At 63.2% G+C, this 115,343-nt stretch carries 100 protein-coding genes (1 of these 100 only partly in view); 48 read left to right on the forward strand and 52 right to left on the reverse strand.

The window, feature by feature from the left end; all coding sequences use genetic code 11:
- The 4 genes from QFZ36_RS07245 to QFZ36_RS07260 form a co-directional block, all read left to right on the forward strand.
- Positions 1 to 940, forward strand: the 3' portion of a protein-coding gene (locus tag QFZ36_RS07245; RefSeq protein WP_306635084.1) for an MFS transporter. It extends 242 nt beyond the left edge of the window; 940 of the gene's 1,182 nt are visible here — the last part of the coding sequence; the start codon falls outside the window, past its left edge; it ends in the stop codon at positions 938 to 940.
- A gap of 95 nt (positions 941 to 1,035) precedes the next feature.
- Positions 1,036 to 1,941, forward strand: a complete 906-nt coding sequence (locus tag QFZ36_RS07250; protein ID WP_306635086.1) for a phosphatase PAP2 family protein — start codon at positions 1,036 to 1,038, stop codon at positions 1,939 to 1,941.
- A 252-nt stretch (positions 1,942 to 2,193) separates the two neighbouring features.
- Positions 2,194 to 3,894 carry a multicopper oxidase family protein gene (locus QFZ36_RS07255; RefSeq protein ID WP_306635088.1) on the forward strand — a complete coding sequence of 567 codons (1,701 nt, stop codon included), beginning with the start codon at positions 2,194 to 2,196 and terminating at the stop codon, positions 3,892 to 3,894.
- Position 3,895: 1 nt separating this feature from the next.
- The gene (locus tag QFZ36_RS07260; RefSeq protein ID WP_306635090.1) at positions 3,896 to 4,681 is read left to right on the forward strand and encodes a hypothetical protein; all 786 of its coding nucleotides are present in this window, start codon (positions 3,896 to 3,898) and stop codon (positions 4,679 to 4,681) included.
- A gap of 336 nt (positions 4,682 to 5,017) precedes the next feature.
- Here the strand turns inward: QFZ36_RS07260 and QFZ36_RS07265 are convergent, their stop codons facing one another.
- Complete coding sequence (locus QFZ36_RS07265; protein WP_306635091.1) at positions 5,018 to 10,219, reverse strand: peroxidase family protein; 5,202 nt, start codon at positions 10,217 to 10,219, stop codon at positions 5,018 to 5,020.
- Between the two features lie 428 nt (positions 10,220 to 10,647).
- Here QFZ36_RS07265 and QFZ36_RS07270 point away from each other — a divergent pair, with 428 nt between their 5' ends.
- A complete protein-coding gene (locus QFZ36_RS07270; protein WP_306635092.1) occupies positions 10,648 to 11,883 on the forward strand; it encodes a BTAD domain-containing putative transcriptional regulator in 1,236 nt (411 codons plus the stop codon).
- An 85-nt stretch (positions 11,884 to 11,968) separates the two neighbouring features.
- Here the strand turns inward: QFZ36_RS07270 and QFZ36_RS07275 are convergent, their stop codons facing one another.
- The 6 genes from QFZ36_RS07275 to QFZ36_RS07300 form a co-directional block, all read right to left on the reverse strand.
- Positions 11,969 to 13,363 carry a M20/M25/M40 family metallo-hydrolase gene (locus tag QFZ36_RS07275; RefSeq protein ID WP_306635094.1) on the reverse strand — a complete coding sequence of 465 codons (1,395 nt, stop codon included), beginning with the start codon at positions 13,361 to 13,363 and terminating at the stop codon, positions 11,969 to 11,971.
- Positions 13,364 to 13,366: 3 nt separating this feature from the next.
- Complete coding sequence (locus tag QFZ36_RS07280) at positions 13,367 to 15,145, reverse strand: N-acetylglutaminylglutamine amidotransferase (RefSeq protein WP_306635097.1); 1,779 nt, start codon at positions 15,143 to 15,145, stop codon at positions 13,367 to 13,369.
- A 24-nt stretch (positions 15,146 to 15,169) separates the two neighbouring features.
- Positions 15,170 to 16,648, reverse strand: a complete 1,479-nt coding sequence (locus tag QFZ36_RS07285) for an aminotransferase class I/II-fold pyridoxal phosphate-dependent enzyme (RefSeq protein ID WP_306635099.1) — start codon at positions 16,646 to 16,648, stop codon at positions 15,170 to 15,172.
- A gap of 21 nt (positions 16,649 to 16,669) precedes the next feature.
- Positions 16,670 to 17,803: a glutamate--cysteine ligase gene (locus tag QFZ36_RS07290; RefSeq protein ID WP_306635101.1), complete on the reverse strand. Its 1,134-nt coding sequence runs from the start codon at positions 17,801 to 17,803 to the stop codon at positions 16,670 to 16,672.
- Positions 17,804 to 18,074: 271 nt separating this feature from the next.
- Complete coding sequence (locus tag QFZ36_RS07295) at positions 18,075 to 18,893, reverse strand: gamma-glutamyl-gamma-aminobutyrate hydrolase family protein (protein WP_306635103.1); 819 nt, start codon at positions 18,891 to 18,893, stop codon at positions 18,075 to 18,077.
- Positions 18,894 to 18,987: 94 nt separating this feature from the next.
- The gene (locus tag QFZ36_RS07300) at positions 18,988 to 19,803 is read right to left on the reverse strand and encodes a carbon-nitrogen hydrolase family protein (protein ID WP_306635104.1); all 816 of its coding nucleotides are present in this window, start codon (positions 19,801 to 19,803) and stop codon (positions 18,988 to 18,990) included.
- Between the two features lie 243 nt (positions 19,804 to 20,046).
- On the opposite strand from QFZ36_RS07300, the gene QFZ36_RS07305 reads away from it, so the two are divergent.
- The 3 genes from QFZ36_RS07305 to QFZ36_RS07315 all read left to right on the forward strand — a co-directional run bounded on the left by QFZ36_RS07305 (position 20,047) and on the right by QFZ36_RS07315 (position 21,830).
- The gene (locus QFZ36_RS07305) at positions 20,047 to 20,646 is read left to right on the forward strand and encodes a TasA family protein (protein ID WP_306635105.1); all 600 of its coding nucleotides are present in this window, start codon (positions 20,047 to 20,049) and stop codon (positions 20,644 to 20,646) included.
- A gap of 85 nt (positions 20,647 to 20,731) precedes the next feature.
- Entirely contained in the window at positions 20,732 to 21,388 is a 657-nt protein-coding gene (locus tag QFZ36_RS07310) for a signal peptidase I (protein ID WP_306635106.1), read from the forward strand.
- The gene (locus QFZ36_RS07315) at positions 21,381 to 21,830 is read left to right on the forward strand and encodes a hypothetical protein (protein WP_306635108.1); all 450 of its coding nucleotides are present in this window, start codon (positions 21,381 to 21,383) and stop codon (positions 21,828 to 21,830) included. The genes QFZ36_RS07310 and QFZ36_RS07315 overlap by 8 nt, the downstream gene beginning before the upstream one ends.
- Positions 21,831 to 21,835: 5 nt before the next feature.
- Here the strand turns inward: QFZ36_RS07315 and QFZ36_RS07320 are convergent, their stop codons facing one another.
- From QFZ36_RS07320 to QFZ36_RS07330, 3 genes are all read right to left on the reverse strand, one after another.
- Positions 21,836 to 22,735, reverse strand: coding sequence for an LssY C-terminal domain-containing protein (locus QFZ36_RS07320; RefSeq protein ID WP_306635109.1), 900 nt, complete (start codon positions 22,733 to 22,735; stop codon positions 21,836 to 21,838).
- Between the two features lie 68 nt (positions 22,736 to 22,803).
- On the reverse strand, positions 22,804 to 23,505 hold the full coding sequence (locus QFZ36_RS07325; protein WP_306635110.1) for an esterase/lipase family protein: 702 nt from the start codon (positions 23,503 to 23,505) through the stop codon (positions 22,804 to 22,806).
- Positions 23,506 to 23,599: 94 nt separating this feature from the next.
- On the reverse strand, positions 23,600 to 24,817 hold the full coding sequence (locus QFZ36_RS07330; protein ID WP_306635111.1) for an MFS transporter: 1,218 nt from the start codon (positions 24,815 to 24,817) through the stop codon (positions 23,600 to 23,602).
- Positions 24,818 to 24,950: 133 nt separating this feature from the next.
- Here QFZ36_RS07330 and QFZ36_RS07335 point away from each other — a divergent pair, with 133 nt between their 5' ends.
- Together QFZ36_RS07335 and QFZ36_RS07340 are read left to right on the forward strand one after the other, a co-directional pair.
- Positions 24,951 to 25,292 (forward strand): hypothetical protein, encoded by a 342-nt coding sequence (locus tag QFZ36_RS07335; protein ID WP_306635113.1) that lies wholly within the window; start codon positions 24,951 to 24,953, stop codon positions 25,290 to 25,292.
- 252 nt (positions 25,293 to 25,544) lie between these two features.
- Positions 25,545 to 25,871, forward strand: coding sequence for a hypothetical protein (locus tag QFZ36_RS07340; RefSeq protein WP_306635114.1), 327 nt, complete (start codon positions 25,545 to 25,547; stop codon positions 25,869 to 25,871).
- Positions 25,872 to 26,050: 179 nt separating this feature from the next.
- On the opposite strand, the gene QFZ36_RS07345 is transcribed toward QFZ36_RS07340, so the two are convergent.
- From QFZ36_RS07345 to QFZ36_RS07360, 4 genes are all read right to left on the reverse strand, one after another.
- Positions 26,051 to 27,511 (reverse strand): TrkH family potassium uptake protein, encoded by a 1,461-nt coding sequence (locus tag QFZ36_RS07345; RefSeq protein WP_306635116.1) that lies wholly within the window; start codon positions 27,509 to 27,511, stop codon positions 26,051 to 26,053.
- Complete coding sequence (locus tag QFZ36_RS07350; protein WP_306635117.1) at positions 27,508 to 29,490, reverse strand: amino acid transporter; 1,983 nt, start codon at positions 29,488 to 29,490, stop codon at positions 27,508 to 27,510. Before QFZ36_RS07350 ends, QFZ36_RS07345 begins: the two co-directional genes overlap by 4 nt.
- 162 nt (positions 29,491 to 29,652) lie before the next feature.
- The gene (locus tag QFZ36_RS07355) at positions 29,653 to 29,859 is read right to left on the reverse strand and encodes a helix-turn-helix domain-containing protein (protein ID WP_306635119.1); all 207 of its coding nucleotides are present in this window, start codon (positions 29,857 to 29,859) and stop codon (positions 29,653 to 29,655) included.
- Positions 29,859 to 30,338, reverse strand: a complete 480-nt coding sequence (locus tag QFZ36_RS07360; RefSeq protein WP_306635120.1) for a DUF2975 domain-containing protein — start codon at positions 30,336 to 30,338, stop codon at positions 29,859 to 29,861. The genes QFZ36_RS07355 and QFZ36_RS07360 overlap by 1 nt, the downstream gene beginning before the upstream one ends.
- A 192-nt stretch (positions 30,339 to 30,530) precedes the next feature.
- On the opposite strand from QFZ36_RS07360, the gene QFZ36_RS07365 reads away from it, so the two are divergent.
- Positions 30,531 to 31,361 carry an oxidoreductase gene (locus tag QFZ36_RS07365; protein ID WP_306635121.1) on the forward strand — a complete coding sequence of 277 codons (831 nt, stop codon included), beginning with the start codon at positions 30,531 to 30,533 and terminating at the stop codon, positions 31,359 to 31,361.
- Between the two features lie 24 nt (positions 31,362 to 31,385).
- Positions 31,386 to 32,243: an aldo/keto reductase gene (locus tag QFZ36_RS07370; protein ID WP_306635122.1), complete on the forward strand. Its 858-nt coding sequence runs from the start codon at positions 31,386 to 31,388 to the stop codon at positions 32,241 to 32,243.
- Positions 32,244 to 32,273: 30 nt separating this feature from the next.
- Here the strand turns inward: QFZ36_RS07370 and QFZ36_RS07375 are convergent, their stop codons facing one another.
- The 5 genes from QFZ36_RS07375 to QFZ36_RS07395 all read right to left on the reverse strand — a co-directional run bounded on the left by QFZ36_RS07375 (position 32,274) and on the right by QFZ36_RS07395 (position 37,063).
- Positions 32,274 to 32,948, reverse strand: a complete 675-nt coding sequence (locus QFZ36_RS07375) for a DUF6766 family protein (RefSeq protein ID WP_306635124.1) — start codon at positions 32,946 to 32,948, stop codon at positions 32,274 to 32,276.
- A gap of 95 nt (positions 32,949 to 33,043) precedes the next feature.
- Positions 33,044 to 33,481: a hypothetical protein gene (locus QFZ36_RS07380; protein ID WP_306635126.1), complete on the reverse strand. Its 438-nt coding sequence runs from the start codon at positions 33,479 to 33,481 to the stop codon at positions 33,044 to 33,046.
- 65 nt (positions 33,482 to 33,546) lie between these two features.
- A complete protein-coding gene (locus tag QFZ36_RS07385) occupies positions 33,547 to 34,071 on the reverse strand; it encodes an HPP family protein (RefSeq protein ID WP_306635128.1) in 525 nt (174 codons plus the stop codon).
- 41 nt (positions 34,072 to 34,112) lie between these two features.
- A complete protein-coding gene (locus tag QFZ36_RS07390) occupies positions 34,113 to 34,574 on the reverse strand; it encodes a hypothetical protein (protein ID WP_306635129.1) in 462 nt (153 codons plus the stop codon).
- Positions 34,571 to 37,063, reverse strand: a complete 2,493-nt coding sequence (locus QFZ36_RS07395) for a molybdopterin oxidoreductase family protein (protein ID WP_306635130.1) — start codon at positions 37,061 to 37,063, stop codon at positions 34,571 to 34,573. The genes QFZ36_RS07390 and QFZ36_RS07395 overlap by 4 nt, the downstream gene beginning before the upstream one ends.
- 319 nt (positions 37,064 to 37,382) lie before the next feature.
- On the opposite strand from QFZ36_RS07395, the gene QFZ36_RS07400 reads away from it, so the two are divergent.
- The gene (locus tag QFZ36_RS07400; protein ID WP_306635132.1) at positions 37,383 to 39,002 is read left to right on the forward strand and encodes a sensor histidine kinase; all 1,620 of its coding nucleotides are present in this window, start codon (positions 37,383 to 37,385) and stop codon (positions 39,000 to 39,002) included.
- A gap of 257 nt (positions 39,003 to 39,259) precedes the next feature.
- On the opposite strand, the gene QFZ36_RS07405 is transcribed toward QFZ36_RS07400, so the two are convergent.
- On the reverse strand, positions 39,260 to 40,069 hold the full coding sequence (locus QFZ36_RS07405) for a cation diffusion facilitator family transporter (protein ID WP_306635133.1): 810 nt from the start codon (positions 40,067 to 40,069) through the stop codon (positions 39,260 to 39,262).
- On the reverse strand, positions 40,066 to 40,392 hold the full coding sequence (locus tag QFZ36_RS07410; RefSeq protein ID WP_306635134.1) for an ArsR/SmtB family transcription factor: 327 nt from the start codon (positions 40,390 to 40,392) through the stop codon (positions 40,066 to 40,068). Before QFZ36_RS07410 ends, QFZ36_RS07405 begins: the two co-directional genes overlap by 4 nt.
- Positions 40,393 to 40,570: 178 nt before the next feature.
- Between QFZ36_RS07410 and QFZ36_RS07415 the strand changes: the two genes are divergently transcribed.
- Positions 40,571 to 41,821 (forward strand): Nramp family divalent metal transporter, encoded by a 1,251-nt coding sequence (locus QFZ36_RS07415; RefSeq protein WP_306635136.1) that lies wholly within the window; start codon positions 40,571 to 40,573, stop codon positions 41,819 to 41,821.
- Positions 41,822 to 41,997: 176 nt separating this feature from the next.
- A complete protein-coding gene (locus QFZ36_RS07420) occupies positions 41,998 to 42,804 on the forward strand; it encodes a GAF and ANTAR domain-containing protein (protein ID WP_306635139.1) in 807 nt (268 codons plus the stop codon).
- Between the two features lie 104 nt (positions 42,805 to 42,908).
- On the opposite strand, the gene QFZ36_RS07425 is transcribed toward QFZ36_RS07420, so the two are convergent.
- Entirely contained in the window at positions 42,909 to 44,300 is a 1,392-nt protein-coding gene (locus QFZ36_RS07425; protein WP_306635141.1) for a sensor histidine kinase, read from the reverse strand.
- Between the two features lie 15 nt (positions 44,301 to 44,315).
- Entirely contained in the window at positions 44,316 to 45,662 is a 1,347-nt protein-coding gene (locus QFZ36_RS07430; protein WP_306635142.1) for a BTAD domain-containing putative transcriptional regulator, read from the reverse strand.
- 361 nt (positions 45,663 to 46,023) lie between these two features.
- Here QFZ36_RS07430 and QFZ36_RS07435 point away from each other — a divergent pair, with 361 nt between their 5' ends.
- The 7 genes from QFZ36_RS07435 (at position 46,024) to QFZ36_RS07465 (ending at position 57,070) form a co-directional block, all read left to right on the forward strand.
- Positions 46,024 to 47,598 (forward strand): sensor histidine kinase, encoded by a 1,575-nt coding sequence (locus QFZ36_RS07435; protein WP_306635143.1) that lies wholly within the window; start codon positions 46,024 to 46,026, stop codon positions 47,596 to 47,598.
- A complete protein-coding gene (locus tag QFZ36_RS07440; RefSeq protein WP_306635144.1) occupies positions 47,595 to 48,293 on the forward strand; it encodes a response regulator transcription factor in 699 nt (232 codons plus the stop codon). The genes QFZ36_RS07435 and QFZ36_RS07440 overlap by 4 nt, the downstream gene beginning before the upstream one ends.
- A gap of 95 nt (positions 48,294 to 48,388) precedes the next feature.
- Positions 48,389 to 48,925 (forward strand): hypothetical protein, encoded by a 537-nt coding sequence (locus tag QFZ36_RS07445; RefSeq protein WP_306635145.1) that lies wholly within the window; start codon positions 48,389 to 48,391, stop codon positions 48,923 to 48,925.
- Between the two features lie 105 nt (positions 48,926 to 49,030).
- Positions 49,031 to 54,166, forward strand: coding sequence for a peroxidase family protein (locus tag QFZ36_RS07450; protein ID WP_306635146.1), 5,136 nt, complete (start codon positions 49,031 to 49,033; stop codon positions 54,164 to 54,166).
- Positions 54,167 to 54,254: 88 nt separating this feature from the next.
- On the forward strand, positions 54,255 to 54,608 hold the full coding sequence (locus QFZ36_RS07455; RefSeq protein WP_306635147.1) for a hypothetical protein: 354 nt from the start codon (positions 54,255 to 54,257) through the stop codon (positions 54,606 to 54,608).
- 200 nt (positions 54,609 to 54,808) lie between these two features.
- Positions 54,809 to 56,788: a hypothetical protein gene (locus tag QFZ36_RS07460; protein ID WP_306635148.1), complete on the forward strand. Its 1,980-nt coding sequence runs from the start codon at positions 54,809 to 54,811 to the stop codon at positions 56,786 to 56,788.
- A 150-nt stretch (positions 56,789 to 56,938) separates the two neighbouring features.
- Entirely contained in the window at positions 56,939 to 57,070 is a 132-nt protein-coding gene (locus QFZ36_RS07465) for a DUF6855 family protein (protein WP_306635150.1), read from the forward strand.
- A gap of 75 nt (positions 57,071 to 57,145) precedes the next feature.
- Here QFZ36_RS07465 and lepB read toward each other — a convergent pair whose 3' ends face one another.
- The 3 genes from lepB to QFZ36_RS07480 form a co-directional block, all read right to left on the reverse strand.
- Positions 57,146 to 57,706, reverse strand: a complete 561-nt coding sequence (gene lepB / locus QFZ36_RS07470) for a signal peptidase I (RefSeq protein WP_306635151.1) — start codon at positions 57,704 to 57,706, stop codon at positions 57,146 to 57,148.
- A complete protein-coding gene (locus QFZ36_RS07475) occupies positions 57,706 to 59,316 on the reverse strand; it encodes a multicopper oxidase family protein (RefSeq protein WP_306635153.1) in 1,611 nt (536 codons plus the stop codon). The genes lepB and QFZ36_RS07475 overlap by 1 nt, the downstream gene beginning before the upstream one ends.
- Before the next feature lie 120 nt (positions 59,317 to 59,436).
- A complete protein-coding gene (locus tag QFZ36_RS07480) occupies positions 59,437 to 59,949 on the reverse strand; it encodes a hypothetical protein (RefSeq protein ID WP_306635154.1) in 513 nt (170 codons plus the stop codon).
- A gap of 494 nt (positions 59,950 to 60,443) precedes the next feature.
- Here QFZ36_RS07480 and QFZ36_RS07485 point away from each other — a divergent pair, with 494 nt between their 5' ends.
- The 5 genes from QFZ36_RS07485 (at position 60,444) to QFZ36_RS07505 (ending at position 65,365) form a co-directional block, all read left to right on the forward strand.
- Positions 60,444 to 61,667 (forward strand): glycosyl hydrolase, encoded by a 1,224-nt coding sequence (locus tag QFZ36_RS07485; protein WP_306635155.1) that lies wholly within the window; start codon positions 60,444 to 60,446, stop codon positions 61,665 to 61,667.
- 17 nt (positions 61,668 to 61,684) lie between these two features.
- The gene (locus QFZ36_RS07490) at positions 61,685 to 62,434 is read left to right on the forward strand and encodes an SDR family oxidoreductase (protein WP_306635157.1); all 750 of its coding nucleotides are present in this window, start codon (positions 61,685 to 61,687) and stop codon (positions 62,432 to 62,434) included.
- 147 nt (positions 62,435 to 62,581) lie between these two features.
- Positions 62,582 to 63,388, forward strand: coding sequence for a GAF and ANTAR domain-containing protein (locus QFZ36_RS07495; RefSeq protein WP_306635159.1), 807 nt, complete (start codon positions 62,582 to 62,584; stop codon positions 63,386 to 63,388).
- Between the two features lie 385 nt (positions 63,389 to 63,773).
- The gene (locus QFZ36_RS07500; protein ID WP_306635161.1) at positions 63,774 to 64,109 is read left to right on the forward strand and encodes a YciI family protein; all 336 of its coding nucleotides are present in this window, start codon (positions 63,774 to 63,776) and stop codon (positions 64,107 to 64,109) included.
- Complete coding sequence (locus QFZ36_RS07505; RefSeq protein ID WP_306635163.1) at positions 64,109 to 65,365, forward strand: RNA polymerase sigma factor; 1,257 nt, start codon at positions 64,109 to 64,111, stop codon at positions 65,363 to 65,365. Before QFZ36_RS07500 ends, QFZ36_RS07505 begins: the two co-directional genes overlap by 1 nt.
- 7 nt (positions 65,366 to 65,372) lie before the next feature.
- Here the strand turns inward: QFZ36_RS07505 and QFZ36_RS07510 are convergent, their stop codons facing one another.
- Positions 65,373 to 66,542, reverse strand: coding sequence for an acyltransferase family protein (locus tag QFZ36_RS07510; RefSeq protein ID WP_306635165.1), 1,170 nt, complete (start codon positions 66,540 to 66,542; stop codon positions 65,373 to 65,375).
- Between the two features lie 194 nt (positions 66,543 to 66,736).
- Here QFZ36_RS07510 and QFZ36_RS07515 point away from each other — a divergent pair, with 194 nt between their 5' ends.
- On the forward strand, positions 66,737 to 67,240 hold the full coding sequence (locus tag QFZ36_RS07515; protein ID WP_306635167.1) for an Hpt domain-containing protein: 504 nt from the start codon (positions 66,737 to 66,739) through the stop codon (positions 67,238 to 67,240).
- A 53-nt stretch (positions 67,241 to 67,293) separates the two neighbouring features.
- The gene (locus QFZ36_RS07520; RefSeq protein WP_306635169.1) at positions 67,294 to 68,013 is read left to right on the forward strand and encodes a YcnI family copper-binding membrane protein; all 720 of its coding nucleotides are present in this window, start codon (positions 67,294 to 67,296) and stop codon (positions 68,011 to 68,013) included.
- On the opposite strand, the gene QFZ36_RS07525 is transcribed toward QFZ36_RS07520, so the two are convergent.
- The gene (locus QFZ36_RS07525; protein ID WP_306635171.1) at positions 68,014 to 69,618 is read right to left on the reverse strand and encodes an MDR family MFS transporter; all 1,605 of its coding nucleotides are present in this window, start codon (positions 69,616 to 69,618) and stop codon (positions 68,014 to 68,016) included.
- On the reverse strand, positions 69,615 to 70,241 hold the full coding sequence (locus tag QFZ36_RS07530) for a TetR/AcrR family transcriptional regulator (protein WP_306635173.1): 627 nt from the start codon (positions 70,239 to 70,241) through the stop codon (positions 69,615 to 69,617). Before QFZ36_RS07530 ends, QFZ36_RS07525 begins: the two co-directional genes overlap by 4 nt.
- A gap of 376 nt (positions 70,242 to 70,617) precedes the next feature.
- Here QFZ36_RS07530 and QFZ36_RS07535 point away from each other — a divergent pair, with 376 nt between their 5' ends.
- Positions 70,618 to 70,752 carry a hypothetical protein gene (locus QFZ36_RS07535; protein ID WP_306635175.1) on the forward strand — a complete coding sequence of 45 codons (135 nt, stop codon included), beginning with the start codon at positions 70,618 to 70,620 and terminating at the stop codon, positions 70,750 to 70,752.
- Between the two features lie 69 nt (positions 70,753 to 70,821).
- Here QFZ36_RS07535 and QFZ36_RS07540 read toward each other — a convergent pair whose 3' ends face one another.
- The 3 genes from QFZ36_RS07540 to QFZ36_RS07550 form a co-directional block, all read right to left on the reverse strand.
- Entirely contained in the window at positions 70,822 to 71,664 is an 843-nt protein-coding gene (locus QFZ36_RS07540) for an SGNH/GDSL hydrolase family protein (RefSeq protein WP_306635177.1), read from the reverse strand.
- Positions 71,665 to 71,746: 82 nt separating this feature from the next.
- Positions 71,747 to 72,808, reverse strand: coding sequence for a family 16 glycosylhydrolase (locus QFZ36_RS07545; RefSeq protein ID WP_306635179.1), 1,062 nt, complete (start codon positions 72,806 to 72,808; stop codon positions 71,747 to 71,749).
- Positions 72,809 to 73,767: 959 nt separating this feature from the next.
- Complete coding sequence (locus QFZ36_RS07550; RefSeq protein WP_306635181.1) at positions 73,768 to 74,583, reverse strand: MBL fold metallo-hydrolase; 816 nt, start codon at positions 74,581 to 74,583, stop codon at positions 73,768 to 73,770.
- 823 nt (positions 74,584 to 75,406) lie between these two features.
- Here QFZ36_RS07550 and QFZ36_RS07555 point away from each other — a divergent pair.
- Positions 75,407 to 76,456 (forward strand): GNAT family N-acetyltransferase, encoded by a 1,050-nt coding sequence (locus tag QFZ36_RS07555; protein ID WP_306635182.1) that lies wholly within the window; start codon positions 75,407 to 75,409, stop codon positions 76,454 to 76,456.
- Between the two features lie 78 nt (positions 76,457 to 76,534).
- Complete coding sequence (locus QFZ36_RS07560; RefSeq protein ID WP_306635184.1) at positions 76,535 to 77,500, forward strand: hypothetical protein; 966 nt, start codon at positions 76,535 to 76,537, stop codon at positions 77,498 to 77,500.
- Here the strand turns inward: QFZ36_RS07560 and QFZ36_RS07565 are convergent.
- The 7 genes from QFZ36_RS07565 to QFZ36_RS07595 form a co-directional block, all read right to left on the reverse strand.
- Complete coding sequence (locus QFZ36_RS07565; RefSeq protein WP_306635185.1) at positions 77,497 to 78,741, reverse strand: glycosyltransferase family 4 protein; 1,245 nt, start codon at positions 78,739 to 78,741, stop codon at positions 77,497 to 77,499. The genes QFZ36_RS07560 and QFZ36_RS07565 overlap by 4 nt on opposite strands.
- 70 nt (positions 78,742 to 78,811) lie before the next feature.
- Positions 78,812 to 79,450: a sugar transferase gene (locus tag QFZ36_RS07570; RefSeq protein ID WP_306635187.1), complete on the reverse strand. Its 639-nt coding sequence runs from the start codon at positions 79,448 to 79,450 to the stop codon at positions 78,812 to 78,814.
- Between the two features lie 108 nt (positions 79,451 to 79,558).
- The gene (locus QFZ36_RS07575; RefSeq protein ID WP_306635189.1) at positions 79,559 to 80,656 is read right to left on the reverse strand and encodes a polysaccharide biosynthesis C-terminal domain-containing protein; all 1,098 of its coding nucleotides are present in this window, start codon (positions 80,654 to 80,656) and stop codon (positions 79,559 to 79,561) included.
- Entirely contained in the window at positions 80,653 to 81,738 is a 1,086-nt protein-coding gene (locus tag QFZ36_RS07580) for an SDR family NAD(P)-dependent oxidoreductase (protein ID WP_306635191.1), read from the reverse strand. The genes QFZ36_RS07575 and QFZ36_RS07580 overlap by 4 nt, the downstream gene beginning before the upstream one ends.
- Positions 81,739 to 81,746: 8 nt before the next feature.
- Entirely contained in the window at positions 81,747 to 82,853 is a 1,107-nt protein-coding gene (locus QFZ36_RS07585) for a DegT/DnrJ/EryC1/StrS family aminotransferase (RefSeq protein WP_306635193.1), read from the reverse strand.
- A 14-nt stretch (positions 82,854 to 82,867) separates the two neighbouring features.
- Entirely contained in the window at positions 82,868 to 84,682 is a 1,815-nt protein-coding gene (locus QFZ36_RS07590) for a polysaccharide biosynthesis protein (RefSeq protein ID WP_306635195.1), read from the reverse strand.
- 459 nt (positions 84,683 to 85,141) lie between these two features.
- The gene (locus QFZ36_RS07595; RefSeq protein WP_306635197.1) at positions 85,142 to 86,473 is read right to left on the reverse strand and encodes a polysaccharide biosynthesis tyrosine autokinase; all 1,332 of its coding nucleotides are present in this window, start codon (positions 86,471 to 86,473) and stop codon (positions 85,142 to 85,144) included.
- A gap of 332 nt (positions 86,474 to 86,805) precedes the next feature.
- On the opposite strand from QFZ36_RS07595, the gene wecB reads away from it, so the two are divergent.
- From wecB to QFZ36_RS07610, 3 genes are all read left to right on the forward strand, one after another.
- Positions 86,806 to 87,951: a non-hydrolyzing UDP-N-acetylglucosamine 2-epimerase gene (wecB, locus tag QFZ36_RS07600; RefSeq protein WP_306635199.1), complete on the forward strand. Its 1,146-nt coding sequence runs from the start codon at positions 86,806 to 86,808 to the stop codon at positions 87,949 to 87,951.
- Between the two features lie 36 nt (positions 87,952 to 87,987).
- Positions 87,988 to 89,160, forward strand: coding sequence for a hypothetical protein (locus QFZ36_RS07605; RefSeq protein WP_306635201.1), 1,173 nt, complete (start codon positions 87,988 to 87,990; stop codon positions 89,158 to 89,160).
- Between the two features lie 75 nt (positions 89,161 to 89,235).
- Positions 89,236 to 90,384: a glycosyltransferase family 4 protein gene (locus QFZ36_RS07610; RefSeq protein WP_306635203.1), complete on the forward strand. Its 1,149-nt coding sequence runs from the start codon at positions 89,236 to 89,238 to the stop codon at positions 90,382 to 90,384.
- Positions 90,385 to 90,463: 79 nt separating this feature from the next.
- Here the strand turns inward: QFZ36_RS07610 and QFZ36_RS07615 are convergent, their stop codons facing one another.
- The 3 genes from QFZ36_RS07615 to QFZ36_RS07625 form a co-directional block, all read right to left on the reverse strand.
- Positions 90,464 to 91,774 carry a hypothetical protein gene (locus tag QFZ36_RS07615; RefSeq protein WP_306635206.1) on the reverse strand — a complete coding sequence of 437 codons (1,311 nt, stop codon included), beginning with the start codon at positions 91,772 to 91,774 and terminating at the stop codon, positions 90,464 to 90,466.
- 229 nt (positions 91,775 to 92,003) lie between these two features.
- Positions 92,004 to 92,600, reverse strand: coding sequence for an acetyltransferase (locus QFZ36_RS07620; protein WP_306635208.1), 597 nt, complete (start codon positions 92,598 to 92,600; stop codon positions 92,004 to 92,006).
- Complete coding sequence (locus tag QFZ36_RS07625) at positions 92,600 to 93,223, reverse strand: sugar transferase (protein WP_306635210.1); 624 nt, start codon at positions 93,221 to 93,223, stop codon at positions 92,600 to 92,602. The genes QFZ36_RS07620 and QFZ36_RS07625 overlap by 1 nt, the downstream gene beginning before the upstream one ends.
- A 190-nt stretch (positions 93,224 to 93,413) precedes the next feature.
- Between QFZ36_RS07625 and QFZ36_RS20925 the strand changes: the two genes are divergently transcribed.
- Positions 93,414 to 94,019: a YdcF family protein gene (locus QFZ36_RS20925; RefSeq protein ID WP_373427026.1), complete on the forward strand. Its 606-nt coding sequence runs from the start codon at positions 93,414 to 93,416 to the stop codon at positions 94,017 to 94,019.
- A gap of 97 nt (positions 94,020 to 94,116) precedes the next feature.
- Here the strand turns inward: QFZ36_RS20925 and QFZ36_RS07630 are convergent, their stop codons facing one another.
- The 3 genes from QFZ36_RS07630 to QFZ36_RS07640 are packed head-to-tail and all read right to left on the reverse strand — an operon-like array spanning position 94,117 to position 97,990.
- Positions 94,117 to 95,622, reverse strand: coding sequence for a dihydrolipoamide acetyltransferase family protein (locus tag QFZ36_RS07630; protein WP_306635212.1), 1,506 nt, complete (start codon positions 95,620 to 95,622; stop codon positions 94,117 to 94,119).
- 2 nt (positions 95,623 to 95,624) lie between these two features.
- On the reverse strand, positions 95,625 to 96,737 hold the full coding sequence (locus QFZ36_RS07635) for an alpha-ketoacid dehydrogenase subunit beta (protein ID WP_306635213.1): 1,113 nt from the start codon (positions 96,735 to 96,737) through the stop codon (positions 95,625 to 95,627).
- Positions 96,734 to 97,990, reverse strand: a complete 1,257-nt coding sequence (locus QFZ36_RS07640) for a thiamine pyrophosphate-dependent dehydrogenase E1 component subunit alpha (protein ID WP_306635215.1) — start codon at positions 97,988 to 97,990, stop codon at positions 96,734 to 96,736. The genes QFZ36_RS07635 and QFZ36_RS07640 overlap by 4 nt, the downstream gene beginning before the upstream one ends.
- Positions 97,991 to 98,579: 589 nt before the next feature.
- On the opposite strand from QFZ36_RS07640, the gene QFZ36_RS07645 reads away from it, so the two are divergent.
- The 8 genes from QFZ36_RS07645 (at position 98,580) to QFZ36_RS07680 (ending at position 106,432) form a co-directional block, all read left to right on the forward strand.
- Positions 98,580 to 99,164: a hypothetical protein gene (locus tag QFZ36_RS07645; RefSeq protein ID WP_306635217.1), complete on the forward strand. Its 585-nt coding sequence runs from the start codon at positions 98,580 to 98,582 to the stop codon at positions 99,162 to 99,164.
- Positions 99,165 to 99,631: 467 nt separating this feature from the next.
- Positions 99,632 to 100,222 (forward strand): metalloregulator ArsR/SmtB family transcription factor, encoded by a 591-nt coding sequence (locus QFZ36_RS07650; RefSeq protein ID WP_306635219.1) that lies wholly within the window; start codon positions 99,632 to 99,634, stop codon positions 100,220 to 100,222.
- Between the two features lie 392 nt (positions 100,223 to 100,614).
- Positions 100,615 to 100,851, forward strand: a complete 237-nt coding sequence (locus QFZ36_RS07655; protein ID WP_306635221.1) for a hypothetical protein — start codon at positions 100,615 to 100,617, stop codon at positions 100,849 to 100,851.
- A 171-nt stretch (positions 100,852 to 101,022) separates the two neighbouring features.
- Entirely contained in the window at positions 101,023 to 101,487 is a 465-nt protein-coding gene (locus QFZ36_RS07660; protein WP_306635222.1) for an Lrp/AsnC family transcriptional regulator, read from the forward strand.
- Positions 101,488 to 102,061: 574 nt separating this feature from the next.
- Positions 102,062 to 102,526 (forward strand): hypothetical protein, encoded by a 465-nt coding sequence (locus QFZ36_RS07665; RefSeq protein ID WP_306635223.1) that lies wholly within the window; start codon positions 102,062 to 102,064, stop codon positions 102,524 to 102,526.
- A 78-nt stretch (positions 102,527 to 102,604) separates the two neighbouring features.
- Complete coding sequence (locus QFZ36_RS07670) at positions 102,605 to 103,750, forward strand: COG1470 family protein (protein ID WP_306635226.1); 1,146 nt, start codon at positions 102,605 to 102,607, stop codon at positions 103,748 to 103,750.
- Position 103,751: 1 nt separating this feature from the next.
- Positions 103,752 to 104,255, forward strand: a complete 504-nt coding sequence (locus QFZ36_RS07675) for a hypothetical protein (RefSeq protein WP_306635232.1) — start codon at positions 103,752 to 103,754, stop codon at positions 104,253 to 104,255.
- On the forward strand, positions 104,252 to 106,432 hold the full coding sequence (locus QFZ36_RS07680; protein ID WP_306635234.1) for a beta strand repeat-containing protein: 2,181 nt from the start codon (positions 104,252 to 104,254) through the stop codon (positions 106,430 to 106,432). The genes QFZ36_RS07675 and QFZ36_RS07680 overlap by 4 nt, the downstream gene beginning before the upstream one ends.
- A gap of 106 nt (positions 106,433 to 106,538) precedes the next feature.
- Here QFZ36_RS07680 and QFZ36_RS07685 read toward each other — a convergent pair whose 3' ends face one another.
- Positions 106,539 to 107,504, reverse strand: coding sequence for a plastocyanin/azurin family copper-binding protein (locus tag QFZ36_RS07685; protein WP_306635236.1), 966 nt, complete (start codon positions 107,502 to 107,504; stop codon positions 106,539 to 106,541).
- 518 nt (positions 107,505 to 108,022) lie between these two features.
- Positions 108,023 to 108,403: a hypothetical protein gene (locus tag QFZ36_RS07690; protein ID WP_306635238.1), complete on the reverse strand. Its 381-nt coding sequence runs from the start codon at positions 108,401 to 108,403 to the stop codon at positions 108,023 to 108,025.
- Between the two features lie 466 nt (positions 108,404 to 108,869).
- Here QFZ36_RS07690 and QFZ36_RS07695 point away from each other — a divergent pair, with 466 nt between their 5' ends.
- Positions 108,870 to 109,175 (forward strand): hypothetical protein, encoded by a 306-nt coding sequence (locus QFZ36_RS07695; RefSeq protein ID WP_306635241.1) that lies wholly within the window; start codon positions 108,870 to 108,872, stop codon positions 109,173 to 109,175.
- Between the two features lie 332 nt (positions 109,176 to 109,507).
- Here QFZ36_RS07695 and QFZ36_RS07700 read toward each other — a convergent pair whose 3' ends face one another.
- The 3 genes from QFZ36_RS07700 to QFZ36_RS07710 form a co-directional block, all read right to left on the reverse strand.
- Positions 109,508 to 109,834, reverse strand: a complete 327-nt coding sequence (locus QFZ36_RS07700) for a histone-like nucleoid-structuring protein Lsr2 (protein ID WP_306635242.1) — start codon at positions 109,832 to 109,834, stop codon at positions 109,508 to 109,510.
- Between the two features lie 33 nt (positions 109,835 to 109,867).
- Positions 109,868 to 111,847: an ATP-dependent zinc metalloprotease FtsH gene (gene ftsH, locus QFZ36_RS07705; RefSeq protein ID WP_306635244.1), complete on the reverse strand. Its 1,980-nt coding sequence runs from the start codon at positions 111,845 to 111,847 to the stop codon at positions 109,868 to 109,870.
- Between the two features lie 125 nt (positions 111,848 to 111,972).
- On the reverse strand, positions 111,973 to 112,272 hold the full coding sequence (locus tag QFZ36_RS07710; RefSeq protein ID WP_306635246.1) for a DUF4193 domain-containing protein: 300 nt from the start codon (positions 112,270 to 112,272) through the stop codon (positions 111,973 to 111,975).
- 180 nt (positions 112,273 to 112,452) lie between these two features.
- On the opposite strand from QFZ36_RS07710, the gene QFZ36_RS07715 reads away from it, so the two are divergent.
- The 3 genes from QFZ36_RS07715 (at position 112,453) to QFZ36_RS07725 (ending at position 113,980) form a co-directional block, all read left to right on the forward strand.
- Positions 112,453 to 113,061, forward strand: a complete 609-nt coding sequence (locus tag QFZ36_RS07715; RefSeq protein WP_306635248.1) for an NADPH-dependent FMN reductase — start codon at positions 112,453 to 112,455, stop codon at positions 113,059 to 113,061.
- Positions 113,062 to 113,108: 47 nt separating this feature from the next.
- Entirely contained in the window at positions 113,109 to 113,378 is a 270-nt protein-coding gene (locus QFZ36_RS07720) for a hypothetical protein (RefSeq protein ID WP_306635249.1), read from the forward strand.
- A gap of 125 nt (positions 113,379 to 113,503) precedes the next feature.
- Positions 113,504 to 113,980 carry an Hsp20/alpha crystallin family protein gene (locus QFZ36_RS07725; RefSeq protein ID WP_306635251.1) on the forward strand — a complete coding sequence of 159 codons (477 nt, stop codon included), beginning with the start codon at positions 113,504 to 113,506 and terminating at the stop codon, positions 113,978 to 113,980.
- Between the two features lie 203 nt (positions 113,981 to 114,183).
- On the opposite strand, the gene QFZ36_RS07730 is transcribed toward QFZ36_RS07725, so the two are convergent.
- Positions 114,184 to 114,372 (reverse strand): hypothetical protein, encoded by a 189-nt coding sequence (locus tag QFZ36_RS07730; protein ID WP_306635256.1) that lies wholly within the window; start codon positions 114,370 to 114,372, stop codon positions 114,184 to 114,186.
- A gap of 417 nt (positions 114,373 to 114,789) precedes the next feature.
- Positions 114,790 to 115,218, reverse strand: a complete 429-nt coding sequence (locus tag QFZ36_RS07735) for an Hsp20/alpha crystallin family protein (protein ID WP_306635261.1) — start codon at positions 115,216 to 115,218, stop codon at positions 114,790 to 114,792.
- Between the last annotated feature and the right edge of the window lie 125 nt (positions 115,219 to 115,343).

The raw sequence follows: 115,343 nt of genomic DNA on the forward strand, positions 1-115,343 counted from the left end.
CGGCGGACTCTTTGCCTTCGCGGCGCTGTCGCTGATCGGCCTTTGGGCTGACCAGCCGCTGATGCTCGCGCTGGCCCGGCTGGGGCAGGGCGCGGCGGCATCCGCATTCTCCCCGGCCTCGTCCTCCATGGTGGCCCGGCTAGCCCGCGGCGGCAAAGCCGGCACATACTTTGGCAGGTACGGATCCTGGAAGAGCCTGGGCTACATCATCGGCCCGCTGCTCGGTGCCGGCCTCATCCTGGCCGGCGGGTTCCCGCTGCTGTTCGGGACCCTGTCAGCGCTCGCGGTAGTCACGGCGGTGTGGGTCATGGCCGCCGTGCCGCACCTGGAGCCGCTCCCCCGCCAGCGGTACACGGTCATGGACCTTGCCCGGCAGGTTGGCGAACGGCGGTTCCTGGTGCCCACGCTGGTGCTGGCCGCCTCCACGGCGGCTCTTGGCGCGGCAGTCGGATTCCTTCCCGCGCTGGCCACCCGGCACGGGCTCGGCGCCGTGGCCGGCACGGCCGCCGTCAGTGTCCTCGCGGCCGGATCCGTGTTGGTCCAGCCGTGGATGGGACGGATGCGGGACAGCCAGCGCATCACGGACAACAGGGGCACGACGGCGGGCCTGCTGCTCGTTGCGGCCGGCGTCGGTGTGTTGGCGCTGGCCCCAGGCGTGGTCACCATCTTCCTCGCCGCGGCAGTGATCGGTGCGGGCATCGGGGCTGTTACGCCGCTCGGATTCGCCCATTTGGCGGACACCACGCCCCCTGAGCGGATGGGACGGACCATGGGATCGGCTGAACTCGGGCGGGAACTGGGCGACGCCGGCGGCCCGCTGCTGGTGGGCGGCGTGGCCACGCTCACTGCCTTGCCTTTCGGGCTGGGTGCCCTGGCGCTGCTCGTTGCGGCGGCGAGCATCCCCCGCCTGGCCCCGGTCAAGCCGCACCTGCCCAACTAAGTAGCGGTAAGTGTCGTTTTGAGCCTCCAGAACGACACTTAGGGCTACCCAGTTGGGTTGGGCTGGCTCCCAGCTTTTTGTGACACCCTTAACCGGTGACGATTTCGCGGCATACATCCACCAGGACACCCAGCAGGCCCGCTCCGGGCTCGGCTTTCCTGTTTGTGCTTGCCACGCTCACCTGCATTGCCGGGTTGATCGCCACGTACCACTACTTCGTCCAGACCACCACGGGCCAGTTCATCGATGAGTCCGCGCTGGTGGAGGCCGTCGCGATCCACGGGCCCGCAGGCAAGGCGAGCACCAAGTTCCTGGACCTGCTGCCCACCATCTCACTGGTGATGGCCGCCGTCGTGGTCCTGTTTGTCACGGTGATCCGGAAGCACTGGACCGAGGCCGGCATCGCCGTGGCTGCGTGCATCGGCGCGAACATCGCCACCCAGGTACTGAAGGATATGCTGCCGTCCCGGCCGGACAAGGGCGTGGTGACGCTGGACCTGAACTCGCTGCCGTCCGGGCACACTACCCTGGCCGCCTCGGCAGCCGCTGCGGTGTTCCTGATGGCGTCGCCGCGATGGCGTCCGTTGGCCGGATTTGTGGGTGGTTCGTTCGCCATCGCCTCCGGGGTTTCCACTTTGATCAATCAGTGGCACCGTCCGGCCGACGTGGTGGCGGCATTCCTGCTGGTAGGCGCTTTTATGATTCCCGCGGGCTGGCTGATCATCCGGCGCGGGGCATGGAACGCCTGGGACGGCTTCGGCGCGCATGTTGGTTCGGCGAAGATCTGGCTGTCGTTGCCAGTGGTGATCGGGCTGACGTCCGCGGCGGTGGCCGTGTACTCGCTGGCCCGGATCGCGCCAAGCCCTTGGCAGGAATCGAGCACCACCAACTACTTCTGGGCGGGCATCTCGCTCATAGTAATCGCCGGGTACCTTGCCACCGTGGCCACCACGGCCCTGTTCGCCTACGCCGCCCGACGGCGGGACTCGCCAAGGCGCTGACGTCACCGCTGCTTCCGACCGTCCAAGTCCGATACAGCTGTTCCGGATATTGACGGCTTGAATCGTGCAGCAGGCAGGCACGTCCCGGTTCCCGGGTCCGGTTGCACGTTCCTGCCACCCCGCCCAAGACAAAAAACGGCCAGTTCAATCTTTTTATAGCTTCCTCGGCGCATCATCTGAGCAGCATTAACAAGCGACAACCTGGTGGCTTGCGATAGAGCAGCGGCATAAATCACTCATTGAGGAGAGATCATGGCAACTCGCAGGGAAATCCTAAAGCTAGGCGGAGCGTTGGGGGCAATCAACCTCATGGGGATGAAAGAGGCCCCGCTCACTGTTCCTCCCTCCACCACCGCCTTGCCCATCACCACGAGCCAGCTTGCCCCCCAGAACACGCCGGTTCCGTTCGCCGCGGCTTTCCGCCGGCCGCCCGTGCTGGAACCATTCGAAACCGGCTTCGACGACGGCGACCCAACCCGCCCGTATGCCAAATACGCGCTGACCCAGAAGCTTGGACAAGCGCAGTTCGTGCCGGGCCTGACCACCACGCTCGCCGGCTACAACGGCATCTTCCCGGGCCCGACAATCCGCGCCGTTCAGGGGACCCGGACCGAGGTGCGGATCCGGAATGACTTCCCGGCGTTGGGCCTGCTGCATCCCATGGCCTTCCATACCGTCACGCACCTTCACGGCTCGGCCTCGCTGCCGCAGTACGACGGCTATGCCAATGACACGACTGCGCCCGGATATGTCAAGAACTACCACTACCCCAACTGGCAAACCGGGAGAACGCTGTGGTATCACGACCACAAGCACCACGTGACGGCCCAGAACGTGTACTCCGGGCTCGCCGGCTTCTACCCCTTGTCTGATGAGTTTGAGCGTAACCAGCTGCCGCAGGGTGAGTTCGATGTTCCACTGATGATCTCGGATGCCCTGTTCAATGCCGACGGCTCCTTCGGTTACAACGACAACGATCACGATGGCCTGTGGGGGGACATCATCATGGTGAACGGCATGCCCTGGCCCACGATGAAGGTTAAGCCGCGGATCTATCGCTTCCGGGTCCTTGTGGCTTCAATTACCCGGTCCTACCGCCCAACGCTCTCCACGCGAGAGCCAATTTACATTGTCGGCACGGACGGCGGGATGGTGCCCAAGGTCCAGGCAGTTCAGTCATGGCGGCAAGGAACTGCCGAACGCTACGAGATTCTTATCGATTTCCGGAAATACAAGGTGGGGCAGAAGATCCAGCTGCGCAACCTGAGCAACAAGAACAACGTGGACTTCGCCAATACTGACAAAATCATGCAGTTTGAGGTCGTACGCAACTCCGGCTCCGGAAAAGGGTCCATCTCCTCGATTCCCAAGGTGCTCGATGAAGGCGGCTCGCCGAATGCGGCCCGCGGCGGGCTGCCCACCATGAGCCTGACACCGGACCTGGTGGTGGCCAAACGGGAGCTGAGGGTGGAACACGAGAACGGGGAGTGGAAAATCAGCGGGGTTACATGGGCTGATGTGGAGGAATCAGGGTTCACCAAACTGGTTGGTAACCCCCGCCCCTTCGACGTTGAGGAATGGACCATCACCAACGGTTCCGGCGGATGGTTCCATCCGGTTCACATTCATCTGACTGACTCGAAAATCATCGGCCGCAACACCAACGGCGGGCAACCGTTCGCGTGGGAGACGGGGCCTAAAGACGTCTTCTATACCGGGGAGAACGAGTCCGTTACCTTGCTGACCCAGTTTGACACCGGAGCCCACACGGGCGGACGCTACATGGTGCACTGCCATAACCTGGTGCACGAGGACCACGACATGATGGTCCAGTTCTCCGTGGGTGACCTCCGGAACAATGATCCGATCACCTCGGACCCGGCCGTCCCGGACACGCTGCCCGCGAACTTCTTCGTCCCGAAATACCAGCCCGGTTACCCGGCCGGTACCTAAGATGAAAGGGAGTGTCCTGGCCGTCTCGGTGGTGCTGGTTTCTTCCCTGCTGACCGGCTGCACTGCCGGCGCGCCGCCCGGCCCACATCCCTCTGGGCCGCTTGATGTGTCCCCGACATCCGTTTCCGGTTCCGATCTGGGGAACGGCCGGCCGCAGGTGAGTTTCGACGGGCTCATGGTGCGTCGGCGCATCGTGGTCGCCCTACACCCGGCACCGGACTCCGATCTGGAGAAGCTCCGCACAGCGCTTTCCTCCGCTGCTGACAGCCTTGGCGTGGCCCTGTCCCGGATGTCACCGGACGTCCTTGGTGCCGGTTTGCTGCAGCATACTGTGCCGGAGATTATTGTTGCCCTGCCCGGTGATGCCACCATCGACGATGGAGGTGAACTGGTTAATCTTGCCTTTGGCCCCGACCTGTCGTTTCCCGGACTGGACCACGTTCATGTGGCCCAGGTTCTGGTCCACGACCTCCGCTTCACTGTCAGCTCGGCCGATCCCGGTGCCCTCTCCGAAGCCATTGCGCTGGAGGGGATCCTCTCGGACGCCCTGGGCAACTACGACACCGATGCCGGTGACGGTGAACTCGAATTGAGCTACACCGGCCCACTTCTGAGTGACAAGACGATAGAAGCTGTCCGCATCGGTATCGCGAGTGGTGCCGGCAGCGCTCCTGAGGACGTCAAGGTGTCCGCCCGCTTGGATACGGGAACAGGTGTGGACATGGAGAAGGAGCCGGCGGAGGCCGCCGCTGCCGCCTTTGACAGGAATCCTGTACACGGCCACTAATCCGGACAGGACAGTTCCTCCCTGGAGGAAAGCAGTCCCAAGGGGTCTTCAACCCTCGGGACTGCTTTCGCATGCTCTTGACAACCAGAACTGATAAGAGTTAAACGACGTGCCCAGCCGGGCCGGTGATCTCGTCGGTCTGGATTCGGTCATCGGCTTCCGCCCACGAGCGGGACCTCCGGGAGTGTTCCAGTACCAGGCGCGGCGGCGGAAGAACCCGTAGCCTACGCCCGCAGGGGGTGTACGGGACAAAGAGTTTCCGCAAAGTGAAGGGGGTGGCCACCGGGCCACCCCCTTCACTTTCCGCTTGCAGTTGCTAGCTGCGCTGCGCCCTTTCTACCGCGCTACCACGGCGGCCGAACGAGCGGACTCCGGGCTGGTACCCACCGCGTTGATGGCTACCACCACGAAGCGGTAGTTGGCGGCGGTAAGGGTCATCTCCAGGGACCTCGCCGTCGCCGGCAGGACTTCCGAGTCGGTTCTTGAAACCACGGTGGCGTTGTTCGCCCCCGAGCTCATCCGCAACGCGGTGACCCTGTAGCCGGTGATCGCTGAGCCGCCCGTGTTGGCCGGCGGCGTCCAGGCGATCGAGGCGGTCACGGGTCCGCGGTTGTCGCCTTGCCGTGCCTTCCCGATCACCGGAGCGTTCGGCCTGTTCGGCGTCGTAACCGCATTGGATGCTGCCGAGGCCGCACCCACTCCGCTACTGTTGACCGCCCTGACCACGAAGCTGTAAGTGGTGCCCGGGGCAAGCCCGGTCACCACCTGGCTGGTGGCGGTGCCGGCGATGGCGCCGGAGAAGGTGGTCGACGTGGTTCCCGTGCGGATATCGATCTGGTATCCCGTGAGCGGGGATCCTCCGTCACTGACCGGTGCCGTCCACGTGACCGTTGCCGAATTGATTCCGGCAGTCGCGGCCACATTGGTTGGAGTACCCGGAGCCGCGGCTGCCGGTGTAACCGGGTTCGACGCGGCCGACAGTGCGCCCGCTCCGAACTCGTTGATCGCGCGCACCTGGAAGGTGTACGCGGTGCCGTTGGTCAATCCGGTGACAACGGCACTGGTTGCCGTCGCGGAGATGCCGGTGACCGTCTGGACTACTGAGCCGCCCGTGCTGACGACGACCTCGAAGCCCGTGATCGGCGAGCCGCCTGCAGCAGGCGCCGTGAAGTTCACAGTCGCGGAGCCGCTGGTTGCGGTCACGGTGACGATGGTCGCCGCAGCGGGCACAGCCAGGGTGACCACCTGATCGGTGAACTTCAGCTGTTCGATGTTCCGCAGCGTGTCGATCCCGTCGCTGGCCCGCTGGCCGGCCACGTTGGCACCGGTCTGGGTGACCGTCACCTTGGCCAGCTCGGTTTCCGTTGCCGGGGTGGCAACGATGGTGTAGTTGGAGCGCGGGCCCGAGAAGAGCGCCGTGTCCGTGCCACCGGAGCCTGCGAGGATCTCGCGGACCGCCACAATGTTGCCGGGGTTCACAGTTCCCGCGAACACCGCTTCCTGCAGCGTGGGTCCGGTCAGCTGACCGGCACCGTCCCGCAGGTACTGGGTGGTCATGCCGGCCGCGCTGCCAACCTCGGAAGCGGGGTTGGCCGCGTCGCGGACGCTGAGCCGGACACTGAAGTACTTGTCGCCGTCGATGATGTCATCGGCGCCACGTCCTTCAATGAGGTCGCTGCCGCCACCGCCGAGGAGGATGTTGCCATCGCCCCACACGTTGCTGTTGGGAACCAGCAGCGGGCAGTTCTTGGATGCCGACGCCGCGGTGACGGTCGCCACCGGCGTGCTGAGTGCCGGTACCAGCTCATCAAGGCCGGAAACCCGGTCAAGGCCCGCCTGGTCAAGCACGTCGCAGCCAATGAATCCGGCGCCGCCGACGGTGCTGGGAACCAGGTCGTCGCCGCGGAGGGTGTCATCCAGGTTCGCGCCCGAGAGCGCTTCAAGTTCGTTGAACTTGTCCCGGACTCCCACCTGAAGGATGTCCAGCGGCGGGATCGGAAGGCTCAGGTCCGCGTCCTGCGCTTGCGGGTCCTGAAGACCGATCTCCCAGTCGAATCCCGAGGCTCCGGCGACCTTTTCAATGCCGGGTCCTGCGAGACCTACGTCGTCGCCGCCCTCCATGTCGTAGTCGTCGTCGCCGCCCTGGCCGATCAGAATGTCATGGCCCGGCTTCTGGGAATCGTCCAGGAAGAACAGGTTTCCGCTGTCCCCCTGAAGAAGGTCCGGCTGATCGCCGCCCTCTTCCCAGTCGTCGCCGCTGTCTCCGAACACGGCGTCTTCTCCCTGGCCGGCAATGACAAAGTCGTCACCGGCACCGGCGAAGGTTTCGTTGATGTTGGCTCCGCCGTTGGAGAAGTCCTTGCCATCGCCGCCCATGACGATGTCCAGTCCGGGACCGGCATCAATTGCATCATTGCCGGGGCCTCCCTTGGGAACGTCGTCACCGGCGAGATCGGTGATGATGTCATCACCTTCACCGCCCAGTGCGATGTCAGCTCCGTCACCGCCCTGGATGATGTCGTTGCCCAGGCCGCCCCAGAAGGTGTCGTTGTCGTTGCCTCCGTAGATCCGGTCCACTCCGGCAGTGCCGTTGTAGACGCTCTGTCCGTTGATCCCGGAGGGATCCTCGGTGTTGATGGCGCGGTACTTGATGGTGCCGTCCGGCATCCGGATCAGCAGGGCTGTCTCGTTGCAGTCAGAATCAAGGTCGTCCGCCACGGTGTTACCGAATTGCGTGAATCCGGCTGTGGTGCCCGCCAGCTTCTTCAGCTCGAACTTGCAGTCCGCCGTGGCGAAGGCGTCGGCCTTCAGTGTGTGCACATTGGTGTTGCGCATCATCATTTCGGCGAACGAGTTGCCTTCCAGCTGCGCCCGCAGGTTCATGCCCGGCGTACGTGCCAGGTAGTACAGGCGGTCGCCGTTTTGCAGGTCGGTCAGCTGGTTCTCGAATACGTAGTTGAACGTGCTGCCCAGCAGGCCGCCGAACAGATTGGTCCGCTCAGCGAGGCCGCCAACCCACAGGTCAACCGAATCGAGTCCGGTGACCGACTTGGTTCCGTCGTTCGCCCAAGTACCGATGCTGTTCATAAACGCCGAGGCGTCACTCGGACCGACTTCGCCGGCAAGGGTGTCGGGGCTGACGATCTTGCGGGCAGCGGTGCGGCGTGATTCGAGCGTGGCCGGTCCGTCGTCGCCGGTTCCCAGTGTTGCGTCGGGGCCGGCATCCGTGAGGATGGTCGGGTGCTGCCCGTAGGCTGCCACAAAGTTGATCAGCGACTCCGGGTGCTTGAGGTTCTCGCCGAAATCGATCCAGTTGGTGTACGGCTGAAGCTGACCGTCGTTGGTCGAACCGTAAAGCTCCCGCCGAAGGTTGTTCAACGACGGGATGCCTTCCGACCGTGCCCTGGTCATATTGATGGTGGGCAGGTCCAGTGGCAGGCCAAGCAGATTGTTCCGGAGCGTGTCGGTGACGAACTCGTCGAGCTCATTGCCTACCTGGTCCGACATACCCATGATGACGCTGCCGGCCGCTTCCTCTGATGTCAGCACGCCAGCGTCACCGCCGTCCGTGTAGGCCGGCGGGTTGAGGAACCCGTCGAGGAGCGAGATGTCGTTGTTGCTGCCGCGGATGTCATCAGCGGTACCGAAAAAGGTGTCGGGTCCGGCCTTGTCTTCGTTGCGGCGGGCGATCGTTTCCGTCAGCATCGAGTGGCCGAACCGGTACACGGCATGCGCGAACTCCGCCTTGATGGCCGGGTTGAGCTCGGTCTGGGTGAACGCGAAGGGCTGGAAAGGGTTGATTGCGGGCTGGATCTTGCGCGCGAACTCCTCGAAGACCAGGTGCTGGTACTCCATTTCCGTGATGAACCGTGCCGCCTGGAACAGGCGCTCACCGTTCCAGCCGTCGGCACCCAGTCCCAGGTGCCATTCCGCGAGGGCGGCAACGCCGCTGGCCGACGTGTCGGCGTTCAGGACGTTCTTGATGTCACCGACGAGGCGGTCATGCTCGGAGTGGAAGATCTGGTGGATGGTGGTCAGACCGATGTTCTCGTTCACGCGGCCGTCGCCGGCGATGAAGTGGGCGTTCAGCATCTCATCGTCATAGGTTCCCGTCGGCTGGTGGGCGAAGTCGGCCGAGGCCACGTTGTCGTCATCCGGGGCCGGAGCTACCGGTGCTGTAAGCGGGTCGTGGTCGGTGTCCACTGGGGAGGGGTCGGCGTTGTGCGCGATGTCCGTCAGGAACGGTGTGTCGAAGTGCAGCGCGTTGGCCGGAACGGGGACGGGTCCCGGGTCCGGCTGGCCCAGCTCGTCGAGGCAGACGTCGGACGCCCGGCAGCCTTCCACCATGCCTGTCGTGGTGACGTACTGAGGCAGTCCACGGGCGGGGCCGGGGATGAACTTGCCGTAGGGGTCCGCGGCAATCATGGGGATGTTCGTGACGTCAGCGTCCTTGAGCTCGAGGCCGAGCAGTGATGCTGCCTGTTCCTTGGTGGTGGTCCAGGTGGCCATACCGCCGGCCGTCGGACCTGCGGGACCGCCGAGCAGCTTGCCGGTGGAGACAGGCTTGCCGTCGCTGTTGTTGACGTACTCACGGACGAATACCTGGTGGGACGGGTGGGAGGTGTAGGTCTGGCTCTGGTCCACCCAGGGCGAGTCCGTGTTGACGGCGTCCTGGACGTCGTCGTCGGTTCCCAGGATGCCGTCCGCCCCGGGCTGGTTCTGGCCGCGGGTCAGCACCATAAAGCGCAGGCTCGGGGGCAGGTCATCAGCGTTCCCCAGTACGTGGTCCGGGCCAGCGATGAGGGGATCGTCGGCCTTCAGCGGCACGAAGACAGTGCCACCGCCCTTGACCGTCTGGTCCACGCCGTGGTCGAAGAACTGGCCGAACAGCGTAAACATCGAGTTGTAGGGCGGTGAGAGGCCTACGTCGGTGGTCACGTTGGGGATGAACAGCGTCTGGTGTGATGGAACGCAATCGACGGCGTCCGTTGCCGGATCCGTGCACGGCACCAGGCCTTCGGCGCCTTGGGTCCGCACCGGGTTTCCTGCCGCGGCCACGGCCGCCGGGTTGGTGGAGGTCTGGTCAACCACGAGGTTGCTGATGACCCGGGGCTGGGAATCGAAAACGACCCCGGACTTCTGCTCATAGGATGTCGGGGCGGGTGGTCCTCCCAGCGATCCGGACTCGGCCGGCCGGAATGATTTGGAAGTCAGGCGGGGGAACAGCTGGTCGGCGGAGCCGAACCTTTCCTGGCCGGCCACCAGGTTGTTGCAGGAGCCGTCTACTGTACGCAGACCCTTGGAGACGAGGGGGCTGGCGATTTGGTCAGGGCCGGGGCCGATCAGAGTGTCACAGGGGTGCGCCGGCGACAGCGTCGCGGCGTGCGCCTCGGCGATTTTGATCTGCTGCAGGATGAACGCCAGGTCGGAGGGGCTCACCGTGAACCCTTGCCCAGCCGGCGCCACGACGGCCTGGGCTCCGACGAAGGGCAGGCCCATGCCCGCCGGCATGACCAGGGCCGCGACAGCTGCGACCATACGAATCCGGGCGGGTCTCACTCGTGCTGAGCGGGCGGCTGCGCGCCGCCCCCTTCGGGTGGGGAAACTGTTGTGTTCAGTGGTTGGGGGCGCAGACGCCTTACCGCCGGCTGAGCCCAGGGGCATCCAATTGAAAGGTCTCATGACATACCTGCCGTTAGGAGGGATGGAACGAGGTCATGGTGAGCCGGGCACCTTGTAACAATCTTGACCGGCCCACGCTCCGGGCGCTGCTGATGAAGTGTCTGTGCGCTCCTGGAAGTGCCACAGAATGTTCAGGCGAAGCGGCAAAACGGAAAAGAATATGCGGCTACTCAGGGCTCCAAGTAACGGCACCCCGGCGCAATCAAGTAATGACTACTCGTGTCCCCGGCCGGATAAATCAGAACACTGTAGCAAATCGCCGCAACTGAATTGCAGGTTCGCATATGACTTCAGCAGGGCTCGCAGTAGAAGGCCGCACGATGGAAAGTGTCCTCACCGCGCCGGATCCTTGCCGGCTCGATGTGAGGATCATTGGTCCGCTCCGGATCCGGCGCGGGGAGACAGTCCTCGGGTATGGGGAACTGGGCGGCCCAAAGCCCCGGCAAATTTTCGAACTCCTTTTGTTGAACCTGGGCGTTCCCATTTCGAAGGACCGTCTGATCGACATCCTCTGGGCCGGGCAGGCCCCGGCCGAGGCGCTCCCCACCGTGGAGAGCTACGTCAGCGTGCTGCGGCGCCGCCTCCAGCCCGGCATGGGCAAGGACGGACCTTTGCGGACCGTGGCAGGCGGCTACATGCTGGACAGGTCGCTCGTAGACCTGGACCTGGACCGCTTCGATGCACTGGTTCGGGCTGCCGAATCGGCGGTGCCGCAGCGTGCCATCGTGCTGCTCCAGGAAGCGCTTGGCCTGGCTACGGCCCCACTTCTGGGCGAAGAACTAGTGCCGTCATGGGCTGAGTCCGAGCGGAGCCGCCATGCTGCCCGCGTCTTCCGTGCCCGCACCCTGGCCGCGGAGTCAGCGCTGGCACTGGGGAACACCAAGCTGGCCGTCATCTGGGCCAGGGAGGCCATAGCGGATGATCCCCTCAGCGAGCAGGCGTGGACTGCCCTGGTCCTGGGACTGGAGAAAAGCGGCCAGCCTACGGAAGCACTACGTGTCTTTGACCAGTGCCGGCGGATCATGAACCGGGAGCTGGGCTGCGGGCCGGGTGAGGCCTTGCGGTCCATCTACGCCAGGCTGCTGAAGGCCACAACCCATGTCATCGATCCCCCTGCCGAACCGGTCCCCGACGGTAGGCCAACAATTCGCATCATGATCATTAATCGCCACCGGACGTTCACCGAACTGCTTGCCGCAGCGTTGGAGCGGGAACCGGACATGAGCAATGTGGGGACTGCCGACTCTGCCCAGTCGGGTGTTGACCTGGTCCGCGAACTGGAGCCCGACGTCGTCCTTCTTGGCAGCCGCCTGCGCGATGCTGACGGCATTGCCGCGGCGCTGCGCATTCTCGCTGATGCCCCGCGGACGCGCATCCTGATGTTGGGGGGAACGCCGAAGCCCGAGGTGCAACGGCAGGCAGCCGCCGCGGGCATCTCCGCCTTCCTGCCCAATGACGGCTCACTTGCCACGCTGCTGAGCGCCGTCAGGCGGAAGACCGCTGATGCCCAGGTGAGTTGACGGACCTGCCGCCCGACGGCGGGACTCACCAACAGCGCTGACGTCACCACGGCTCCCGGCCGCCCAACGGCAGGAACCGGGGAGGTTAGTCCGGGGTGTTAAGGCGCGCAATCAGCAGGGCCTCGGCGAGGATGGCCTTCTCGAAATCACCCAGGTGGATGGACTCGTTGGCCCCGTGCGCGCGGGAATCCGGATCCTCCGCCCCGGTGATGAGGACCTCCGCGCGGGGGTACAGCTTGGTCAGGATGTTAACGGCAGGAATGGAGCCGCCCACCCCCATACAAACCGCTGGCACTCCCCACGTCTCCTCCATCGCCGAGAGCATGGCCCGGGCAGCAGGCGAGGTCGCGTCGCCGGCGAAGCCCTCCGTCCGGCCAGCGGGCGTAAACGTCACGTCGGCACCGAACGGAGTGTGCTTCTCCACATACCGCCGGACCGCCTCCATGGCCGCGGCGGTGTCGCTTTCCGGCGCCAGGCTGAGGCTGAACTTGGCCCGCGCCGCCGGCTGCAGGGTGTCCGAGGACAAGGCAACCGACGGAACGTCCATCCCGATTATCACCAACGCCGGCTTGGTCCACAGCCGCGATGTCAACGATCCCGTGCCAACCAGCGGCACCCCCGGCCGGACTCCCGAATCGGCCCGGAAGTCCTCTTCGGACAACGAGGGTCCCGGCACATCAGAGGAGACCAATCCGTCCACGGCGACGCTCCCGTCGTCGTGATGCAGCGTGGAAATCAGCCGCGACAGCACGGTCACCGCGTCCAGCAAAGGCCCGCCGTACGTCCCCGAATGGAGCGCGTGGTCCAGCACCTGCACCTCGATGGTTCCCAAAATGAGCCCGCGCAGGCTCGTGGTGAGGGCCGGAACACCCACCTTCCAGTTTCCGGAGTCGGCCACCACCAGTACGTCGGCGGCGAGCAGGTCGCTATGCTGCTGGAGCAGCAGCGGCAGGCTGGGCGAACCCGCCTCCTCCTCGCCGTCGATCAACACGGTAATGCCGAGTTCCAGGTCATCGCCGAGCACACGGAGCGCGTTGCGGAAAGCGGCCAGATGCAGCACCACGCCGGCCTTGTTGTCCGCCACTCCCCTGCCCCAGAGCCGGCCGGCCCGCTCCACGGCGTCAAACGGGGGGCTGTCCCACAGGGTGATGTCCCCGGCCGGCTGGACATCGTAATGCGCGTACAGCATGAGCGTCGGCTTGCCGTTCCGCGCGGGCCTGCGCCCCACCACCGCCGGTGCCCCCTGCCCGCCGTCCGGCCGCGGTGCCTGCAGGATGTCGACGTCGGCGATCCCGGCCTCCTGCATCAGCGCCGCCACGTGCCGGGCCGCCCTGTCCAGCTCGGCGGGGTCGAACGAGGCCCAGGCCATGGCGGGAATCCGGACCAGCTCCGACAATTGGCCGACGGCGGCAGTAAAGTCCGCGCCCACCGCTTCCCGGAGCGAAGACAACGGGGAGGTGGACGCAGGAAGGCGGCCCAAGGCTTAACCGACCCCGTGGTGCTGGAGCCACATCTCCAGCAGCGCCAGCTGCCAGAGCACATTGCTGTTCACCGGGGTCCGCTGCATGTTCGGATCCGCCAGGAGGCCGTCGATATAGGCCGGCTGGAAGAGCCCGCGCTGTTTTGCTTCCGGTGCATGAAGGGCTTCGCGCACCATGCTGATGAACGGTTCCTCCAGGTGCCGGAGAGCGGGCACGGGGAAGTAGCCTTTGGGCCGGTCCACCACCGCGGCCGGAAGCAGCTGCCGGCCCAGGTCCTTCAGTATCCCCTTCCCGCCCTGCGAGGCTTTGAGCTCCGGCGGGCAGGCGGCGGCGAGCTCCACCAGTTCATGGTCCAGGAACGGGACCCGGGCTTCGATCCCCCAGGCCATGCTCATGTTGTCCAGCCGCTTGACGGGATCGTCCACCATGAGCAGGTGGGTGTCCAGGCGGAGCACCGCGTCCAGGGCGGTGTCGGCTCCGGGGAGGTTCAGGTTGGCGGCGAGGACCTCGCTGCTCACGTCGGACCCGCAGTACCACTCGGGTTCCAGGATGTTCAGGAGCTCCTCATGGCGGTGGTCCACAAAGCTTGCGGTGAATGCCGCCTGCGCTTCGGTGCGGCCCACGGAAGCAAGAGGCTGGTGGTACCCGTACCCGCCGAAAACCTCGTCCGCGCCCTGGCCGCACTGCACCACCTTCAGGTGCTCCGCCACCGTCCGGGAAAGCAGGTGGAAAGCGGTCACATCATGGCTGGCCATGGGCTCGGACATCGCGCCGACGGCACCATCAATGGAGGGGGCGAACTCGGAGGTGCTGACGTGCAGCTGCTCGTGCCGGGTCCCGAACTCCCGTGCCACCAGGTCCGAGTACGCGAACTCGTTCCCCGAGTCGCCGCCGGCGCCATCGAATCCAATGCTGAAGGTGGACAGCCCGTGCTGGCCCTCTTCGGCAAGCAACGAAACCAGCAGGCTGGAATCCAGTCCCCCGGACAGAAGGACACCTACCGGCACATCGGCCACCATCCGCCGTCGTACTGCCGTCTTAAGCGCGGCATGGACCGCATCCTGCCAGTCCGCAGCGGACCAGCCCGCGTGCTCCGCCCGCCGGGTGTAGGAAGGCTTCCAGTATTCGCGGTCGTGCCAGGTCCCGTCGGGGCGGATGGTCCGGATGGTGGCGGCGGGCAACTTCTGGACGCCGCGCAGGATGCTCCGGGGAGCCGGAACGATGGAGTGCCAGCTCAGGTAGTGGTGCAGCGCCACCTCGTCAATGGACGTGTCAATTCCGCCCGAGGCCACGAGCGCAGGCAGGCTCGAGGCGAAGCGGAGCCTGCCGTGCAGGTGGGAAACGTAGACGGGCTTGATGCCCAGCCGGTCACGGACCAGGAGGACTTCCTGGCGCTGCGGATCGTACAAGGCCACCGCAAACATGCCTACCAGATGGTGGACAAAGTCCTCCCCCCATTTCCGGTAGGCCTTCAGGATCACCTCGGTGTCGCTGGTGGTCCGGAAGGTGAACTCTGGCTCAAGTTCCCGGCGCAGCTCCTTGTAGTTGTAGATGCAGCCGTTGAAGGTGATGGCCAGGCCGCCGTCATCCACCATGGGCTGGGCCCCTGCCTCGGACAGGTCGATGATGCTGAGCCGCTGATGCCCCAGTGCAACCCAGCCCGCCTCCCACGTTCCCCGTCCGTCCGGTCCCCTCGACGTCATTGCCCCCATTATTTTCAGGACCGCCTCCGGGGAGGCCTGTCTTCCGTTAAAGGCGATTTCGCCGGCTATACCGCACATGTTGCTGTCCTCGTTCCTTGCGATTTACTGCGATCGGTGTGGTTCTTCGCGGACCACCCTGATGGTCTTGAGCGTCGGATCGGCGGGATCCGGCAGGACCATGCCCGCCTCCACGCCGCTTCTGAGGTAGTCGATGGCGGCTTTGTTGATCCGTTCGCCGGGCAGCAGGATCGGGATGCCGGGCGGGTAGGGCGTAGCCATTTCGGCAGCGATGCGGCCCGGTGCTTCCTCGCAGGGGATGACTTCCACCGGCCCGAAGAACGCATCCCGGGGCAGCATCACCGTCTTCAGGTAGAGGTCCTCCTCGTCAGGAATGACGACGGCGGGCGGCCGGGGCAGGTCCGGGGCGGCTTCGGTGAGTGCGCGGAGCCCGCCCAGGAGGCGCTGCGCCGTTTCTTCATCATCAGAGATCGAGATGACGGCTTCGGTCCGCCGGTGATCGGTGGTGCCCATGTCGATGCGGCAGTTTTCCCGCAGCCAGTCCGTGGCCTGGAACCCGCTGATGCCAAGGTCGGAAACGTCGATCATGATGTGGAGGATGTCCAGGTCATGGGAGGCCTCGGCGTGGACCAGTTCGTCTTCAAGGACATGCAGCCCCGGGAGCGCCTGGATGTCCCGGCGAAGTCCTTTGGCAAGTTCCAGTGCCTTGTCGATCAGGGCCTTGCCGTCCTGCACCATTTGCCGGCGCCACCCGTCCATCGCCGCATAAAGCATCACGTTCGCGCTGGTGGTGGACAGTACATCGGCACACTGGTTCAGGCGGACTGGGTCCACCAGGTTGCCCTGCAGATGGAAAATGGAGCCTTGTTCGAAGCCCAGCCCCATCTTGTGGACGCTGACCACGCAGATGTCCGCCCCTGCAGACATGGCCCAGGTGGGAGTGTCCGGGTGGAAGGGCAGCTGCGCCCCCCAGGCCTCGTCAACGATCAGCGGCTTGCCGCGCTTGTGGCAGATCTCCACGATTGCCTCGAGGTCCGCGCAGGTTCCGTAAGGGGTGGGGCTGACGATCAGGGCAGCCGAGGCGTCCGGGTACCGCTGCCACATCTCCTCCACGGTCTCGGGTGCCGGCGGATGGGCCAGCTTCAGCTCATTGTCCCACTTCGGCTTGATCCAGCGCGGCTGCAGCCCGGACAGCACCAGGCCCGACACCACTGATTTGTGCGCGTCCCGGCCGATCAGGAGATCGCCCTCGCCGCGGGTCACAGCCAGGATTGCGGCCTTTATGGACAGGGAGCTGCCGCAGGTTGAGAAGAAGGCCATGTCCGCTCCCACGGCTTCGGCCATCAACTGTTCGGCTTTGGACAGGTAGCCGTTGGAGGATTTCCGGTCGTCCAGGCCTGAGGAGGCAACTACGTCGGACTTGAAGCTCTGCTCCCCCAGCACCTCCAGCACCCGCGGATCGACGCCGCGGCCCTGGCGGTGGGCGGGTGGCGTAAACCCGTACCGGTCGAGTTTCTGGTGTTCGGCCAGCGCGTCAAGCACCGGTGTTTCGTTCTGATCCATGTGTCCTCCCAAGATGGTTGTCTAGGAACTCTGGTCGCTGGCCAGCAGCGGTAAACCCCTTAGCTTCTGAAGCGGTGTGGCCGGCAGGCTGCTGATCCGGACGGCGTCGGAGATGACATCGCACAGGCTGCCCGCCTCGGCGAACGCTGTGCGCTGGCGGGCAGCGCCGGTGCCCCTGGTCAGCACCTGGAACAGCAAAGACTCCACAACATCGAACTCGCCTTGGCTCTTCAGCGCGGACTGGACATGGTCCAGCAGTGCCATGGCCACTTCGAAGGCGGGCCGGGGCTGGCTGGTCAGCGGGTCCAGCAGGTCGCCGTCAAGCCCGAAGCGGCCCGCCTGCCAGGAGGCAAGCCGGAGCTGCATGGCCGAGACCGGCGCGGGAGGCACGCCATCGCGCCACTGCCGCGCCGCCGTCTCCACAAGGCCCCGTACGAGGCCGGCGAGGAGGACGGCGTCGTCGGCAAAAAGGCAGACATCCCCCACCCGGACTTCGATGGTGGGGTGGCGGTGGCTGAGCCGCGCGTCAAAGTAGATTTGCCCTTTGTCCAGGAGCACTCCCGAACCCAGGATCTCGTTGACCTGCCGGTGGTAGGCCTCCGCGGAGCCAAAGATTTCGCACGGCCCGGCCGTGGGCCACCGATTCCACGCCTGGGAGCGGTAGCTTGCGTACCCGGAGTCCGTGGCGTTCCAGAACGGGGAATTGGCGGTGATGGCCATCAACACCGGGAGCCAGATCCGGATCCGGTCCAGGACGGCCACACCTTCCTCGTCCGATTCAATCTCCACATGCACATGGCAGCCGCAGGTCAGTTGTTCCACTGCCGTCAGGCCGAACCGCTCGATCATCCGCTGGTACCGCACGCCCGGGCTGGTGGTGGATTTCACGGGAAGGGGTGACGTGGCAAGGGCAACTGACCGTGCCCCGATTGCCCGGGCCGTTGAATCCGCGCTCACCCGCCGCACGTTAATGTCCTGGGCAAGCTCGTCCAGGCTGATCCGCGGCAGCGTGCAGGTCTCAATCTGTTCCTGCTTCATCTCCCTGCTCAGCCCGTCGTCATCGCTCAGGCGCTCCAGCAGTTCGCCCAGCGGCACAGCATGCCCGTCAACGTCGTCGACAATGAGGAACTCTTCCTCAACGCCCACCCGGCGCATTACCGCCGCCCCTTGGTGCCGGCATCTCCCCTGCCCGGCGTACGTCCTTTGACAGGAGAATAAACGATAAGGAAATTAGCCATCATTGCTCCTGGATCGAAACCCATGAAGCGTTGGCTTAACTTCAGTGTCTAAATCATACTAAGCATGCTTAGTTCTTGTCGCAAGCTGAAACACAGAGGACCGCCACGAACACCACGCACTGTGGCGCATTGGTTCAGGGCGGTCCTGCTGCTCGATAAGGGGAAATTTCCGTGTTAACCGGGGGTGGTTAACCTAGTACCGGCCCGGCGAGGCTGGCATTGATCTCCGCGGAGACGGGCGACACCGGTGTTGCCGGCACCAGCCGGGACAGGAACTTTCCGCGGGCTGCTTCCACAAATCCGCGGAACAGGCCGAAGTCCTCTGGCAGCTCCTCCGGGTGCCACTGGATGCCCATGGTGAAAGTATTGGCCGGGTATTCGATGGCTTCCACCACCTGGTCCTCGCTCCACGCAGCCGCAATGAGCCCCTCGCCCAGCTTGTCCACGGCCTGGTGGTGGGAGACGGGCACGGGGCCCGGGTTGGCGCCGATCAGCTGCTCGAGGCGGGAACCGGCTTTGATCTCCACCGGGATGCGGTTGAAGCTGTAGCCGCCGGGCTGGTAGAAGGCATTCCCAATCACATCGGGCAGGTGCTGGTGGAGGCTGCCGCCGAGCGTCACGTTCAGCAGTTGCTCGCCGCGGCAGATGCACAGCAGCGGAACGTCCTGCCGGATTGCCTCCTGGATGAGGGCCTGCTCCCAGGCATCCCGCTCGGGCCGCGGTGCGTCAGTTGCAGGGTGTGCTTCCTGGCCGTAAAGGGCGGGGTTGACGTCCCACCCGCCGGGCACCACCAGACCGTCAAGCCTGCCGACGAGCTGTTCAACCATGCCTGCCATCACGGGTTGCGGCGGCAGGAGGATGGGCATGCCGCCGGCGGCGATGATCGGTTTCAGGTACGTCTCCGGCAGGAAAGCTGCACTAACCGTGCCGCAACCCTCGGTGCCAGCCTGCTCGAGGTAGGTGGTGAGTCCGATGACAGGTTTCATCGCGGCGTCGGTGGTGTGCACTGTGGTCCCTCCAGGAAGATCTAACTGTCTCCAATTTTAGGGCCGGGGGGCGGCCGGAATGTTTCGTCAGTGTCAATTCCAGGTGTCAGGACCATCACACTTTTTTGGCCTGTTCCTCATCCCCTGGTATGACGCGGAATCGGCGGTTCCGCAGGGACGGGATGCGGGTCCGGACCGCCGCTATCCGCTCGGGCTCAAGCTGGGCAAAAACGACGCCGGGCAGCTCGCCGGCGTTGGCGATCACCACCCCGAACGGGTCCACCACTATGGAGTAGGCCGTGGCCAGCGGTCCACACTGGTTGGCCGTCACGACGTACGAAGTATTCTCGATGGCCCGGGCGCGCACCAGGGTACTAAAGTGGTCCTCCTTGCCCGGGCCGACGATCCACATGGCGGGCAGCAGCAGGACGTTCGCTCCGGCATCCACCAGGTAGCGGGCACTCTCCGGGAACCTCACGTCGTAGCAGGTAAGCATGCCCAGGCGGAGCTGGCCGTAGGAGAGCAGGTCCGGCGGGTCAAAGGAGCCCTGGCTGGTTCCGTCACTTTCCCGGTAGCCGAACGCGTCGTAGAGGTGTATTTTCCGGTACCTGCCCTGGACAGCACCATCGGCGTCCAGGGCCACCAGGGTGTTGAACGGCAGGCCGTCGGGGTTGGCCTCGGTGGTTCCCACGACGACGGGCAATCTGAGGGCCCTTGCGAGGGCGGCGATACCGCTGATAAAAGGCCCGTCCAAAGGCTCCGCCACGTCCGCCAGGGCGGTGGGCGGTTCGTTGCCCGCGTAGAGGCTGGACTCCGGAAGCACCAGCAGGTCAGCGTTGCCCAACGCGGCAGCCTGCATCAGCCCGGCGATCTGCTGCAGGTTGTCCTGTGGCACTTTGCCGGCGCTGAACTGCCCGGAGGCGATCCTCACTTCAGTCCTCCTGCCACCGGGAAACGGGCCCCTAGACAAAGCGTGGCACACGCGGGTCTGCGGCAACAGGTCCGGGCCCCCATGACCTGAGCAAACATCGAAGAACTCTTGACAAAACCTTGACCGATTACGCCGGCGTAATTTGATCGACGCCGTGAATAGTTGCAGATGCCAGGCGAAGTGAGCCTGGCTGAATCACCGGCCGGCCCGACTGGGGGTGGGCCCGTCGCAAAGGACAGATCCATGGGCATCAGCATGAAAAGCACTCCGGGCAAGATTCTGGCTTCCGTCACACTGGTTGGTGCCGCAGCCGCCGTCGCGGGTCTGGGTACGTACGGCGCGTTCACCTCTACCACGAACGCGAGCCAGGAAGTGAAGGCCGGCAGGGTAGTCATCGAACTCGGCGGTACTGTGAACACCATCAGCAACCCTGTTGCCGGCCTGCTCCCCGGGGATTCTGTGGAGAAGTTCGTCACGCTAAGCAACACCGGCGACTCGGACTTCAACGCGGTGACTCTGACCACCACCGCCAGCACCGGCACCCTGCTCACGTCGGATGTCCTGAACGGGCTTCAGCTCACTGTTGAGGCTTGCAGCACCGACTGGGTGACAGTGGCAAACGGCCCGGACACCTGCGCGGGCTCCAAGACGGTGGTGGTGGCCAGCACTCCCATCCTCGGCACCAGGGTCCTTACCGCTCCGGCATCCCTTACTGCCACGAAATCAGATCGTTTGAAGATCACCACCTCACTGCCCACCAGCGCCGGTGAGGACTTCCAGGGCCTCACCAGCACGGTGAACTTCAAGTTCGACGCCACACAACGCACCGCCAGCGTCAAGTAGCCCCTAATCTCCTGGCGGCGCTATGAAGCGGCGCCGCCAGTGAATCTTCCCGCCTGACCTGCCTCTCCCTAAGGGCCGTACCGCTATGAACACACTGACAGAGGTCCAAGCATCCGGCGCTGCAGGTGCCCCCGAACCGTCCCGGCGTCGCAACACCCCCCAACGCGATGCCGGGACTTCGGCGGAGACAGTGAGAACCACATCAGGTGCAGTGAAGGCTGCCGCCGGCAGAACGCTCAGTATCCTCAGCAGCCTGCTGGTCGCCCTCGCGGTAGCAGGCTTTTTCTTCCTTGCCGTCGGTCCACGCGTCCTGGGCTATCAGACCTCCACAATGCTCACCGGGTCCATGGCTCCGTTGATCAATCCGGGCGATGTGGTTGTGACAGTACCTACGCTGGTTGCGGACATCCGTGTTGGCGACGTCATTACCTACCGCATCCCGGTGGAGGATCAGCGAGTGGAGACCCATCGGGTAGCCGAGATCCTGGCAGGTACCGACGGTTCCGCGGCGGTCCGCACGAAGGGGGACGCCAACGACGGGGTTGACCCTTGGACCGCCAGTTTCCAGGGCGCAACCGTTGACAAGCAGGTACTTACCATTCCTTACGTGGGTCAGGCCATCCGTGCACTTCGCCAGCCAGTTGTCCTGAACACCCTGATGTACGGCGCTCCCGCCGTCCTGCTCATCGGGCTGCTGGCATCGATCTGGCGCAAGGACCCTGAGCCCGAATCCAATGACTAGGCTGCAGATGAGCCGCACCGCCAAAGCACTTGGCGTAGTCCTCTGCCTGGTGCTTGCAATATCGCTGTCACCGGCGGCCAACGCCGCTTTCAACGCAAATGCAAAGGCCGCCGTGGGTTTCGCCACCGCGACGCTTCCGCCCGCAACAGATTCGACCCTTGCAGTGGCGGCAGTATGCGGCAGCAACAAGAAATCGCTGACCCTGTCCGTCGGGGCAAAAGCTGCGATAGCTTACGCCAACGAGTTGCAAGTCATTGTTTCCAGTGGCGGCGTTTCCTCCACGACCTACCAGGGCCTGTCAGAGAGCTCACGGACCTTCACTGCTGCCCAAGGTGGAAGTTCTGTTGTCTTCACCTATGAAATTCGGCCCCTTTACCGTCCCTTGGGCTCCACCAACTTTTGGCGGAGCCAGGTGCCATTCTCCGGAACCTATACCTGCTGAAAAGCTCAAGGAAGCGCCCGCCGCAGCCGCTCCGGCGGGTGCAGGTCGATAATCGGGAGGTGCCCGTCGGTCCGGATGGCGTCACCGCCGCCGTTGCGGTGGTGGTAGCCGCTGGAGTAGTTGAGGATGATGTGGATGGACTCCACGGCGTTGGCTGAGCGGAGCGTCTCGATGATGAAGTCGCGTTCCTCGTCCGTGCGGTCGGCGATCTTGTGGGTGATCTGGAACGTGAACAGGGACAGCCCCACGCTTCGGTCGTAGGTCCCGGCGCCCACCCAGTCCACGGCCAGCCCGCCGGGCAGCCGCCACCCGGGCGGGCATTTCCAGAACCGGACGTGGTGCCGCTTCCGCGGGTTCCCGTCGATTTCGCGCTGGAAGGCGAGGTCCTGCTTGTTGCCGAACACGTAGAGCGAGCTCACCGGGGCGGCCGCGTAGCTGTGACCCATGACGGTGGACGTGAGCGTCCGCCAGGCGGTGGCAGGCCTGATCGGATCAGCTTCCACCCACCCCGCCGTCAGCATGGCCTGCCGCAACTCTTCTCTGGGCCCCACCACGGCGAGGTTCACGGGATCGCCCAGGACGCCGTCGCCCGTCCTTGTCCGCCCGATGAAGTAGTCCGGGATGTACAGGCTGCTGAGGATCCTGTGGACACGCGGCAGCAGGGCATAGGCCAGGATCAGCCAGACCGGCAGGAACACCCACGCCTGCTCCGGGCCGCGGGAAAGCCGGGCGAGCAGGAAGTAGTAGACGGCCCAGCCCACGGCGATGGTCACCACCAGGTACAGGAGCCGCTGCAGGACCGCCAGGACGGTGGCCCACCTGCTTTGGCGGCGCACCACCTGGCTGCTGGAACGTGAGTGGTCAGGCTCTTCCGGAACAGCCCGCTGGCCGCCAGGGGTGGTCACGGCGCATCTCCTTTCGGTTGCTCACCAACAGCCTAAAAGGTCCGCCGGGCAAGCCGGACGTTCGGAGCCTACGCCGGAAGGCTCAGCTGCTCCACGATGATCCGCGCCGTCGCCGGGTCGCCCAGGATCCGGAAGTGCCCGGCGGCAGGCAGCTCAATATTGGTGGCGCCCGGCAGGACGCTGCCCTCGGGGATGTGCGGATCGAACGGACCGTAGATGGACGTGATCCGGCTGTTGATGGTCTCCTCACGCGCCAGCTGGAGTGTCAGGGCGTTGCGCGGAGAGAAGATCCGCAGGCTGGGCAGCAGCATGTACCGGGCATAGCGGGACCCGGAAAACGGCGTGCACACGGCGATCATCCGCGCGATCCGGTGCTCGGGGTCCAGGTTCAGCATGGCGTACTTCCCGATCAGCCCGCCCTTGCTGTGCGCCACGATGGCTGCGTTCCGCAGGCCCGCTTCCTCCAGGTGCTGCGCCACCATCCGGGCAGCGGCGGGAACGTCCAGTTTGTTGCGCTGCAGCACCGTGACCACGTGGACGGGGTGGCCGGCGTCGTGGATCGACCGGATGAGCGGCATCATGAACTGCCAGTTTTCGTACACGCCCGGAATAATCAACACGGGATTGAGGTGGCCCTTGTGGAACGAACCCGGCTGCACCCGGGACACCGTGCCCTCGATCTGGCAGATCGCGGCATAGGCGTAGTCCTGCAGCCACCACCCGCCTTTTTGCAGCAGGCTGATGCGGGTGGGCGTGCCCGTTTCATTCATCTGTTGAGGATAGCCCCACACCCCCGTTGCCTTAGCACTTTTGGTCCCCAGCGGGGCGTTTTGGGGACCCAACGTGATAGGGCAAGCGGGAGGGTCAGTAGTTCCGGCGGTGCTTCAGCCGGGGAATCACGACGGCGAACACGGCCGCCGCCGCGAACCCCAGGACGCCCGTGGCTGAGATCCCCGCGCCCAGGGAGGCGAGGGCCGTCACCCCAGAGAGGAGCACCGGGCCTCCGGTATTCCCGGCGTCGGCCATGAACCGCCAAAGCCCCAGGAACTGGCCGCGCCCGCGGTCCGGGGAGAAGTCGGCGCCCAAAGTCATCACCAGCCCGGAGCTGATTCCGTTGCCAAAGCCGATCAGCAGCGCCGCCAGCAGCAACCCCACAAAGGACCCGGCCAGCGGAATCAGCAGCAGCGCAACACCCATCAGCAGCGTGGACGGAACGGCCACAAACTGCCGTCCCTTCCGGTCCATCAGCTTCCCCGCAGGGTAGAACACCAGCATGTCGATGGCCCCGGACAACCCGTAAATCAACGAGGCGGAACTGGCATCCATGCCCAGGTGGTCCGCCCACAGCGGGATGACCACCTGGCGCGACGAACGCAGCGCACTCAGCAGCAGGATGCCCACGCCCACGCTCAGGAACACCTTCGAGTGGGACACCGCGACGCTGCGGAGGGTGGGCTCCGGACCCTTGTGGCCGCCGTCGGGCGCTCCCGCCAGCTCCAGGTCAGGGATGGTGAGGGACAGCAGCGCAGCTGCAACCATGGCCACCACTCCCACCCAGTACGCACCGCCGATGCCGGAGAACTGCATCACTCCGGCGCCCAGGAACGGCCCGATGAACACGCCGATCCTGTTCACCCCGCCCAGCGTGGACAGCGCCCGGGCACGGAACTCCACGGGAACCGCTTCGGTGAGGTACTTCTGCCGGGCCAGCCCGAACACCGCGCCGGACATTCCGACGACGGCCATCGCCACCGCGAGCAGCCACAGTCCGTTGGGGATCAGGGAGGACAACCCGGCCGCGGCGAGGGCCAGGCCGGCAGCCACCGCGGCGCCCACAATGGCCCAGCGTTCGCCGAACTTCAGCGTTACCAGGGATGCGGGCAGGTTGAAGAACCACGAGCCCAGCCCGATCAGCGTGACGATCAGCGCCGCGAGGGCCACGGAGGCGCCAAGGCCGCGGGCGGTCAGTGCCACCACCGGAAGAATGGCGCCCTGGCCGATCCCGAAGAGCAAGGTGGGGCCGAAAGCAGCCACGGCGATGGCGCGCAGGTTGAAGCGCTGGGGGTCATCCGGGGAAGTCATCAGATTTATTTTAGGGCGGCCGGCAGCAGGGACAGAAAGACACTCATTTGGGGGTCACAAACCCCTTGCAAAGGACTAGCGTTTGCCTTATGGGTGCTGACTCGCGCCCTCAACCAAAGGGGAGGTTCATTTCATGGGTGAAGTGTGGATCCGTACGCTCGGCAACGGGCTGGTCCGGGCAGACAATGTCACCGAGATTTCATCCACCCGGGGATCCCTCCATGAGGACCAGGGGTATTCGCTGAAGGTGATCGTGGACGGCAAAGGCCATGTCCTGATTGATGACAGCGACCTGCAGGGTGCGCCGGCCGAGCGGCTCGAATACGCCCGGCATATTGAAGACGCCCTGCTGCTGGCCATGGATGAAGCGCGTGACATCGGCGCCACCGTGGTGATCTCCTACGAGCCAGAGCGCGAGCGCTGGTCATCGGCCCCGGTCTCAGTCTTAACAGGACGCCTTCCCGAGGTGGTCTGAGCCCGCACGGAATCCTGCAGAAGAGTACGACGGCGGCCGGGGGCATGGGTGCCGCCGGCTGCGGTTCCGCCACCGGCAGCTTGCCTCGCAGCCGCAGGCAAAGGCGTCACAACCTCAGCATCCACAATCGGTGTAATAAATACGTAACTGTTGCGTGGATCACATTCACCCCCTACTCTGAATGAGGCTTAAGAAACAGGCCAATGCAAGAAGCTGCAGCGTCGCAGCCAATGCCGGGGAAGGCTTTACAACTTGAATTCCAAGCTCAACATTGTTGTCCGCGTAGATCTCGACCATGCGAAAGCTCTGGTGATTGCAAAGGGGCACGTCACCGTCCACAGTATTAATGCGCTTTACGTCGTGGTCAAGCGCGCCAATTCCATCAAACAGGGCCTGTACCTGGAGTTGGATATCTCTCACGCCAGGGTGGATGTCGAGGCACTGGAGCAGCTGCAAGCCTGCTCCGAGACCCATCATCTGCCGGCAAAAATTGATCCTTACCAGAAGCCGTGCACCATCAGTGTCCTGGCACCGCGGCAGGAACATACCACCTCGCGGCCAGCTCTGCTCGCCGCATAAAGCTTTCAGGCCAAGGCACCCGCAGCGTCCACCAATCGGGCCAGGGTGCCGGCCGCACAGTTTCTTTGCTTTCACACTTTCCACGGACTGGAAGAGCAGCTGTATCCGAATAGACGGGTAGCTGCCTTCCCGGTCCGCTGGAATTCTTTACGCCGGAACGGGCAAGACGGATCTTGCCCCTACCCGATGATGGGCCGTTCCTCCGGAAGGCGGTACAGCCGCGGCCGGGCCGAGAGGGCAAGCGCGGATGCCACCGTCACTGTACCGATGCGGCCCGTGAACATTAGAGCCATCAGCACCCACTCGGCGGACGGGGGAAGGTTGTACGTGATGCCGGTGCTCATGCCCACGGTGCCAAACGCGGAGATTGATTCGAACAGGACCTTTTCCAGGCTGTAGTCCGTAAAGATCAGCAGCAGCATGGTTCCGATGACCACGGCGGCAACCCCCAGCAGTGCAACCGACAGGGCCTGCCGCTGGGAGGAGGAGCTGACGGACCGGTGGGCAATGGTCACCTGGTCACGGCCGCGGACTTCGTTCCAGATGGCGAAGCCCAGCACCAGGAAGGTGGTGATCTTGATGCCGCCGGCGGTGCCGGCGCTGCCCCCGCCGATGAACATCAGGATGTTGGTGACCATCAGCGTTTCCGGGGCTGCGGCGCCATAATCGATGCTGTTGAAACCGGCGGTTCGGGGAAAAACGCTGCCGGCGAAGGAGCCGAGGATCTTGCCCGTGAGGGAGAGCTGGCCGAGCGTTTCGTTCCGGTTCCATTCGAACGCCGCGAACAGTGCCATCCCGGCGATGAGGAGGAACAGCGTTCCGTAGATGGTCAGGCGCAGGTGGACAGTCCAGTTCCGGGGCTTTGTCTCGCCGCGGGTGAGCTGGATGATCACCGGGAACCCGAGTCCGCCGGCGATGATGGCCAGGCAGATGGGGGTGATGATCCAAGGGTCCTCGGCGAAGCCGATGAGGTTGTTGCTGTAGACCGAGAAGCCGGCGTTGTTGAAGGCGGAGACGGCGTGAAAGATCCCGTGCCAGAGGGCGGTGCCGGGGTTCTGGTCATAGGCGATCCAGAACCGGGCCGTCAGGACCAGGGCCGTTAGGGCTTCGAAGGTGAGCATGATTCTCGCAACCCGGAGCAGCACGGCCCGGACGTCGCCGAGGTTCAAAGTGTGGGTTTCCGACTGGGCCACGAGTTGGCCGCGCAGGCCGATGCTCTTGCGGACCAGCAGGGCCAGGAGGGTGGCCAGCGTCATGATGCCGAAGCCGCCCACCTGGATGAGCGCGAGGATGACCACGTGCCCGAAAGGAGTCCAGAACGTCGCTGTGTCCACCGTGATCAGGCCCGTGACGCACACCGCCGAAACCGAGGTGAACAGGGCGTCCATCAACGCGCCCGCCTCGGGATCGGTGCGGGAGGCGGGGAGCATCAGCAGTGCCGCCCCGATGAGGATGACCATCAGGAAAGCCACAGGAACAGCCCTGACCGGGTGGGTCAGTATCCTGCGGACGAAGTTTGCCTCCCTGCCCTCCTTTTCGTTCCGGGCGTCCCGCAGCATCTTCCGGACGGCCGCCACGCTGGAGGCGTCGGGGCCTGCCGGGACCGGTCCCGACGGCGGGATGCTCCGTCGGAGGCTCATCCCACGTGGATGCCCGGGCGCCGGGCCGGGTCCGGTTCGTTTTCGCGGATGATTTCCCGGACCACCGGCGCAGTGTCACCGCGGCCCAGGAGCAGGTAGCGCATGAGGTGGGCCAGGGGGTTCCCTTCGGACCATTCGAAGTAGGCGTGCGGCTTGACGCCGGTGCCGTCCCGCAGAGCCAGGAGGATGGCGGCGATGGCGTTGGGCGCGGCGGGGCTCTGGGCGCGCAGGATCCGGTGGCCGTCCACTTCAACGCCGTGGACCTGCAAGGTGTCGCTGAACTCTGACGGATCGGTGATGTCAATTTCCAGGAAGATAACATCCGCCGTTCCCGGCACGGGGTTGTTCTCCCGCTGCACCGCTTCCTTGTCCGCGTACTCTGCGCCGTTGCGGGCCTGCGGCCGGTTGGCGATGAGGTTGATCCGGCCGTCGTAGTCCAGGGTGTCGCTGATGAAGCGGCGCGCGTCGTCGTCGAACTCTATCTTGTCCACACGCAGCTCGGTGGTGCGGCTAATGCGAGAGACGAGGGACACTGCCACGATGCCCAGGATGAAGAATCCGGAGATGGCCAGGCCGTCAGGTTTTTCGATGACGTTGGCAGCCAGTGCGTACAGCATCACTAGGGTGAGCACGGTGAAACCGACAGCGGCGGCCTGCCGCTTGCGGCGGATTGCTGAGATGGTGACGGCGATGGCGCCGGACACCATCATGGCCAGGATGCCGGTGGCGTACGCGCCGGCCTGGGCGTTCACGTCTGCCTTAAAGCCGATGGTGATCAGGATGCTGATGGCGGTGTAGACGAGTACCACCGGACGGACGGCGCGGGACCATTCCGGGGCCATGCCGTAGGAGGGGAGGTAGCGGGGGACGATGTTGATCAGGCCGGCCATGGCGGAGGCGCCGGCGAACCACAGGATAAGGATGCTGCCCACGTCATAGACGGATCCGAAGCCGTTGCCCAGGAGTTCATGGGCCAGGTATGCCAGGGCGCGGCCGTTGGCTCCTCCCCCGGCCTGGAATTCCCCGGCGGGGATCAGGACGGTGGTGACGAAGCTGCTTCCCAGCAGGTAGACGCTCATGATGAGTGCCGCCGTCGTCAGCAGTTTGCGGGTGTTTTTGACCCGGCTGGCCAGCTTTTCTTCAGCCGTCGTGCCATGTGAGGCAACCAGGGGCATCATGCTGACGCCGGTCTCGAAACCGGAGAGTCCCAGGACCAGCAGCGGGAATGCCATCAAGGCGGGGCCCACGATTCCGCCCGGCCCTCCGCCGGAGGAGGTCAGGGCTTCGGTCCAGGTGGTGAATGCGCCGGGAGTTGCCAGGACCTCTGCGATGCCGGCCCCGATGATGATGGCGTTCAGTACCAGGAACACGGCCACCAGGGGAATCGCGACGGCGACGGCTTCTGAGAAGCCCATCAGGAACACGGCGCCGAGCACCACGAGCAGGAACACGGTGATGGGAACTGCCTGGCCTTCCAGGAACGGCGGCAGGTAGGGGTTCTCGAGCAGGTGCACCGTGGCGTCAGCCGCGGAGAGGGTGATGGTGATGATCCAGGAGGTGGCCACGAAGCCGAGCAGGACCAGCACAAAAACCTTTCCCCGCCAGAAGGGCAGGAGCCGTTCCAGCATCGCCACGGATCCCTGCCCGTGCGGGCTTTCCTTGGCCACCCGCCGGTACATGGGCAGCATCCCCAGAAGCGTCAGGGCGACGATGAGCATGGTGGCCAGGGGTGACAGGGCGCCCGCAGCGAGCGCCGCGATGCCCGGCAGGTAGGACAGGGTGGAGAAGTAGTCCACACCGGTCAGGCACATCACCTTCCACCAGCTTTGCTGCGCCCCGTGGCTCTCGTTGGCTTCGGGGCCGACGGGCTGGCTGACCCGGTGTTCCAGCAACCACTTGGCTAAGGGGCTGCGCGGTTCGGTTTCAAGTTCCGGGTTGGGAACGGTGGCGGGAAGGGAAGACCGGGCGGAAGCCGTCAAGGACGTGTCTTTCTTTGTTGCCCGTCACGGGCACAACTTCCCCGGTTCCAGGCGCGACGCTGTGCTGATAACTAACGGAGCCTAGCACCGGGCCAATCGCCTCCCGTCGCCAATTCCGGGGATCTTAACGCTTTCTTAACGCCTCCCGCCATTGAACCCTGTTCAGTCCTCCACGAACTCCAGCAGATCGCCCGGTTGGCAGTTGAGGACTCGGCACATCGCTTCGAGCGTGCTGAACCTGACTGCCTTCGCGCGCCCGTTTTTGAGCACTGCCACATTGGCGGGCGTGAGGCCCACGCGCTCGGCGAACTCCCCCACGCTCATCTTCTGCTTTGCCAGTTCGACGTCGATGCGCACCACGATGGGCATCAGATCACTGCTTCCAGGTCCGAGCGGAGGTCCGCGGCCTGCCGGAGCAGGGCGCGGAGCACCACCACCACCAGGCCGACGGCGGCACCCGCTACCAGCATCAGGATCAGCAGGAGCGGCACGCCAGGGTCATCGGCGTTCAGGACCACAATGGCGGAGAACACGGCGAGCATGGTCCAGGCCGCCGCGATAGCCCACATGATCGCGTCCACCCACACAAAGGCCCGCCTGCTGAAAATCTGGTCGCGTTTGACCATGGTCAGCAGCTTCCAGGTGCTGACGATCACCACCTGGAGGCAGGCCACCTCGAGGATGGCGAAGATGGTGAGCGGCCACTGGAGTGAGGCCCGCTCCGGGTTTTCCGCTGCCATGTGGGCGAACTGGCCCGGCAGGGACATGACCTGGAACAGGACCAGGAGGAGGAACGCCGCCACGAGGACGATCCGGAGGGCGGTGACCGCCAAACGAGTGATCTGCATAAATCGACCTTCGGTTAATAGCTATCGAAAGTCAATAGGTCCAGGAGCCACAGCCGTCCCCCATCCCGCTTGCCCTATCAAGGTTGTACTGGCAGTACCTGTTTACGGCGGGCGTTGTGCTGTTACCTAGTCCATAGGCCCGAATCCATTTTTAAGCCCATAAAAACCAACCCCGACGAATAGGAACTAATGATGGCTACCTGGCTCATCACAGGATGCTCCACCGGACTCGGCCGGGCACTTGCCCAAGCTGTGCTCACCCACGGCCACAACGCGGTGGTCACCGCACGGGACGCCAACGCAGTGCAGGACTTCGCTGACGCTTTCCCGGACACGGCGCTGGCCCTGCCCCTCGACGTTACAGACCGGGCCCAGATCAGTTCGGTGCTGGAACAGGCAAAGGCGCGCTTCGGCGGCGTGGACGTGCTCGTCAACAATGCCGGCTACGGGTACCGGGCGGCAGTAGAGGAAGCTGACGACGCCGATGTGCGGCAATTGTTCGACACGAACGTTTTCGGGGCGGTGGACATGATCAAGGCTGTCCTTCCGGACATGCGCGCGCGAAGGTCCGGGTCCATCGTGAACATCTCCTCGATCGGAGCCCGCATCACACCGGCGGGATCCGGTTACTACTCAGCCACGAAGGCTGCCCTGGAGGGCATCTCCGGGTCGCTCCGCAGGGAACTGGAACCGCTCGGCATCAACGTCACCGTCATCGAGCCCGGCGCCTTCCGCACCGACTTCGCCGGCCGCTCACTGACCCAATCCGCCTCGCCCATCGAGGACTACGCGGAGACGGCCGGGAAACGGCGCAAGGAGAACGACACGATGGACGGCAACCAGCCCGGGGACCCGGCCAAGGCCGCCGAAGCCATCGTGACAATCGTGGACAGCCCCGCCCCGCCGTCGCTGGTTGTGCTGGGTGAAGACGCTTTTGGCGCCTTCACCGCAGTGGCGGACGCGCAGCGCGCCGAACTGGACCAGTGGCGGGACCTCAGTCTCAGCACAGCAATCAATGACTAACCCGAACCAGAGCAAAGGAACTCCATGAACAGCGTGACCCTCAACAACGGCGCCGAAATGCCCATCCTGGGCTTCGGCGTCTACCAGATCCCGCCGGAGGAAACCCAGGCCGCCGTCGAAGCTGCCCTCGCCGCCGGCTACCGGCACCTTGACACCGCCGCCGCCTACGGCAACGAGGAGGAATTGGGTGCAGCGGTGAAGGCGAGCGGCATCGCCCGTGAGGAACTCTTCATCACCACTAAGCTCTGGGTCCAGCATGCCCCCACCGGCAGCGTCGAAGATGAAACCCGGCGTGCGTTTGAGAGCTCCCTCACCCGGCTGGGACTGGACTACGTGGATCTTTACCTGATCCACCAGCCGCTCGGGGACTACTACAGCGAATGGCGCGCCATGCAGGAGCTCAACAAGGAAGGCCGGGCGCGCTCCATCGGAGTATCGAACTTCCACTCCGACCGGCTGGTGGACCTCATCGACCACAACGAGATCGTTCCCGCCGTCAACCAGATCGAAACCCACCCCTTCCACCAGCGCACCGGGGAGCAGGAGCTGATGCGCGGGCGCGGCGTCCAGATCGAGTCCTGGGGTCCGTTTGCCGAGGGCCGGAACAACCTGTTCACGGATCCGCTGCTCAGCGAAATCGCCGAGGCGCACGGCAAGTCAGTGGCACAGGTGGTGCTGCGCTGGCTTATCCAGCGCGACGTCGTGGTCATTCCCAAGTCCGTCCGTCCGGAGCGGATGGCCGAGAACTTCGACGTGTTCGATTTCGCCCTTACCGAAGAGCAGATGGGCCGGATCGCCACCCTGGACACTGACGAGAGCTTGTTCTTCGACCACCGCGACCCCGAAATGGTGAGCCGGCTGGGCGGACACCGAGTGGATTGATCCGCTGCCTCCGCCAGCGGGAAGCCCGGGCTAGCCGGTCAAGGCCGTGTCGTCGTGGGCAGCGCCAACAGGCTTGGATTCGGGTGAGCCGCGCTGGCGGAGGTAGATGGAGAGGACCACCATGGACCCGACGGCGAGGAATTCCGACTGCCAGTTCTGCAGGGTGCGGTTCCAGAACTCTGCAGACGTCACGTACTCGGTCCAGGAAACGGGCTGCTGGAAGTTCCTGAGCTGCTCCTCGTTGTAGGCGCTGTTGCCCGCTATGGACTGGACCAGCCAGCACAGGACGAAGATCAGCCCCATGGTGGTCCCTAGAGAATTCGAAAAGACCGTGCGGCGCCAGCCGGCGGCCTTTGCCCAGGCCGGCGATTTCTCGTTGCTGTACTCGCCCACCAGCTGGTCTTTGTCGGATTCGGTTCCGGGCTCGTCCAGTTCCTTTGATTCGGGTGATCCTCTCTGGACCAGCCAGACCGTGGCAAGGATGTAGAGCAGGAACTGGAGGTATTCGGACTGCCAGTTTTCCGAGACGTCCACCGCAAAGTGGGAGGAGGTGAGGTACTGGCCCAGGCTGATTTCCTCGAGTCCGTTCGCGAGCTGTTCCTCGTTGAAGAGGGCATGGCCGGTCAGGCCCTGCCCCAGGAGGGCCAGGAGGAAGATCAGCCCGAAGAAGAGGCTCAGTCCGTTGTTCCGCAATGCTTTTTTCACCGCTTCCTCCTATCCGTGGACGAGTCCGACGACGGCCATGTAGGCCAGTCCGCCGAAAATCAGGATCAGGTACAGGGCAAAACTCCAACGCATGACTAGTTGCCTCCCACTTCACAGTTGTAGGGCGCGTCACCGTTCGGTGTGCACCCGGCTGCCGTGACCTTCCAGCCGCCTCCCGCAGCAGCCAGGAAGACTGCATCGTGCTCAAATTCCACAAAGGCGGCGCGCCCGTATATTTCGGTGCGCGTCACCGTTCCCGGCTCCTGGATCTGCAGGTTCCCCAGGTGGTCCTCGCAGGAACTCTCCTGTTCCTGGGCTGTCTTCCCGCGCGTATCGGATTGCAGCATGGCGCAGGCGGCGGACCAGTCGGACCGGCTCAGGTCCTGGTGGAATTCCTGCGCCGCATCGGCAGGGGCAGCTCCGTCGGGGGCGCAGCCGGATACGGCGAGCAGGGCAGCGATGCCTGCCACGGTCACAACGTAAGTGCCGGGCCTGCCAACTGTCCGGGCGTCGGATCTGGTTCTACTTCGCATGCTTCTCCTTCCCAACTGCCAGTTTTTGGATGTTCCAGACCCGGCGTGGATTCCCGGCTGGACCATCAGCCTTTCTCCTGTCCCGGGCGCACTCCGAAAAGGACGTTCAGCCCCCAGCCCACCGCGGTGATGAGCACGATGGCCCCGGCCATGGCCGCCAGTTCCGCGGGGCTGGTCAAGATGCCCAGGCTCACGATCAGGGTGGTTGCCCCTGCTGGTGGGTGCGGCGTCTTCAGCAGTGTGAGCACCAGCGTGGTCAGCGCCACGGACAATGCCCCGGCCAGCAGGAATGCGGGGTTAAGTCCGGCCAGGGGCGCCGGCGGGCGGTCCTGCAGACCGAAGGCATAAAGCATGGCGACGCCGGCCACCAGCCCAACGCCGTGGCCGGCGAGGGTATTGACGGGCCGCGAGGCCTGCTGGGACGGGGACTCGAAGAACAGCATCACTGTGGGCCCCAGGCTGGGGAACAGCCAGGGCTGGCGGAGCGCCAGCCCCACCGCTCCGGCGGCCGCCAGCACCACCAGCGACAGCACGGCAGCGTATATGGCCGCACCGGGGCGGCTCTTGGTCAGGCGGGAAACGTCGGTCACAGGGCACCTCCTCTAGGTACGGTCCAGGGCATGTTCTGTGCTTACTCGGCGACGATCAGGGCCTGGGGCGCGGCTTGTTTCATGCGGGTGGACAGCCACTCGAGCTGGGTTTTTGTCTCGCCCTCACAGCGGGTGACCACGGCGAGGAGATCCGCGTCGCGTAAACCCTGGGCGGCCTGCTTGACGGCGGTCCACGTGATGTCCACGAGGGAACCCAGCAGGTAGAGGTCCTGCAGGTCCCGCAGCAATCCCACCGCCCCCGAGCGGGTGCTGGACAGGCCGTCCGCATGCAGCCGCTCGGGCTCGTCGTCCTTTTCAACCTCGCCGTAGCGCTCCACTATGGGCTGCAGGGCCTGCTCGTGCTTTTCGCACTGATCCGCCAGGGACCGGCACAGGAAATACACGTCCGGCTCATCGCCGTGGCCGTCGGCCACCTGCCGGAAGGATTCGGCCAGGGTGTGTTCGGAGCGGTGGAGCAGCCCCAGGTAGATGGGAAGCTTCATGGCCTTTCCTCCTCCTTGGGGGCCACAGCCGGCGGTTCAGTGGGGGTAATCGTCTCACTCACTTCACTGGCTGCCCCGCCCACCGTTGCGGGCACCCGGCCTGCACGGGCGGGACGGGATGCGGTGGTGGTGGGCGCTGGTGCCGGGCCGGTGGCGTCACTGACTTTCGTGACCCGCACCGCGGCGGTCTTGTAAACGGGCTGCTTCGATACCGGGTCCCACTCGGTCAAGGTCAGTTCATTGGCCGCCCGCGGGCGCTGCTGCGGATCGGCGTCGGTGGGGTCCGCAATGTCCCAATACCCGTAGTGGAAGGGTGCAAAGACAGTGCCGGTACGGATGTTGGCGATCCGCACCGGGGCGAAGAGGTGGCCGCGGCGGGATTCGACCCGTACCACGTCGCCCTCCCCCAACCCCAGCGCACCGGCATCGCTCTCCGCCATCTCCACCCACATGGCCGGGGCAGCATCCTGCAGCTGCGGCGAGCGGCCCGTCTTGGTGCGGGTATGGAAGTGGTAGGCCGTCCGGCCCGTGGTGTAGCGGAAGGGGTACTCGCCGTCGGGGGTTTCGTGCGCGCCCTGGTACGCCGCTGTTTTGAAGATGGCACGCCCGTTCGGTGCCATAGCTTTGTACGCCTGCTCCCCCACGGTGGCTCCGGTGGTGAGGTCGTGGCCGTATTCTTCGGCGACATCGGCGTGGGTGGGAAAGACCCCGTCCCCGTACAACCGGTCTGTACCGTTCGGGTGTTCCTCGTTGACCGGCCAAGGGATGCCGCTTCCGCCACGCAGCCGCTCATAACTGAGGCCGGTGTAGTCGCACAGCCGGCCTTTGCTGCACTCGCGCCAGGCGTTGAATCCGTCCTCAGGGCCTTCCCAGTCCAGCAGCGGACGGCCGGAGTTGGTGCGGAAGTCCATCCGCCGGGAGTAGTCCAGGAAAATCTGGAGGTCGCTGCGGGCCTGGCCGGGCGGTTCCACTGCCTGCTCGGACAGGTGGACAGTGCGGTTAACGTTGGTGAACGTCCCGGTCTTTTCCCCCCAGGCGGCAGCAGGGAGGACCACGTCGGCATACTTGGTTGTCTCGGTCAGGTAGAGGTCCTGCACCACCAGGAAGAGCTCTGGTTTGGCCAGGATTTCGCGGATCCGGGGCAGCTGCGGCATCGACACGGCAGGATTGGTGGCGGAGATCCACAGGAACTTGATGGAGCCCTGCTCGGCGTAACGGAAGATCTGCGCTGCGTGGGTGGGCGGGGCCCAGTGCGGGATAACGAGTTCGTCCACGTCCCACAGCTCGGCCAGCTGTTTGATGTGCTCGGAATTCTCCCAATTGCGAAAGCCCGGCAGATCGCCGTCGGCCCCTGCCTCGCGGGTGTTCTGGGCGGTGGGTTGGCCGTTCATCTGCAGGATTCCGCAGCCTGGCTTGCCGATCATGCCGCGCAGCAGGTGCAGGTTGTTGACCTGGCAGGACGAGGCGGTGGCCTGGGCGGACTGGTAGAAGCCCTGCAGCACCGTGGAGAGTACCCGCTGCGAGGTCCCGAAAATCCGGGCCGCTTCCACCACCGCGGCCGCATCCACTCCACATTCGGCCGCAACGGCCTCCGGTGTCCAGGCCTCGATTTTGTCCGCCAGATCCTCGAAGCGGAGCGTATGCGCGGCGATGTAGTCCTGATCAATCCACCCGTTGCGGATCACTTCGCGGAGCAGTCCGTGCATCAGTGCCAGGTTGGTGCCCGGCCGTACGGGCAGGTGAACGTCGGCGTGCCGGGCCACTTCGGTGGAGCGCGGGTCCACACACACCACCAACGGTTTGTTGGGCCCGGAGATCCGGTCCAGGACCCGGGCCCACAGCACCGTCTGGGTCTCGGCCATGTTATGGCCGTAGAGGAAGATCGCGTCGCACTCGTCGATGTCCGTGTAGCTGCCGGGCTGCCCGTCCGAGCCGAAGGACTCCTTCATCGCTGCCGCGGCCGTGGCCGTGCACAGCCGCGTGTTCCCGTCCATGTGCGGGGTCCCGAGTCCGGCCTTGCCGATGATGCCCAGGGCGTAGTACTCCTCCAGGAACAGCTGGCCGGACGTGTAGAAGCCGTGGCTCAGCGGCCCCTTCTCGTCCAGCAATGCCTTGCTGCGGGAAACGATCCGGTCCATGGCGGTGTCCCAGTCGGTCTCCACGAGTTCCCCGTTTTCGCGGATCAGGGGCCGGGTCAGCCTGTCCTTGTTGCTGACCCCCTGCCAGGAGGCGAAGAGTCCCTTGGGACCGAGCCGGCCGTGGTTGACCACATCGATCGCCCGGCCCCTGACGCCCACCATGGTGCCGTCCTTGACGGCGATGTCGATGCCGCAGCCGTTGCTGCATAGGACACAAGCGGACTGTACCCACCGGTCCACGTTCTGCTCGGTCAGCCCGGTGGCGAGGACCTGGTCCACCCGAACGGGCCACCGCTCCCCCCGGGCAAATGGCGTACGGGTCCCCCAGATGTCAGCGATCCGGTCCACCATGGCCGTTTTTCCTTTCGTCCGGGACATCCTTGTCCGAGTTCCAACGCACCGCGGGTGACCGGTTGAAAGTACTGTTTACGCAGGTCAGCCGTAAGATCATCCCGTGATTGACAGTAGCCTTACCATTCCGGCGAGTAAAGCACCGCCGCTTCCAGTGCTTACGTCACAGGAGAGATTTGTCCCGGAGATTCTTTTTCCAGATCGGGGCAGGCAGTAGGCTTCACGAATACTGACCTGTTGGGGCAGGGCTGGGGGAACAATGTTTTTTAAGTGGCTCGCGCGCTACTTCCGCACGCTGGGGACCAGGGGCCGAACGGTCATGTTCCAGCTTCCGCTGTCCATCACCATGCTGCTGGTCCTCGTCCTGGCGGCGGTCCTGCACCCGGATTTCGAGTGGGCCGGACCATTCCCCTATACCTTGTGGGGCCATCTCGTCCTGCTGGCCGCCTGCGCCCTGGTGCCGTGGGAACGGTTTCCGAAACGGGCAACCCTCATCATCCCGGTGCTGGACTGCCTCGCCATTGGCCTGTCCCGCGAAGCCGGCGACCAATACCTGGCCGTGCTCGGCTTCCTCCTGGTCTTTCCGGTCGTCTGGTTGTCCCACGGCCCGCAGCGCAGCGGGATAATCATTGCTGTGCTGGCTGCCTTCCTCAGCGTCGCGCTTCCGCCGGCAATCCTTGGCACGGGCTACACGAGCGCCTCCTTCATCCGGATTGTGCTGCTGCCGGTCATCCTGACAGCGATGGCAATTACCACCTATGGACTTGCCGAGGCCCTCCGCCAGCAGCGGCTCCTGCTGGAAAAACAGGAAGTCGAGGTCCGGCGGCTGCTGGCAGCCAGCGAGGACCGGGAGCAGCTGCTGGGCACCGTCATGGACACCGTCAGTGTCACGGTCTGCGCCCTCGACGACAAAGGCCGCACCATCCTCACCAACCAACATCAGGCCAGTCACCCCGCCGGAGCCATCTGCGCGGAGCCACGTGCAGGTGACGGTCCAGGCCTACCGGTCTACGGCATTGACCGGAAACAGCCCCTTCCCCCGGAGCGGCACCCACGCACCCGGGCGGCGCGAGGTGAGCCCTTTACCGATGAACTGGTGTGGATCGGCAGTGGAACCGGCCAGCGCGCATACTCGGCCACCTGCAGGCTGATCAGAACTCCGGACGGCCGGCATTACGGGGCTGTCCTGGCCCTAACCGACGTCACCGCACTTGTTGAGGCGCTCTCTGCCAAGGACCAGTTTGTCGCAAGTGTCTCCCATGAGCTCAGGACGCCGCTGACATCGATCCTGGGCTACCTGGCCCTGGCCATGGATGACGACAGTCTTGATCCCGACGTCGAACATTGCCTGGGCGTGGCCAAACGCAACGCTGAGCGCCTGCTGACCCTGGTGGGCGACCTGCTCACCACAGCCTCCGGCACAGTGACCGTCACTCCCCGCCCGGCTGACCTGGCCGAAGTTGCCGCGCAGAGTGTTGAAGCCGCCCGTCCCCGGGCCAAGGCCGGAGGCGTCACCGTGCACCTGCAAGCAGAAGGTCCGGCCACCGGGCGCTTCGACCCTGACCGGCTGGGGCAGGCGATAGACAACCTGGTGTCGAACGCCATCAAATACACTCCTTCCGGCGGTTCTGTCACAGTCCGCGTCAGCACCAGCGGACAGAATCTCACCTGCGAGGTGGCCGATACCGGAGCCGGGATGACCGAGGAAGATCTGGCCCAGGCGTTCACCCGCTTCTTCCGCACCGCCAAAGCCCACTCCTCCGCCATTCCCGGCGCCGGCCTGGGACTCGCGATCACCAGGGCCATCATCGAAAACCACCGGGGAAGCATCACCCTCACGAGCACCCACGGAAAAGGAACCACTGCAACAATCACGCTGCCGGACGCGGACGTCGTGGCCCGCCCCCTGGTTTCTGCCCGGGACAGTTCCACAACTTGAGCCATTCTTGAGCAAGTCTTGATCGCACCTGCCCCGGCTCTTGAGCAACGCCGTGCAGAGTATTCGGTGTAAGGCCTGAAGCGCGCGGCAACTGCAACTGGGATCTGGGCCCGGTAGCGCCAGGGCCTTAATTCGGAAACAACCGAAGGTCTTAGCGCTTGGCGGTGTCGAGAAGCCGGCACCGCCAGGCGGATCTTTCACACCAGGGTTTCCGCAGCTGTGCCAGCCCGACTGGCTCCCGCAGCAAAGGAACGCTTCTACCGCTGGTCCGGTTCCCGTCCAAGCGTGAGGGCCACCGGAGCGGGTTTCGAATCCGATCCGCAGCCCGCACAGCACGCGGCGCCCCCTTCCGCTGCAGCAGGAGCTGACGGGAGCAGCCCGTAATCCATGCTTGCCGATGCGCAGCAGTCGTCACCTTCGCTGTGCTGCGCATCAGCGCCGGGGATGGTACAGCAGATATCGCCGCGCCAGGCGTTGATTCCTTCACGGACGGCAATGCCCGAGATCACCAGGGCGGCTCCGGCGTCGGCCCACCACCAGCCCAGGGTGCTGTTCAGGACCAGGCCCACCAGCAGGACGGCCGAGAGGTAGGTGCACAACAGCGTCTGCTTGGAGTCGGCAACGGCGGTCCGGGATCCGAGTTCCCGGCCCGCGCGGCGCTGCGCCCACGACAGGACGGGCATGACCGCCAGGCTCAAGGCCGCGATGATGATCCCGGGAGTCGAATGCCGGGCCTCGCCACCGCCCGCCAGGGAACGCGCAGCGTCCCCGGCCACGAAAGCGGCAAGGGCGAAGAAGGAGACAGCGATAATCCGCAAGGTCAGATGTTCGCGCCGTTCCGGGTCTTTGGCCGAGAACTGCCACGACAGCGCCAGGGCTGACGTCACTTCGATCAGGGAATCCAGGCCGAACCCGATCAGGGCCGAGGAGTCGGCCACCCCGCCGGCCCAGAGCGCCACTGCCGCTTCGATGACGTTATAAGTGATGGTCGCCGCGGCGAACAGCCGGATCCTGCGGGACAGGACGGCCCGCCGCTGCTGGAGGGGCGTCTGGAGCACGGCCGTCATGCGAGGCACGTCCCGTCAGGGGCGCAGCAGGACGGATCCACTGCCAGGACAACACCGAGCAGGTCCTTGATCGCGTGGCCCAGCCGGGCATCCGCGAGTTCATACCGGGTCCTGCGTCCGTCCGCGACGGCTGCGACCAGGCCGCATCCGCGCAGGCACGTCAGATGGTTGGACATGCTTTGCCTGGACACGCCCAGGGCGTCCGCAAGATCTGACGGGTAGGACGGGACATCAGCGAGGGTCAGGAGAATCCGGGCCCGGGTGGGGTCTGAGACCGCGTAACCGAACCGGGCCAGCACGGGCGCCTGGGTGAGCGTTTCCATACCCTCATAGTACATAGATGGATGTATTCAAGCAATACTGTATCGAAATGCCGCAAGACACTTCTGCGCACTTCCGAGTAAAAACGCCGCGAGCCGGCAGCCCTAAAAACTACTTTTCGGTATGCCTAACTTTCGGTTATCCTCGTATCAGAAGGCCCCGATGATGAGGATTTTGACGATGGCTGCACCCGCTCTTGAACTTCGCCCCGCACCACGCAAGGTATGGTCCAGGCTCCTGCTGCTCGGCCCTGCTTTTGTCGCCGCGATCGCCTACGTGGATCCCGGGAACGTCGCCGCCAACCTGACCGCGGGTGCCAACTACGGGTATCTGCTGGTGTGGGTCCTGGTGGTGGCCAACGCCATGGCAGTCCTCGTCCAGTACCAGTCCGCCAAGCTGGGCCTCGCCACGGGAATGAGCCTTCCGGAGATCCTGGGCAAGCGACTGGGCACCAAACGGCGGCGCCTGTACTGGGTGCAGGCAGAAATCGTCGCCGGTGCCACCGACATGGCCGAGGTCATCGGTGGTGCGGTGGCCTTGAACCTGCTGTTCGGGTTGCCCCTGCTGGCCGGCGGCCTGATCATCGGTGTGGCGTCGATGCTGCTGCTGGCGCTGCAGTCCCGCCAGGGCCAGCGGACCTTCGAGTACGCAATCCTGGTATTGCTGGGAATCATCGCTGTCGGGTTCATGACCGGCCTGTTCGTCAACCCGCCCGACGGCGGAAGCGCCCTGGGCGGGTTGCTGCCGCGTTTTGAGGGCACGGACACCGTCCTGCTCGCCGCCAGCATGCTCGGCGCCACTGTCATGCCGCACGCGATCTACCTGCACTCCGCCCTGGCCCGGGACCGGCACGGATTCTCGGAGGACCCTGCCGTTCGGACCCGCCTGATCCGCGCTACCCGGTTCGACGTCCTGGGTGCCTTGTTGCTGGCAGGCGTGGTCAACATTTCGATGCTGCTGCTCGCCGCGTCCAGCCTCCGCGGCATTGAGGGGACGGACACCATCGCCGGCGCCCATGCCGCCGTCACCTCGGCCCTGGGCCCCGCCGTCGGCATTATTTTCGCAATCGGGCTGCTGGCCTCCGGCCTGGCGTCGACGTCGGTGGGCTGCTACGCCGGGGCCACCATCATGGGCGGTCTGCTGAAGGTCCGTATACCGTTGCTCACCCGCAGGGTCATCACCCTGATTCCGGCCTTGATCATTTTGGGTGCCGGGATCGAACCGACCCTCGCCCTGGTCCTGAGCCAGGTGCTGCTCAGCTTCGGTATCCCGTTTGCCTTGATCCCGCTGATCCGGTTGACCGGCAAACGGGAAGTTATGGGCATCCACACAGACTCCAAAGCCTTGAAGATTGCCGGTTGGACCAGTGCCACGCTGATCGTGGGCCTGAACATCGTCCTCATTACCCTGACGCTCGCCGGCCATTCCTGAGCCAGGTTGACGGCGGAACGCCGGTTGATATCAGGGGCCCGCGAGGAACGAGGCAGCCGCAGTAATGGCCTGCTGAAAAGTCGAGTACCCGTTACTCGGGCACTCCAGCTCCCCTGCCCCGTAACGTGCAGCTAGAGGTGTTGGGCGAGGACATGCGCTGGTGACGGGAGCAGGTTATGGGAATCGAGGTGCGCCTGAAGCGTGCGCATCATCATGACCGGGCGGGTGACGGAAGCAGCGGGGCATCGTCCTTGCGCGGCCAGTCAGCAGCCCCGCCGGCGTTCGGCATCCTTTTGGACCTGCGTGCCTGCAGCGAAGAAGCTTCCCTCCAGCTCCTCTCGATGGCTGCAGCGTCGGCCCTGTCCGAGCTGGCCGGATGCCCGTTGGACGGTACTGTTTCCCTTGTCCGCCCAGGCCAGGCGGCACTGACATCAGGCACCAGCAGCGGCGCCACCTGTCTCGCACAACTGGATGAAAACAGCGGGGACGGACCGGTATCCCACGCATTGGCCGGGCATCTGGCCGTCATCGTCAAACGCTACCCTGCGGATCCGCGGTGGCCTTCCAGCTACCACCGTCTCGGCGAGGCCGGCTACAGGTCACTTCTGTCCGTGCCGCTGCATCTTTACGCGGGGAGCAGGTCAGCGATGACCCTGGTCGCCCAACAGGACAACGTCTTCACTCCCAGCGTCATTATTGCTGCCACCGCCTTCAGCAGACTGGCGGCTGCCAGTTACCTCTCGGCAGCAGAGCTGCGGGCAGTGCAGGCGGCGGCGGAAAATCTGCAGGCGGCCCTGCAGGGACGTACGTCCATTGACGTTGCTTGCGGAGTGATCATGGGGCAAAACCGGTGCTCCTACAAGGACGCCTTCCACATCCTTGCCGAGGCCTCCAGCCACCGAAACGTCAAAGCCCGCGTGGTGGCCGAAACAATGCTGCAGCAGCTGCCGGGCGGCACCCCTTTTACCCATTTCAAGGAATGAAGCAACGGGCCGTCCCTGCGGACGGCCCGAAATGACGACGACGGTCCCTCCTTCCGCCCGCACGGATCCGGGGGCGGTGGCGCCGCAACCAAGAACCGCCGCCGTCAAGCCCGGATAGAGGACGCAATCGGCTGGCCGCCGGTGAAACGGACGGCAGAGACACCCCCACCGAATGTGGCGGAAACGATAGTTCCCGCCCCTGGAGAGGAGCGGACTTCAAGGGAACCGCCGGCCTGCTGAATCGTGTCCCCCAGGATCCGCAAGCCAAAATGGCCTTCGGCGCGGGGTTCGCCCGGGGTGAAACCGCGGCCGTTGTCCGAGACCGTGATCTGGGTGACCTGGCCGGACTGCCTGATCCGGATCCAAACGGATTGCGCGGAAGAATGCTTGGCGGCGTTAACCAGGGCCTCGCGCGCCACCCGATACACCAGCACAGCCCGGTCCCGGTCCAGCAGGAGCTTGTCCGGGATCTCGACGGTCAGCGTGATGCCGCGCTCTACGAGGGGCGCCTCAAGCCTGGTGAGGGACGCCTTAAGCCCGAGCTCGTCGAGATCGGGAGGATAGAGCTCGCTGGTCATGGCCCGCAGGGTGCGGATGTTGTCCTGCAACATGGTCCGCGCCTTCGAAAATACGGGCCCCTGCTCTTCCGGGCCGCGATGCTCCACCGATTCCAGGGCATAGGCCAGCCCGGACAAGTCCTGGATCACTTCGTCATGGAGTTCGCTGGCTATCTGCCGGCGCTCGTGGTCCGATGCCTCAATCGCACAGTGCAGCAGGGCATTGCGTGCGGCCTGGTGGACCTGGATCCTTCGGGCCAGCCGGACGGCCGGAATCAGCTGTGCCAGCTGCAGGACTGCCAAGGACAGCAGCATCGGCGGGATCATGCCCACCAGGACTGCCTGCTGTTCCGCCCGGACTCCGTCGCCCGAAGAGTAGGTTTCGAAGATCATCGGAGCACCGCTTTGGGAAGCTGAGCGCACGTAAACCTCCACGAGTTCGCCGGAACCGGTTTCGAAAGCATTTTCTTCGGCGTCCTGTGGCTCCAGGGTGGCCGTCGCCGGCCCGCCTTCGAGCAGCCGGCGCGCCCATTCCTCCTGCTGGAATTTTTGCCCTATAAGGGATTCGACGTCCGAGTAGATCACCTGGCCGTGCGCATCCCACACTTTGATCCGTGTCACGCCGCTCTCCGCCAACCACGGCTCCAGCCGCTGATCCAACAGTTGCAGCGCGGCAGGTTCGTGGGCAAGGACCTGGTCCGTAATGAGCGGCCCCACTATTCTGTCCGCGAGACGCTGGGTGACGTCCCTTGCGTTGTCCAAAGCGTGCTGTTCCGCTGCGGCCCGGATCCAGAAGGCCACGGGTGTAGCCACCAGAACCAGGGCGATAAAGCCTGCAGTAAGAAAACGTGCAACAGCCGCCCGGACCTCACGCCGCTCGGCGACACCGTTAACACTGTGGGCAACCGGAGAGGCTTCTGGAGGAGGTTGTGCACGCATGGCAGCCAGCCCTGGCTAGGCCGAAAGTTCCGGCAGGATCGGGACCGCGCTGCCCAACCTGGCGAGCAGGGACGGATGCACAATCAAGTTGCCGGGATGGGCATGCCTCAGGGCGTTCAGCATCACACCCAGGGCGCCGTCCTTCGGGAGGAACGCACACACTCCCATGCCGGCGGCCTGGCGCAGCGCGTCCTGTGACGGGTTGCCGGTCAGCATGACGATCCGGGCTTGGGGATCTTCGGAGAGAATGCGCTCGGAAGCCTGGAGTCCTGAACCGTCAGAAAGATGCAGATCCATAATGACGACGTCGGGCTGCAGGTCATGGAACATCTCCACGGCGGACGTCACTGACTTAGCCGCTCCCACACTCTTGAGGTCCGGCTCCCGGTCCAGCGCTCCGGCCAGCAGGTCCGAAAACGTGGTGTGGTCGTCAACGATCAGGATCCGCAGGCGTTCCGCTTCCTGCTGCGCTGCTGTGGGAGCTGAGCTGCGGCTTTCCTTAACCACATGGATGGGACCACGAATGTCCGGAACTCCGGACGTTGCCGCAGTGCTTGTCAGGAGCCTGGCTTGCGCATCCCTCAGCGCCGGCCCCGGGGCGCAGCCCAGTTCCTCGTCCATAACCCGGCGGAAGCGGTCAAAAGTCCGCAGGGCCTCGGTGTTCTCCCCATTGCACTCCAGCCCCAGAATCAGTGCTGTCCATGCCCGTTCGTTGAGCGGATCTTCCTTCACCGCCGCACGGCTGAAGGCAATGGCGCCGCTGACCTCGCCGACAGAAAGCGCGGCTTCTGCGGCCAGCACGCGGGCAACGCCAACCTGCTGTGCATGCAAGGCGCGCTCGTGCTCGGCCCAGGCCGGCAGCAGTTCGTCCCCGAGCAGCGGAGCCGAAGCCAGGTCAAGTGCTTCCGTGAGCAATGCGAGCGCTTCACGCGGTTCGGCCTGGCCCGCCGTTTTGACCAAGGTTTCAAAACGGTCCAGATCGAGTTCCACCAGCGACCGGTCGATGGCATAGCCGCCGGTGACCGTCCGCAGGGGACCTGTCCGGCCTGCGCCCGGCTGCAGGTGGCGCCGGAGGACGCTGACATAGCTTTCGAGTGTGGGCAGTGCAACGGCGGGGTGGTTGCCGTCCCACAGCAGGTCCATGATGCGGGTCTTGGACACCGCGGAGCCGAAACTCAGCAGGAGGATTTCGAGCACCTGGCGGGGCTTGGGTCCGCCGAGGTCGTTGGCGGTCAGTTCCTTGGCGCCGCCGCGAATTGTCAGCGGGCCGAAAACAGAGATCTGAAGCGCCGGCGCCTGGGTAGGCGCTTCACGAACGGTACCTGCATCGGCTGCTTTTTCCGCCAGTTCAACAGTAATCACGAAGGCTTCCCCCAAGTAGTCGAGTGCTGCTGGTCATCATTGAAGCGGCGGGCAAACATGCGAACAACAGTGCCGTGTACTCAGTTCTTGAAGTGCCGCTACTTAGGTGACGGCGGCTTCTACGCATGGCGAACCAGCGGCATTCCGCAAAGGACTGGATGAAAGAAAACCATCCTGGGAAGCGTTTCCGCCGGTCAGTCGATGAATTGGACAATCGAGGGCCAAATGTTGGGAAAACCCTAGGTAGCCCAATGTGGGGACGAGTGGCCTTGCCAAAGCTTTTCCCAACCGGTCCCCCCTAATTTTGCAGAAACACGAAACAGCAGCGGTTTGTGACAACGGCGGCTGCGAGGCAGGCGCGATGGGAAAGGACGTGGCAGTGGGGACGGCTACCAGCCACGGAGGTTCCGCCATCATGGGCCCGGCCTCACTCGCCGGGAGCTGGCACCGCTTTCGGGCGGGACTGCGGACGGTCCGTTTCCGGGTACTCGCCACGGTGCTGGCTTTCCTGGCGGGCGGACTCCTGGTTGCCGGCATCACCACGCTCGCCCTTGACCTGCGTAACCTCAACAGCCGGGTCAGCGAGGAACTCCTGCTCCAGTCGGGGCGTCTTCAGAACATCGTGGAGCACGGTGTTCCGGGCGGGGGGTCTTATAGCTCCCTTGATGCACTGTTCACCGCCTTCCTCCAGGGGGACACTCCGGGCCGGTACGACTCCGTGATGGCCACCGTCAACGGGGGCAACACTTTCCTGCCCGCTGGAGAACAGCCGACAAATCTTGCTACCGCCCAATTGCTTGACACCGCCCGCGCCGAGCACCGTGAAGGGCGGACCGTCTTCCATGACATGACCCTGGACGGCATGCAGGTGCGCCTGGCCATCACCTCGGTAGCGCTCGGCGATGGAACCGTCGGTGGACTTTTAGTGGCAGCGAATGAAATCGGGCAGCAGCGGGAGCAGGCCATAAAGTCCTTCGGGACCTTCGCGATGGTTTCGCTTGCCACGCTGCTGCTGGCGGGGGCCGTGGGCTTCACCGTGACGGCACGGCTTTTTGTTCCCATCCGGCGCCTGCGCCAGGCCACCGGGTCCATTACCTTTGAGGACCTGAGCAGCAGGGTCCTCGTCCCGCCCGGCGATGACGACGTCTCACAGTTGGCCACGGACTTCAACCGCATGCTCGACAGGCTGGAGACCGGCATCACGGACCAGCGCCGGTTCGTGGATGATGCCAGCCATGAGCTGAGGACACCCCTCACCATCATCGGCGGCCACGTCCAACTGCTCCAGGCAGGAGACCCCCGGGACGTCGCCGAGACGCAGGTCCTGCTCCTGGACGAGCTGGACAGGATGCAATCCCTGGTGGATGAGCTGCTCCTGCTGGCGCGCAGCGGCCGTCCGGACTTTCTCCGGCCGGACTGGATCGACGTCGACTCCTTCCTGGAGGCGGCCATGAACAGGATCAAGGTGCTGGCAGACCGCCGGTGGCAGATTGAAAGCATGCCTGGGGGGTGGTTCCGCGGGGACCGCCACCGCCTGACGCAGGCGGTGGAACAGCTCGCTGCCAATGCAGTACATTCCACGCGCCGGCACGATGTCATCTCCCTCGGTGCAGCCTGGACCGGGACAGGGGCTGAGAGCGGGACGCCGGATGGGACGACGCCGGGTGGCACCGGGGCATTGAAGCATGGCGAACCTTCCGGTACGGGCTTCGAAATATGGGTTGCTGACACGGGCTGCGGCATCAGTGCAAAGGACCAGGAACGGATTTTCGACCGTTTCGCCAGGGCCGGGGTTTCCCGCGGCAAGGAAGGATCGGGGCTGGGGCTGCCGATCGTCAAGGCCATAGCCGAGGCACACAGCGGAACACTTCGCGTTACTTCGCGGGTGGACGAGGGCAGCCGCTTTGTCCTTTCACTGCCAGGAGGAATTACATGACGAGGATCCTGATCGCCGACGACGAACCGCGGATCGCGAGCTTCATCACCAAGGGGCTTACCGCGGCAGGTTTCACTACCGCATCGGTGGAAGACGGCATCCGGGCGCTGGACTACGGCAGCTCCGGGGAGTTCGACCTGCTCATCCTGGACATTGGCATGCCCAGAATGGACGGCTTGGCGGTGCTTGCAGCCTTGCGGGCGATGAACTGTGCGGTTCCGGTAATAGTCCTGACGGCCAAGGCTTCACTCCAGGACACCCTTGCAGCGCTCGACGGCGGTGCGGACGACTACATGACCAAACCCTTCCGCTTTGAGGAGCTGCTCTCCCGGATCCGCCTGCGGCTCCGGGATAACCCGGGGGTTCGCGTGCCGCCAGTCCCTGTGCGCGGGGACGTCAGCCTGGACGTTGACCTTCGCAGCGCGAGGGTCCGCGGCCGGACGGTGCCGCTGTCCGCCAGGGAATTCGCCATGGCCCGGGCCTTCCTGGAAAACGAGGGCAAGCTGCTCACCCGGGAACAGCTGCTGAGCCGGGTGTGGGGATACGACTTTGACGGGTCCTCCAATGTGGTGGACGTCTACGTGGGGTACCTGCGCAACAAGCTTGGCCCGGAAAGGTTCCTATCCGTCCGCGGCGCGGGATACCGCTTTGTGGCAGCGCCCGCTTCCCCATCTAAGACCTCTTCGGGCGCATGAGAGCTCTCTCATGAACGTCTCATCTCCCTCTCACCGTCTCCGCGCACAGTGATTACACAACCCAGGGTGGAAACACCCCAAGAAAGGCGAAACCCGTGAAAAAGTTCTGGTATCTCCCTGTTGCAGCCGCTGTGGGCGCAGCAAGCCTCACCGCCGTCCTGGCCCAGGCCAGCGCTGGCCCTCCCCCCGCCGTAGCGCCGGGCGTGGTGGTTGCCGACGTGAAATCCGGCAGTGACACTGCCAAGGCGGAGGACTCGCTTTCCACTCCAACCCCCAGTGCCAGAATCACCGCGATACCCCAGCAGGCAGCCGGCGAAACGCGCGTCGCGGCCGAACCGCAGACTGTCGCGCCGGTTCAGATCACGCAGAACCCGCCGCCCCAAGGTCTCGATGACAACGGCGGCCTCCGCGCACCCGGTGTTTCAGACGACGGCGCCTCCCACGATCTCGGGGATGACAACGGCGGCCTCCGCGCACCCGGCGTCTCCGATGACAGCGGCACCCACGACCTCGGCGACGACAACGGCGGCCTCCGCGCACCCGGCGTCTCCGATGACAGCGCCACCCACGACCTCGGCGACGACAACGGCAGCCTCAGAGAAGCCGGCGACGATAAAGGCGGCGACCGCTAGCACCTCATCACCCGCACCAAGGTTTTCCCTAGGAGGCCATAACAACATGGCCTTGTTTCGCCGGCTCTACTGGGGAGCCGGCCCTACGGGGGGAACCGATCTGGGATGCAGGCTTTTTCGCGCAAGTCACCGTCCACGCCACACCACGGAACCGCATCAGCAAGAGTGCGCTTCCTGGCCGCATCCGGAGCGCTCGCCCTGGCCGCCTCAATGGGCCTGCCGCCCGTCGCGGCCAACGCCGTGCAAGCGCCGGTGGGCGCTGGCTTCACCATCACACCAGCAGACTTGTCCTTCATCCTGAAGCAAATCAAGATCGCGGAAGCGCACGTGGCCAACACCACGTCCGAAACCGGGCCATGCGGGGCACTGGTGGGGACCGGCCCGAACCAGCTTGCCAGCCCACTGCTGTCCCACGGCCTTCGGACCGTGGACGGAAGCTGCAACAACCTCCAGCCCGGCCAGGAGACGTACGGCGCCTCAGACCAGGTGTTCCCGCGGCTCGGGTCGAAGTCCTTCACGGCTGCCGAGAGCGGATCCTTCGGCGGTCCCCCCGCCGCAACGGGCTACACCCAAAAATCGGGAAGTGTCTTCGATTCGCGGCCGCGCACCATCAGCAACCTGATCGCCGATCAGACGTCCACCAACCCGGCAGCGGTCGCCGCGGCAGGCTTCCCGGCCAGGACCCAGGGCAACGACGGCGTGGTGCCCTGCACTACGGACCCCAACCCCGACTCCACACCCCCTGTGGCAGCCGCGCCGGAGGGCTGCGTCCCCTCGCACAACACGCTGTTCATCCCCAACGTGACTACCGACGTCGGACTGTCACCGCCCTACAACTCCCTGTTCACCCTCTTCGGCCAGTTCTTCGACCACGGCATCGACCAGACGGTCAAAGGCGGAGGCACGGTCTACGTGCCGCTCAAGGCTGATGACCCGCTGATCGCCGGGCCGGACCACGTCTTCGGCAACGCCGATGACCTCGACCCGCATATGCGCTTTATGGTGCTGACCCGCGGCCAAAACCAGCCCGGCGGGGACGGCCAACTCGGGACCGCGGACGATGTCCAGGATGCCCTGAACACCAATTCGCCGTGGGTGGACCAAAGCCAGACGTACTCGTCGCACTCCTCGCACCAGGTGTTCCTGCGCGAGTACGCAAACAACCCCTCGGGACGCCCGGTAGCGACCGGCAATATGCTGGGTGGCCCTGGAGGCACGCCTGCAGCCGGCGGCATGGCGTCCTGGGCTGACACCAAAAGGCAGGCCCGGGAGCTGCTCGGGATACAACTGCTGGACAAGGACGTCCTCAACGTCCCCCTGCTCGCCGCGGATCCCTACGGAAAGTTCATTCCCGGCCCGAAGAACGGACTCCCGCAGTTCGTCACGAAGTCCGGCCTCGTGGAGGCAGACCGGACCTCGAACGGGGGGCTGGGAACGCTCGTGCCGCAGGACGTGCTGTACTTCAACACGCCTTTCCTGACGGACATCGCCCATAACGCGGACCCCTCCCCTCAGGACGCCGACCACAACCCCGGTACCCCGCCGGCGGCTCCCTCCGCTGACGGCGACAAGACGGCTTCCGCGGATTTCGCCAGCCAGGCGCCAGGCACCTACGACGACGAGATGCTGGACGCCCACTTCATCGCCGGCGATGGCAGGGTCAACGAGAACATCGGGCTGACTGCCATCCACCAGGTGTTCCACTCCGAGCATGACCGTGTGGCCGCGGACATCAGGAGGGTCCTCGGTACTGACACGTCAGCCAAGGGGCTCGCCGCCCTGGCCGAGTGGAAGCTCACCGATGGCGCAGGCGGCTGGAACGGCGAACGGCTCTTCCAGGCCGCGCGGTTCATCACGGAGATGGAGTACCAGCACCTGGTCTTTGAGGAGTTCGCAAGGAAGATCCAGCCCGGCATCAACCCGTTCGAACCCTTCGCTTTCGCCCAGACGGATATCAATCCGGCAATCAGTGCCGAATTCGCCCACGCCGTGTACCGCTTCGGCCATTCGATGCTCACCGAAACTATCTCCCGCCGCAACCAGGACAGTCCCGGAACAGACAACGTGTTTGGAACGTCCGACGACGTCAGGGGCTCCCGGAACGACCTTTCCCTCCTCGAGGGCTTCCTGAATCCGCCGGCCTACACGGACGGCGGCCCCGCCGGCGCCCTCACCTCCGAGGAGGCCGCAGGCAGCATCATCATGGGCATGTCGGACCAGGTAGGCAGCGAACTGGATGAGTTTGTCACCGATACGCTCCGGAACAAACTGCTGGGGCTGCCCATGGACCTCGCTGCCATCAACCTCACCCGTGCCCGGTCAGAGGGACTTCCCACGTTGAACGCGCTGCGCCGGGAACTACACGACGCCACCAACGACAGCCAGCTCAAGCCGTACACCAACTGGATCGACTTTGGCGAAAACATCAAGCACCCGGCGTCCCTGGTCAATTTCGTGGCCGCCTACGGCAAGCACCCCTCGATCGTCCAGGCCGCAACACTCGAGGCCAAGCGTACGGCAGCCAGGCTGATCGTCAGCCCTGACGCCCTGGCCGGCGAGGTTGCCCCTGAGGATGCCGTTGCCTTTATGAACAGCACGGACGCCTGGGCCAACACGGGAACAGCATCCATCACCGGACTCGATGACATCGACCTCTGGATGGGCGGCCTCGCCGAACGGACCAACCTGTTCGGGGGACTGCTCGGCAGCACCTTCAACTACGTTTTCGAGAGCCAGATGACCGATCTGCAGAACGGCGACCGGCTCTACTACCTGGCGCGCACGCCCGGCATGAACCTGATGGCACAGCTTGAAGGAAATTCCTTCGCCGAGATGATGATGCGCAACACCAACGCGCACGCCTTGAAGGCCGATGCCTTCGCCACCGCCGACTGCAAATTTGAGCTGAAAAACCTCAACGGAACGGCCGCGGGCTTCGCCTCCGCCGGCAACACGGTGACCGACGATCCGGCGTCGCAGTGCAACGAGTCAGCGCTGCTGATCCGTATGCCTGACGGCACCATCAAGTACCGGGCTTCCAACTCGGTGGACCCGGCCGGCATCAACGGCCAGGCCGTGTACAACGGCTCCGTCAATGCTGACCGCATCCACGGCGGGGTGGACAACGACACCATGTGGGGCGGCACTGGCAACGACGTCATCGAAGGCAATGACGGCGCCGATACCGTCCTGGGCGGCGACGGCAACGACATCATCACCGACTCGAACGGAGACGACATCCTGAAAGGCGGACCGGACAATGACGCAATCGACGGCGGCCCCGGCCTGGATCTGCTCCTCGGCGGGGACGGCAAAGACTTCATCAACGGCGGGGCGAACTCAAACGAAACCTTCGCCGGTGAAGACGACGACTTTGTGATCGCCGGCGAAGGGCTGGACGCCGTGTTCGGCGGCGGCGGGAGCGACTGGGCTGAGGGCGGCGACGGCCCGGACCTGTTGATCGGCGACTCCAGCAACCTGTTCTTCCTGGACGATTCCCAGAAGCCCGGCAACGATGTCCTCAGCGGCCAGGGCGGCGACGACGACTACGACATGGAAGGCGGGGACGACGTCGGCATCGCCGGGCCCGGTATCGAGAAAGTGGCTGGAGCCTCGGGCTACGACTGGGAAATCGGCCTTCACGATCCCCAGCCGCAGGATGCCGACCTTGCCCTCCCCATCGAGCCGCTGGACATCCTCCAGGTGGGCGTCCGCGATAGGTACAACGAGGTTGAAGCGCTCTCCGGTGGTCCTTTCGACGACAAGCTCCGGGGCGACGACGTCGTTCCCAAGGCAGTGGGCGGTGCCGGCTTCATCGGCTGTGATGCCCTGGACCAGGCCGGCGTGGACCGCATTGCCGGGCTCAACCAGCTCATCCCCTCCCTGCCCACCCCCATCGAAGAGGTCATCAACGCGTCCGCATCCAAGGAATGCCCCGTGCTGACCGAATCGCACGTCTGGGGCGAGGGCAACATCCTCCTGGGCGGCGGCGGAAGCGACCTCCTCGAGGGCCGCGGCGGCAATGACATCCTCGACGGCGACCGCTACCTGTCAGTCCGGCTCAGCGTCCGCACGGATGCCAATAACGCTGCCACTGAAATCGGCAGCGCCACAGCAATGAACGCACAGTACCAGCGCAACGCCGACGGCACACTTACGGGCCCGACACTCCAGCAGGCCGTGTTCGCTGGGGCTGTCGACCCCGGAAACATCGTCGCTGTCCGGGAAATCCTTACCTCCAGCGGAGGGACCGACACCGCGGTCTTCTCGGACTTCGAATCCAACTACACCATCACCACCACGGGCGGTAACGGCACCGTGGGGTCACCCGGCTCGGTCACCACCGTTCAGCACAACAGCGGCGAGGATGGCACTGACACCCTTTCCAACATCGAACAGCTCGTCTTCGGCGACGGGACCGATGGAGCGGGCGACGACCTCGGCGAAGAGGTCGAAAATGAGATCGACGAGGTAGAGGACGGCCTGGACGAGGGAACCGACGAAGGCGCCGGTGACGGGATCGACGAGGTCATTCCCGGCGATGGCGAGGTTGTTGTGATTGTCACCCCGACGCCGGACACGAACACCGTTCCCGTCCCAGCACCAGCGGATCCAGCACCAGCGGACCAGGCACCAGCGAACCCCGCACCAGCCGACCAGGCACCAGCGAACCCCGCACCAGCCGACCAGGCACCAGCGAACCAGGCACCCCAGAACCTCGCACCCCAGAACCCCGCACCAGTGGAGCAGACGCCCGGAGGCTTCTTCATCCGGACCGTCGATTCCGCGGGGTCTCAGGTGGGAGAAATCATCAGTGCAGAGCCCGGTGACACGAGGGTGGCGGTCCGGGGCCTGGAGAACGGTGCCGCTTACCGGTTCCAAGTGGCCCCTGCCGACGGCGGCAGCGAGCCTGTGTTCTCCGAGTTGAGTGAAGCCGTTGTTCCCGGTGCCACCGAGGATGAGCGCCGCATCTTCAACCAGGATGCACCGCCCGCAGGAGCTGGTTCTGACCAACCCCTGGCACCCGTACCGGGCGCTGCACCGTTCGGGGGCCCCTTCGGAACCGCACCGCTGATCACCTTGGCGGCACTGGCCCACTACCTGTCCACCAGTCCCGGAACCGCATTCCTCGCCATCACCACAGGAGGCCTGTTGGCTGCCTGCATCCTGCTGGCATTCAAGTTGTACCGTTTTCGGGCCATAGCCAGGAGAACAGCGTTCAAGGAGTCCACCAAGGCCTGAATCACGTACAGAGGACCTTGGACAGCCAGGAAAGGCTAAGGTCCTCTGTACAGGGTTCCCACAACATTCCAGCAGTAGCTTTCACCCTATGGTTACTTGCTCAGTCCTTCGGTGCACCAATCCCGGCTCCGCCTTCATCGTGGGCAGCCAACATCTGGCTTCCGGTTACCACGAGGCCTATGTCTGTGCCGGGCACAAGACGTTGATCGAGGCAGGCGCCCCCTGGGATATGGAAGGGCCGATGGTCCTGATGGGCCGGGACCTTGCACCAATCCTCGAGAACTGGCGCATCCGCCCCAGTGTTGGGTCTGAGGGCTTCACCGTCACCCTTGAAATCGCCGGCCAGATGAAACCCGTTGAGGTTTTCCTGATGCCCAGCGAGGTCCGGACGCTCTCCGGCTTCATCGAGGCAGCAAACAACGGCGGCGGTGTGTGCGCCTAGCAGTTCCCTGGCTATGGTGGCTGCGCCTCCTTGGGATGGTCAGCCAGAGTCGGACCCTGTCCCAAGCTTTTTCCAAGGCTCAACCATCGGTACAACCTCCAGGCATCCCGGCCGGCGTCATCCCAAGGTCGGACACAGCCTATCTCCAAGCCCGATGCTCAATATTGGACGCCATCAGCACCCCTTTCTGAGGAGAAAAAATGGTACCCACACCAGCTGAAACATCAGGCATCCGCCTGACCCGAATAACTGCAACCCGCCGTGGCGTTGCCGCAGCGGCCGCCCTGATCCTGACCACCGCCGGCCTCAGCTCCGCTGTAGCCGCCACCCAAGTAACGGTTAAGAACCCGGGGCAACTGACCGCCGTCGGCCCGGTAAACACCGAATACGGTTTCCCGTCCTGGTATGAGGACAGCACGAAAACGCGCGTCGAGCTGTGCCTCGATGCTGAGAATCCCTTGTGCGGATTCCTTCCCGGCGACGTACCGGATGAAACGGCCCCCATCTCATTTCCGGACAACTTCCCGGACGAGGCGTTTTACATGCTCGCCGGCTCCGAGCTGGATCTTCCCGGTGGAGGAAAAGCCGTGCTGGTTCTCGGCCTGGAGGCCGCCTTCGCGAACACGGTAACCGCCGGTGACCAGGTGGTGTTCGGCCGCCAACGCATCGTTGTCAAGGGCGGACCCGCCAACAGTACGCTCGAGTTCAAACACCCGTACGGCACCATCACCATCGACACGGACGGTTCCGGCGCCGGCAAGCTGGTCGAAGATATTTCACCCGCCGCCGGTAACTTCACCACTGCCCTGAAGAGCAACATAGGGCCCTTCCTGAAGTGGGATCCGGCCATCGCGCCGGCGGCGCCTGAGGGGTATCTGGGCGACCCGAACCAGGAACACGCCGTTACAGGCAGCCCCATGAACTACAACAAGTTCTCGGTCAACGGCGGCGGACTTTCCCTCGAAACGGACCAGTTCGGCCTGCAGGGCAAAATTTCCACCAACCGCGGAGTCAGCGCTGACGCCGCCATCCATAACGGGGACATGATTGACGTCTTCGCCACAAGTGGACCGGACTCGCAGCTCCAGGTGGACGGACAGGGCTCCGTTTTCGAGACCACGCCCATGATCAGCGATCCCGGGAGCGGGCGGTACTACGCCCGGATCAAGCTCAACGGCACTGCCCCGGACAGCATCAAAATCACCAACATCGGGGACAAGCCTGCCAGCAGCAGCACCGTCAACGTCGCCAACCCAAGCACCATCTCGGTCACCAAGGCAACCTTCGACGGAACTACCCTGACCGTCGGCGCCGTGTCCAGCGAAGCCGGCGCATTGACGGTGAGCGATGTCGGCACCTTGGACAATCCTGCTCCGGGCACCGCCACCGAGAAGTCGTTCCCGGTCAAGGCACCTCCTGCAAATGTCACCGTGAAGTCGGCTTCGGGCAGCTCCGCGTCCCTGCAGGTCACAGTCAGTGGCGGCGGGGCCACACCGGTGGGCCTGGATCCTGTTGCTCCGCAGCCGGACCCGGGCCCGGTGGTGGTAACCGAAGGAGGCTCCGGAACTGTCACCCCGCCGGCTACCGACCCGGCAACTACCGCAACGGCCACCGCAGCCTCTCCCACGTTGACCCGCGGCGGCAGCGTCCAGCTGGATGGCAGCGCCTCCACCGGGGCCGTCACCTACAACTGGCGCCAAGTCAGCGGCCCTGCGGTCACGATCTCCAGCGATACCGCAGCAAAGCCCGTTGTCTCCATCCCCTTCTGGGCCAGGACCACGGACACAGCACCCCTGAAGGACCCGGCGGACGGCACGGTGCGGATCGAGCTGGTTGTCACCGATAAAAACGGTGTCAGCAGCACCCCGGCCGGCGTTGACCTGGCCATCCAAACGGATACCGTAACCGTTGACCCGGGTTCCCGCCATCGGATCGGGACGGAGATGCGCATCCAGGGCACGTCATCACTGGGCACCACCACCCTGCTGATTCCGGCCACCACAGTGGTCATCTACGACACAACCCCCGGCCGGTCGGTCACCAAGCTCGGTACGGCCACGGTGGACACCCTCGGCGCCTGGTCGCTGAAGCTGAAGCCCGGCCCGACCAACCAGATCACCAGCGTGCTGGTCCAGACCAGCCGCGGCGGCACGGCGACGGGAGTCGTCTCCACGCGCTAGCCGCTGTACAAGAAACAGTTCAGGGTCCTGTCCGCTCGGCGGGCAGGACCCTGACTTTGTGCTGTGAGCCGCTCGGGCCAATATACCTAGGCAGATCACCTGCCAGCCCATAGGCTCATGCTCACGTCCGAATTCGTGAAGGGGTGCCGCGTGGCTGCAGGTACGAAAGCTGACCCGTGGCGGCTGGTAACCGCCCCCGGATCATCCGAATACATCATGTACCGTGATCCCGAGGCGGATCCCCCGGCGCTGGCGTGCCAGGTGGGTTGCCTGTCCGGCTAACGGGCATACCCAAGCAGAAAAACGCCCCGGTCCTTGGACCGGGGCGTTTGCCGATGGGGGTTTTAGTGTGGCCCCTTACTTCTGGCACGTCAGCAGGGTTCCCTGGATCGCGGTCAAGGGCACAGCTCCGTAGTCCCTGGAATCGATGGACACACCGCGGTTGTCACCGAGGACAAAGACGGTTCCGGCTGGCACTTTCTCGGGTCCGAAGTAGGTGGCGTCGATGCGGCTGTGGTCGATAAAGGCCTCTGGCACCGCCACGTCGTCGACGTACAGTTCCGAATCGCGGATGGCGACGGTCTGGCCTTCCCGGGCAATGATCCGTTTGATGGCTGTGTGACCGTCAAGGGGGCTGGTAAAAGCGACCACCACGCCGTTCTGGATCCAGCCGGCGGCGGCAGCCGGCTTGTACAGGATCACCACAGCGCCCTCAGGAATGGTGGGCTCCATGCTGTCCGAGGACACGGTGAAAGGTTCCACCAGCCAGGCGCGGGCCGCCACTATGGCCAGCGCAGGAATCAGCGCCCTCACCAGAATGCGGGGCCAGCGTCCCTTAGCGAACAACACCTTTGGCAACGGCAACAGGCGGCGGCTTGGGAGCCGCCGCCTGCCGTGGCGCTTTACTTCTGCCGTCATCAATCCTTCTCGGTGTCCCAGGTGGCTTTGGCCGCGGTCATGGGATCGTTGTCGTCCACATCGCTCTCTTTCAGGCCCACCCGGAATTGGATCATCATGTCGTGGTCCTCGTGTGGCAGGTTGTGGCAGTGCATCATGTAGACGCCCTTGTTGGGGGTGAACTTCATCAGGACCCTGACGGTCTCGCCTTCACCGACATACACCACGTCCTTGGGACCACGCTCGTGCGGGAAAGGCGCCTGTCCATTGCGGCTGATGACCTGGAAGTCCACCAGGTGGATGTGAACGGGGTGGAACCAGCCGCCCGATTTGTTCTCGATTTGCCAAATCTCCACCGAATTGAGGGCGGGATCGGCAGCGACTCTCTTGTAACCGCTGGCGATGACGTCCTGCCAGCTTTCGCCGTTGATGGTCCACATGTTGGTAGTGTCATCCCGCTCCACCCGGAAACTGCGGGTTTTCACGGATTGCTTTGCTGTCAGCGACATTGCTTCGCTTCCCACCAACGTGGTGGGGATCCGGTTCCAGGTGGGGTCCGAGGTGTCCACCGGCTCGTCCGTGACATCGAAGGCCATGATCTTGCCGGTGTAGTCATAATCCACGTTGTTCTTATTGGACAGGTTCCGGAGCTCGATCCGCTGTCCCGTCTTGTACTTGCGGAAATCGATCAGGACTTCATACCGTTCCGCCCCGCCGTGGCGGTAATTCGCCACGCTCTGGGCCGCCGGCATCAGGCCGCCGTCGGTGCCAACCATCACCAGGGGATCTCCGGTGCTGAGGGTGGGCCGCAGCGAACGGGAAATGGAGCAGTTCAGGATGCGGAAGCGGTACACGCGTTTCTGCACCTTCATGACGGGCCACGGCTTTCCGTTGACCAGGATGACGTCGCCCCACAGGCCCGAGTGGGTGTTGTCGTCGTACCCCAGGGACCCGTCAGCGGCGAACATCGCGTCGCTGACTGTCAGTGCCACGTCGTAGCGGCCCTGCGGGAGCAGCCGGCGTTCAACGGGATCGTGCATGTGGTACTGCGCCGCGAGGCCGGAATAGGCGTTGAGGGCAGTGAAGTGGACACCGTGGTCGTGGTACCAGAGCGTGCGGGCCGGTTGGAAGTTGGGGTAGTGATAGTCCTTGTAGAACCCCGGAAGCGTGATATCGCTGGCGTAACCGTCATATTGGGGCAGGGACGCCGACCCGTGCAGGTGGGTGGACGTGGAAAGCGAGTGCCCGTCCAGCGCATGCTGGGCCGGGAGCTGGTTGCGCACCCTCATGACGGCCTTTGTTCCTTGGTCCAGACTGATGGTGGGGCCGGGGAACAGGCCGTTGTAGCCAAGGATCGGCGTGGTCAGCCGTGGGAGGATGTTGGCCGTAGCGGCCTTCTCTGTCAGGCGGTAGTAGTTGACCGGCAACCCGTCCGCGGGATCGATGCCGGTGGAAGATGGTTCGAGGATCGGGGCCTGGACAAAGGCTGCCTGGAATGGCCGCGGCATCTCCTTGTCACTGAGCCGGCTGGCCGACTTGGCCTCCACCGAACCCGTGGGCAGCATGGCGGCCCCTGCTCCCAGGACTCCGAGTCCTCCGATTAACAGAACCTGACGGCGTGAAATTGTCATGGCCGACCTCCTTTGTAGATGGCCTCGACTGTTCCGCACCCAGCTTGGAGATTTCATGCGTACTGTCTTGAAGTCCTTGGAGAAACCATGAAAGCGCTTTTCCGAACGTCAGCGGGCACACTACTTTCCTCCCCTGTGGTGTCCGGCGCCCAGGGACAGCCCGGGTCCCCCCGGCAGGTCCAGCGCCAGATCGATGGCTTTGTCCGGGAGCTCGAACACGAGCGTGGCGTTAATGCTTTCCCCCTGTCGTGCCTTTCCAGGAGCCGGAGAAAACCAGACCGGTTTCCATTTCCCGGCGCCGAGGCCCGAGACGGTGTACTGGGACGGGTCGAAGGACAGGCCGTTCTGCTCCATGGCGGTGAGCTCCAGCAGGATGCGGACGCGATGGACCTCTTGGCCCGGCGGATCCGCGAGGGCGGCCGACGGTGTGGGCGGCATCCATCCATCCGCCTCAAGGGGTATCACCCCCTGAATCCTGGCCAGGCCGCCATCAAGGCTTCCTGAGGCCCCCAGCAGGGCGGGAGGCGTCCGCGGTGTGGCCAGCAGGACGCTGGCCACCAGGGCCCCCACCAGGGCGAGCAAAACTGCCGGAACAAGAAACTTGGTGCGCTTGAACAATGCTGTTGATGCCATACCGGCAGTTTCCCCACGGCTCCTAGGGAATCCCTAGGAGCCGGAAGCCCTTCCCCCAAAATCGGGCCAAACCTGAGCAAGTCCTGCGCCTTCCTTGATCAACTGCTCTGCCGGTCTTGATAAAGGACCGGCACAGTGGTTCCTGTCCGGCTTGGACACCGGTGGGAGACGACACGGGGTCTCAGCGGCCGGCGCAAGATTTCTCCGGCTGCGGACAGAGCACTCCCAGACTGGGGCCGATGGCGGAGGCGGCGGAACAGCGTGGTTCCGCAAGAAGCCATCGGCCCCGGCACTGCGCCGTCTCCGGACAGCGCTGGGCTGGACAGGTCGTGCAAAAGAACAGACATTTGGCGGCGCGCGGAAAATCACCTTTCGAAACTTGAGCGAATCTTGAGGCTTTCGGGTCACCGGGACTTTAGGATCAGGGCAGTGCCGGCTGGGCACGAGGCCAGCTGCCGCTCAAGCAGCCCTGACAATTACGGGGACCGATCGCTGTGTTCAAGATTGTAAAAGTTCTTACTGCTGCCCTTGCCGCGAGCGCCGGCCTCGCGCTGGCAGGGATTCAACCAGTCCAGGCAGCACCGGCAGCCCAGATTACGCTCAGCCCGGCAACAGGATCTGCCGGGTCCGCCGTTACGGTCAACGGGACCGGTTTCAAGGCCTCCGCCTCGGGGACGGTGGTGGCCGGCTCGGCGTCGTTTGCTTTTCGGACTGCAACCACTGGGGCATTCAGCACAGCCATCACCATTCCGGCCGCAGCAACCGGAAAGCTGACCGTTACGGCCAAGACCTCCTCGGTCCAGGCGTCCTCGGTATTCACTGTGACCCCGCCGGCGCCGGCGCTGCCGCCGGTCAGCACCGCCCGCCTGCGTTTCGGGGTGGCCACCGCCAACGGCCCTATGGCCGGCGCTGAGCTGGATGAGGTGGCCCTGCTGGCAGGGGAAAGCCCGTCCAGCGTGCTCTTCTACAAGGACTTCCTCCAGGCACCGCCGATCAGTGAAATGAACGCTGTACGGGCCCGGGGTGCCGTGCCCTTGGTGACGTGGGAGCCGTGGGCCTGGGGAGGCGGAGTGGACCAGCCCGCGTACGCCCTGGACAGAATCGCGGCGGGCGACTTTGATACCCGGATTATTGAGTGGGGACAGTCACTGGCAGCTTGGGGATACCCGGTGCAGCTGCGGTTCGCCCATGAGATGAACGGGAACTGGTACCCCTGGGCTGAAGGTGTGAACGGCAATATGGCCGGAGACTATGTCCGCGCGTGGCGTCACGTGCATGACGTGGTGACCGCCACAGGTGCATCAAACGTCTCATGGGTATGGAGCCCGAACGTGCCCTATTGGGGATCCACTGACTTGGCCGGATTGTTCCCGGGCGCCGGCTACGTGGACTTCGTGGGGCTCGATGGGTACAACTGGGGCACGTCCGCGTCGTGGAGCAGCTGGGTCTCACCGCAGGATCTTTTTGCTCCGGGAATCGCCGAGTTCCGGGCAATCGCCCCGGGACTGCCGATTCTTATCGCTGAAACGGCGTCAAGCGAGTCCGGCGGATCCAAGGCGGCATGGAACACGGACCTGGTGTCCTACCTCGCGGCCCAGCCGGATGTGATGGGTTTCGTCTGGTTCCATCTGCAAAAGGAAGCCGACTGGCGCATCAACAGCAGTGACACCTCGGCCGCCGTCTTTAAGTCTGCTTTGACGGCCTGCCGGGCGTCATAGCGCTTAGGATTTCTTCCATGAGGATTGCCGTTGCAGGGGGAACCGGTACAGTCGGCCGCCACGTCGTCGCCGTCGCCAGGGAGCGCGGGCACGATGTGGTGGGCATCAGCCGGGCGGAGGGCGTGGACCTGGTCAACGGCAGGGGCCTGTATCAGGCGCTCCAGGGTGCCGAAACGGTGATTGACGTCTCGGGCATCCAGACCGTTTCCACCAAGAAATCCGTGGACTTCTTCACCAACGCCACCCAGAACCTCCTGGCAGCGGAGAAGCATGCCGGTGTGAAGCACCACATTGCGCTGTCCATCGTTGGCATCGACAAAGCCAATTCGGGCCTGTACGCCGGCAAGCTGGTGCAGGAGGACGAAGTCAGACATGGCGGCATCCCGTGGACCCTCCTCCGGTCAACGCAGTTCCACGAGTTCGTGCCAATGACCGTCAAAGCCGCGTCCGCCGGCCCGGCGGTACTTGTGCCCAAAATGTTCACCCAGCCCGTCGCGGCAAAGGAGGTGGCCATCGCCCTGGTGGATGCTGCGGAAGCCGGGCCGCGGGGACGGGTCCCGGACCTCGGCGGGCCCAGGGCCGAGCAGCTGACAGACCTGGTCAAGGCCTACCTCGCCAAAACCGGGCAAAAGAAGCGAATCGTCCCCCTGCATGTCCCCGGGCCCATGGGCAAAGCGATGCGCAAAGGCGGGCTGATCCCGGCGGCGGGTGCCGCCGTCGGACGCCAGACGTTCCTGGAGTGGCTGGAAGCCGGGGGCGCTGCCTAGCGGTTCAGCCGGGACAGGTACCGGACTGTCCGCCACTGAAAAATGCGAGTACTCACTACTCGTGCCCCCGCCTCGGCCCTCCCGTTAGATTCGAGGTGCAGCGCGCGGACCAGGTCCGCTCCGGCACCGTTCAAAGGGGGAACGAGAATGACAGTCCATGTGCAGGGCACCAGCAGAAGGGTGCTGAAGGCCGACGGCGGAAGGCAAGGAGTGGCGGGCGTCGCCGACGAGCCGTGGTTCAAGCCGTCCGGGTTCCTGCTGGACCTGGTCACGAACGCAGACACGGATGCGGCCTCCCTGAGGCGGCTGGCGGAAGCAGCAGCGGTAGCCCTCACTCAGGCAATCGGAGTCCAGATTGACTGTGCCGTGATGCTGTCCACAGCCCAGGGGGCTCCCATCCAGGCGGCCAACAATGGACGGGCCGCGGGTCTGGGCTACCTGGAACAGGATCTCGAAGACGGCCCCATGAAGCAGGCCGCGGCGGCGGACGGCCCCTTCGTGGTGGACGCCGCCGAAACAACGCTGCGATGGCAGGCCTACCGGCGCCGGTTCCTCGACGCCGGCTACGGTGAGGTGCTTGCCGTTCCGCTGCGGCTTGATCCCGGCACCACTGCCGCCCTGGGATTCTTTGCACCGCCGGAGGAGCGGTTTGATCCCGACGCCGTCAACCATGCAACATGGTTTGCCCGGGTTGCATCGCAGAGCCTGAAAGTGGCACTCGAGGTCCGGAGCGTCCGGTCCGCGGGGGACAACCTGAAGGCGCTGCTGGAAAGCCGGACGTCCATAGACGTTGCCTGCGGTGTGATCATGGGCCGCAACCGCTGCTCCTACGCGGACGCTTTCGGCCTGCTGGCCGGGGCTTCGACCCAACGGAACAAGCAAGTCCGCGAAGTGGCTGAGGGATTCCTGAAGAACCTGCCAAACGGCTCCCCCGGGACACGCTTCGAGCTGTGAGCAGCGGTGCCGCGCGGGCCGCTATCAGCCCGGCTGCCACCGGTGGTTTCCCGATACACTCTGTGGAAGATGCGGAGATCCACACTCTTGCGCCCCGGCCCTCCCTTTATTAGCCGGCGCTCGTATTATTCATGCATGTGGACTAAACAGCACCAGTCGTTCTGCGCGCTATGCGGCAGGAGCACCAAACATGTCACCCACTTCCAGAAGGACGACGCCGGCTCCCTGACTCCGGACGTCCGGTGCACCGAGTGCGCTGAATCGTCAGAGGCGGCGGCCTAGAATCGAGCCGCCGGCACAGTTTGTCGATTCGGGCTTCCAGTGCGCGTCGTATAAGTAAGGACCCAAACGAAGGGCCCGGACGAAAAGCTAAGGGAGTACGAAGATGGCAAAGTATCTGGTCCTGATCTTCCAGGATGAAACGGTGACTCCACAGTCGGAAGGTGAATCGATCAACCCCGCCTACCAGGAGTTTATGCAGCGGCGCGCAGGGTCCCTGCTCAATGGGGCGGCACTGCAGCCGGCCTCGACGGCCACATCCGTCCGGCGGGACGGGTCCGGCGGATTCTCGGTGACGGACGGTCCTTTCGCCGAATCGAAGGAGGTTCTGGGCGGCTACTTCCTGCTGGAAGCGGGCGACCTCGACGAGGCGCTGGAGATTGCCAAGGAAGTTCCGGCCGGCGTCGGAGTGGAGGTCCGGCCCGTGCGGATGGTCAGCTGATGCCGGCGGCCGCCAGCTCGGAGGTTGCTGCAGCGGTTGCAGATGCGCACCGCCGCGAGTGGGCTTTCGTGCTGGCGGCAACGCTGCGTGTTGCCGGTGACATCGACAAAGCCGAAGAAGCCGTCCAGGACGCCTACGCCAGTGCGCTGGCCACGTGGGGTCCGCGTGGGATCCCGAAGAACCCGGGAGCGTGGTTGACGGTCACGGCCCGGCGCCGGGCCCTGGACATGCACCGCCGGGCAGCCACGGAACAGCGGGCGCTCCCCAGGCTGTGCGAGCCGGAGGAATCGCTCGCTGATGAGCAGGCCCTGGCAACGGAGGACATTCCCGATGACCGGCTCCGGCTGATTTTCACCTGCTGCCACCCCGCCCTTGCCCCGGACGCCCGGGTTGCCCTGACGCTGCGGCTCCTTTGCGGGCTGTCCACCGCTGACATAGCGCGGGCCTTCCTCGTGCCGGAGGCCACCATAGCCGCCCGGATTACCCGGGCGAAAAAGAAGATCGCTGCCGCCGGGATCCCCTACAGCGTGCCCGCGGCGTCCGAGCTCCACGAGCGTATCGACGGTGTGCTGTCCGTTGTCTATCTCGTGTACACCACGGGTCATACTGCCCCGTCGGGAGCGGACCTGATGCGCCGGGACCTCGCGGAGCGCGGCCTGGAGCTGGCGGGGATGCTGCGCGTCCTGCTTCCCAATAACAGGGACGTTGCGGGGCTTCTGGCACTCGTGCTGCTCACCGACGCGCGCCGGGACGCCCGGCTGGATCGCAACCGGGAGCTCGTCCTGCTGGAGGACCAGGACCGGTCCGCCTGGGACCGGGCTGCCATCGGGGAAGGCGTGGCGCTCCTGCGCGAGGCCTTGAGCTCACGGCCGCCGGGCCGCTTCGCGCTGACGGCGGCGATCGCGGCCGTCCATGATGAGAGCGGATCGTGGTCCGAGACTGACTGGCAGGAAATCCTGGGCCTCTACGACCTGCTGATGGAAACGTGGCCCTCCCCGGTGGTCCAGCTGAACCGGGCCATAGCCCTTGGCTTCGCGGTGGGGCCTGCGGAAGGCCTGGCTGAGCTGGATGCGCTGGGGGCTGAGCCCCAACTGGCCCGCTACCCGTACCTCGCCGCCGCACGCGCCGACTTCCTGGCACGGCTGGGCCGTACCGGCGAGGCCCGGGATGCTTTCGAGGAGGCGCTGATCCTCACGGACAACGACGCCGAGCGCAGCTACCTCCGGGCGCGGCTGGCTAGTAGACTAGCCGGCTGACCGGCTGCTAGGCCGACCGTCCCGCGGACGCGAGTTCCGGCTCCCGTTCCCTGGCGGGCCCGGGAGCGGGACGGACGACGGCGGCGTCGAGCCTTTTGTTGGCCCACCGGCGGACGGGCGTCTCCACCAGCCGGAAGGACGCGTAGGCGACCAGGACGGTCAGGGCTGCCGCCAGCGGCACTCTGAGCCACAGCGATGGGACGAGCGGCATCAGCAGCAGATAGACGGGCAGGTGCCAGAGGTAGAGGGCGTAGGACAGGTCGCGGCCGGGGCCGGCAAGCCAGGGGTGGCTCAGGATCCTGGCGGTGAATCCGGCAGGGGAAAGGACCAGCCAGCCGATGGCCAGTGCCGCCAGCAGCGCCAGCACGGTGGGCCCGGCTGTCCAGAAGGCGCTGAACCACAGGCCGGGAGTGTTCGGCTCCTGCAGCAGGAACACGGCCGCCAGCAGGACCAGGGCGGCCGGCGGCCCGGCCCAACGCGCAGCACCCAGCAGGGACGCGTGCAACCGGGAACCCGGGCGGACCACCGTGAGGACGAGCGCCAGGGTGCAGCCGATCAGCAGCTCGTCGGCCCGGGTATCGGGCCCGTTGTACAGGCGGCTCAGCGGCGCCCCACCCCACACCAGCAGGAAGCGTTCCAGCAGGAACGCCGCAGCCAGCCCGGCGGTGATCCAGGCGACCGTCCGGACCTCCCAGAACCGCAGCAGGACCAGGAGGAGCAGCGGCCACACCAGGTAGAACTGCTCCTCGACGGCGAGCGTCCAGGTGGGGCCGAGCGTTTCACCGGCAATAGAGCCGCCGAACAATCCGAAATGCGCCAGGTTCATCACGTACCCGACAGCCGGCAGGACGAAACCTTCCTGGCCGGCCCACTTCGACGCCGGAAACACCACGCCCACGGTGACAATCACTGCGCAGAGGCCCAGCAACGCGGGCCATAGCCGGGCGAGCCGCTTGGCGTAGAAGATGTTCAGGTGCAGGCCGCCGGTGGCAATGTACTCCTTCATGATCAGGAGGGTGATCACAAAGCCGCTGAGCGTAAAGAAGACGTCCACCCCGATGGAACCGCCGGGGGCAAGGCCGGTGGCGGCGTGAAAGAGAAAAACGAACGCCACGGCAACGGTGCGGAGCCCGTCCAGGGCGTGCTTCCGCCCGGAAATGAGCTCGGCTGGTTGCACTTCCGGACGCTCCAAAGCTGACAAATATCCACTGCTTGACCTCAAAACCACTAAGCAAGCATATATAACGTTTCCATAACCGCGCTGGGCGAAGGCTGGATGGAAGCTCCAAATGCACAACCTTGGAAATCACTAGGAGAGCCGGGCGCCCTGGCTCTAGGGTTCCCCCAACATCGGTCTCGTACCGTTCCAGCATGAGAGCAACCACTGAACCGCTGCACATCCCGGCTGGTACCAAATCCGGTGGAAACGCACCTTGGCCGTGCGCGCAGGACCCCGCCCGGCCCCTCCTGGACCATGCCGTGCTGGACAAGCTGCGCGCGGACCTGGACGACTATGACGAAGTCTGGCGGGTGTTCGTCAAGAACTTCGTCGCCGCTCTCCCCCTGAGGCTTGACAGGATGCGGCTGGCATTGACCACCGGGGATCTCCCGGGGGCCATCGATGCGCTCCTCAGTATCAAGACCGCGAGCCAGCAGGTGGGCGCGGAGCGGCTCGCCGCCCTCGCCCTGGTTCTTGAGCTGGCCGTGCGTGAGGGTACCCGGGACCGTGATCCGTCCGGGGTCCTCCCCTGGCTGGCCGCCGACCACCTGCCGCGGCTGAGGCACTGTGCCGGACAGACGTCCTACATCCTCGAGGCACACCTCAAGAAGGCCCTGCAACCGAGGCCCGCGTTGACCGCGCACCCCGTTCCCTGAAAGCTGTCCCCTGAAGACCGGCCCCTGAAGCTGGCCCGCGAAAGGCACCGTCCATGAAGAATGCACGCACCCGCACCCCCGTGAGGACGGCGGCGTCCCTCGGTGCGGCGGCCGGACTCATGCTGCTCGGCGCGGGCGCCTCGTCCGCGCACGTCAGTGTTGACCCGTCGTCGCCCTCTGCCGGAGGCTTCTCGCAATTGACCTTCAAGGTTCCCAACGAGTCGGGCACGGCCAAGACCACCAGGATTGCGGTCGCGCTTCCCAGCGGAACACCGTTCACCTCGGTCTCCGTCAAACCCATGGACGGGTGGACGGCGGAAATCACCGAAGCCGCCCTGCCTTCGCCCGTGACCATCGAAGGGGCCGCCATTACCAAGGCGGCCTCGGCCGTCACGTGGACAGCGGACGAGGCCCACCAGCTGGGACAGCACGAATACCAGACCTTTTCGATCTCCGTTGGCCGGCTCCCGGCTGCCGGCACCACCGTGGCCCTGCCTGCAACCCAGTGGTATTCAGACGGAACGGTGGTGGACTGGAACGAGCAGGCAGCCCCCGGGCAGGCGGAACCCCAGCACCCGGCCCCCTCCTTCGTCACCACGGCGGCTGAAGAGGGCGCGGGGACCCCGGCCGGCGCGGCAGCCGTCGCCGCAACCACACCGGTCACGGCCGCCGCGGACAACACCCTTGGCATCGCCGGCCTGGGCGCCGGACTTCTGGGCCTGGCCCTGGGAGCGGCCGCGTTCGTCCGGACAGCCGGCCACCTGAAGAGGTGACTAGCGCGCCACTGCCGGGGACTCGTCGTCGGCCGTGATGAGGATGTTGCCCTCGCTGATGGACTCGGACAGCACGTCGTGCTCCACGGCAGTGGCCAGCGGCTTCTCCTTGACGAAGAGCAGCACGACGGCGGCAATCACCGCCAGCGGGACCATCCAGATGAAGATGGGGGTCAGGGCGTCGTTGTAGGACGAGATGATCAATGCCTTGACCTCCGCGGGCAGCTTGCTGACAAGCGCGGGCGTGAGGGAGTTCGATCCCCCGGGTGCGTTGCCGCCGGACGCTGCCGCGGGCATGCGCTCGGTGAGCAGCTCGGCCAGGCGGCTGGCGAACAGGCTTCCCACCACGGCTGAACCCAGGGTGGCGCCGATCTGGCGGAAGAAGTTGTTGGACGCCGTCGCCGTGCCTACTTCGCGCAGCGCGAAGGAGTTCTGGACCACCAGCACCAGGATCTGCATGCTCAGGCCCAGTCCGAGGCCCATCACGGCCAGGTAGGCGCAGATTTCCCAGAGCGGCTGGCCGGGCTTGAGGGTGGAGAGCAGCACCAGGGCCACCGCCACCAGCAGCGAGCCGGCAATGGGCATCCACTTGTAGCGACCCGTCTTGCTGACCAGCTGGCCGGAGCCAACGGAGGCCACCAGGAGGGCGCCCATCATGGGGATCATCAGCAGGCCCGATTCGGTCGCGTTCACGCTGAAGGCCATCTGCAGGTAAGTGGGGAGGTAGCCGATGGCGCCGAACATGGCCACGCCGATCAGCAGGCCGGCGAAGGTGGACAGGTTGAAGTTCAGGTCCTTGAACAGGTGCAGCGGGATGATGGGCTCGGCGGTGCGGCGCTCCACCAGGACGAAGGCCCCGGCGCTGAGGACGGTGCCGGCGATCAGGGAAATGATGATCGGATCGGACCATTCATACTTGCTGCCGCCCCAGGTTGCGAAGAGCACCAGACAGGTGGTGGCGATGGCCATCAGCACCATGCCGCCCAGGTCAAGCTTGGGCTTGCCGGCGTGCTTGGGCAGTTTGAGGAAGAACGCGGCGCCCGCGAGGGCCAGCAGGCCCAGGGGGATGTTGATCCAGAAGACCCAGCGCCAGCCGGGACCTTCAGTGAACCAGCCGCCCAGCAGCGGCCCGGCAACGGAGGCGATGGCGAACACGCCGCCCATCATGCCCATGTATTTGCCGCGTTCCCGGGGCGGGACCACGTCGGCGATGACTGCCTGCGAGAGGATCATCAGCCCTCCGCCGCCGAGGCCCTGGATGACGCGGGCGGTGATCAGCACGCCCATGTCGTTGGCGAGCGCGCCCACCACAGAGCCGACCATAAACAGGAGGATGGCCGCGATCAGGAGGGACTTGCGTCCCATCAGGTCACCGAGTTTGCCGTAAATGGGCATGCTGATGGTGGAGGTGAGGATGAATGCGGTGATCACCCAGAGCATGTCGCTGACGCCGTGGAGTTCGCCCACGATGGTGGGCAGCGCGGTGCTGAGGACAGTCTGGTTCAGGGCGGAGAGGAGCATGGAGAGCATGAGGCCCACAAAAAGGAGCACCATGTGCTGTTTCTGAGGGGCCTGCGCCGTTCCGGGTGGAGTGGCCGTGGTCATGAGAGTTTCCTTTGCAAGTGGTGAAAGAGCGCCAGCGCGGGCGCGAGGTCTTTGGGGGTGAGGCCTGTGGCGGGGTCGAAATCGGTGGATTTTGCCCGGAACTTGGCGGGCACCGCCGCGAGCATCACGGTCATCCGCGCCGTTTCCTCGGCGCTGAAGCCTTCAGCACCGTCGGCCCAGTCCGGATCCTGGGCGAAGTGCTCGGCCACGGCCTGGCATACCAGGGCTTCGGCCTTGGCCATGTATTCCATCTGCCGCGCGAACAGGTGCGGGTGCCGCTTCAGGATGAGCCGCCGCCGGGAGTTGTCCGTGTTGCGGATGGAGGAAAGGGCGACGGCGACAAGCAGCAGGGTGACCTGCTCCAGGAAGTCTTCCGCGCCGCTGAGCTTTGCCGCCGCAGCGGCGTCAAGGACCGGCTCGTGGAGGCCGAGTACAGCGTCCTCCTTGGCCGGGAAGTAGTTGAAGAACGTCCGGGGCGAGACCCCTGCGCTCTCCGCAATGGCCTCCACCGTGGCGTGTTCCAGGCCGCGCTCCTGCGCCAGGGAGGCCGCGGCCTCGTGGATGGCAGTCCACGTTTCGACCTTTTTGCGCTCACGAAGCGTAGGGGAAGGGGTGGGGGGCATGTTCCTATTTTTGCATGACTGCAAACATTGCACAACTGCAGGTTTGTGGGACCGGGGCAAAGGGAAGGCCCCTCCTAGGAGGGGCCTTCAACGTAGTGGTCAATTGTCTTGTGATGTAGGTCAGCGGTGATGCACTCCCCCTTCCCGGACGCCCCCTAGCGCCCATCCGGACTATGACAAGAACTGACTTTAGTGACGTGGCAAGGGCTAGTAAAGGGGTTGTGCTAAAGAAATTTGACCCATTTTGGACCCTCCCGGGACTCCTGCATGTTTCCGGGGATTTACTTCAGTGAAACAGCAGCGGCCGTATTATTCAGGGATGTGGACTAAACAGCATCAGGCTCTATGCGGCATGTGTGGCACGAACACGAACCACGTGACGCACTATCACAAGGACGACGCCGGCGGCGCGCTGATTGCCGAAGTCCGGTGTGCGGAACACCGGGACGTTCCCGTCATCAGCGAGGCATCCTCGCCTGCCTGGATGGAGGCTGCGGAGCCGGCGGCCTGACCGGAAGCCGGTATCGCTTGTCCTGCAACTCCTGCCCTCCCGCCCCCTGGCGTCCCTTGAATGGTTCCTCTATTGCGTCAAGCTGGCCCAGGTCTCCAGGAACTTCTCAGCAAGGTAAGCATGCCCGGCGGTGTTGGGGTGCGCGCCGTCGGAGTCGAACTCTTGGCTGTTGGCACTCGTGAACCAGCCCGCCTCGACGGCGTCAACATAAGGAGCGCTGGCAGCCGCGGCACCAGCCCGGACGGCGCTGTTCACCCCGCGCAGTTCCTCCGCGAGGGGCTGCGGCGCCGACGGCCCAAGCACCACAACCTGGATGCCCGGCCAGAACCTGCGGGCTGCCTCAATAGTCTGTGAAGTGGCAGCAGTAACTTCTTCCGGGTTCGCGATCCGTGAGTCGTTCTGTCCGCCTTGAAGAATGAGGACGTTGGGCACGAAGGCGGGGTTGGCGGCGATGTTCCGCAACCGGACTTCGTACTCACCACCCAGCTCGTCCTGCGACCCGCCGCCCCATGCGAATCCGGTTCCGGGTACGCCGTCGATGTCGGTGGGGTACCCGAGTTGCCCGGCAACGAGGTACGCCCAGCTCTGGTCCGGCTGCGCTGCACCATAGCCGGCAGTGTACGAATCACCAAGAATGAGCAGAACGGGCTGGGCGGGCAGCTCTATGCCCAACTGTTGGGCAGTTGCAGTTGCAGAAGCCGTGGGTGTGGGGTTCAGGGACGCAGTAGCCGTGGCCGTAGCCCTGGCTGTCGTCCGGCTTGCCGGTGCAGGATTGACAGCTTGGCCGGCGCCGCCGGGATTCAACAGGGCAATTGCTGCTACTCCGACGGCGACCACTGCCAGCAGGAAAAGCGCACCGTATTTGACCCATTCCTGCTTCCCGATGCTGGGGCGCCCGCCGTTCCTCGTCACCGGCACATCATACCGGCGGCCCCGGTATCAGCAATAAGTTCCCGTCCTCCATCCGTCATCGCGGATGGAGAACGGCCCGCCGCTATCCCTTTGCCCAGACGGCTACCCAGTCAAGCTGAACATGGCCGCTGGTTTCGGGCAGCGGACAGATCGGCGAGCAGGATTCGGTCTGCAGGATGTAGTGCATGGGCTTGGCCGGCGTGTATTTTGTGGAAATACCGATGGATTTCCCATCCAGGAAAAATTCGATGCCGTCGGGCCTCCACTCGGTGGTGGCTGTGTGCCAGGCGCCAAAGGGAACGTTGGGACGGAAGACGTCGTCCGTGTGGATGCCGCCCTCGATTCCATGCACCGCAGCGTAGATGACCCTCGACAGGTCTCCCTCTGGAAAGTCGATCTCCCCGTCCAAAGGCCACTGCTTGCTGTCGGGCCACAGCAGCCACGCCAGTTTGAATCCTGCCAGGGCATCGGCTTTGAAGCGCACAGAGTAGCGCCCGTACGTCAGGCTGTTCCAGGGCCGTTGAACGGCACCCCCAAAAATGGGAGACGGTGCTGCGCCCATGGCTACGCCGTTTTCACTGTGCAGGAACATGTCCAGGACGCCATCATGAACACTCAGGACTTTTGACGGGTAATACCCGGACTTTCTCTCGCCCTTTGGAACCTGTTGTGCAGCGGTATCCGGTGTGCCATCGAAGTAATTCGCACTCCATCGTGCGCCGTAGGCGGGGCCGGGGAAACCTCCGATAGGGACATCTCCCGCGGTGAAGTCCTCTGTGAAGACCTGCCGCCAGCCAGGCAGGTCGCCCACCGGCAGTGCCTCGGAAACAGGAGCAGCCGGTACGGCCTCGATGGCAGGGGCGGCGGGCAAAGCCTCTGGCGCGGGAGCGGCCGGTAGGGCATCCAGGGTGGGAGCCGCTGACGTGGCCTCCGAAGAGGGAGCTGCCGGCAAGGCTTCGGCGGTGGGAACCGTAGTTGGCTGTGCAGAACTGGAAACCGGGTTCGTCGGATCCCGGCCTTCCGCTTGAACACTTGGGTCCGGAGCTGATACTGCGGCAACGCCGATCATGGCGAATGCGAGGGCGGACAAAACTACCATCAAGACGAGGAGGCGGGTCCGCGCGCGGTGCTGAATTTTCTCCAAAGGTGTCACTCCATCCAAGAGGAGTTACTGCATTTTACCGCGGAGGTCCAACAACCCGGGTAGGGAGCTGCGAAGGTGTCCTGCACATTGTCCTCCCATGCATGGTCCGGCAGGGACCTCGAGCAAGAACGGTGTGCGGCGCCCGCATCCCCCTATTCGCTACACCCTATGAGGGACGCAGCAGCTGGTCATGAGTACAAGGTACTCATGTTTCGGTGTCCTACCTTCGTGCGACTACTTGCGGTACCTGCTTTGAACCTGCCTGGGGAGGCCCGTCATCAAGATACGGAGTGTCGGCACCTGCGGCACCCGCACGGCCGCTGCCAAACCCTCCTCATCCCCGGCCGTGGAGGGTGATGGGCGTGCCAGCACAATTGGGCTCATGGACGACGAGCGCGATCTTATTAAGAGCCATGATGGATATGTCCACCGTCCGCAACTCATGGCCCTGGCGCCGGCCGGCGTATATCTGGGGTCAGATGGCGGCCGGGCGGCCGCCATCCCGGCCAGCTCAGCTCAAACAAGCTCGCGCCAGTCCCCTTCGTTCTGGCCGGCCCTCAGGTCCGTCTCAGACTCAACGTTGATACCATTCCGAGAGCTGCACATAGCGCAGCTGCCCACGAACTGATGAGGGCAAGCTGAGTCTTGGCCCTCTGCATCCGGCAGAGTTACATGCATGATCTTCCCTAGCGTGTGAAGACGTAGACCACTATGTCTACGTCAATCAATAAAATGACGCCGCTTACGGCGAAAATGGGCCGCCCTCGTTTGGCCTCTATGGCCTGGCGGCCGTGCTAGCTGGGCACCCTGTGCTGTCGTACGATACTAGACAGCGCCAGCCTCTGGCACCAGCGTAATGCGGTACTTGTCTTTGCATACTCGCATACTTGGCTTAGCGTCCTCCGCTTCAGCTGGACAAACATGAGCCCCTCCCAGGTGCACTGACCTGAACAGCACAGCTAGTGCTCCCGGCGGGTCTCCTGGAGCCGCTTGATGAACCAGCGCGACTGTTCCGGCCCATAGGGCAGCACCGGGATGGCCTTGGTTGCGTCACTTGGTGCCTCGCGGATGGAACGCTGTGCCTGGCGTACCGCCGTGGTCATGGTGTTCGCCATGGTACTGACGAACTGGTCGCTGCACGGCCTCCCGTGTCCGGGGATCAGGAACTCGTAGCGGTGGCGCAGCGCTGAGATGTGCCGGAGCGCGTCCGCCCATTCCTGCGGGTACGAGTCTTCGAAGGACGGGTGGGCGCCCTGCTCCACGAGGTCACCCACGTAAAGAGTGGTGGGGGTGCCCACCAGCAGGTCACCGTCCGTGTGGCCGCGGCCCAGGTAAAACAGGGTGGCGGTCAGCCCGCCCAGGTCCACCAGCACAGGCTGGTCCTTCACGATGGCGTTGGGGACCACAAGCTCCACGTTCTCGCCTTCACCCGTGGACATCTCCGGTTCCAGGGTCCCCACGAAGCGGCGCTGGAGGTCCCCACGTTCTTCAATTTCGGTGGCGCAGTTCTGGTGCGCCCAAAATTCGGTGACGCCAGCTTCCGCAAACACGGCGTTGCCGAAAAAGTGGTCGTAATGGGCGTGGGTGTTGACGACGACGAGCGGGAGTTGGGTCCTCTCCCGCACCGCGTCCAGGATCTCCCGCCCCTGCCGTGGGCCGCAGCCTGTGTCGATTACCATGGCCCGCTCGGATCCCACTATCAGTCCGGTATTCAGCAGCGATCCTTCGGTGACAAGCACATGGTTGTTCGCGCCGACTTCGAGCCATTCCGACATTGTTTCTCCGTACCTCCAGCAAATCAGTGTTCGTCTGTCTAGGCGTCGATTGTACCCACCGGCCCTTGGGGTTCCCGGGAGGCAGAACATTGGTGGCACGGCTGGGTTCTAGTGGTCGTTGCAACACGCGTAGTTCCGGGAGTACAACGACCGTGCCGCATAAGCCGGAAAATTGTCCGGCAGGCGAAGGTACACGCAGGAGCAAAACGATCATTTCTGCGATTTCCTGGGCCCTATCGGCTCCGTAGCAGTTGGCGCCAAAGATCTCGGGTTCAAATCCGATGACGAGTTACCGGTGGACCCGCAAGCTTGGTATTGGGGCTGGGTGGGGCAGCTAGGCGGGAGTAGATGTGTTTAGAACGGGCCGAAATTGTAACTGCACCGCTGGTCAGCCCGATTTGAACAGGGATACTGGGTATGGGTGAATTCAGAGGTGCCGGAAGAAGGCCGGCCCCTACGTCCAAATACCCTTCGTTGCGCGTCCTCACTTCCCTGCCTGACTCCAGTCTTAACGACCAGCCCGGCAAGTCCAGCAGGCACGCCTTAAACACCGATTGGTTCAGCATCTCCTAGCCCTATACGACGCCGGCATAGCCGGGTTCTTCAATGACGCAACAATGTCAGAGCTAAAGGTAAGCGGGTTGTTTGGGTTCCGCTATGGAGCAGGACATGCTCATGTCAAGCGAATCCCGCTACCAGCAGGCCAAGGCGGCCATCGCGAAGTACGAAGTGCCCGCGCTGCCCTGGCCGCTGCCAGAGGGGCCAGCGCCCAAAGACATGGCGTACTGAGACGACAATGATGGCCGGAGGCTATGCTTTCCTCATGGATCAAGCGCCGCTTGTGACCGCGAATAAGAAAGAGCGGATCCGCGTCGTAGGCGACGCGGAGTGGGACGCGCATATCACCCGTCTGGGCATCACCGATACCTACAGCTGTGCCGCATACCACCGGGCTTCAGCCCTGCTCGAGCCCGAGGGCACCCGGCCGGTCCTGCTCGCTTTCGGCGACGGGGCCGGTGAAGTGGCCCTTCCGCTGCTGTTGCGTCCCCTCCCCGACGATGCAGGATGGGACGCCACCAGCGCGTACGGCTATGGCGGCCCCATCAGTCGGGGAACCCCGGACTTGTGCGCTTTCGGCGAGGCCCTCAATGGGTGGGCTGAGGAACAGGGGGTCGTGTGCACATTCCTCAGGTTGAACCCGTTGCTCGACAACGGCCGGCTCGTGCCCTCCACGGCTGAGTTGGTTGACGCCTCATCCACGGTGGCGTGGGATCTGTCCCCCGGCCGGGACCTGCGGCAAGGCTTGCACTCCGACCAGCGCAGGTCGGTGCGGAAGGCAGAGCGAGCCGGCGTCACCATAACCGTGACATCCCGCCCGTCGGACCTTGAGCACGTCCAGGAGCTGTACGACGCCACGATGCAGCGCCAGCAGGCAGCGAACTTCTTCCTCTTCCCCAAGGCCTACTGGCAGGCGTTGGTCGTCGATGACCAGCTGCTGGCACCGCTGTTGGTGGAGGCGCGGTTGGCCGACCGTGTGATCAGCGCGCTCTTGTGTTTCGTGTCGGACCCCTGGCTGCATGCCCACCTCTCCGCCGGGGACGACGTCGCGCGGGCCGTAGGCGCCTCCGCCGCGTGCTACCTGGCAGCCGCGGAATGGGGACAAACCCATGGACTCACCGGCTTTCACCTGGGCGGTGGGGTGGGCGGCAGCAGAACCTCGCCGCTCTACGCTTTTAAGCAGCGCTTTGATCCTCAAAGCAGACCGCGCCAGTTTCAGGTCGCTAAGTTGGTCCACGACCGTGACCGGTACCGGGAGCTCGCGGGCTCAGATGCGACTGACGGGTTCTTCCCTCCATGGCGTCGGCCCCACTGAAAATGGTCCACCCGTCTGTGTTGCCGCAGGAGTAGGCTTGCGTGCGCCACGTCCAGCGCCTGGAGTCGGAAGGACTTCATGTCCACGAACAGGATTCACACCAGGATTCCGCTCAGTCGTCGCGCCATCTACGCTGTTGGTGTGCGGGCGCTCGGACCTGTTTACTCGCGGGCAGGGTCCGCATACCTCGCTGGACGTGAGCGGCCCGCGGCGCTCGCCATTGCCGGGCGCCTCGTGGCCGCCGGGTCGGAGGTGACGCTGGGTTACTGGCCGCGCCAAGGTGAGTCGTCCGCGGAGGTGACCGCAGAGGAGTTCGCCACGCTCGATGCCCTTGGGCAATCCGGCGCCTATGGAAATGGTGCCGCCGTGTCCCTGAAGGCGGCACGTGTCGGGTTCGACGCGGACGTGGTCCGCCGCCTGGCGGTGCTGGCTGCGGAACGGCATGTCAGGTTAGTCTTCGATGCTCATTCGCCTGCCGAGGCCGACCGGACCCTGGATTTGGCCCGCATGGCTCATAGCGAGGGAGCCTCCGTCGGAGTGGCCCTGCCCACGCGCTGGCGGCGGAGCGCCGAGGACGCGGTCATGGCGTCCGAATGCGGTCTCTCGGTTCGTGTGGTTAAGGGGCAGTGGCCGGACGCCGTGGCCCGCAACAGGTTGAGCGTTGAGGATACACTGCGCTCATCTTTTCTCGGTTTGGTCGAACGACTTGTAAGACTCGACGTGCGCTTCGCCGTGGCGACCCACGACGTCGTCCTGCTGGAGCACACGCTCAAGCGCGCCGCCGCTTTAGGGAGCCCACCTGAGGTGGAACTGCTTCTGGGCATGCCCATCCGGCGGGCGCTGGAGGTCGCTCGTCGAGCTGGTGCATCGACGAGGTTCTACGTCAGTTTCGGCTACCCGGGATTGCCGTACCCGTTCCGGTCCATCCTCCTGCGACCGCGGCTGGCGTGGCTGCTCACACAGGGGGTCGTCCTCGGGGGACGCAACCAGGTAATTCAGCAGCGTGCTGCGCTCGGGCCACAAACCACGGGAAATGAAGATTAGCGGTCAGGCACGTCGTTCCTGGCTGCCCTCTCAAGAATCTGATGCATGGCTTCCAGTCCAGCCTTCATTGACAGGCGGGAGTCGTAATAGTTCCGTGCTGCCGCTGCCATGGTTTGCTTCTCATGGCGGCCGGCAGCAACAGCCTGACGGCATGCCGCCGCTAAAGCTTGAGGGTTCTCGGGCGCACTGACCCAGCCAAAGCCGCCTTCCACGCACATTGCAGCCACATCACCGAGGACCGTTGTGATAATAGGGACACCCGCCGCTAATGACTCTCCAACTTTTGAGGGGATCGTCCCACGAAACACGGGCCTGTCCAGCAGTGTTACAAGCTGGAAATCGGCGGCGGCATAAACAGCGGCCATGTCGGCGAACGGAACCCTGCCAAGAAAAGTGACGTTGTCTACGGACAGGGAATTGGCCAACGCCTGCACCTCATCCAAAGAAGCGCCGTCACCAACGATGATAAAATCCATACCGGATTCAACGCCCAGTGACGCAGCAGCGGTGACGATGGTTTCAACGTCCTGCATCTTGCCGACATTACCTGCGTAGGCTATGAGCCAACGGTCAGGCGAAGACACACGGTTGCGGAACTCGGCAACCTCAGCAGGATCAGGCGCTGAGCGCTCAGCACCCCAGTTATACAAAACTGAAACAGCGCGGGGTGGCACTCCCCGCTGTTGGAGAGTCGAAGCCATGGAGGGCGCGATCGCTACAATGTGCGCAGCGTTTCCATAGACGACTTTCAGCAAAGCGTGGAGCACTACGTTCACTGGCTTGCGAAGGAACGCCGGCTTGACCATCCCAGAGTCGAGCACCGATTCAGGCCATAAATCCTGAATGTGCAGGACATAGGGAATACGGTGCACCCACCGAAGGTACAGCACGGTTGCACAAACGCTCATGGGAGTCGCGTACACGTAAATGATTTGGCGGTCGCGAAACCAGCGTGCATGCAGCAAGGACATGCTGGCGAACGTCACAAATGACACCATCCGGCGCAATCCGCTCGTGTCATGACTTACATATTGTGGAACTCGCAAAGTCCGAAAGCCGGGGCCATCATCCAGCTGCCTCCAGCGCTGGCGATACCCGGGATAAACCTTGCCGGCAGGGTAGTTTGGAAATCCCGTCAATACTTTTACATCATGGCCCTCGGCACCGAAATATTGCGCCAGCGACGTGGGAATTAGAGCCGGCTCAGGGTGGAACCACTGGGTCAAAATACCTATCTTCATCGAGACCTCCTCCGCCTGAATAATCATCGCTCTAAATAACGAATGGCCGCTGGGATGGCGGCCAAATCATTTACCCGGCATCGCGCTTGGGGCCAAAGTCATCAACCTCTGCAGGAGATAGTGTCTCTACAACGCCGTCGGCCCGAAGGACTTTGAAAGCAGTGGCAATGAGGATTCCGAGGTCCAACAGAGGGCCTGCATTGGAAACGTATTCCAGGTCCTTCTCAATACGGAGACTCCACGGCGCTTCAGCGCGGTAGGCTAGCTGAGCCAATCCCGTGAGCCCCTGGGGCACCAATACCCGTTGAGCCTGCTCCGCGGTATAGCGTGCGTACTGCTCGGGCAGCGCCGGACGGGGCCCCACGAAGCTCATGTCCCCGCGAACTATGTTCACCAGTTGGGGAAGCTCATCCAAACTGTACCGGCGCAATTTCTCGCCCAGCGGCGGCACGAGATTCAGGTCTGCAGGAATGCATCCGCCACCGATTTCTTCCGCATCGTTGACCAGGGTGCGGAATTTGAGGATCCAAAAAACTCTGCCGTACTGGCCCACCCGTTGTTGCCGAAACAGAATCGGCCGCCCCATCAGCACCGCTATAAGAATCGCGATCAATGCGAAGATCGGCGAGAGAACAACAAGCAGCAAGGCCGCTACAGCCTTCTCCAGGACGGCGCGTTTCGCCAAGTAAGTTCGAGCATCATGATCCATCCTTATTTACGTCCTGAATGCCGGAAGGATCGCACTACCAGAAGTGCACGAAAGCATGCCATACAGTATGTCCTCCTCGAGATTGGATCGACAGACACGATAGTTCTCCTAAACGAAACTCGAAAACGTATCCGGTCGCTTGGGATCATAAAGGTCGTTTGTCCAGAACATCGTAGATAGGTCAGTGCTACCAGTGTTCTTAATATTGTGCGTCCAAAGCGTTGGCATGTCTATCGCCACAGGTTCTGAACCATGCACTGCGAAACGGAGAACGCTGTGACTGAACAGACATCGCATCGCGATTTCTGCCTCACCGGACAGTACAACAAATCTTTCAACCTTCCTGCGGTGGAAGTGCTGGCCGCGGGTGAAGCCGGAGACGGTCGTTGAAAAAGACGTTTGTCCCTCTCCGCCCTGGGAGCGGCACACTTCGAAGAAACTGCCTCTGGCATCCGTACGTCTGTCCAAAGCAAATGGCAGTTTCCGGGGCTGCTGCAATCGAAAAGATCGATAGGTATTAAACAGCCCCAAGTCGAAGTTCGATTCCAGCGCCGGGATATCTCCTTTGCGATATATATATGCGATGTCTTGAAGCTGAGCCAGAACGGCTGAGACCGTCCGCGAGACCGTGAAGGACTTCATATCCTCCATTGGAACGATCCCAAGGAGGATATCAGCGGCATCTTGTGCATGCAGAAGAACCAGGTCCCTGTCATCCAGTATTTCGGCGCTCTGTTCCGCGCTAAGCAAATGGCAGAAAGTTGCCACCACGGAGTTATAAAACGGCCGCCCGTGTTCGCCGAATAGGTTGGGAAGTAAAACGTCGGTGAAGCTCGCGCCAACAGATTCAGCTGCGGCCCGCAGGATGACCGCCGCCTCCGCCTTTGACTGCCCGTAAACAGAAGAGTTGCCGGCCTGCACGGAGTTGGCGTACACGATATGCGACGGCGGAGAGGGAACGCAACACAAAATATCGGCCAGTTGCGTTGCAAACTCGAGGTTCCCATCATGGACCTCTCGATCTGAACCGCGATTCACGCCAGCGAGATGAATGAGGCGGTCGCTCCCGCCCACGACAGCCATAGCCCGTTGCCGATGGAGTTTCGAGCCCAAGCCGATCGGCTCGAGCCCATACCCCATACTGAGGGCAGCCGCGCGAGTGTGCAAGCCAAGGAAACCACCCGCCCCCGTGAGTGCGATCTTCATAAGAGCGAATCGATGCGGGAGGTTTTCCCTGCCAGTGCCAGTTCCCTTCGTACTTCAGGGAGGGTAAGCAGCAACTCCTCGATTTGGTTAACGGTCAACCGCTCAACTGTATGCGAGTCGTAGTCAGAATAGAAGGCTTGCGCGATGTCACCTGAATCAAAGTACTTGCTGTAATTCATGTCCCGCTTGTCAGCCGGCACCTTGAAGTAATCGCCCATGTCCTGCGCCCTCGTGAGCTCTTCCCGAGTAGCCAACGCTTCCGAGAGCTTTTCAGCGTGGCGTGTACCGATAACCTCAACGTCACTTTCCGAAGCGAACAAATTTGCGACTGCCTGAGCCAGGTCAGCTATTGTGGAGGCGGGCGCCTTTTTGACAAAGAGGTCACCTTGTTGGGCATGTGTAAAAGCGAATTCAACGAGACTGACAGAGTCGGCAAGCGACATCAGAAACCGCGTCATCTTGGGGTTGGTAACGGTTAGCGGCTTACCCGCCTTAAGTTGGTCTATGAATAGCGGTATTACTGAGCCGCGGGAGTACATAACATTTCCGTACCGCACGCAGGAGACGATGGTCCCGGCGTCCGGATTATTCAATCCATGAGACTGCGCGACTTTTTCCATCATTGCTTTACTCATCCCCATCGCATTGACAGGATAAACCGCCTTGTCCGTACTCAGGCATACAACCGACGCTATGCCGTTCTTTTCGGCGGCGCGAACGACATTCTCGCTGCCGGTTATATTTGTTCTAACAGCTTCCATTGGGAAAAACTCGCAGGAGGGAACCTGCTTCAACGCGGCTGCATGAAACAGGTAATCGGCGGACTTAGTGGCGCGGTCTACGCTGTCAAAGTCACGCACATCGCCGACATAGAACTTCAGCCGCGAATCAGGCAACTCATGCCGCATGGCGTCTTGTTTTGCCTCGTCACGGCTCAGGATTCGGACCTGCTCAGCTCCGTTCTCAAGCAGCTTCTTTGCAACTGTATGGCCAAATGAACCTGTTCCACCAGTAATTACAATCCGTTTTCCAGCGTATGGAGAGTTATCCACAGTAGGGCCTTCCGTTTCCAGTGTGAGCATCAGTTTTCTTAAGCCAGGAATGAGCAAATTTGGCCAATAACGCGCGAAAACTCCTCGGTGGTCAAAGCAGAACCCGAGGGAAGAGCGAGACCCGTCTTGAAAAATCGCTCTGCCGTACCGTCAATAAGACATTCCGCGCCGGAGAAGACGGGTTGAAGGTGCATTGGCTTCCAGAGCGGGCGGCTCTCAATGTTCCCTGCAGCCATGTGCACGGCCAGATCTTGGGCGGTAAACCCGGCCGACCGAGGGTCCACTATCACCGAGGTCAGCCAACAATTATCCTCGTGGTCGTCACGAGCACCGAAAATCTCCACACCATCTACGGCCGCGAAAAACTCACGATAGTTGTCGCGATGGTAACGGCGCTTGGAAAGCATCTCATCCAAGCGCAAGAGTTGCGCACGGCCCATGGCGGCCAAGAGATTGCTCATTCGGTAGTTGTAGCCAATGTCAGTGTGTTCGTAGTGGGCGACAGGCTCCCTTGCCTGGGTGGCCAGATATCGCGTGCGCGCAGCAATGGCGCCGTCTCCGGTCAGGAGCATTCCCCCGCCGGACGTTGTCATGATCTTGTTTCCGTTGAAGGACAGAATGGCTGTATCCCCGAACGAGCCGGCCGCTTTACCTTCGCGGGTGGCGCCCAATGATTCTGCCGCGTCGGCAATAACCACCATTCCGAACCGCTCGGCGATGCGGTTGATTTCACTGAAATCGCACACCTTTCCCAGCAAATCCACCGGCAGGATCGCTTTCGCTGGACGAGATTCAGCTACGAGCTTCTCTGCCGCTTCCTCCAACAAGGCCGTGCTGATGTTGCCTGAAGCATCACTGTCAATGAAGTAGGGGTGCGCTCCCGTGTAGCAGATGGCATTTGCAGTTGCTGCGAAAGTCATCGTCGAGGTCAGCACTATGTCGTCAGCGCCAATACCATGGCTTAGCAGCGCCAAATGAAGTGCCGCTGTTCCCGACGCCAGGGCCACCCCGTAGGCGGCACCTACCCTTTCTGATACTTCGACCTCAAATTCATCCACATCGGGACCCAGCGGTGCCACCCACCCAGACCGAAGTGCATCCAGTACAAACTTTTCTTCCAAACCCCCAACGTCGGGTGATGACATGTAAATCCTGGTGCTCATTGCAGGCTCTCCAAGCTCTGGGCAGCCTGCAGTCCGTTTCGCACCTGGGAGTTCGCTGGACCCCAGTGATTCAGCAGGAGCTCACTGGGGGACAAAGGTGGCACGCCTGTATGGCTGATCTTCGGATGAATCGGGCGTTCATCTGTTTCCCCCGCCCCTACAAGTTCCTCGTGCAGCTTCTCCCCCTGGCGAAGCCCGGTGATGGAGATGCTGATTTTGCGGCCCGACTTCGCGATCATCCGTTGGGCCACGTCCATGATTCGGACGGGTTCTCCCATGTCCAAAATCAGGGCCTCCCCTGGACAACCGATCGCTCCTGCCTGTACAACCAGCTGGCAGGCCTCTGGAATGGTCATGAAATACCGGGTCACCTCCGGGTGGGTCAGGGTGAGCGGACCCCCCGCCTCGATTTGCAACCTGAAGGTAGGCAACATTGAGCCGCGGCTGCCGATGACGTTGCCAAACCGCACCGACAAATAGGTCTTCTTTGTATCGGCGGCAAACCAGGCAGTAAGTCTTTCGCCCAGTCGCTTGGAGTAACCTAAAACGCTTGTTGGATTCGCTGCCTTGTCAGTGGATATGTTGACAAAAGTTTCGACATCCGCCGCCCTCGCTGCGCGCAGGACATTAAGCGTTCCAAGAACGTTGGTCTGCCAAGCTTCGTTCGGGTATTGCTCAAGCATTGGAAGATGTTTCAACGCAGCGGCGTGGAACACAACCTCAGGCCGCCGCTTTAAAAATATGTCCTGAATGGTCTTCTCATCGCGAATGTCAGCAAGTACTACTTCCTCCGTATCGAGCAGTCCGTGACCCGAAATCGAAATTTGTGTTCCTTGCAGGCCTGTCTCATCACGGTCGAGCATGATGACTTCAGCGGGCGAAAACCGCATAACTTCCCGGCAAAGCTCAGATCCTATCGATCCGCCTGCGCCTGTCACCAGGATGCGCTTGTTCGTAATGAAGCCTGCGATCGAGTCCAGCTCAGTGTCAACGGCGTGGCGGCCAATGAGGTCGGAAATTGACACGTCCCGCAAGTCATTGAGTCGGGTATGGCCTTCTAGGATGTCTGCGAGCAGGGGCAGGACCAAGAGCCGAAGACCGGCGGCATCCGCATCGTCGGAAACCTGCCGCAGTAGTTCAGCCTCTGCCCGCGCAATGGCGAAAATCAAGACTTCAGCGCCCGTGTCATGTGCTACCTGCGCCAACTGGTCGCGGCCTCCCAGCACGGGGACGCCTTCCAGATGGAAATTCCGGAGTCTGGGATCGTCGTCGATGATTCCAACAGGACGAAAAGGCGAATACCTGTCCCTATTCATCTGCTGGATCACGTGCTGCCCCAGGTGACCTGCCCCGTACACAAGGGTGGGAGTTGCCGACTCCCCTGGACGGAGACGTCGATCGCAATATGTCCGATGTACTAGACGCGCGCCGGCCATCAGCACAAAAGCCACAAGCAGTCCGATCAAAGGGGAGCTGCGAGGAAAATCGTCAGAAGCGGGAACCAAGAGCCTGCCAACCGTCAGAACCAGGCCAACGCTACCAACCACCAACATGAGGTTTACAGCGTCGTACCGGGAGCCATACGGGTGAAGGTAGCGGTAAAGGCCAAAGGCCCATCCCGACAGGGCCTGCAGAGTGACGGCCAGAAGCACCGCAACGGCCACCACCAAGGGGGATATCGCCGTAGCATCGAAATCCATCCGAATCAGGGTGGCGATGGGTAAGGCTATTGTCCAGATTCCGGCGTCAACAAGGTATTCTCGCCATCGAAATATTTGCCCTGGCTTTGGCCGGAGATCTGTACGTGTCATTTGGACAGTTTTTTGGACTCGTTGTTGTGCTAATTTCACACTGCGAGCAAGATTTGGGTGCGGAACGCCGCCGAAATGTCCGGTCATGGGCTGCCATCGAGGAGAGTCGCTCGGACGGCGCTTCATACCGTCACACGCGCCAACAGAAATAGGGCTCAGCTCGTAGGTGGGTTCCCGCCTGACGGAACTAATGTTGAAACGCTAAATCTAGTGATGGGAGGAAACCACAGTAGGGGCTACTCTATTTTTGAACATCCACTACCTGCCCTGTTACTCAAGGGGTGGCTCTCGCGTTGACAGTGGCAGAATTCCCTAGTGGGACTCCAGCACTCCGAGGCGGAACGCCGCCAGTAGGAACTCCTGCTACTCATGGCTTCTACTGGCGCGGGGAAGCGCTCATTGGTCCAGAAAAAACTGCTTGGAGCTCATTCGTCCGCCTCTGCCTGACTTCTCGAACTCCTAGGCATGATCAGAATGCGAGTGGCGACGGGAACCTTTGTCAACCTTGTTGAGTACTAGGCCCAGCAAACGAGCATTGACAGCCGTCAAGTTCGAAATGGCTTCGGAAAGATCCGCACTCGTTGTCCTTCCGTCCGCACCGACCACTAGAACTACTCCGCTGGCCATCGAACCTAACACCGCGGGATCGGTGACCGGCAGGAGTGGTGGCGCATCGATAACTATGACCTCGTAGTCGGTCTCAAACCGAGCCATGAGCTTTTCCATGCTCGGAGAGCCTAAGAGGTTACTCGGGTTCGGCGCCACGCTTCCGGAAGTAAGAACGTGGAGCGCTTCATCGGGCCCCCATTTCTCGATGGCGTCCTCCAATGCAACAGTGTGCGATAGCACATCGGACAGTCCAACCGAACGATCGATGCGCAGGTACTCGGCAATCTTTGGATGTCGCAGGTCGGCGTCCACTAACAGCACCTTGGTCCCGTTCTCAGCTAACACGATCGCGAGGTTCGTGGCTATAAATGTCTTGCCCTCCCGGGGAATTGACGACGAGACAACTACTGTCTGTGCGCCACCGTCCAAGTTGGTGAAATGCAAATGTGTCCGTAGCTGGCGGAAGCTCTCAGCACGCTGACCAAGACGGCCTCCAGAATCAACCACCAGTTCATTTTTTGCACTTGCATCTGCTTTGAAACTCCCAAGAACACTCGCCTTGGCAATCCGCTCCACGTCGGAGCGGCTTCGAACGTGGGTATCAAGTATCTCGCGAAGGTATGCGTACCCGGCTCCCGCAAGGAGTCCGAACAGCGCTCCTAGGACAAGATTGAGAGGCACCGTTGGTGACGAAGGGGTACCTGGGACTGCTGCTTCCTCGAAAACACTCAGACGGACAAACTTCACGGCTTCGATGTCGTTTACGGCGGTTATGAGCTGCTTGGCGGTTGAATTGGCGATCTTGGCAGCCACCTGAGGGTCAGGGTCAGTGGCAGATACGTCTATAAGTGCGGTTTGCGGTGGAGTGGAGGCTGCGACCTTGGTTGCGAGCGCTTGCACTCCTCCATCCAAAACCAGTTCCTTGTCGACGGCCTGGAGCACCCTGGGGCTTGTTGCCAAACTCACATACGACGAGACGCGCTTCTCCGCGAATGAGATGCCCGCGGATGCGTCAGCTGCGGAAGAACCCGCTTCTACAGTGACAAAAAGTTTGCTTGTTGCTCGAAACTGAGGAGTCTGCAGGAACGTATAACCAGCGGCTGCTAGCAGTCCCAAGAGGGTGAGTGCGAGGATGGCAATCCACCGTTGCCTGAGGACACGCACGTAGTCTTCTAATTCCATGAGTTCACCAGCATTTTCCGCCACCAAAGCAGCACATCAATCAAACCCTTTAGATGCTCACGCACTGGCCTCGATTAAAACATGTCATTTTACCTGGGACCACCCACGCGCTGAGCCACGCTCAGGCATGGCAAGGAAGATCATCAAGTATTCGAGTATTAGTGGAGTCAAAAAGACTTACGCAGGGCGTCAAGTGGACAAGCCGCCCAGGACGAGGAAGGACCTGCCACCGAAGCCAGTGCCGCTGGAAGGGGTCCGCGGCGAGCGCCTACGTGGTTTACTGATAGCCAGCTAACAGGCTGACGGAATTCCAACACCGTTGCGGAGAACGTATGGAGGCCTTAAAGGGCAAGCTGAAAATCATGACAGTTGTTGGGACGCGTCCCGAGATTATCAGGCTCGCCGCCACAATCAAGCGTCTTGATAAGTACACCAACCATGTCTTGGTGCATACCGGACAAAACTACGACTATGAGCTGAACGAGATCTTTTTCGAGGACTTGGCTCTACCCAAACCTGATCACTTTCTCGCTGCCGACACCAGATCGCTCGGTGCAGTTCTCGGATCCATCCTCTCCTCCGTGGAAAAGGTCCTCCTGGAAGAGAAACCCGATGCAATGGTGGTGCTTGGCGACACAAATAGCTGCATCTCCGCTGTGATGGCACGGCGAATGAAGATCCCCGTTTATCACATGGAAGCAGGCAACAGGTGCTTCGATGAGAACGTTCCGGAGGAAGTCAATCGACGGCTGGTCGATCACGTAGCAGACTACAACCTCGTTTACACAGAGCATGCACGTCGAAATCTGCTGGCTGAGGGCATCCATCCCTCCCGCATTCTTTTGACAGGGTCTCCGATGCGCGAGGTTCTTGATGCCAATATGGCTGCGATCGAAGCCAGCGACGTCCTCGAGCGCGAAGGGCTCCGCCCGGACGAATATTTCCTAGTCAGCCTGCACCGTGAAGAGAACGTGGACAATAGCCAGCGTTTGGGCCAAGTGTTGCACGCGCTGAACAGGCTTGTCGATACCTTTGGCATTCCAGTCTTGATCTCAACCCATCCCCGTACGCGACAAAGGCTTGCCGAGCAACCCGATGAACTTAAAGCGGGCCTGGGGTTTCATCCGCCGTTCGGATTCAATGACTACGTCCGGCTGCAAAAGTCAGCAAAGCTTGTTCTTTCAGACAGTGGGACCATAAGCGAAGAATCCCTGATGCTGCAATTTCCAGCAGTGACTCTGCGGGACTTCATAGAACGGCCGGAGTCGGTAGACACTGGCGGGATCATTACGACTGGGCTGCGCGCTAACGAGATTATTGACTCGGTTCGGATGACGTTGCAGCAGATCGACGAAGACGGTTTCCCTTCAGTTCCTAATGAATACCAGATTCAGGACGCGTCGCGCAGAACCGTAAACTTTATCCGTTCAACTGTTCACAGCCATGCGGCCCGAGCGGGGATCCGCGAAACACCTTAAAAAAGTTCTAGGAATTTCTCGCTCGATTGGAAGCAAATGCTCAGGGTAGTCAAGGCTCTGATTGCTAATGGCCTGTTCAGCATCATGAGCCTCCTCTTGTCCGTCATGATTGCACGATTAGGCGGAAGCGATGATTTGGGCATGTTCGGTGTAGCCTTTGCAGCCTATCTTCTGATACAGCTCATCGTGCGGGATGCAGGAGCGAACACACTCAGCGCAACCCTTCCCACTGCCGGAAGAATCAGAACTACGGCCGGACGCATTTCCCTAATGGGGATTGTTTTGGCAGTACCCGTCCTTCTGGTGGGCTTGATATTCAGCTATCCATACATGGCCATCCTAGGATGCGCGGTCCATGGTATTTGCCTCTATGACTATTCAAAGACTTTGAGCCTTAGCTTGGGTAACGGGAAAATGGCCATCGCGCAGGACTCGATCCTGTTCACAGTGTTCTTGATTGCCTCCGTACTGGCAATCACGGGGAGAATCGGCCCTGTTGGTTTGATGGCTGTCTGGGCTGGTTGTGGGGCCGTGGTTGGCTATCTCGTGTCGCTGAAACAAGTTTTCAAGCTGACCCCTACGTGGGCTGGCAGCCCGGCCGAACTAAGGGCCAGTTTGGGCTTCGGCCTTCAATCCCTCATGGGCGCCGGTTCCGTCCACGTACTGACGTTTCTTCTGGCGGGCGTAGCTGGGCCGATACTCGTGGGGGCAATACGAGGCGCCAGCACAATCGTCGGGCCTGCAAACCTCATTACGTCCACCCTTCAGCCATTGCTCATTACATCCTTTGCTCGCACAGCACCTGAGGAAGGAGCCGTGTCAATGAGGGCAGTGGTCAAGAGCTCGGCAGGGATCACATGGGCAAATCTTGTGTTAGTGGCCGGTTTGGTGCTTATTGGTTACAACTTCGGCGGCATGCTTCTGGGAGCAGCTTGGGAAGACTCTGCCCCACTGTTGATTGTGGTGGCATGCGATTCCATTTTCGTTGCCTTGGGATGTGCTCCCCTTGCTGCCCACAGAAGCATCTGGGCGGCCGGGCGACTGGCAAGCATCAATACTTTGACAGCATTTTCCCGTATTCCGTTGGTTCTGGTAGGAGCTGCGCTTGGGGGAGCGCTGGGAGCCGCCGGCGCTTTCTTGTTCGTGACCATCGCTAACACGGCTGCGCTGTGGCTATCCCTGCACCAGCTGCATAAGCAATGGAGATAAGCAGCAGTTTCTTGCCGAGCGTACCCTCGGCGGCACCACCCAATTCCACTCATTTTCGTATTGCAGGGAGTCCACATGAAAATAGTTGTTTTTACCTCGTTTTTTACTCCAGCTTTCCTAGGGGGAGGGCCGATACGGACGTTGGCGGCGATGGTTCGAGGAGCTCCCCCAACCTTCGACACGGCAGTGGTGACGGGAAACACGGATCTCGGATGCAGCGAACCGATGAATGTCATCGGGGAGCGGTGGGTGGAGCATGAAGGATCAAGGGTGTTTTACTGCAATGCCCGTTCCTGGACTTCTCTTTTTCGAGGGATGTGCGCGGTGAGGTCTTGGCAGCCGGACGTTGTTTACGTAAACAGTTTTTTCGACGCCAGGTATTCGATACTTCCGCAATTCCTTTTCATGGCCAAATTCTTCCTTCCAAATATCTTCGTCATCGCACCTCGGGGTGAGTTCAGCACCGGGGCTTTGAGTATCAAGGGGACCAAGAAGCGCGCATACATATTCGTGTTCCGGTCGCTGCGGCTCCACAAAAGGGTTTTGTGGCACGCTTCCACAGCCAACGAAGAACACGACATCCGCGCCGCGGTCGGCGTTAGTGCACGGATCCTTGTTCGGGAGGATGATACGTTACTCCCCTCTGCTGCCGCCCCGCCCAAAACACGTCCGGAACCTGGAATCTTGCGGGCGGTGAGCCTGTCTCGGATTTCGCCTATGAAAGGCGTCCTCACCCTGTTGGAGGGACTGCAACGCGTCGGCGAGCCTGTGCTGTTGGACATTATCGGCCCGGCGGAGGACGTCGACTACTCCGAGCAGTGCCATGCTGCCGCGGCCGCTGCGCCGGCCAACGTCCGCATCAACTTCCTGGGGGCGAAAGATCCCAACGAGGTGCGCGGGACTCTGGCTGCCTATGATGTCCTGTTGAGTCCGACACGGGGGGAAAACTTTGGGCACGTTATCGCTGAGGCATTGTCTGTGAGCTGTCCGGTCCTGTGCGCAGATGTTACCCCCTGGACACAGGTGCTGACAGCGGGTGGGGGTGATGTGGTTACTGAGAACACAGCAGCCGGATGGGCGCGGGCGGTAGAATCCTATGCCCGGCTTTCTGATACGGAGCGTTTCGAACGACGGCTCGCCGCTGGGAAAGCTTACGAGCAATGGAAATCCAATTCATCGGATCCACATTTCTTCACGTTGCTGCAGAAACACATATCCCCATAGGACACGGGCCAGCGAACGGGCGAGGAATCACATGGCTGAATCGCTATAACCGTTGCCTGCCGCCGCTTCGACATTGAATTTAAGGTGGAAGCGGGAGCGCTGGCCGTAACTTCTTTTCACGCGCACGCTTGTCCAGTGCCAGAACAGCGAACAATATCAGGATTATCAGCAGACGCGACCCCTCGCGTGAGGCATAGGTGAACGACCCACCCCACACGAGGTCAAGCAAGCCTGCCGAGAGAATCGTTAGTGCAACGGCTTTGAGCAGATGTCGGCGTTCGGTCATGGGAAGAGCTTCCGCGGCCGTCCATTTCGTATCCAGCCAATTCACCGCAAACCCTATCAAGGGTATAGATGCTAACACTCCAATAATCCCGAAGTTGAACAGCCATTCACCGGCAAACAGGGCGGCTTCCGAGTGCCCGGTTCCCGCGAGCTCCGGAGCGAACAGCGTGGCTAGCTCCGCTCCGAAACCGATGGGCTTGTCGGGCCAAATCGCTCGGGGGACAAGCGCTACGGCGCTCGTGGAGAAGGAAGATCCCCAGGTGTGGGGCAAATTACCCGCCCACTCCATGCCGATCAGCTGCGAAAAGCGCATCATGGGGCCGACAACCGATTCCAGCCCTGTTTCCTTTTGCCCGCTTGGGTTAAGAGATGCCGCAAAGTTTGCCCGGTTCTGCGCCAGGTACATGAGTGCAGGGCCGAGGATCACAATCAGGCCGATCTTCATCAGGCGGCCACGCCAACGTTGCGCCACAGTGGTAACCACAGCTATGCCCAGCGCCCCAAGGTTTAGACGCCCAAACCCCGTGAAGACGTATGTCATGTAGGCGAGGACGGCGGCCCCGAAAATCAGATACGAGACCAAGCCGTTGCGGCTGGGGTCACGGAAGGCGGCTACACCGTAGAGGATAATGCCCACGAATGCCGCAGCTTCAGCCAGCGGCGGTTCGGTGAAACCGCGCGCGCTCAGTACTACGCCGGCAGCCGCGACAAAAAGTCCCAGCCACTTCCCCCATGATGCTATCCGTGGATCAACGTCGTCACACTGCGGCGGGGTGTCCCGATCTCTGGGCTTCCAGGACAGGTAATAGTTGAGGACCTGCCCGAAGAACAAGATGTTTACCGCGGCCAGCAGGTAGGGCAGGGGGCCAAAGACCGGGTTGACAATGAGGTAAAGCGTGGAATAGTACCCAAAAAGGCCCGTGCCTAGCATGTAGACTCCCGGGGCGGAGATCCGGCGTCCGCCGTGGGTGATGAATCCCACAGAGGAGTGCGCTATGCCAGCGACGGACACGGCGACGGCTGCAATGGTGTCTTGCTCGATGAAATTCAGCCCGACGCCGAGACCCAGCCAAAGAATGGCGAACGGGGAAAAAAAGCGCCTCACAAGTCGAAACGTACATGACGGACAAGGCTGAAATCAACTCGCTAGTGCAACATACGCGGAAAGCGCTACTTAGGTCGGTGATTGCGCTCCCATCTATCCGGAGATGTCATTGCTGGTCGAGATTTAGTAAGGCTTATCAAAAGCTGGTGGAAGTCACTCCCGAAACGAAAAAGAGTTACCCGAAATCCGTCCAAACAAGACATGGCATCGCGGGTGGCCAGCAAGGTTGTCACCAGCGGCCGGGGACGCCCTTGACGATATGGCCGGCAGGGACATCCCTAGTCACGACAGACCCAGCACCGATAAAAGACCCGGCGCCAACTCGCAAGCCTTGGATGACCACGGCCCCGGACCCGACTGTTACGCCTTCCTCAAGGGTCACGGACCCGGATATGTTAGCGCCCGGCAAAACCGTGACGTAGTCCTCCAGGACGGCGTCGTGCCCGACCGTGGCGTTGTAGTAAACCTGAACGTGGTTACCCACCGTCACACTCGAGGAGACGTGGCAATGCGCCAAAAATACACACCCGCGCCCAATTGTAGATTCGGGGCCAATGAGGGAACGCGGATGGATGACGTTGTAGGCAGTTAGGCCGCGCCGCTCAAAGTCCAGTGAAAATTCCTTCCGCACTGAAGTACTTGCGATGCCCACGACAAAATCCCCAGAAGTGACAGTACCTGGACGCTGCACTTCCAGACCACGGATAACCTTTCCTGCCAGGCTGTCATCAACAAAGCAGATCAGTGGCCTGTCCGCTGCCGCCCTCGCCAGGATGGCATCATAGGTTTCCCTCCCAAGCCCTCCAGCACCCACGATGTGAAGCATCAGTCATCCTCGGTCGATTCGAAGTCGGGTGTTGTGCCGCCCTGCCCGTAGATAGCACTTGGCATCAGTAGGGCCTTCGGCGTGAGCGCAAGGATCCGCAAATCAAGGGGAATTGACTTGTTGTCGACATACCAGATGTCCAGTTCAATACGCTGATCCCACGGTAACGCGTTGCGACCGTTAACTTGCGCCCAACCTGTTAGCCCTGGCCGCACCTCCAGACGGCGCCGCTGATGGATGTTGTACTGATCCACCTGCGATTTAACGGTGGGGCGCGGTCCAACAAGGGACATCTCTCCGCGCAAGACATTCCACATCTGCGGCAGCTCATCCAAGCTGCTCGCACGTAATAAACGGCCCGGTCTCGTAATCCGGGGGTCAGATTCAGAAACCACGATGCCAGTCCCGCGGTACTCCGCGCCAACGCTCATGGTTCTGAGCTTCAGCAGTTCGAAGGGTTCGCCATCCTTTCCAATTCGTTCTTGACGGTAGAGGGCCGGGCCCCCGTCAGTGAGGTGGATCGCTATTGCAGCGGCAGCCATAATGGGTGCTCCGACGATCAGGCTCGTCGTAGCGCCAATGACATCGAGCCAGCGACTCAAGTTTGGGGCCCCGAGCCACAAGTGAAGGCCTCAGTAACTTCCTCGGAGATAGCAATTAGAGTCATGATTCTCGCACCGCCAGTCGTGATGATCCCCAATTATAGGTTCTTCATGAACCCGGTTGAAGAGCCAAACCCGATAACAACGGCCAACAAGCCTCCTCTAGAATGTTCCGCGACGACGCCCACCACTTCGTTCTATCCTAGGGATCATGGAGTCCGAAAGGGCCTCGCACAGTCCTCCGCCTGGAGGCAGTCACGATGTCCGCAATCACCGTATTCGAAAGCTGATCGATGCCATCATCTGCGGCATCCTTCTAGTAGCTGCATGGGTCATTGTTGGAATTTTCCTCTACGTGGTTCCAGCAGTGGACGCTCCTGAACGGTCGGATGCCATCGTAGTCCTGGCGCCTCCTATTGACACGGGCCGCTTGGAGTACGCCGAAATTCTCATGTCGGAGGGCTATGCAACAACGCTCGTTGTTTCGCTACCTGAGCACGTGAGTGGCCAGAGTCCCACCGACATTTGCAGTGCGAACCGCCCCTATCGGGTCATCTGTTTCAGTCCGGACCCGGTTACCACCCAAGGCGAAGCCAAAGCTATCAAGAGGTTGAGCGAACAATACGCTTGGCAAAGTATCACTGTGGTGACAGACGACTTTCATGTTGCACGCTCCAGGACCCTCATTGAGCGGTGCTACCCCAAGCAGCTGTACATGGCAGCTGTACGGAATGATCGGTCCCTCACTGACTGGGCGTACAGGTACGTCTATGAAAGCGCCGCATTAGTGAAGGCAGCCGTAGATTGGGGTTGCTGAGCAGGAATAGCACAGCACGTGCCCGAGTGGCAATGGCAAGGCGTACGACGGCAGCACGCGGCCGCCGTCGTACGTCCCGCCTCCGGGCGGTAGCGACTCAGATGTCGGCCAGGAGGGTACTGGGCTTTTCGATCGCGTCCGCCACGAACCGCAGGAAGCCGGCGGCGGTGCCGCCGTCACACACGCGGTGGTCGAAGGTCAGCGTCAGCTCGGTGACCTTGCGGACGGCCAGCTCTCCGTTGACCACCCACGGCTTGTCGATGATCCGGCCGACGCCGAGAATCGCCACTTCCGGGTGGTTGATGATCGCCGCGGAGCCATCCACACCGAACACCCCGTAGTTGTTCAGAGTAAACGTGCCGCTGCCGAGTTCAGTGGGCGTTGCCTTGCCATCGCGCGCGACGGCGGTAAGGCGCCGGATCTCCGCGTCCAGCTCGCGGGCGGTCAGCTTCCCGGCCGAGCGGACAGAGGGCACTACCAGCCCGCGGTCGGTCTGGGCAGCGATGCCCAGGTTGATCCCATCGAACGAGACAATCTCCTGCGACCCGTCGGCCCCGGTTTCGATCCGGGTGTTCAGCTGCGGGTACTTCTTCAGCCCCGCGGTGACAAAGCGGGTGATGAATGCGAGCAGGCCCGGCACCTCCGAGCTGCCTGCCTTAAGTCCCTTACGGAGTTCCACGAGGGCGGTGGCGTCGACGTCCACCCAGACAGTCGCCTCCGGAATCTCCGACCGGCTCCGTGTCATGTTCGCGGCAACGGCCTTGCGCACTCCCGTGACCGGTGTCCGGGAGGATATGGTCAGCCCGGTGCGGGCATCCACGCCACCCTCCGGCGCCTCGACGTTGTTACTTGGCGTTGGGGCCACGACCGCAGGGTTCCCTGGCCGAGCGTGCGAGGTCAGGGGGCGGGTGGGGAGGATAGCAGCCTCTACGTCCTTGCGCATGATCAGGCCTCCCTCGCCGGAGCCGGGGAGCTCGCCGAGGTCGACGCCATGTTCCCGCGCCATCCGACGGACCAAAGGGGAAATCACCGCGCCCAGCTTGCCCGGGACCCGCGTGCGCAGGAGGGAGAGGTCGTCAGCCCCGGTAGTTGAGCTTGTCAAAACCTCGGAAGTTTCCACCGGCTCAACCACCGAGACAGAAGCTTTCGGAGCCCGGGTACGCCGGGCAACACCTTGACCGCCCGGAGTGCCATAACCGATCAAGACGTTCCCGGACCCGGCCTTCTCCTCCTCGCGGTAGGTTTCGGCTTCTTTGGTTTCGACAGGCTTGGTTTCGACAGGCTCAACCAACGGGTCACCGAGTTCGGTTTCGACGGGCTTGGTTTCCGGTTCGGAGGTTTCGACAGGCTTGGTTTCGACAGGCTCAACCACCGAGATCAGCGGCTTGCCCACGTCCAGGGTCTCCCCCGGCTGCCCGTGCAGCTCCGCAACAATCCCGGCATACGGCGACGGCACCTCAACCGTGGACTTCGCGGTTTCCACCTCGGCGATCGGCTGGTCCACGGAGATCGAGTCCCCTACGGAGACGTGCCACGAAACGAGTTCGGCTTCGGTGAGGCCCTCGCCCAGGTCCGGCAACAAAAACACACGTGTTTCACTCATGGTCAGTTCTCCCACTGAAGGTCGTCGACGGCGTCGAGGATGCGGTCCACGCCGGGCAGGTAATACTTCTCAAGCTTGGGCGCCGGATACGGGATGTCGAACCCCGTGACGCGGCGGATGGGGGCGGCCAGGTAGTGGAAGCAGCGCTCCTGCACCCGGGCCACGATCTCCGAGGACACGGACGCGAACCCGTGGGCCTCGGCGATCACCACGGCCCGGCCGGTCTTCCGCACCGACTCGCACACCGTCGCATCGTCGAACGGCACAATCGTCCTCACGTCGATCACCTCCAAGGACCGCCCTTCTAAAGAAGCCGCCTCGGCGGCAGCAAGCGCGGTGGGGACGGACGGCCCGTAGGCGATCAGCGTGGCGTCAGTGCCGGGACGCGCGACGGCGGCCCGCCCCTCAGTGGCAAGGCCCGCCGTCGTGCCTTCCACGTAAGAGGACCGCAGCGTAGACAAATCAACGAGGTCCTTGGACCAGTAGAGCTTCTTCGGCTCCATAAACACCACAGGATCGTCCGAGTCGATGGCCTCCCGGAGCATCCGGTACCCGTCCGCCACGGTGGCCGGGGTGAACACCTTCAGCCCGGCGGTGTGGGCATAGTAGGACTCGGAGGAGTCGCAGTGGTGCTCCACTCCCCCGATGCCCCCGCCGTAGGGCACCCGGATCACCATGGGCAGCTTCACCGCACCGCGGGTCCGGTTGTGCATCTTGGCCACGTGGCTGATGATCTGCTCGAACGCAGGGTAGGCAAACGCGTCGAACTGCATCTCGATCACCGGGCGCATCCCGTTGATGGCCATCCCCACGGCCATGCCCACAATGCCGGACTCGGCCAGCGGGGTGTCAAAGCAGCGCTGCTCCCCAAACGTCCTGGTGAGCCCGTCCGTAATGCGGAACACCCCGCCCAGCGTCCCCACGTCCTCGCCGAACACCAGGACGGAGGAATCCGCGTGCATCGCGTCGGCCAGTGCAGTGTTGAGGGCCTTGGCCATGGTGACCTGCTGCGGCCCCGCAGCCTCGGCAGACGCAGCGGCGGAGGCGGCTGCCCGGGCGGTGGCGGCGCTCACGTTGCCGTTGGCCTCGGATGATGTGGTGATGGTGGGGCTCACTTGCCGGCCTCCTGTGCTGATGAATTCTGGGATCCGGGGTTCTGGGATGATGCGGCTGCTGCGTCGCGGGCGAGTTCGTCGGCGAGCAGGGCGGACTGTTCCTTCAACTGCGGCGTAGGCGCAGAGAACACGTGGCGGAAGAGTTCCTGCGGATCCAACCGCACGTCCTCGCTGAGCCCTTCACGCAACTGGCCGGCCACCGCTTCAGCGTAGGAAAGGATACGCGCCTCGGTCGGCTCGTCCAGCAGGCCGCGGCCGGTCAGGTAGGTCCGCATCCGGTTGATCGGGTCCTTGGCCCGCCACTCGGCAACCTCGCTGTTCTCCCGGTAGCGCGTGTCGTCGTCGGCGTTGGTATGCGCCTGCATGCGGTAGGTGTTGGCCTCCACCAGCAGGGGGCCGGAGCCTTCCCTGGCCAGTTTCACGGCCCGGTCCAGGACCGCGAGGAGCGCGACGACGTCGTTGCCGTCCACGCGTTCGCCGGCCATGCCGTAGCCCACGGCCTTGTGGGCGAGCGACGGCGCCACGGACTGGTGTGCCAGCGGCACCGAGATGGCGTACTTGTTGTTTTGGACGAAGAAGATGACGGGCAGGTGGAAGACCGCGGCGAAGTTCAGGGCCTCGTGGAAGTCGCCTTCGCTGGTGGCGCCGTCACCGCACATGGCCAGCACCACGGTGTCCTCGCCGCGGAGCTTGGCCGCGTGGGCCACGCCGACGCCGTGCAGCAGCTGCGTGGTCAGCGGGGTGCACTGGATGCCCACCTTGTGCTTGAGGGGATCGAACCCGCCGTGCCAGTCGCCGCGGAAGATAGTCATCACCTCCACGGGGTCCACGCCACGCGTCATCACGGCGACGGCGTCACGGTAGGTGGGGAACATCCAGTCACCGTCGGACAGGCACAGCGCGGCCGCCACCTGGCAGGCTTCCTGGCCATGGCTGGACGGATACACGGCCATGCGGCCCTGCCGGACGAGCGCCGAGTTCTGGTCGTTGACGCGGCGTCCGACGACGAGCTGCTCGTAAGCGGCCAGCAGTTCGTCATCGCCGGGCAAAGGGTACTCGTGGCCGGGTTCGGTGCCCTGCTCGCGCTCGGAGATGAGCCGGCCGTCCGGGTCCACCATCTGGATCTGGTGCCGGGCCGGGAGCATGTAATCCTCGGCAGTGATGCCGAACTTTTTGGCAGTTTCGGAGAGGGCGTCCCCGGCGGGTGCCTTGCCGACCTGGTCCCGTGCTGCGTGGTCTGCGGAGATCGTCATTGTTCCGTCCTTCTGTTGCCACTATTCAGTCCCAGTATCTGCCCGTGGAAGGTTTCGTATCCAGCACCTTGATGAATCGTGGAGAAGCTGTTCAAATTCGGCGAGATGAGAAGACGAATTGTAAGTGTGAGCCGCATTACTGACACGGGCCTAGACGAAATGCCAGTACAAGGTGCCCGGACCGACCCCGTCCCGCTGGACGTCATCGACCGCAGGATCATTTCTGAGTCACCCGGGACAGCCGCATGTCCGTCGCAGTTTGGCCGAGGTCGTCCACATCTCGCGGGCGCACGCGTAAACGCGGATCGGAAGGCTCACCGGCAAAGGGTGCTGTCCAGATTCAGGGCGCTCGTGGACTCCGATCGCTGGCGCAATCCGCTTCGGCTCAGACCAATCCTCGGCTCTTTGTGTTCCGAATCACAATAGACCAGCGGGATCTCCTCACTGGCCGTTGACTGAGGAGTGAATTGTGAATCGAAAATCCGTAGTGGCCCTCGGGGCCTCAGCTGCCGCATTAATTGCTGCAACCACAATGGCAGCGGGGCCAGTGCAGGCCCATGACTCCAGAGCAGAAGAGAAAACCGTCACCTTGACCGCGAAGCTGAGACAGCTTAACGGCTCCGGGGCCTCCGGCACGGCGACCGCCGTCGTTCGAGGGGAAACGATCAAGCACATTGAGGTTCATGCCAGGGGTCTGACCCCTGATGCGCCGCATGCCCAGCACATCCACTACGGCGAGCAGGCCATGAACGAGTGCCCCACGCTCAAGCTGGACGTCAACAAGGACGGCAGGCTCACCACCGTTGAGGGCGTTCCCGCGTACGGGCCGGTTGTCGTGTCGCTCAATACGACAGGCGACACCACCCCTGCCAGCTTCCTGGACGTCGCGCGCTTCCCGGTCTCCAAGGATGGCCGCTACAACTACAGCCGCAACAACATCAAGTTCACGGATGTGGCAGGCACGGGTTACCCCGGAGCCGGCGGGCTTGGGACGGCCAAGCAGATCGCCGACGCTGTCCGCGATGGTGAGGGCGTGCTGGTTATTCACGGCCTGGATTACGACGAAAACGGCATCTACAACTTCAGCAGTCCCGAAGGCGCGAGTGAGCTGAACCCGGACCTCCCGGCAGAGGCGACTGACCCGGCTGTCTGCGGCGTCCTTGAAGAGCGCTGAGCCCTCACTCGTGCCAGGCGACGGTTGGAGGAATCAGCCCCGCCCATGAAACCGATGGTCCGCTTCTAAGGAGGCGGACCATCCTTCTTGTATGCATACCTGGTCCATTGGCTGGTTTACCCCGCTTAGTCGGGGGCCGGTAAATGTTGGGCGGGGGCGGCTCCCAAAAGTCAGGGCCACGTGCTGTCGGTTCCAGTTCCTCCACATCAAGATGAAGCTGCTGGTGTTGGGGACTTCGGGCCAGGAAACGTTGACGGATCTTCACCAGCAGCTCCATAACGGCACCAGCGGGCACTTTCATGGCTCAGAAGAACTCTTGGAATGCCTCGTGACGTGGTCACCGGCGGCCAAAACGACGTACTTGCCATTCCTGATTTTCCGGGGCCACGTTTCCGGGTCGGCGGACCAGATGGCGGAGGATAATGGCGTTCAAAGGCCAAGGAGAGCGGGGGCGGAAGGAGGCGGTCATGGAGAACCATCAGACCCTGACGGGCGAGGCCATCGATGCTGGCCGCGCCGGACCGCCGATGACTGCTGCCGCGGAGTTGTTCAAGGCCGTGGCCCACCCGGTCCGGGCGCACATACTGGAGCTGCTCTCCCAGGGCGAGTCCTCCATTCCCGAGCTGTGCGAGGGTACGGGGGTGAAGGCTACGCACCTGTCCCGGCACCTTAATCAGATGCGCGGGCAGCATCTGATTCAGTGCCAGTGGACCGGCGGCCGGCTGGTGTACCGGCTCGCATACCCGCAGGCCACAGAACTGCTGGCCGCCGCCCGGTCCGTACTTCAGGCACGGACGGCTGCCGCTGTGAGCTCCCTAGGCACGGCGCGTGAGGAACAGCCCTTCCCGGCCCTCTCAGACGGGCAGTTCTTCGCACTGGAAGCATCGCTGGAATCCCGTTCGGTCATCGGGGACGCGTGCCAGGCAATAGCTGCACGAACCGGCTGCAGCCCGGAAGAGGCATCCGGGCAGCTCCTCAGCACAGCCCGCAGCAGTAGGATCACCCTCCTGGAAGCCGCCCGCGACGAACTCCGCAAAGAACAGGAACGCCCCAGCTGACCTTGGCACGCCTCCCCCGGCGCTGCGCGTTGACCGCCGAAATCCATGCCGTCCGGCCTGCCGGCGTGTAATAGTCCATTTGTTATGGCAGATGCCTTGACCTCTCCCTATGGTCGGGATCACACTCGTTGGTGACGGATTGACCAAAACGTCTTTTCGTCAATAGTTGGAAGTTTTCTCCTCACTGGTCTCAGAGGAAGGCACCGCACCATGTGCCTGGGGTATCCCTTTATTGGGGGCTCACGGTGCGGGGATAGACGCGGAGGGGACAGCGTGGTCCCCTCCGCCCTTGACTCTCCCGAGGGATCAGACATTCCTTCGGGAGACGGGACTGCCAAGGGCTACCCGTCTGCAGGGCCGAGGCGGCATTTCACATACAGGAATGACAAACGGTGGGAGTATCTGCAATGGGCATTGAAAAGCTGTGGGACCGGCTCGAGCCAGACACGCAGCAATGGCTGATCGATAATCCAGGGTGCAGGATCCTTCCCCGGACCGTGGTGGCCGCGATCATCAAGTCCACCGGAGCCGAGTTCAAGCAGGACCAGCATGGTGAAGTCCTCCTCTCCCCCAGCGACTCCGACTTCATCCGCAGCACAGCGGACCTGTACGAGGCCCGGCAGTCCTGACTTCGCGTAGCCGCAATTCCTGAATTTGCCATCACCCCTTCCCACAGGCCGCTCACAGAAGGTTTTGTATCCGGAACCTGGTTGGCGCGTGGAGAAGCTGTCCGATTCTGCCTACACTGAGAGACGAATCGTAAGCGTGACCCACATTACTGACAGGGGCCGTGGGCAAGGATGGCAACCAGGGACGGCGGGACGGAACCCGTCCCGCTGGACGACATAGACCGCAGCATCATCTCCGAGCTGACCCGGGACGGCCGCATGTCCGTTACGCAGGTGGCGGAGAACGTCCACATTTCCCGGGCGCACGCGTACACCCGCATCGGCAGGCTCACCTCTGAGGGTGTGCTGTCCAAGTTCACGGCGCTCGTGGACCCGATCAAAGCCGGCCTCCGGTCGTCCGCCTACGTGACCCTGAAGCTGAAGCAGGATGCCTGGCGCGAACTGCGTGACCAGCTCGGGGCCATCCCGGAGGTGCACCACGTGGCTCTGGTGGGCGGCGACTTCGACGTGATCCTTCTGGTCCGCGCCGTGGACAACATCGACCTGCGGCGGGTCATTTTCGACCAGCTGCAGTCGATGCCTGGAGTGCTAGATACGCAGACGTTCCTGGTGTTCGAGGATGTCGATACCCGGTAATTGTTAGTGGCGCGCCTTTGCCTTGATAAGCCCTGCGGCCAGAAGGCCTACGGCACCAAGAGATCCCAGCATGCCGCTAAGAGCTACAACGTATTCGGTGACAGTCATTTCCTGCTCCCTCCGTACTGCCCTGTACTGCCTGGAAGTCCTCAAACTACGCCCGAAGACAGAAAATCCCGTGAAGAATCGCCCGCAGATTAGGTCAAGGTTCGTGCAGCACGAGGTTCATGACCAGGTTTAGGTAAGCGGACCAGAAGTTTTGCCGGGGGCCGGCCACACCCCGGGCTTATACGGCGATCTGCCTTCGCGGCACTACCCGTTTAGGGTGAGGCGGCCTTTATTCACGGGCCAAGGAACGCCCGTGTACAAATCCGAGTCTGGCGCCAGTTGCGAGTAGTAGCGCCCAAAACCAAGTAGTGCCCTGCGTAGCTGCCAGCGCTTTCGGGTACCGCTACGCGTTGTTACCCTCTGGCGCATTCGGCAAATATTGGGTCATCGATCCACCGAATGGCGCCTGGATGGGGCCGCTCATGGGGGAACGGGTTCTCAATCTCACTCAACAAGGAGTCTTTCCATGCGCCAGATGACCAAGAAGAACAAGATCGCCGCTGCTGCAGCTTCCGTGGCACTCGTTGCCGTCGGCGGCGGCGCAGCGTACGCCTACTGGAGCACCACGGGTGGCGGTTATGGTACGGCCACTGCCGGTTCCGACAATGCTGTTGTCATCCACGCTGCATTCGACGACGGAATCACGCCCGGTGTCAACGGCGCCAAGACCATCAAGTACACGGCGGATAACCCTAACACCAGCAGCACCCCGGTGACCTTGAACACGGCGACGACGGTGAGCACCAGCGCGGCGGACTGCAAGGGTTCCTGGTTCACTGCCACCGTACCGACCGCTACCACGACGGTGGCTGGAAATGCAGTTGGCGCTGCCTTGACAGGGACCGGAACGCTGACCCTGAACGATGACCCGGCTGTCGACCAGAACGCCTGCAAGGGCGCCACCATCACAGTGACCGTCACCAGCCACTAACCAACCTGCGGGCCGGGGACGGGTGAAAACCCTGTTCCCGGCTTGCAGTCATTTGCACCAAATGGAAAGGGGCACGCGGTGCGCAAGAAGGACGGACACCCGCAGCATCGTTTGCGGACTGCCACTAAGGTGGCGCTGATCAGCCTCGCCGTGATGCTGGCGAGCGCGGGCGCGTTGTTCGCCGCGGCCCAGAACCCCAAACCCGGGATCACCGTCCAGGTCTCCCCGGCCAGCCAGTCTGTCCAGCAGGGACAGGGCGCCGCCTACACAGTGTCCCTTACGTCCACCGGCGCCTTTAGCGGCCCGGTGACCCTCTCCCTCGCCGGGCTCCCCTCCGCCGCCACCGGCACATTCTCGCAGTCTTCAGTGAGCTTGAGTTCCGGGTCCACGGCAACGGCGAACCTGAACGTCACTACTGCCGCGAACACGCCGGCAGGCACGAATACCCTGACCATCACGGGCACCAGCGGCAAGGTTTCCGGCAGCGTCGCCGCGGGCCTCACCGTCAACAACAAAATGTCCACAGCCTTCTCAATCGCCGCCACCCCGGATTCCCTCGCCGTCCCGCCGGGCGCGACCGCCGTCTATACGCTGCAGCTGACGCGAAACAACTTCTCCAGCCCGGTGAGCTTCACTGTCCTGGGCGGGCTTCCCGCCGGCGCCACGGCATCGTTCTCGCCCAACCCCGTTGCCGGAAACTCCACAACACTGCAGGTCGAAACCGCGGCCGCTTCCCCGAAGGGAAGCTACAACCTGTACCTGGTGGGCACCGGGAAAGACTCGGCCGGCAAGTCGCAGTACGCCTATGCGAACGTCCAGCTCGTCCTTGACTCCACCATCAAGCAGTTCGCCCTGTCAGGAAATGTCCCCGGATCGCTTTCCCCCGGGTCATCCGCCGGACTGGACCTGCAGATCCAAAATCCCAACAACAAGTCCCTGTCCCTGACCAACATCTCCGTCGCCGTTGCCGGGGTCACCAGGAGCGCGGACGCCGCCGCCAGGAACCTGTCCTGCACCGCGGCGGACTTCAGGGTCGCCCAGTACAGCGGCCCGTACCCGCTGACAGTACCTACCAGTACTACCGGCCCCAGTTCCCTTAGCGGGCTCGGGATCGCCATCACCGCCTGGCCGCAGGTGACGATGCTGGATACCTCCGCCAACCAGGACGGCTGCAAAGGCGCAACCCTCCAGCTCACATACTCAGGATCAGGACAGGGGAACTGAGATGACCACCACCACCAGGACTGCCCGCGCCAGCCGCGGCCTTAAGGCAGCGGCCCTCGCCGCAAGCCTGATTGCCGCAGGGGCCGGAACGGCCTACGCCTATTGGAGCAGCGCGGGCGCCGGCAGCGGATCCGCCGCCGCCGGCACTATGCAGCCCATCACCGTGGACGCGCTCGTTGCCGGGGACAGCCCCCAGGCGACTCTCGTCCCGGGCGGTACTGCCGACGTCGTCCTGCAGCTCAACAACCCCAACCCCTACGCGGTGCAGGTCTACACCATCTCCCCCAACGGCCCTGCCACAGCTGACACGGCGCATCCGGGCTGCACCACCACCGGAGTCACCTTCACCGGAACCGCCGCGCCGCTGACCCCGGCAACGTTCGTCGCGGCAAACTCGTCCACCCTGCTCACCCTTCCCGGATCGGCCGCCATGGATACCACCTCACTCGCAGCCTGCCAGGGCGCTACCTTCCACCTTCCCGTCACGGCGGAGGCGCGCAAATGAGCCTCGCCATCCGGAAGATGCCGCTGGGCCTCCGCCTCCCCTCGGCGCGGCTGGCCTGGATCGTCACCGCGCTCCTGCTCCTGCTCGGCACGGCCACCGCGGCCTACGGGTTCTGGGCCTCCATCACCAGCAGCAACGCGGCTGCCACCGCCGACATCCTGGCGCCGGGATCCAAACCCGACGTCACCGCAAACGGCACTGCCGTGTCCGTGACCTGGGCCGGCGGGACCACTGTCAACGGGCATGCGGCCACCGGGTACACCGTCACCAGGTATTCGGCCGACACCGGCGGCACGGGAACTGCGGCCACCGACGGCTGCGCCGGGACCGTCGCCACGCTCACCTGTACTGAACAGAATGTCCCCGGTGGCACCTGGTACTACACGGTCACCCCAACCATCTCCCTCTGGAGCGGTGCGGAAAGCCCGCGCAGCACCGGCATCAGCACCGACTCGGTAGCCCCGGTGGCTACCGTGCAGTCAGTCTCGCCAACCCCCAACGCCGCCGGGTGGAACAACACCGGCCCCGTCACCGTGACCATCACGGCCGACGACGGTGCCGCCGGCTCCGGCGTCGCCTCCATCACCTACGCGGTGGACGGCGACGCGATGCAGACAGTGAGCGGTGCCGTCGCCACCGTCACGGTCAGCGGCGACGGAACGCACACCCTGTCCTACTTCGCCACGGACAAGGCGGGCAACGCCGGCATTGCGCAGACGCATACTGTCAACATCGACAGCGCTGCACCTGCCACCCCCGATTTCACTACCGTGCCCGCGTATGTGTTTTCCGGCAATGTCGCCAATGTGCAAATCAAAGGCACGTCAGAAGCCGGGGCTCAAATCACCCTCGCTGCCAGCGATGCTGGTGCCGCCCACTCGGTGACGGTTACGCCCAAGCCCATTGCAACGCCGGCGGGAACCTGGTCCGCCAGCCTTGACCTAACAAGCCTTAACCAGGGAACGGTCACCTACACAGCAACCGCCACTGACGCCGCCAGCAACACCAGCACGGCAAGGACAACCACCAACACTAAAGACACGGTGGCCCCTTCGCCGGCACAGGCCCTCAATATCCCGCCCTACATCGCCAAAGGCAAAGACTCGGCAGTGCTTGTCTCGGGCACAGCGGAGGCATTGGGGATTGTGACCGTTACCGCCACGGATTCCGGCGGTAAGACAGCCTTCAACACGGCAACGGCAGTCAGCTCTGGCGACTGGTCCCTCAACCTCAATTGCTCCTCGTTGGTTGATGGAACCATCACCTACACCGTCACTGTCACGGACGCTGCCGGGAACACCAGCACTCCGGTGACGCCCAGTCCGGCGAGCATGAAGGACACAGTCACCCCTGTTCTTACGATCAGTGCACCGATGTACGTCAACAGCAGCACAGCCAACACAGGGGTGGAGGTGAGCGGAACCGCCGAGACGGGAGCGGCGGTAAGCGTCACTGTCAGGGACTCCACCCTCAAGAGTGTGACCACCACCTTCACGGCTACGGGAACGTCCTGGAACATAATCATGAACCTGTCGCAACTCAGCGATGGCACCCTTACCTATACGGCTGCCTCCAGCGACCCGGCAGGCAACAGCACCACAGCCACTGCTAACGGCACTACCAGCAAGGACACGGCGGCCCCCACGGTGAAGGGCATCGTCCTTACGAACCCCACGGGATCAACCCCGGGTAAAGCAGACGCGGGAGACACCCTGACCATCGAATATTCCGAAGCCCTGGATGCCATCAAGCTGTGTTCCAAATGGGACAACTCGGGATTACAGACCCTCGCTGGCAACAACGATGTCACCGTCACCTTCAACCACAGCACCAACGGTGGCACGAGCAACACTATGACCGTGTCAAGCAAGACTTGCACACTGAACCTTGGAACCATCTCGCTTGGAGCCAACGCCAATTACGCCGCAACCACAGCACCCGTCGTGTTCGTTGGGGCTAATACCGGTCAAACAAGCACCGGGGCGAGCACAGTGACCTGGAATCCCGGTGCCAAGTCCCTGATCATCAGGCTCGGCGACACCAAAAACAACACCGGGACACAAGGATCCAGTGTTCCGCTGGATGGCCCAACGTATGCGCCAGCCACAGGCCTGGCAGACCTGGCAGGCAACTCGCTGGGGACCGCCGGCTTCACTGCCCCGGCAAGCGGCTTCTAAGACGAGGCCAGCCCAGCTCTCCTTCGGTAACAGAAAGAGAGTTGGGCTGCCGCCGTGCTTCTGGACTATTGCTGGAAGTTCCTGACCATGCCTACCTCCCCAGCCGTCAGTCTTCGACGATCACCTTACCCACCATGCCCATGTAGTCGTGGAGTGCGCAGATGTACTTGAAGGTTCCCGTAGCGGTGAACGTGACGTCGAACGTGGAATGCGGGCCAGCGTCCGCGGGGATGATTCCGGAACTGAGGTCACCGCCGCTGTAATGGCTGGGATCACCGATTGGGGCGAAAACGTCCGCCGGTTCATTGCCGAAGGTGACCGTGTGCGGTGCTTCCATTCCCGGGTTGATGAAATGGACTGTATCGCCCACATGCACTGTCACGGTCGGCTGGACGAAGCGCATGACCATGGCGATGCCATCGTCATCACCGGCGAAGACCTTGTGGTTGCTCGCATGCCTGGCCAGCGCGTCGTCAAGTTTCATTCCGTCCTTAAGAATGGCTTCCTCCTGGGCCGCTGATGAACGGTCGTAGTCCCGCTGGGAATGCGGGTACGCAGACCCTCGATCCTGGACGTGAACTGTGCCCTTCATGGCCATGCCGTGAACCACGCAGTAGTAGGTGAAGTCACCCTCGTGCTGAAACTTCAACTTGTAGCTCTTCTCCGAGGGGAACCCTGGAACTTCCACGTTCGACAGGATGCCCGAGTTGTAATACGAATGACCGTCGTACTGGCCACCGCCTCGCTTGAACAGCTGGTCTGGGTTGGCCGGGTTGAAGGGCTCCAGGGACTGGCCGGCGGCCAGGAACGTCACCGTGTGGATCTCGGCGGCGTTCGCCTGCCAGTTGATGCTGTCCCCTTCGTTGACCGTGATGTCAGAGGGGAGGAAAGCCATGCCCTGAATTTCCTGGTCCCAGGATTCAGAACCTACCTGGACTGTCCAGGTCCGGGGGGCCGATGAGGAAGCCCCTGCAGGCCCGGCCCATGCCACTGACAGGGCAAGGGCAATAGCGGCCCCAAAAATGAACGGAATTTTGTGGAATCTCAAACGGATTCCCTGACTGTGTTGCATCGAAATGCTCTCTCTTGGAATGATGCTCAGCCTGTCAAGGCCGACGCTCGGCGTGGCCGGTCCGCCTCCCGTTGGGAGGGCTGCAAACTGGTCACCCTTTCTGGGAGCAAGGATCCCCGGCTGTCCATGCTGCGGCCCTCGAACTCCAAAAGTTTCAAGGCTCACGGGCCGGACATGCACCGCTAGCGGTGCCGCGCATGACTAAATTCTGATTCCAAGCGCCTTCGCAGTCGTGCAGTGGACGGAATGCACGGAAGAGGGGACGCAGTTATCACAATGCGCGCTCATCCCACCGTTGTCCAGATCATTCGGAAGGGAACCTGCCCTCGACAGGATGGCTGGCTGCCGCGCTACCCGTGACACTAAAATTGGGTGTTCCCCACCATCGGCATGTTCATTCACGACGGCGGCGCGCACGGTGCCACCCGAGCCTGCGGGACGGCCTGGAACAGGTTCGAAGCTTCGGCGATCTGCAGGCCCTGCTAAGCGCCACCGGCAACGCTGGGAAGTAACCCGCCTTACCCGGCTTGACTGGCCTTCCCTACACCGCCGGAGCCAGCGAAAAGCCGGATCCGGACTATTCGGACCACGACTCCCGTCAAGACCAGACCGACTCCCAGGGCCATGAGAATCCAGACAGGTACGGAATCGGAATCGATATTCCGGTAGCACGCGGCCGCCGCCCCGATGCCGGCTTGCTCCAGGTCAAGCAGTTCAGCAGCGCGGCTGTTCGGAAGCAACGGGCTGCCGCAGAGAGGGCCGGCCGGCTGTAACCCGATGAAGAAGCCAAGGATGTACACGTCCAATCCCGCAGCAATAATCCAGATCCATGTCCGCTGCTGCCAAAACCCCAGTTTTCCGGCAGAAGCGGCTTTCGCCGAAGAATCACGCGTCGCCATTATCCGAGCATAACCGGCACTCCATCATTCACTGCACCTTGTCAACCCTGGTCCCATCCAAGCGCGGACCTTCCGCACGAGCCTTACCTGTGTCCCTTCGCCCGCCCACGGTCCCTTCGCCCGCCCACGCACCTGGGCGAGCACAGTATGTGCCAACCAGTTCCTATGGCCACCCAAGAGACGCGACCGTTCTTGGCGCCGCCCTTGCTTTCCTTTGATTTCCGGCAGGCCTCGGACATTTGGCTTCAGCCGCCCCAAGACCGCCACGGCAATATCCCCGGTTGGATGGGCTGCGGCCCATCCGGTGGTGGTTCCCGGCCCTTGGACGGTAACCACACCCGCGGTACCCTGCTGCTGTGAGTTCCATAGCGCGGTGCCAACCGACAGGTTTGCGGGGTTTTGGCCCGCCTACGACGGGCTTCCGCTGCTGGGGAGAATCACTACTCGATGGTTAGGGAGGAAGACGATGAACATTGGCTCACAACCAGAAATGCCCCGGGACGTACCGGAAGCTGATGCCCTTGAGCAGCAGACGCCTGTCCTGCCAGAGGATTCCGACCTGCCCGCTGTTTTGGACCCGCTGCCTGATGACGCCCCGGAAGCGGATGTTATCGAGCAACACACCGGTGTGAAGCCCGGCAGTACGGGCTTCACGGGGATAGCCGGCGCCGCAGAAGCGGACGCCGCGGAAGCGGACTTGGTCGAACAGGCCGTGGCCCCCTCCCTCGACGACGAAGAGGACTACCCTGACGCCCGTGAAGAGGAATTGTAGAACAGAAGGCAGCCCGGTGCCCCGAACCCCGGCGACTGGCGCGGTGCCGTTTGCGCGGAACGAGCAGTCGGTGCCGGGTGAAGCCGTCAACCGGGCCCAGCCCGCATTAGGCCGGGACTAAGTCTTTGGCAGACTCGGTCCACGTCACTGGGAAAGTCTGAAACGGCCCGCTAGTTTTCCCACCGGCGGAACAACTCTGAAGCAAACAGTTCAGCTGCAGCGTGATGAGCGCTTCATCGTAGACCAGAGTTCTGGCACGTCCGGAGGGGCGACCAGCTCGATGCTGATGCAATGGTTTCGCTGCGCTCTCACCGCCGCGCAAGGCGAAAGAGTCAGTGGGCTGCTTCGTACTGGGCCAGAATTTCGGCACCGACACGGCCGCGGTTGTTCACGGTAATGCCTTGCGCTTGGGCCCAAGCGCGGACCTGTGCTGTTGTCGGGGCGATGTTCTCGCGGGTGGGGCGGCGCTTGGTCCGGGCCCTTGGGGCTTCTTTGCGTCCGGCCTCAACATACGGGCGCAGGATCGAGCGCAGTTCTTCGGCGTGGCTGCTATTGAGGTCGATCTCGTAGGGATTGCCGTCGAGGGCGAAGCTCACCGTCTCGTCGGCGTCGCTGCCATCCAAGTCATCTACAAGAATCATGATTTGTTTAATCGCCACTTAAAGACACTACCAGCGGCCTATGTGTTCCCCTCATATCGCGGTTGTTGTCTGGTGATGCTGCGGCAAAGCTTTTGCCTCGGGGCGCTGCAGGCCTGCGGTTTCATAGATTTCTTGTTCATCGAGGGTTTCTTTTTCCAGGAGTCGTTGGGCAAGGTTGTCGAGGCGCCAGCGGTTTTCCTGCAGGAGTGCCAGGGCGCGCTGGTGGCATTGCTCCACCAGGGTCCGTACTTCCTCGGCGACGACGTCCAGCATGCCTTCGGAGACACCGGCAGCGCGCGGGTCCCCTTCTTCGGGGAGGACCTGGACCGGCCCGATGCGTTTTGACATGCCCCACCGGCCAACCATCATCCGGGCAAGGTGGGTGCTGGTCTGCAGGTCGCTTTCGGCGCCGGTGGTGACGACTCCGAAGACGAGGTCTTCGGCCGCCATGCCACCCAGTGCACCGACGATCCTGCCCTTGAGATAGTTTTCGTCGTACCCGTACCGGTCTGTATCGGGTGTGGAAAGGGTGACGCCGAGGGCACGGCCGCGCGGGATGATGGAGATTTTCCGGACTGGATCGGCGCCGGGCTCGAGCATTCCCAGAAGTGCGTGCCCGGACTCGTGGTAGGCGGTGCGCCTGCGTTCCTCCGGAGGCATAACCACGTTCCTGACGGTGCCCAGCTGGACCTTTTCCAGCGCGTCAAGCAGGTCCCGCTGCGTGACTGCAGGGTGGGAGCGTTTGACGGCCAGCAATGCTGCCTCGTTGACGAGGTTGGCCAGTTCGGCGCCGGTCATGCCTGGGGTGATGCGGCTGATGGCATCAAGGTCCATATCAGCGGCGAGCTTGATGTTTCCGGCGTGGACGCGCAGGATCTGGGCACGGCCTGCCTGATCGGGGGCGTGGACGGTGATGGAGCGGTCGAACCGGCCCGGGCGCAGCAGGGCCGGGTCGAGGACGTCGGGCCGGTTTGTGGCCGCCAGAACAACGATTCCTTCGGACGAGGAGAATCCGTCCATTTCGGTGAGGATCTGGTTCAGGGTTTGTTCGCGTTCATCGTGTCCGCCGACGGCAAGGGAGCCGCTTCTCTTGCGCCCGATAGCGTCGATCTCATCGATGAAAATGATTGAAGGGGCAGCGCTGCGGGCGGCCTGGAAGAGCTCACGGACCCGGCTGGCCCCGACCCCGACGACCATTTCAACGAACTCGGAGGAACTGGCGTGGAAGAAAGGTACCCCGGCTTCACCGGCAGTGGCCCGGGCCAGCAAGGTTTTCCCGGTCCCCGGAGGGCCGCTGAGAAGGACGCCTTTGGGTGGTTTGGCGCCGATCGCCTGGTACCTCTTGGGGTCTTTAAGGAAGTCAACGACTTCAGAGATCTCGGCCTCGACCTCATCAATGCCGGCAACGTCCTGGAACGATACCCGGACCTTGTCGGGGTCCACGGGCTGAAACTTTTTCCCGGCCCCGAAGCCGCCCATTCCGAGCATGCCCGACTGCTTCTTGAACAGCCAAAGGTAAAAGAGGACCAGGAGCGCGATGGGGGCCATTGAGATCAGCAGGTTTGTCAGGACCCCGCGTTCCTCAACGAGCGGGGTGGCCCGGACCGTGACGTCGTTCTGCTCGAGTTCGCTCAGCAGGTTGTCATCAGCAAAGAGGGGCCGCTCAGTGGTGAACTGGTTGTAGTTCCTGCCGTCGCTGTCGGGCAGGGGCTTTCCGCTGCGTAGGCTACCCTCGATGCTCTGGCCCTTTGCGAAGATCTCCGCAATGTTGTTCTCCCGCACCTGAGCCTTGAATTCGGTGTAAGGGACGGATTGTGGCTGGTTCTGCTGGTCCTGAACCGTCAGGGCAGCGAACACGGCCACGTACAGGGCGGCAATCAGTAGAGTCCGCCACCACCGCCGCGATTTTCCGGGCTCGGGCCGGGGCGCCGGCAGGCCCTCCGTCCGCCACGGCACCTTGGGCCGGGAACCAGAGGGGGACGCGGGACCGTTCTCGCCCAGCTTGTTTTGACGTGCGGCAGGATCGTTCACGATTCACCTCCGAAATCCATAACTTTCGGTGTTCACGTTTTAGCTACAGTCCCGGCCCGCCGTCAACCCAGCCCGTCCACCTATTTCCCTGGTGCGGCGATCGACGTTGCAGCGGGCGAGGCGGTTCAGTCCTCGCATTCGGTGCAGTACTTGTTTCCGTCCCTTTCCTTGGCGAGCTGGCTGCGGTGGTGAACAAGGAAGCAGGACATACAGGTGAATTCGTCCGCCTGGACCGGGATGATCTGGACCAGCAGTTCCTCGCCGGACAGGTCTGCGCCGGGCAGTTCGAAAGCTTCGGCGAGATCGGCCTCATCGACGTCGATGACCGCCCCCTTGGGGGTGGCACCATCTGTCTTGAGCTCCTCGAGGGACTCGGTGGCCTCATCTTCTACCGTCGCCCGTGGGGCGTCGTAGTCAACGGACACTCAGTTTCTCCTTCACTTCCAATCTGTCAGGGATCCCTGCTAAACCCGGCACGGTGGCGCCTTATTCCCTGCCAGCTCCCCGGCGGGGAAACCCGAAAAAGCGGGGGCCGGGATGGAAGATTTTCGCCCTCCGGGTTGTTTATTTTGGCGGACCAAAGAAGTATCGAAAGGAGTTCCGCCATGATTCGCATAGCAATCGTGCTGGGGAGCACCCGCCCGGGACGGCTCGGAAAGGCTATGTCCGAGTGGGTGCACGCACGGGCAGCGGAGCGCGAGGACGCGGCGTTCGAGGTCCTGGACGTCGCCGATTTCAATCTGCCGCTGCTGGATGAGCCCCTGCCGCCGTCCACAGGCAGGTACAGCCACGTGCACACGAAGGCCTGGTCCGACGCGGTGGCCGCTTTCGATGGCTACATTTTTGTCACTGGCGAATACAACCATTCCGTTCCCGGGGCGCTGAAGAACGCCCTGGACTACCTTTACAAGGAATGGAACAACAAGGCCGCCGGGTTCGTTAGCTACGGAAGCGCCGGTGGTACCCGGGCGGTGGAGCACTTGCGGACCATTGCCGGGGAACTGCAAATGGCGGACGTCCGTGCCCAGGTCGCCCTGTCCCTGGCCAGTGAGTTTGAAAACTACCGGACGTTCACGCCCTCGGAGGCTTCGGAGAAGAACCTGCAGACCCTTCTTGACCAGGTCATTGCCTGGGCCGGTGCGCTAAAGGTCCTGCGCCCGGTCAAGGATGAGGACAAGCGTTCCTATGTTCTTGCCGCCCCGGGCAGTGAGTAGGTCGAGAACGGGCAACATTTCCTGAACGCGTGCGGGAGGGAGCAGCAATGAGTGCCGAGCTTGAGCAGCTGCGGGTCCTGGCAACAGTAATCGGGGCCGCCGAGGCGACCTTGGACGCCGCGTATGCGGCATTGCGGGGCTCGGCGTCGGCTCTGCTCGCCAGCGGGGCCTCGTCCTTGGCGGAGGTGAGCGAGGCCTCGGGACTGTGTGAGGGTGAGCTCCTGGACCTGCTCACCCTGGCAGCAGATGACCTGGCCTTCGAGCACCTGTTCCAGGAAGGTCCGCCGGGCCCGGACGGACCTGCCGCGGAACGCTAGACAGGTCCGCAGGAAGCCCTTATCACCACAGCTTCGTGGGCGTATCTTATTGGTGTCCACAAAGGGATCCCGGCCTGGTCCGGCGGTTGCCGAAAGGCCGGGCAGCAGAGAAGGAGGTGGCCGCGATGGCCAACATTATGCGCTGGGGTGGCGCTGACATCACTGAACCCTTCCGCCGGCTCCTGGAAGGGGATATGGCTTCCTGGCTTCGGGTTGAGGAATACCGTGACGCCGGGTCCATGGTGGTCAAGGCCGAAGTCCCGGGAATCGATCCTGAGAAAGACGTCGACATCGAACTGGTCGGAAACGACCTGCGGATCAACGTACGGCACGAGGAGAAGTCCGAACACAAGGACAAAGAGGGCTACCGCTCCGAGTTCCGGTACGGGACCTTCTCCCGCAACGTAAGCCTGCCAGGGCACGTCAGCGAAAGTGACATCCGGGCGACCTACCATGACGGGATCCTCGAAATCCGCATCCCGCTGCCCGAAGAGACAGGGACGGCGTCCCGGAAAATCCCCGTCAGCAGAGGAGGCACTGCTGCCGGATCCGGCGCCGGCACCACTGCTGGTTCAGCCGGAACAGGCGGGACCCAGGCCTAAAGCGTCCGCCGCCGGCCGGTAACGGAGGGCGGGCCTGGATCGACTCTGGACGTTGGGGTGCAACGTCCAGGCAGTAAAGGCCGAACGCAAACCCGTGGCCGGCCAGCCGGATATACCGGCCACGGGACGGTCCGCCCCCACCCGGGCATGGAACCCTCCCGGATGCGGCACCTGCAGGCGGCAATGCGGGCGAGCCGGTTCGCTTACTGTTCAAGGACGCTGTCGATCAGGTCCTTGAGAATTTCCCAAAAGTCCCGGGCGCGCAGCGATGTAACCGGTCCTCTTCCCTGGGCCTGCCGCACGGCATTCGCCACGGCAATCGTCTCGGCGAACAGTTCAGCAGTGACAGCCGGGACGCGTTCGGATTCGAGGGCGAGGATGTGTTCGACCATGGCTCGGGAGTGCTTCCCAGTCTCCCCGTCCCGATCCATGCCCAGTCTGCTCGGTTCAAGACGTGCCTTTGCTGTGTCGAATCCACGGTCGACATGCGGTGCGAAACCGTCGTCCATGTACTGAATTGTCAATGTCCCTACCTCCAATCACGTCGCCTCAGGGCAATTTGGCCTGTTGGGCAAGGATGCCCTGTTGCATCGGATGGCACCGTGCCCAAGTCCAAGACAATCCCGAGGTGTTGTTGTGGTTCGCGGTGCGGCATGAAAGCGGTCCCCGGGCCGCGGGGACCGGGGACCGCTTTTTCGGGGACGGATGCCCTTGCCTCGATGCTGCTTGTGCGCTGAAGTCGCCGTGGCGTCATGCGATGAAACCAGCCGCCCTGGTGCAGCCTTGGCCTCGGCACCCGTCCGGGTCAGTTAAGCGTTGATCTGCTGCTGTTGCGTGTTGGCTCCGGACATGATTTCGATCTTCCGGGGCTGCGCCTTCTCGGCCACCGGGATGCGAAGCGTCAGGACGCCACCGCCGTAGCCGGCTTTCACATGTTCGGTATCGAGCGCTTCGCCCAGGATCAGCTGGCGGCTAAAGACACCGCGCGGCCGCTCGGAAGCGATCAACTCAACACCTTCACCAACAGTGTCCTTGCGCTCGGCATGGACGGTGAGAACGTTCTGCTCAACGTTCACGTCGATCGACTCGGCCTCCACACCAGGCAGGTCAACCGCCACCACGAATTCGTTGCCTTCACGCCAGGCATCCAAAGGCATCGCGGCCGGATGTGCCGTCGAACCCAAGACCTGCTGCGTCAGCCGGTCAAGCTGGCGGAACGGATCACTCATCATCAACATGACATACCTCCTTGATCATCAAGTGACCGGATCTATATCCGCTGACATAGATTCTTATAGCACCGGGGCCAAAAACGGACAAGAGGTTGCACCGAAAAATCATTGCAAACTCCGGGAAAGCGTTC

The sequence above is a fragment of the Pseudarthrobacter siccitolerans genome (genome assembly GCF_030823375.1).
Classification (GTDB): Bacteria; Actinomycetota; Actinomycetes; order Actinomycetales; family Micrococcaceae; genus Arthrobacter; species Arthrobacter siccitolerans_A.

Excerpts from the sequence above, each read along its gene's own strand:
- QFZ36_RS07280 (WP_306635097.1), bottom strand. The coding sequence starts at position 15,145 with ATGTGCGGTATAGCCGGCGAAATCGCCTTTAACGGAAGACAGGCCTCC.
- QFZ36_RS07410 (WP_306635134.1), bottom strand. The coding sequence starts at position 40,392 with ATGGAAACGCTCACCCAGGCGCCCGTGCTGGCCCGGTTCGGTTACGCG.
- QFZ36_RS07260 (WP_306635090.1), top strand. The coding sequence starts at position 3,896 with ATGAAAGGGAGTGTCCTGGCCGTCTCGGTGGTGCTGGTTTCTTCCCTG.
- QFZ36_RS07390 (WP_306635129.1), bottom strand. The coding sequence starts at position 34,574 with ATGAAGCTTCCCATCTACCTGGGGCTGCTCCACCGCTCCGAACACACC.
- QFZ36_RS07370 (WP_306635122.1), top strand. The coding sequence starts at position 31,386 with ATGAACAGCGTGACCCTCAACAACGGCGCCGAAATGCCCATCCTGGGC.
- QFZ36_RS07455 (WP_306635147.1), top strand. The coding sequence starts at position 54,255 with ATGGTTACTTGCTCAGTCCTTCGGTGCACCAATCCCGGCTCCGCCTTC.
- QFZ36_RS07395 (WP_306635130.1), bottom strand. The coding sequence starts at position 37,063 with ATGGTGGACCGGATCGCTGACATCTGGGGGACCCGTACGCCATTTGCC.
- QFZ36_RS07610 (WP_306635203.1), top strand. The coding sequence starts at position 89,236 with ATGAAAATAGTTGTTTTTACCTCGTTTTTTACTCCAGCTTTCCTAGGG.
- QFZ36_RS07550 (WP_306635181.1), bottom strand. The coding sequence starts at position 74,583 with ATGTCGGAATGGCTCGAAGTCGGCGCGAACAACCATGTGCTTGTCACC.
- QFZ36_RS07730 (WP_306635256.1), bottom strand. The coding sequence starts at position 114,372 with ATGGTCGAACACATCCTCGCCCTCGAATCCGAACGCGTCCCGGCTGTC.
- QFZ36_RS07565 (WP_306635185.1), bottom strand. The coding sequence starts at position 78,741 with ATGAAGATAGGTATTTTGACCCAGTGGTTCCACCCTGAGCCGGCTCTA.
- QFZ36_RS07695 (WP_306635241.1), top strand. The coding sequence starts at position 108,870 with ATGAACATTGGCTCACAACCAGAAATGCCCCGGGACGTACCGGAAGCT.
- QFZ36_RS07525 (WP_306635171.1), bottom strand. The coding sequence starts at position 69,618 with ATGACCACGGCCACTCCACCCGGAACGGCGCAGGCCCCTCAGAAACAG.
- QFZ36_RS07570 (WP_306635187.1), bottom strand. The coding sequence starts at position 79,450 with ATGGATCATGATGCTCGAACTTACTTGGCGAAACGCGCCGTCCTGGAG.
- QFZ36_RS07725 (WP_306635251.1), top strand. The coding sequence starts at position 113,504 with ATGGCCAACATTATGCGCTGGGGTGGCGCTGACATCACTGAACCCTTC.
- QFZ36_RS07420 (WP_306635139.1), top strand. The coding sequence starts at position 41,998 with ATGGGAATCGAGGTGCGCCTGAAGCGTGCGCATCATCATGACCGGGCG.
- QFZ36_RS07585 (WP_306635193.1), bottom strand. The coding sequence starts at position 82,853 with ATGTCATCACCCGACGTTGGGGGTTTGGAAGAAAAGTTTGTACTGGAT.
- QFZ36_RS07495 (WP_306635159.1), top strand. The coding sequence starts at position 62,582 with ATGACAGTCCATGTGCAGGGCACCAGCAGAAGGGTGCTGAAGGCCGAC.
- QFZ36_RS07315 (WP_306635108.1), top strand. The coding sequence starts at position 21,381 with ATGACTAGGCTGCAGATGAGCCGCACCGCCAAAGCACTTGGCGTAGTC.
- QFZ36_RS07690 (WP_306635238.1), bottom strand. The coding sequence starts at position 108,403 with ATGGCGACGCGTGATTCTTCGGCGAAAGCCGCTTCTGCCGGAAAACTG.
- QFZ36_RS07400 (WP_306635132.1), top strand. The coding sequence starts at position 37,383 with ATGTTCCAGCTTCCGCTGTCCATCACCATGCTGCTGGTCCTCGTCCTG.
- QFZ36_RS07335 (WP_306635113.1), top strand. The coding sequence starts at position 24,951 with ATGGGTGAAGTGTGGATCCGTACGCTCGGCAACGGGCTGGTCCGGGCA.
- QFZ36_RS07425 (WP_306635141.1), bottom strand. The coding sequence starts at position 44,300 with ATGCGTGCACAACCTCCTCCAGAAGCCTCTCCGGTTGCCCACAGTGTT.
- QFZ36_RS07460 (WP_306635148.1), top strand. The coding sequence starts at position 54,809 with ATGGTACCCACACCAGCTGAAACATCAGGCATCCGCCTGACCCGAATA.
- QFZ36_RS07580 (WP_306635191.1), bottom strand. The coding sequence starts at position 81,738 with ATGCTCACACTGGAAACGGAAGGCCCTACTGTGGATAACTCTCCATAC.
- QFZ36_RS07505 (WP_306635163.1), top strand. The coding sequence starts at position 64,109 with ATGCCGGCGGCCGCCAGCTCGGAGGTTGCTGCAGCGGTTGCAGATGCG.
- QFZ36_RS07290 (WP_306635101.1), bottom strand. The coding sequence starts at position 17,803 with ATGCGCCGGGTGGGCGTTGAGGAAGAGTTCCTCATTGTCGACGACGTT.
- QFZ36_RS07720 (WP_306635249.1), top strand. The coding sequence starts at position 113,109 with ATGAGTGCCGAGCTTGAGCAGCTGCGGGTCCTGGCAACAGTAATCGGG.
- QFZ36_RS07715 (WP_306635248.1), top strand. The coding sequence starts at position 112,453 with ATGATTCGCATAGCAATCGTGCTGGGGAGCACCCGCCCGGGACGGCTC.
- QFZ36_RS07620 (WP_306635208.1), bottom strand. The coding sequence starts at position 92,600 with ATGCTTCACATCGTGGGTGCTGGAGGGCTTGGGAGGGAAACCTATGAT.
- QFZ36_RS07575 (WP_306635189.1), bottom strand. The coding sequence starts at position 80,656 with ATGAAGATCGCACTCACGGGGGCGGGTGGTTTCCTTGGCTTGCACACT.
- QFZ36_RS07500 (WP_306635161.1), top strand. The coding sequence starts at position 63,774 with ATGGCAAAGTATCTGGTCCTGATCTTCCAGGATGAAACGGTGACTCCA.
- QFZ36_RS07515 (WP_306635167.1), top strand. The coding sequence starts at position 66,737 with ATGAGAGCAACCACTGAACCGCTGCACATCCCGGCTGGTACCAAATCC.
- QFZ36_RS07435 (WP_306635143.1), top strand. The coding sequence starts at position 46,024 with ATGGGAAAGGACGTGGCAGTGGGGACGGCTACCAGCCACGGAGGTTCC.
- QFZ36_RS07365 (WP_306635121.1), top strand. The coding sequence starts at position 30,531 with ATGGCTACCTGGCTCATCACAGGATGCTCCACCGGACTCGGCCGGGCA.
- QFZ36_RS07685 (WP_306635236.1), bottom strand. The coding sequence starts at position 107,504 with ATGCAACACAGTCAGGGAATCCGTTTGAGATTCCACAAAATTCCGTTC.
- QFZ36_RS07630 (WP_306635212.1), bottom strand. The coding sequence starts at position 95,622 with ATGAGTGAAACACGTGTGTTTTTGTTGCCGGACCTGGGCGAGGGCCTC.
- QFZ36_RS07675 (WP_306635232.1), top strand. The coding sequence starts at position 103,752 with ATGACCACCACCACCAGGACTGCCCGCGCCAGCCGCGGCCTTAAGGCA.
- QFZ36_RS07345 (WP_306635116.1), bottom strand. The coding sequence starts at position 27,511 with ATGAGCCTCCGACGGAGCATCCCGCCGTCGGGACCGGTCCCGGCAGGC.
- QFZ36_RS07660 (WP_306635222.1), top strand. The coding sequence starts at position 101,023 with ATGGCAACCAGGGACGGCGGGACGGAACCCGTCCCGCTGGACGACATA.
- QFZ36_RS07305 (WP_306635105.1), top strand. The coding sequence starts at position 20,047 with ATGGGCATCAGCATGAAAAGCACTCCGGGCAAGATTCTGGCTTCCGTC.
- QFZ36_RS07310 (WP_306635106.1), top strand. The coding sequence starts at position 20,732 with ATGAACACACTGACAGAGGTCCAAGCATCCGGCGCTGCAGGTGCCCCC.
- QFZ36_RS07650 (WP_306635219.1), top strand. The coding sequence starts at position 99,632 with ATGGAGAACCATCAGACCCTGACGGGCGAGGCCATCGATGCTGGCCGC.
- QFZ36_RS07595 (WP_306635197.1), bottom strand. The coding sequence starts at position 86,473 with ATGGAATTAGAAGACTACGTGCGTGTCCTCAGGCAACGGTGGATTGCC.
- wecB (WP_306635199.1), top strand. The coding sequence starts at position 86,806 with ATGGAGGCCTTAAAGGGCAAGCTGAAAATCATGACAGTTGTTGGGACG.
- QFZ36_RS07380 (WP_306635126.1), bottom strand. The coding sequence starts at position 33,481 with ATGCGAAGTAGAACCAGATCCGACGCCCGGACAGTTGGCAGGCCCGGC.
- QFZ36_RS07270 (WP_306635092.1), top strand. The coding sequence starts at position 10,648 with ATGACTTCAGCAGGGCTCGCAGTAGAAGGCCGCACGATGGAAAGTGTC.
- QFZ36_RS07440 (WP_306635144.1), top strand. The coding sequence starts at position 47,595 with ATGACGAGGATCCTGATCGCCGACGACGAACCGCGGATCGCGAGCTTC.
- QFZ36_RS07680 (WP_306635234.1), top strand. The coding sequence starts at position 104,252 with ATGAGCCTCGCCATCCGGAAGATGCCGCTGGGCCTCCGCCTCCCCTCG.
- QFZ36_RS07330 (WP_306635111.1), bottom strand. The coding sequence starts at position 24,817 with ATGACTTCCCCGGATGACCCCCAGCGCTTCAACCTGCGCGCCATCGCC.
- QFZ36_RS07640 (WP_306635215.1), bottom strand. The coding sequence starts at position 97,990 with ATGACGATCTCCGCAGACCACGCAGCACGGGACCAGGTCGGCAAGGCA.
- QFZ36_RS07360 (WP_306635120.1), bottom strand. The coding sequence starts at position 30,338 with ATGCAGATCACTCGTTTGGCGGTCACCGCCCTCCGGATCGTCCTCGTG.
- QFZ36_RS07480 (WP_306635154.1), bottom strand. The coding sequence starts at position 59,949 with ATGGCATCAACAGCATTGTTCAAGCGCACCAAGTTTCTTGTTCCGGCA.
- QFZ36_RS07415 (WP_306635136.1), top strand. The coding sequence starts at position 40,571 with ATGGCTGCACCCGCTCTTGAACTTCGCCCCGCACCACGCAAGGTATGG.
- QFZ36_RS07405 (WP_306635133.1), bottom strand. The coding sequence starts at position 40,069 with ATGACGGCCGTGCTCCAGACGCCCCTCCAGCAGCGGCGGGCCGTCCTG.
- QFZ36_RS07665 (WP_306635223.1), top strand. The coding sequence starts at position 102,062 with ATGCGCCAGATGACCAAGAAGAACAAGATCGCCGCTGCTGCAGCTTCC.
- QFZ36_RS07590 (WP_306635195.1), bottom strand. The coding sequence starts at position 84,682 with ATGACACGTACAGATCTCCGGCCAAAGCCAGGGCAAATATTTCGATGG.
- QFZ36_RS07530 (WP_306635173.1), bottom strand. The coding sequence starts at position 70,241 with ATGCCCCCCACCCCTTCCCCTACGCTTCGTGAGCGCAAAAAGGTCGAA.
- QFZ36_RS07735 (WP_306635261.1), bottom strand. The coding sequence starts at position 115,218 with ATGTTGATGATGAGTGATCCGTTCCGCCAGCTTGACCGGCTGACGCAG.
- QFZ36_RS07475 (WP_306635153.1), bottom strand. The coding sequence starts at position 59,316 with ATGACAATTTCACGCCGTCAGGTTCTGTTAATCGGAGGACTCGGAGTC.
- QFZ36_RS07450 (WP_306635146.1), top strand. The coding sequence starts at position 49,031 with ATGCAGGCTTTTTCGCGCAAGTCACCGTCCACGCCACACCACGGAACC.
- QFZ36_RS07605 (WP_306635201.1), top strand. The coding sequence starts at position 87,988 with ATGCTCAGGGTAGTCAAGGCTCTGATTGCTAATGGCCTGTTCAGCATC.
- QFZ36_RS20925 (WP_373427026.1), top strand. The coding sequence starts at position 93,414 with ATGGAGTCCGAAAGGGCCTCGCACAGTCCTCCGCCTGGAGGCAGTCAC.
- QFZ36_RS07355 (WP_306635119.1), bottom strand. The coding sequence starts at position 29,859 with ATGCCCATCGTGGTGCGCATCGACGTCGAACTGGCAAAGCAGAAGATG.
- QFZ36_RS07520 (WP_306635169.1), top strand. The coding sequence starts at position 67,294 with ATGAAGAATGCACGCACCCGCACCCCCGTGAGGACGGCGGCGTCCCTC.
- QFZ36_RS07555 (WP_306635182.1), top strand. The coding sequence starts at position 75,407 with ATGGATCAAGCGCCGCTTGTGACCGCGAATAAGAAAGAGCGGATCCGC.
- QFZ36_RS07560 (WP_306635184.1), top strand. The coding sequence starts at position 76,535 with ATGTCCACGAACAGGATTCACACCAGGATTCCGCTCAGTCGTCGCGCC.
- QFZ36_RS07255 (WP_306635088.1), top strand. The coding sequence starts at position 2,194 with ATGGCAACTCGCAGGGAAATCCTAAAGCTAGGCGGAGCGTTGGGGGCA.
- QFZ36_RS07325 (WP_306635110.1), bottom strand. The coding sequence starts at position 23,505 with ATGAATGAAACGGGCACGCCCACCCGCATCAGCCTGCTGCAAAAAGGC.
- lepB (WP_306635151.1), bottom strand. The coding sequence starts at position 57,706 with ATGACGGCAGAAGTAAAGCGCCACGGCAGGCGGCGGCTCCCAAGCCGC.
- QFZ36_RS07265 (WP_306635091.1), bottom strand. The coding sequence starts at position 10,219 with ATGGTCGCAGCTGTCGCGGCCCTGGTCATGCCGGCGGGCATGGGCCTG.
- QFZ36_RS07285 (WP_306635099.1), bottom strand. The coding sequence starts at position 16,648 with ATGGATCAGAACGAAACACCGGTGCTTGACGCGCTGGCCGAACACCAG.
- QFZ36_RS07490 (WP_306635157.1), top strand. The coding sequence starts at position 61,685 with ATGAGGATTGCCGTTGCAGGGGGAACCGGTACAGTCGGCCGCCACGTC.